The organism is Pseudomonas sp. B16(2017) (assembly GCF_002113205.1).
Classification (GTDB): Bacteria; Pseudomonadota; Gammaproteobacteria; order Pseudomonadales; family Pseudomonadaceae; genus Aquipseudomonas; species Aquipseudomonas pharyngis.
The window spans coordinates 286634-401276 of record NZ_NEKA01000005.1 but is presented as its reverse complement, the minus strand read 5'-3'; the positions used below and the strand labels follow the sequence as shown (position 1 = coordinate 401276).

Below are 114643 nucleotides of genomic sequence, written 5' to 3'. Positions count from 1 at the left end.
TTCATCAAGATCGATGGCGGCGGCGTGACCATGAGCGGGCCGGCGATCAACATCAACTCCGGCGGAGGACCGGGCAGCGGCACCGGCGCCGCCCCACTGATGCCGGGCGTGCTGAAACAGGCGGATGCGGACAAGGCTGGCCAAGTCGTCAAACCCTCCCTCGGCTCCTTCAAGGCACAGTCAAAGGCAGGCGTGCTGTTGCCGACGCCGTCATGTCATCTCGACGGGACCGGGTGCTGCCCGGTTCACCAGACGGGAGCGTCAGCATGATTACCTCCATCCAGTCGCCTTTCGAGCAGCCTGCGACAACCGGGGCAATGTGCCTGATTCTGGATCGCAGTTTTGATCCGGACCTGCTGAGCCACCTGTTTCGAGGTGAAGAACAATCCAGGCCCAGCTGTATTCCATTGTTTACAAACACGCCTTACGCCGAGCTCCAGCCTGCTGGCCCCTACGTAGTCATGTACCCGGAAAAGCATTCGGCTGCGAGTTACGCCAGCAAATTGCTGGAGCAATCCGATGCAGGGTGTGTCGCCTGGTTGAGTGATCCGGCCTTGCTGGATCAGGGCATTGAACACTTGCGCAGTCTGCTGACCGTGAAAACCGATGAAGACCCTCAGCAAATGATGCGCTTCTATGAACCGCGCTGGCTGGAGCCTCTGCTATTCAGCCTCAGCGAAGCTGAAAAAGCCCAATTCATCGGCCCCTTCAGTGGCATAGCCTGGCGCAATGAGATCGGCTGGCGGTATTACGCCAAGTCGCCTCAAAGCGCTTCAACGGAAACTCAGGCTCCGGGCTGGCTGCATTTGAGCCCGGAGCGCCAGGCGCTGATCGAGCAGGGCAGGCTAAAGGTCATTGCGACCCGTTTTGCCGACGATTATCAGGAAGTCTTGCCCACGGAGGACGCCGTCGAATTCGTCCACCGCCAATTGCTGGCCGGACAGGACATGGGCTACGAGCAAATGGCAGACCAGGAGCGATGGCTTCGAGTCGCCATCCAGCGTGGCGACAGTTTCTGGGATCAGTCACCGGCCGCCGAATTACTGGCGCGGGACGACGTCGCGCTGGGCGACAAGCTGATGCAACTGGAAAGCCTGTGAATCACAAGGACGATGCGCAATGAGCGACACCTACACCGTTAAGAGCGGCGACACTCTTGGCAGCATTGCCGCCGCCAACAAATGCTCCGTGGCGGATCTTCGGGGACTGAACCCGATCATCACAGATCCCAATCACATCAAGGTCGGCTGGGTACTGAAATTACCTGCGGCAAAAGCCCTGCCGCCACCCAAACACGCTGACAACCAAAGCACAACGGCTGTAAAAGGTGCCGTCGAGTGCAAGGACGAACTGGTCGATGTCGTACACATCACCGGAGATGAACACTTTTACGTGCTGACTGAAAAAGAGTCGAAAGACCTCAAGCAGCAGAGCGACCTCGTCAAAAAACTCATGGACGAGCTGCATCAGAATCTGGCCAAGGCGACCGAAGCCAGCAAATGCGCCAAGACCAAGGATCCGCAGGCTGGCTGCTCCTGCTCGCGTTGTGTCAAAGATGACTGGAACGCGAAGGCCGAGGAAGCAGGCCTGCTGCAACGTTCCCCTCCCCCGGTGGAAAAACCGAAAACTGTCATCGAGCGCAAGGAGGATCTGCAAGGCCAACTGGCGACCGTGCAAAAGGCCCGTGACTGGTATCAGCGCTACAAGCCGCAGCCCGCATTCGAAGGCAACTATCTGGAGACCAACTGGGAAGGCCTGCAAGCCAAAAAAGTTGCCGAGCTCAACGCGGAGATTCAGTCACTGCGCAACCGGATTGCCGCACAAGGCAAAGCCGAAGCCGGCGACAGCTCCACCAGTGCCAACGGTGCAGCACCGGACATCAAACATGGTAAAGGGAGAGCCTCGGACACCCAGAAAGGCAAGCAGGTCAAAACCGGGATTACGGTGGTCGAATACATTTCCTTCCGTGACCCGTCTCGCCGCCACTACATTCCGGTACGCACCCGAGAACAACTCACCTGGAGTGTCAAAGTCCCTACCAAGGTGATGCAAGGCAAGCCACTGGACAAGAATCTGGCCAAGGATCTGATCAAGGACATCCGTACGGCGGTCAATGACGGTCGCAAGACCAGCCCTCTGGGCAGCCTGGAAGCCAAATTCACATCGTGGACGAGCAAGGACGACAACCTGCTCAACGCACTGCACAAAGAATGCTCCTGGACCTCCAACGAAGCGGACTCCGCGATGTACGCCGTGTCGGCCGAAGCCCACGCGTTCCGTTTCGCTGCCACGGCCAGTGCCGGTATCAACAGTTGGGAACCCGGCAAAGGTAATATCGAACTCGGCGTCAAAGGCAGCGCAGCAATCTCTCTGGCCGAAGGCTCCGTTGCACTCAAGAGCTACTTTCCCGACCAGGGTGGCTACGTGGTGCGCATGCCGTACCGCAATGCCGAAGGAAAGGAAGTGGTCAGCGACATTGGCATCTTCCGGCTCGACGGCAAGGTGGAATTGTCTTGCTTCCTTGGCGCCACCGCGCAAGGCCAGGCAGGTGCCAAAGCCCAATACAAACCCAAGGAAGCAGAAGCCTCCGGTGTGACCGCGCTGTTGAGTACGCCCGACCTGGCCGTCGACAAGAAACGCGGTGGCAGCCTCGGCCTGAAAGGCAACGCATTCGCGGGCGTTCAAGGTGGCGGAACCGTAACCGGGACATTGAAGTGGCTTGATTCCACCAAACAAGGCGTGGGCAAGATCACGCCCGGACAGGCGAATGACAGTGGGAGTACGGACTGGTCGAGTCTGGTGGAAATCAAGGCGGAGGGGAATGTCGCACTTGGAATCGGGGCGAGTTTTGATTTTGGGATTGAAATTACCGAAAACCGATTGGCAATAAACTGCAAAGCCAGTCTGGTTTTCGGGCCTGGTGCTGGTGGTGGTTTTGGTACAGCAGTCGATATCGAAAAAATCGGTGATTTGATCTATGTGCTCTGCAATGCTCTGTCGAAAGCCGATTTCCATTATCAGTTAGCTATAACTGAAGAAGCGTTTAAATATATGGCGAGAGGCCTTTTTCAGATTATCACTCAACCTGGAGAGACTATAGGTAAAGCATTTTCGGATAACGCCAATGACATGAGGCTCTGGTGGAAAAAGCGAGTCGCAACTAAACAAGTAGCTCAGAACACCGCTGCTTACCTTCTCAAAAATAAAACCATCAAGGTGAATAGCAAAAGCATCCCTGTCAGCCTTTTACCTCCAGAAACAGTCGGACCGATTATCTATCTCTTGACAGAAAGCTTTGTTGAAAGCTGGGCCGAAGAACAAGAAAAAGCTGTCGTATTCTTGCTTTCTCATATTCGTACTTGGCGACACTTCATCCATGTATTAGAGCACTGCTCAAGTGATGGAAAAAAAGTTGACCCGACGAATAGTCTGAACCGTATCAACGCCCTGCTCGACGGGCATGAACAACTGCAATTCAACAGATTTATCAAAGCACTTGCAGCAAACAACGAAACACCTTTGGAACAAACAACATTGATTGCCTGGCAACCAACTCAGGCATGGAGAAAAGAAAAAACATTACTCGCAGCCAAAAGAAGCGGGCTATTTGACAGAATAGCTTAAAAATGAAGGCGCCGAAGACGCCTTCAACCTAAACTACTAAAGTGGATTACTGGACTGAATTGCACACCTAAAACTTGTATCGCTTGAATGATATTTTTGCACTAACTCTTCAGGCCAACGGCGGACGAGAGGTGCCGCAGACAGTGGCGCTTCCAAAGTTGTAGATCCTCTCCTGATCTTCTTTTCGCCCGTTTCCGGCCCCTGAGGATTGTCTACAGGAGAAACTTTGTAATAATTTTCATCGTACCAGTCATTAACCCAATCGGTGGAATTACCAGCCATACCATAGAACCCCATAGGATTAGGTGCAAAACGATTCACTGGGAAATTTTCCTCTTCATTTTCAAAAGGAAAATTCTTACCGTAATCAAGACTCCCAGTATCAGTAGGAAACAGTATGTGCTGCCCACGGTTGCGGGCTGCAAACTCCCACTGCGCCTCTGTCGGCAGGTCTACTTCGTAACCACTTAAAGAACCAATCCAAGTGCAATAATCTTTTGCTTCCTGCCAGCTTTGAGTTGGTGCAGGAAGGTTAGGCAAATAAAGATTTTCCAAATCTTTGCGTTTTCGATCCTCTGCGTCATAGAGCGGCTTTCCATTAGCCACAAAAAAAAGATCGAAATCCGCCAACGTAGCCTGATATTTCGATAGATAGTAACTGCTCAACTTTACCGGATGGACGAAATCGTCATTGCCCTTCCTGCTGATATTACAAAGCTGCTCCGGCTCCTGCCCGCAAGGCCAGGTGCAAACATCCGTTTCGTCGTATTCACAAGCCCAGCCAAAGTCGCCCATATCAAACTGGCCACCTTCGACAAACACCATATTGTCAATCGACTGCACTACGGTGTTGAGGACCTTTTCACGCAGATCGGTAGAGAGGTCGGGGTACTTGGTTTTGATGGTCGCAGCAATCGACGCGACTTTTTCCGGTGTCAGGCTCTTGCTGACTGGCAATGGGCCGGATTCGGCCTCGCAGCCGGCCAGAAAAAACAGGGCCGGGAGGGCAAGCACAAACTGACGTAACACGGGCAATTTCCTTATAAGGTGCGTCAAAGGCCAAACCTTAACATCCCCTGCCGTGTCTCACAAAAACCTTACACCAATGCCCCCCCTCCCCTGTCTCTCCAACTCAACCTACCCCCGCGCCAGTTCATCCAGATAGCTCTTCTCCATGAAGCTGTCCGCATCAACCATCATCACGCTCGCCACGTACATATCGGCCACCGTCTCCTGTGCGCTCGCCGCGCGGACGACATCGAAGTTTTTTGTTTTCGGCAACAAGGCCTTCGACGACAAAATGACAGATTGGCTCTTTGACAATAAAACAGTCACCTTTTTGCCCATAAAAGGTGCCCACAAAGTCACGACAATTACAGAGGCCCATCTGTTTGAACTGCACACCGAAAGCTCGTATCACTCGTATGATATTTCTGTGGAGAGCTTGCAGCCCAACGACGAATCATTGGAGCAGCAGATAATGGAGCTTCTAAAACAGTTGAGCCACGTCTGATTTTTTGAGTACCGAACTCTGGTCCTTTTGGATTCTCATGAGGAGAGTTTTTGTAATAGTCTTTTCCGTACCAGTCGCTAACCCAATCAGTTGAGTTGCCGGAAAGACCGTATATACCTAGAGAATTAGGTGCAAAGCGATCAACTGGGAAATTATTCTCCTCATCTTCAAGAGGAAAATTTTTTCCATAATCTAAACTCCCAGTATCTGTAGGAAATAACAAATGCTCCCCACGACTGCGAGCAGCATATTCCCATTGCGCCTCAGTTGGCAGTCTCACTGTATAACCACTAAGGTCGCCAAGCCATTGACAATAGTCGCTGGCCTCTTGCCAGTCTTGAGTAGGGGCAGGTAGATCCGGCTGATAACGAAACTTTAAGTCTTCACGCTCTCGATACTTCTGATCAAACAACGGCTTATTATTCACAACGAAAAACAGATCAAAATCTCTCAAAGTAGCTTGAAACTTAGAAAGGTAATACCCGCTCAATTTAACCGAATGCACAAAATCGTCATCGCCATTTGGACTGATATTACAAAGCTGCTCGGGCTCCTGCCCGCAAGGCCAGGTGCAAACATCCGTTTCGTCGTATTCGCAAGCCCAGCCAAAGTCGCCCATATCAAACTGGCCACCGTCGACAAACACCATGTTGTCAATCGACTGAACTACAGTGTTGAGGACCTTTTCGCGCATCTCGCTGGACAGGTTCGGATACTTGGTTTTAATAGTTTCCGCAATCGACGCGACTTTTTCCGGTGTCAGGCTCTTGCTGACTGGCAATGAGCCGGACTCGGCTTCGCAGCCCGCCAGAAAAAATAGGGCCGGGAGAGCAAGCACAAACTGACGTAACACGGGCAATTTCCTTATAAGGTGCGTCAAAGGCCAAACCTTAACATCCCCTGCCCTGCCTCATAAAAACCTGAATACCTCCTCCTCCACAAAAGCCAACCTGACCTGCCTCTCCAACTCAGCCTTCAACCCCGGCCCCAGCTCAAATGCCGAGCCAGCTCATCCAGATACCACCTCTCCATTCCTATCATCACGCTCGGCACATACACCTCCGTTGAAGCCAGGACTTAAGTTACTGATCGTTGTAGAGTTTGGTCATTCGTGGATCAATTGACGTTCGCGATCATCGATGCGGCTGTCGGCTTAGTCGACGGCTACAAGGGCTTCAACGGCAGAAAAAAGGTGACAGACTGACACTTTTAAAAATAAATTTTCACCTTTTCACCTTTTCACCTTTGACATCTTCACCAATGCAAAAAGTCATTGAAGGATGTAGTTAACGCAGACGCTCCCCTGATTGAATAGCGCAGCGAAAACCAGTACCAGGGTAATAGGCTTCCTGTTCTGGTTTATCCGGCCAGCGTCTAACTACAGAGGCGGCGGACATTGGGCCTTCTGGATAGTAGGAGCCTCGCTTAACCTTATAAGTACCTTTTTCCGGTCCTTGAGGGTTTACCACTGGTGACTGACGGTAGTAATCCTCACCATACCAATCATTAACCCAGTCAGTCGCGTTACCTGCAAGACTGTAGATACCCAGTGGACTGGGTGGAAATTTAGCAATTGAAAACGTTCTACCCCCTCCTTCCACAGGATAGTTTTCCCCAAAACTCAAACTGCCAGTATCAGTAGGAAAAAGAATATGTTGCCCACGATTACGAGCAGCAAATTCCCACTGCGCCTCGGTAGGCAAATCCACAGAATAACCACTAAGGTTGGCAATCCAGTGACAATAGTCCTTGGACTCCTGCCAAGTTTTGGTAAATGCAGGCAAATCACGCTGATAGCGGAACTTCAAATCCTCACGCTCGCGTTTCTCAACATCAAACTGAGGTTTTCCGTTCGCAATAAAGAACAAATCGAAATCACCCAGCGAGACTTGAAACTTTGAAAAATAATAGGAATTCAACTTGACCGGGTGAACAAAGTCATCATCGCCATTACTGCTGATATGACAAAGCTGCTCCGGCTCTTGCCCGCAAGGCCAGGTGCAAACATCCGTTTCGTCGTATTCGCAAGCCCATCCAAAGTCGCCCATATCAAACTGGCCACCTTCGACAAACACCATGTTGTCAATCGACTGAACTACGGTGTTGAGTACCTTTTCGCGCATCTCGCTGGACAGGTTCGGATACTTGGTTTTAATAGTTTCCGCAATCGACGCGACTTTTTCCGGTGTCAGGCTCTTGCTGACGGGCAATGAGCCGGACTCGGCCCCGCAACCGGCCAGAAAAAACATGGCCGGAAGGGCGAGTAAAAACTGACGTAACACGGGCAATATCCTTATAAGGTGCGTCAAGGGCCAAACCTTAACATCCCCTGCCCTGTCTCATAAAAACCTGAATACCTCCGCTTACACCAAAGCCACCCTCACCTGCCTCTCCAACTCCACCTTCAACCCCGGCTCCAGCTTCAGCTGCCGCGCCAGTTCATCCAGATAGCTCTTCTCCATGAAGTTCTCCTCATCCACCATCATCACGCTCGCCACGTACATCTCGGCGGCCATCTCCGGTGTGCTCGCCGCGCGAGCGACGTCGGTGGGGTCGAGGGGTTTGTTGAGTTCGGCGTGGAGCCAGTGCTTGAGCTCCTGATCATTGTCGAGTTTGGTGAATTCGCCTTCGATCAGTTGGCGTTCGCGGTCGTCGATGTGGCCGTCGGCCTTGGCGGCGGCGACCAGGGCTTTGAGGATGGCCTGGCTGTGTTGTTCGACTTGTGCCGGTGGCAGGCGATCGAGGGTTTGCGGTTCGCTTTGTGGGGCAGTGCCTTTCTGGGCGTTCCAGTTGCCGTAGGCTTTGTAGGCAATCACGCCCAGTGCGGCGAGGCCGCCGTAGAGGGCGACTTTACCGCCGACCTTGCGGGCCTTTTTACTGCCCAGCAGCAGGCCCATGGCCCCGGCTGCCAAGGCACCGCCGCCTGCTCCTGACAGCAAACCGCCGAGTGCGCCATTACTGGAAGATCCGCCCAGCAAGCCGCCCAAACCACCGGCAGCCGGTTTGTTCTGCGCCCCGCCCGCCTTGTTCTGCAGCAGGTCCTGGCCGGACTTGAGGAGTTGATCGAGCAATCCACGGGTGTTCATGTTCCGTCTCCAAACAGGGGTTATCCGGATCAATAAGGCCCTCAGCCTAGTTCGAAAGTGCCCGTCACTTGGGTGCGAGTGTGCTTCCAGATGTTGCCTGGCCCACAGCAGCCCTTCGCAAAAATAGATATACACTCGAGGCAATCTATAAAAACCGCCCACCGGGTAATCCTTCCATGATGACCTTGCGTCAGATCCGCCATTTCATCGCCGTGGCCGAGACCGGCTCGATCTCCGCCGCTGCGCAAACCGCGTTCATTTCCCAATCGACCCTGACCCTGGCCATCCAGCAACTGGAGGAAGAAATCGGCGTCAGCCTGTTCAATCGCCACGCCAAGGGCATGACCCTTACCCATCAGGGCCACCAGTTCCTGCGCCAGGCGCACCTGATTCTGGCCACCGTGGACAACGCCAAACGCAGCCTGCAACAGAGTACGGATCAGGTCGCCGGGCAGTTGATCGTCGGCGTGACCAGTCTGGTAGCCGGTTATTACTTGGCGGATTTGCTCACTCGTTTCCAGCGCGCCTATCCCAATGTCGAGATCCGGGTGATGGAGGACGAGCGGCCGTACATCGAGCATTTGCTGGTCAGTGGCGAGATCGATGTCGGTGTGCTGATCCTCTCCAACCTCGAAGACCGCCACGCCTTGCAGACCGAAGTGCTGACCCACTCGCCGCACCGTTTGTGGCTGCCGGCCCAGCATCCGCTGCTGGAACACGACAGTATCAACCTCGCCGATGTCGCCCGGGAGCCGTTGATTCAACTGAACGTCGATGAAATGGATCGCAACGCCCAACGCCTCTGGCGCGGCGCGGGACTGCAACCGAAGATCACCCTAAGAACCGCGTCCACCGAGGCCGTGCGAAGTCTCGTCGCGGCGGGTCTCGGCGTGTCGATCCAGCCGGACATGACGTATCGCCCATGGTCGCTCGAAGGCGACATCATCGAAGCGCGGCCGATTGCCGATCTCAACCAGACCCTCGACGTCGGTCTGGCCTGGCGTCGTGGCACCGCCCGCCCCGCGCTGGTCGATCCTTTCCTGACCGTTGCCCGCGAACAGCCCCACGGCGGACGCAAGCCATCTATTTAATCGAATGCCACCTTCAGTATTTAGAATTTGTCGACCCCGGAGCCGCGCACTAGTCTTGCTGCATCGATAAGACGGTCGGCTCCCGGAACAGGGAGCAACATGGCCATACAAGAAAAGAGATCACGGAAAATGGCTGGCGCGCAGACCCACATGCACACCGCGTTGCTGATCGACGGCGAACTGGTCGCCGGCCAGGGTTTTGTCGAACCGATCCTCAACCCGGCCACCGGCGAAGTCCTGACCCAGATCGCTGAAGCCAGCACCGAGCAAGTCGAAGCCGCCATCCTCGCCGCCCACCGCGCCTTTGCCGAGTGGTCGCGCACCACCCCGCAACAACGCTCGAACTTCTTGCTGAAAATCGCCAACGCCGTCGAAAAACACGCTGACCACCTCGCCCGCCTCGAAGCCCTGAACTGCGGCAAGCCTTTGCATCTGGCGCGGCAAGACGACTTGACCGCCACCGTCGATGTATTCCGCTTCTTCGCCGGCGCCGTGCGCTGCCAGACCGGGCAGCTCAGCGGCGAATACGTGCCGGGCTACACCAGCATGGTGCGCCGCGATCCGATTGGCGTCGTCGCTTCGATTGCGCCGTGGAACTACCCGATCATGATGGCCGCGTGGAAGATCGCCCCGGCCCTCGCCGCCGGCAATACGCTGGTGTTCAAGCCATCCGAGCACACGCCGCTGTCGATTCTGGCATTGGCCCCGGCACTGGCCGAGATCCTGCCGCGCGGGGTAATCAACATCGTCTGCGGTGGCGGCGAAGGCGTCGGCAGTCACTTGGTTGGCCACCCGAAAGTGCGGATGGTGTCGCTGACCGGCGATATCGTCACCGGCCAGAAAATCCTCCAGGCCGCCGCCAAAACCCTCAAACGCACGCACCTCGAACTCGGCGGCAAAGCCCCGGTGATCGTCTGCAACGACGCGGATCTCAAAGCGGTGGTCGAAGGCGTGCGCACTTATGGCTATTACAACGCTGGGCAGGATTGCACCGCCGCGTGCCGGATCTACGCCCAGGCCGGGATTCACGACAAGTTGGTGGCCGAACTTGGCACGGCGGTCAGCAGCCTTCGCTTTGCCGGCAAACGCGATGCCGATAACGAAATCGGGCCGCTGATCAGCACTCGTCAGCGCGACCGCGTGGCCAGTTTTGTCGAGCGCGCCCTCGGCCAGCCGCACATCGAACGGGTGACCGGCGCAGCGGTGCATTCCGGCGCCGGGTTCTTCTATCAGCCAACGCTGCTGGCCGGTTGCAAACAGAGCGATGAAATCGTCCAGCGCGAAGTGTTCGGCCCGGTGGTGACCGTGACCCGCTTCGACGAACTGGCGCAAGCGGTGGACTGGGCCAACGACTCGGAATACGGCCTCGCTTCGTCGGTGTGGACCCAGAACCTGGACAAGGCGATGCAGGTTGCCGCACGGCTGCAATACGGCTGCACCTGGATCAACAGTCATTTCATGCTGGTCAGCGAAATGCCCCACGGCGGGCTGAAACGCTCCGGTTACGGCAAAGACTTATCCAGCGATTCGCTACAGGACTACAGCGTGGTGCGGCACATCATGGCCCGCCACGGCCAGCATCTCTGACTACGCTAATAACAAGCCGACCACGGCATGCTTCACCGCGTTCACAACTGCCCCGACCATAATTTGAAGAAGAGGGTTCACCATGTTCGTGCACAAGACCGCACTGCTCAGTGCAATCACCACGGCCCTGCTGGCCAGCGCCAGCCTGCAGGCCGCCGAGCCGCTGAAAGCCGTCGGCGCCGGCGAAGGCCAGCTGGACATCGTCGCCTGGCCCGGCTACATCGAACGCGGTGAAAGCGACAAGGCCTACGACTGGGTGACCGGTTTCGAGAAGGAAACCGGCTGCAAGGTCAATGTGAAAACCGCCGCCACCTCTGACGAAATGGTCAGCCTGATGGCCAAGGGCGGTTACGACCTGGTGACGGCGTCGGGCGATGCGTCGCTGCGGTTGATCGTCGGCAAGCGTGTGCAGCCGATCAACACCGCGTTGATCCCGAACTGGAAGTCCCTCGACCCGCGCCTGAAAGACGCGCCGTGGTACGTGGTCAACAACCAGACCTACGGCACCCCGTACCAGTGGGGCCCGAACGTGCTGATGTACAACACCAACGTGTTCAAGACCGCTCCGACCAGCTGGAACGTGGTGTTCGACGCGCAGAACCTGCCCGACGGCAAGCCGAACAAGGGGCGCGTGCAAGCCTACGACGGTCCGATCTACATCGCCGACGCGGCGCTGTACCTGAAATCCACCAAGCCTGAGCTGGGGATCAAGGATCCGTACCAGCTCACCGAAGATCAGTACAAGGCTGTGCTGGAACTGTTGCGCGCTCAGCAGAAGCTGATCCACCGTTACTGGCACGACACCACGGTGCAGATGAGCGACTTCAAGAACGAAGGCGTGGTCGCGTCCAGCGCCTGGCCGTATCAGGTCAACGGCCTGATCAACGAGAAACAGCCGATCGCTTCGACCGTGCCGAAAGAGGGCGCCACCGGCTGGGCCGACACCACGATGCTGCACGCCGAGGCCAAACACCCGAACTGCGCCTACAAGTGGATGGACTGGTCGCTGCAGCCGAAAGTCCAGGGTGATGTGGCGGCATGGTTCGGTTCGTTGCCGGCGGTTCCGGCGGCTTGCCAGGGTAGCGAGCTGCTGGGTGCCGAGGGGTGCAAGACCAACGGGTTCGATCAGTTCGACAAGATCGCTTTCTGGAAAACACCGCAGGCTGAGGGTGGGAAGTTTGTGCCGTATAGCCGGTGGACGCAGGATTACATTGCGATTATGGGCGGCCGCTGACACGCCGCCCTAGCCCGTTTGTTCCCCCGTCGAGGCGTCGACGTGGGAACGATCAACTCGAACACTGTTTTTCAGAAGTCCAGGCAGGGCCGCTGCGACGGCCCTCGCCTTTTTGGAGCACCGCACCATGACGCTTGCAGTCCAGTTCACCAACGTTTCCCGGCAGTTCGGCGAGGTGAAGGCCGTTGACCGGGTTTCCATCGACATCCAGGACGGCGAGTTCTTTTCCATGCTCGGCCCCTCAGGCTCCGGCAAGACCACGTGCCTGCGCCTGATCGCCGGGTTCGAGCAACCGAGCGCGGGCTCGATCCGCATTCACGGCGCCGAAGCCGCCGGCCTGCCGCCCTATCAACGTGACGTCAACACAGTGTTTCAGGATTACGCGCTGTTCCCGCACATGAACGTGCTGGACAACGTTGCCTACGGCCTGAAGGTCAAAGGCGTGAGCAAAACCGAGCGCCACAAGCGCGCCGAAGAAGCCTTGGACATGGTCGCCCTCGGCGGCTACGGCGCGCGTAAACCGGTGCAGTTGTCCGGCGGTCAGCGCCAGCGTGTTGCCCTCGCCCGCGCGCTGGTCAATCGCCCGCGAGTGCTGCTGCTCGACGAACCGTTGGGCGCCCTCGACCTGAAACTGCGCGAACAGATGCAGAGCGAGTTGAAGAAGCTGCAACGCCAACTCGGCATCACTTTCATCTTCGTCACCCACGATCAGACTGAAGCGCTGTCGATGTCCGACCGCGTGGCCGTGTTCAACAAGGGCCGCATCGAACAGGTCGACACGCCGCGCAATCTGTACATGAAACCGACAACCACCTTCGTCGCCGAATTCGTCGGCACCTCGAACGTGATTCGCGGCGATCTGGCGCGCCAGCTCAGCGGCCATCCACAGCCGTTCTCGATCCGCCCGGAACACGTGCGTTTCGCCGAAGGCCCGCTGGCCAGCCATGAAATCGAAGTCAGTGGTCTGCTCCACGACATTCAATATCAGGGCAGCGCCACACGCTATGAACTGACCTTGGAAAACGGCCAGACCCTGAGCATCAGCCAAGCCAACACTCAGTGGATCGACAGCAGCGCGCAGCACCAGACCGGTCAGCGCATCAGTGCACGCTGGGCGCGGGAAGCGATGATTGCGCTGCACGACACCGTTGCGAGCGGGGTGTGACATGACCGCCCTCGCCCTCCCGCAATCGGCGCCGTTGCGCAGGTTTTCCAACCTGCTCTATCGCAAGCCGAACCTGTATCTGTCGATGCTGCTGGTGCCGCCGCTTTTGTGGTTTGGCGCGATCTATCTGGGCTCGCTACTGGTGCTGTTGTGGCAAGGTTTCTACACCTTCGATGACTTCACCATGGCGGTGACGCCCGACCTGACTCTGGCCAACTTCGCCGCGCTGTTTCAGCCGTCGAACTTCGACATCATCCTGCGCACCCTGAGCATGGCCATCGTGGTCTCGATTGCCAGCGCCATCGTCGCGTTCCCGATTGCCTACTACATGGCGCGCTACACCACCGGCAAGACCAAGGCGTTTTTCTACATCGCCGTAATGATGCCGATGTGGGCCAGTTACATCGTCAAGGCCTACGCCTGGACGCTGCTGCTGGCCAAGGGCGGCGTCGCGCAGTGGTTCGTCCAGCACCTGGGGCTTGAGCCGGTGCTGCAGTTCATTCTGGGGATTCCCGGGGTCGGCGGCAGCACCCTGTCGACCTCGCATCTGGGCCGGTTCATGGTGTTCGTCTACATCTGGCTGCCGTTCATGATCCTGCCGATCCAGGCCTCGCTGGAACGCCTGCCGCCGTCGTTGCTGCAAGCCTCCGCCGACCTCGGCGCCAAGCCGAGTCAGACCTTCATGCAGGTGATTCTGCCGCTGTCGGTGCCGGGCATCGCGGCCGGTTCGATCTTCACCTTTTCGCTGACCCTGGGCGACTTCATCGTGCCGCAACTGGTGGGCCCACCGGGCTACTTCGTCGGCAGCATGGTCTACGCGCAACAGGGCGCAATCGGCAACATGCCGATGGCCGCAGCGTTCACGCTGGTGCCGATCGTGCTGATCGCCATTTACCTGTCCATCGTCAAACGACTGGGGGCCTTCGATGCACTCTGAGAAAGCCTCTTTAGGCCTGAAAATCGCAGCCTGGGGCGGGTTGGTGTTTCTGCACTTCCCGATCCTGATCATCTTCCTCTACGCCTTCAACACCGAAGACGCGGCGTTCAGCTTTCCACCGAAAGGCTTCACGCTGCACTGGTTCAGCGTGGCGTTTTCCCGGCCGGACGTGCTGGAAGCAATCAAGCTGTCTTTGCAGATCGCAGCCATCGCCACGCTGATCGCCATGGTGCTCGGCACCCTCGCTTCGGCGGCGCTTTATCGTCGGGACTTCTTCGGCAAACAGGGCATTTCGCTGATGCTGATCCTGCCGATTGCATTGCCGGGGATCATCACCGGGATCGCGCTGCTGGCGACCTTCAGGACACTGGGGATCGAGCCGGGGATGTTCACCATCATCGTCGGTCACGCGACGTTCTGCGTGGTGATCGTCTACAACAACGTCATCGCCCGTCTGCGCCGCACTTCACACAGTCTGATCGAAGCGTCGATGGATCTCGGTGCCGACGGCTGGCAGACCTTCCGCTACATCATCCTGCCGAACCTCGGCTCGGCGCTGCTCGCTGGCGGCATGCTCGCGTTTGCGCTGTCGTTCGACGAAATCATCGTCACCACCTTCACCGCCGGTCATGAACGCACCTTGCCGCTGTGGTTGCTCAACCAGTTGAGCCGCCCACGGGACGTGCCAGTGACCAACGTCGTGGCGATGCTGGTGATGCTGGTGACCATGCTGCCGATCCTCGGCGCCTACTACCTGACCCGGGGTGGCGAGAGCGTGGCCGGCAGCGGCGGCAAATAACCGAATAACTGAAGAAACTGGATCGAAATGTGGGAGCGGGCTTGCTCGCGAAGAGGCCATCACATTCAGCATTGATGTCGGCTGCTCCAACGCCTTCGCGAGCAAGCCCGCTCCCACAATGGAACCCGGTTTCTTCAGAAAAATAACAATGGCTTCGAAGAGGACAACAACATGCAAACCAAACTCTTGATCAACGGCCAACTGGTCAACGGCGAAGGCCCGGCGCAACCGGTGCTCAACCCGGCACGCGGTGAACTGCTGGTGGAAATCAACGAGGCCACCGAAGCCCAGGTCGATGCCGCCGTGCGCGCCGCCGACAGTGCCTTCGCCGAATGGTCGCAGACCACACCGAAAGACCGTTCACTGTTGCTGCTGAAACTCGCCGACGCCATCGAAGACCACGGCGAAGAGTTGGCCAAACTGGAATCGGACAACTGCGGCAAACCCTACAGCGCCGCGCTGAATGACGAGATCCCGGCGATTGCCGACGTGTTCCGTTTCTTCGCCGGCGCCAGCCGTTGTATGAGCGGTTCGGCCGGCGGCGAATACCTGCCCGGACACACCTCGATGATCCGCCGCGACCCGGTGGGCGTGATCGCGTCCATTGCGCCGTGGAACTACCCGCTGATGATGGTCGCCTGGAAAATCGCCCCGGCCCTCGCCGCCGGTAATACCGTGGTGCTCAAGCCGTCGGAACAAACCCCGCTGACCGCGTTGCGTCTGGCCGAACTGGCGTCGGACATTTTCCCGGCCCGTGTACTCAATCTGGTGTTCGGACGTGGGCCGAGCGTGGGCAGTCCGCTGGTGACCCATCCGAAAGTGCGCATGGTGTCGCTGACCGGCTCCATCGCCACCGGTTCGAACATCATTTCCAGCACCGCCGACAGCGTCAAACGCATGCACATGGAATTGGGCGGCAAGGCCCCGGTGATCATCTTCGACGACGCCGACATTGATGCGGCGGTCGAAGGTATTCGCACCTTCGGCTTCTACAATGCCGGCCAGGATTGCACCGCCGCGTGCCGGATCTACGCCCAGCAAGGTATTTACGACAAGTTCGTCGAGAAGCTTGGCGCAGCGGTGAGCAGCATCAAGTACGGTTTGCAGGATGATCCGTCGACCGAACTGGGACCGCTGATCACCGCCCAGCATCGCGACCGCGTGGCCGGGTTTGTCGAACGCGCCGTGGCGCAACCGCACATTCGCTTGATCACTGGCGGCAAGGCTGTCGAAGGCAGTGGTTTCTTCTTCGAGCCGACCGTGCTGGCCGACGCCCAGCAGGACGACGAAATCGTCCGTCGCGAAGTGTTCGGGCCGGTGGTGTCGGTGACCAAATTCACCGATGAGGCTCAGGCGTTGGAATGGGCCAACGATTCGGACTACGGCCTGGCGTCTTCGGTGTGGACGGCGGATGTAGGACGCGCGCATCGCCTGTCCGCGCGGTTACAGTACGGCTGCACCTGGGTGAACACGCACTTCATGCTCGTCAGCGAAATGCCCCACGGCGGTCAGAAACTGTCCGGCTACGGCAAGGACATGTCCATGTACGGGCTGGAGGACTACACCACGGTTCGGCATGTGATGTTCAAGCACTAAAGGCATTCCCCCGGCTTCAAGGCAGAAACCGGTCATCCGCATCACCAGGCATTCAAAACAATAACTACCGATCCGGGCGGCGCTCACAAAGCCCCGCCACGGTTTCGGCCATCCGAAATCTGCCGATTTCACGGAGCAAACACACATGAGTGCATCACCCGATCTCTCAGCCGCCGTTGCCGACAGCGATGCCGAACAACTGCGCCAACTGGGCTACACCTCCAACTTCAACCGCAGCATGAGCCTGTGGGAAAACTTCGCGCTGGGCTTCACTTACCTGTCACCGGTCGTAGGGGTTTATACCCTGTTCGGCCTGTGCCTGGCCGCCGGCGGGCCACCGATGTTCTGGGCTTACTTGCTGGTAGGTTGCGGGCAACTGCTGGTGTGCCTGATCTTCGGCGAAGTGGTGTCGCAGTTCCCGATTTCCGGTGGCGTTTATCCTTGGGCACGTCGCCTGGTCGGCAAGAAATGGGCATGGATGGTCGGCTGGATCTACTCCATCGCCCTGTGCGTGACCATCGCCGCCGTGGCGGTCGGCGCCGGCCCGTACCTCGCGGCCATGCTGGGCTTTGAACCGAGCAACAACACCAACATCGTCATCGCCCTGGTGCTGACGCTGTTCGCCACACTGGTGAACCTCAGCGGCACCAAAGTGCTGGCGCGGATCGCCATGTTCGGCTTCCTCTGCGAACTGGTCGGCGCGGTGATCGTCGGCGTGTACCTGCTGATTTTCGAGCGTCACCAACCGATCAGCGTGCTGTTCAACACTTTCGACATCAGCGTCGACGGCTCCTATTTGCCGGCGTTCCTCACCGCGTCGCTGGCGGGGATGTTCCTCTACTACGGCTTCGAAGCCTGCGGCGATGTGGCCGAAGAAACCCCGAACCCGAGCAAGAAAATCCCGGTGGCCATGCGCATGACCATCTACATCGGCGGTATCGCGGCGATGTTTGCTTGCCTGGCATTGATCCTCGCCGTGCCGGACATGCAAGCGGTGATCAACGGCACCGACAAGGACCCGGTCACCACCATCCTCAACAACGCCTTCGGCCCGATCGGTTCGAAAGTGGTGATGGGCGTGGTAATGATTTCCTTCATCTCCTGCGTCATCAGCCTGCAAGCGGCGGCAAGTCGTCTGCTGTATTCCTACGCTCGCGATGAAATGGTCATCGGCAGCCGACTGCTGAAAAAGATTTCTCCTACGACTCAGGTGCCGGTTGCTGCACTGTTCGTGTCCGGCGTCCTGCCCGGCCTGATCATCGCCCTCGGCTTCTTCCTGCAAGACGCCGTGGCCACCATCGTCAGCTTCGCCGCGATCGGCATCTACCTCGCATTCCAGATGATCGTCCTCGCCGCCCTGTACGCCCGTAGCAAAGGCTGGAAACCCAGCGGCAAATTCACCCTCGGCGCCTGGGGCTGGCCGGTGAACATCGGCGCGCTGGTCTATGGCGTCGGCGCAATCATCAACATGGCCTGGCCCCGCACCCCGGATGCAGCGTGGTACATCAACTACGCGATGGTGCTGAGCACGGTGATCGTGATTGGGCTGGGGCTGGTTTACATGTGGATTGGCAAGCCGTATGACCATGGGAAGGCGCCGGCTGGGGATGCCTGGAAAGTTAGTCGCTAAGAAAAACAGCCCCGGATTTATCACAATTTCGGGGCTGATTTCTTTCAGCGTCAGTTACTCGCTTCCTACAGACCGAACCCTCAGCATTCAGTCCCCTTTCCTACGAATGGCGTCGGCAGAGTAGACTTGGCGCCGCTAGCGCCTGACCGATAGGCTTTACCCCGTCGCTGCCCAATCAGCGGCCCGGGGTCGAAGCCGGAAATCTGTCAAAACGGTGCTTGCGTGCCCCCATTGAACTGCGGCTGCTTTGCAACTTCAGTTCTGCGTTATGGCGGGCCGTGTGGCGCGGGCCTTCCGCCTTTTCCGTTTCGACAGGAAGTAACCCGACTTCGAACGCCACTCGGTTCGCCACCCAACTTTTCGAAGAGTTGGTGGCGACTTTCCTACTCGAAACGGAAGTCATCTCATGCCAGCACCTACTCACAATCCGAATACTGAATATTTCACTCCCACCGTCTTCACCCGCCACAACCGCTTCCTCCACGCCCTCCTGCTTGATCATCAAGCCTGGTTCTGCGCTCAAGATCTGGGCCGCATGATGGGCCATCCCTTGAACCCACGCGTCACGCTCAAACTTGACCCCGACCAACGCCGCACCGTCCGCCTGCGCAAGGACGGCGATGTTGTCGAGACCCCGATGGTCAGCGAATCCGGCATGTACGCGCTGCTCGTCCATCATTTCATTCCGGAAAACCGCAATCTGCGCCAATGGCTGAGCAATGAGGTGATTCCCATCCTGCGGGAAACCAGCTCAGCAACAGCGGAAAACTGCCCAAGCCTGAGCTCGGTGCATTGGGCAGGCGTCACCGTGCCGCTGTTGCACTGGCAACAACAGGCTTGGGTGAAATGGCGTGATATGCCGGAGTTGGTGCTCGGTCAGCAGCCCTATCAGGTATCGGGGACATGTAGCTGACGGCCTCACTTGGCCCAATGAAAAAAGGGGCGGACTCCAGAGTCAGCCCCTTCAATGTTCACCATCAACCTCGACACATTTCTGAGCGAGTCCCTAACTGATGCGCAACGCCATCCCCGCACTTCAGCCCATTCTCGAAATCATCCCGAGTGACGAGAATTTTGCTGAAGACTACCTGCAAAAACTCGTCAAACAATGTGCGGTTGCCGAGCATCTGCACGCAATCCATGTCGGCATCGCCGACGCTGACGCGGGTAAGTTGATTGATCTGGCCACCGTGAAAGCCAAATGGCTTTCACGGTGAACCTCCTGTTTCAAAACCGCGAAACACTCCTCATCGCATCCACCAGATACCGCATCGCAATCCGGTCGCTCTCCGACAACTCGCGGTAACGCTCCACCAGTTTCAGTTCGTCAGGACTGAGCCGGCGTCTTCGCCGGACGTTGGTGAGGCAGGGAAAGATGCCTAACATTTCGGTGATGCCTTGTCCTTTTGTCATGGACGATGTCCTTTTCCAGTACGTCAGAAATTTCTCGAAAACCGCATCGCCCTGCTCCTTTAAGCAGCGATTTGAGCCCTGCCGGTCGGATGGGTCGTGACCGGCGATGCCCATAGAATAGAAATTAAATCGGCGCTGAAAAGCTGTTTTTAGAGTAATTAGTCGAAAAAAGCAGATATGCCCTATAAATCAGAAAAGTCTGTGAGATAAATAACCGTAACGTCTTGTTTCATTGAGACGCTGTCGCCGTGCTATCAATGAATTTTGCAAAATCGGCGAACCGATTAAGCTAGCGGGCATCTGTTACTAGTCCGTAGCGTTTGGCCGAAGGCTTGTCCGAACCGTAATTTCTGATCCAGTACGTGCCAGGAACGGCGCGGGATTGTCCACGACAGGTTGTATTTATGCACCGCAGGAATTTGCTCAAAGCGTCCATGGCCATTGCGGCTTACACCGGCCTTTCCGCCTCCGGCCTGCTCGCCGCACGCGCTTGGGCCGCCTCTGGCGGTGCCGCCGACGGTGAAGCCCAGGCCTTCGACTTCGAAACGCTGAAGCGCCAGGCCAAGCAACTGGCCGGCAGCGCGTATCAGGACACCAAACAGGTGCTGCCGCCGACCCTGGCGACCATGACCCCGCAAAACTTCAATGCGATCCGCTACGACGGCGAGCATTCGCTGTGGAAGGAAAACAAGGGTCAGCTCGATGTGCAGTTCTTCCACGTCGGCATGGGTTTCCGTCAGCCGGTGCGCATGTACAGCGTCGATCCCAAGACCCGCACGGCCCGCGAGGTGCATTTCCGCCCTCAGCTGTTCAACTATGAAAACACTTCGGTCGACACCCAGCAGCTCAAGGGGGATCTGGGGTTTGCCGGCTTCAAGTTGTTCAAGGCGCCGGAACTGGATCGGCATGACGTGGTGTCGTTCCTCGGCGCCAGCTATTTCCGCGCGGTGGATGCCACTGGCCAATATGGCCTCTCCGCCCGTGGCCTGGCCGTGGACACCTACGCCAAGAAACGCGAAGAATTCCCTGATTTCACCAAGTTCTGGTTCGAAACCCCGGATCAGAACGCGACCCGCTTTGTGGTCTACGCCCTGCTCGACTCGCCGAGCGCGACCGGTGCCTATCGTTTCGACATCGATTGCCAGGCCGAACGCGTGGTAATGGAAGTCGACGCCCACATCAACGCCCGCACCGCCATCGAACAATTGGGCATCGCGCCGATGACCAGCATGTTCAGCTGCGGCACCCACGAGCGCCGGATGTGCGACACCATCCACCCGCAGATCCATGACTCGGATCGTCTGGCCATGTGGCGCGGCAACGGCGAGTGGATCTGCCGCCCGCTGAACAACCCGGCGACCCTGCAATTCAACGCCTTCGCCGACACCGATCCGAAAGGGTTCGGTCTGGTGCAGACCGACCACGAATTCGCCAACTATCAGGACACCGTCGACTGGTACAGCAAACGTCCGAGCCTGTGGGTAGAACCTACAACCGCGTGGGGCGAAGGCTCTATCGATCTGCTGGAAATTCCTACAACCGGCGAAACCCTGGACAACATCGTTGCGTTCTGGACGCCGAAGAAACCGGTAGCCGCCGGCGATTCGCTGAACTACGGCTACAAGCTCTACTGGAGCGCCCTGCCGCCGGTCGGCACGCCGCTGGCGCGGGTGCATGCGACTCGCTCGGGCATGGGTGGATTCGTCGAAGGCTGGGCACCGGGCGAGCATTACCCGCCGGTCTGGGCCCGTCGCTTTGCTGTGGACTTCACCGGTGGCGGCCTGGATCGCCTACCGCAGGGCACCGGGATCGAACCGGTGGTGACCTGCTCCAACGGCAAGGTGCAGGATTTCAGCGTGCTGGTGCTGGATGACATCAAGGGTTACCGGATCCTGTTCGACTGGTACCCGACCAATGACAGCGTGGAGCCGGTTGAGCTGCGACTGTTCATACGCACCAATGACCGCACGCTGAGCGAGACCTGGTTGTACCAGTACTTCCCGCCGGCGCCGGACAAGCGCAAGTATCCTTGATGTTTTGAGGCGCCTGCGCGGGCCTCTTCGCGAGCAAGCCCGCTCCCACATTGGATCTGGTTCGATCACACAGTGTGTGACCGACACGGAGCCAGGGTGGGAGCGGGCTTGCTCGCGAAAGCGTCAGAATATTCAACATCGGATGGAAGGCACTGCGTCAGGTCAGTGGGCAATACAGATGAATGTCTTTGGGCTCTTGATCAAACAACTCAGAATCCGGGTGATCAACCAACCGGCAACCCTGACGCTGATAGAACTCCACGGTATTGCGCGACTCGGTCGCCGAGACATACAGCGCTTCGGCGCCGATCCTCCGACCATGGGCGCAGGCCAGGGCAAACAATCGCCCGCCAAGCCCCTGCCCACGCCAGGCACGGCTGATGTGCAGGAACTTCAACTGCCGCATGTTCAGACCCTGATTGTGAATAACCCGGTTATCCACAACCACCGCCGCCACCAGTGTCTCGCCATCGAAAAGCCCGTGTAGCCAACCGCCGCTGCGCCAGCATTTTTCCAATACCCGCGCATTCTCCTCTGCCTCCCCTTCGGGCCACCCGCGCATGTCGAAACGCACCGGATACAGAACCAGCTCACCGTTTTCTACGCGATAGCACGCCTCAACCAGTTCACTGCGGTCGATCAGCGCCAGCAGCGGCAAGTCGGATTCCGTCAGCTCTCGTTCGATCAACATGCGATCCATTCCTTTGCATTCCAAACGATAGGCAAGAAAAAACCCGCCTTTTCAATGGCGGGTTTTATAGGCGCTGCGACAGTTCGGATCAATCCCGCAGATCAGACTCATGAATCGGCTGATCACGATGGGTCGCACGTTGATACTGCGCCGGCCACACCGCTTTGCGGCCGCCCAGGTCATCGTCGGCGTGCAGCGGCCAGTACGGATCACGCAGCAGCTCACGGGCGAGGAAGATGATGTCGGCCTGACAGGTTCTAAGGATGTGCTCGGCCTGGGCCGGCTCGGTAATCATTCCCACGGTGCCAGTGGCGATGCCTGACTCCTTGCGCACCCGTTCGGCGAAGCGCGTCTGATATCCCGGACCCACGGGGATTTCGGCGTTGGCTGCCGTGCCGCCCGATGACACATCGATCAAATCAGCCCCCAAGGCTTTCAGGCGTCGCGCCAGCTCCACGGTTTCATCGGGATTCCAGCCGTCCTCGACCCAGTCGGTAGCCGAAAGGCGCACAAACACCGGCAGTTCTTCCGGCCATACGGCGCGCACCGCCTCAGTCACTTGCAACACCAGACGAATACGATTTTCGAACGAACCACCGTACTGGTCGCGGCGCTGATTGCTCAGCGGCGACAGAAACTGGTGCAACAGATAACCGTGCGCCGCATGCACCTCGACCACACTGAAACCAGCGGTCAGCGCGCGTTTGGCCGCGGCCACGAAGTCCTGAATGACCTGGGCGATCTGCCCTTCATCCAGCTGTTTCGGTTGGGTGTGTTGCGGGTCAAAGGCAATCGGCGAAGGCCCGACCGGCGTCCAGCCACCGTCCTCCGGTTTGACGCTGCCGTGCTTGCCGATCCACGGCCGGTGGGTGCTGGCCTTGCGCCCGGCGTGGGCCAGTTGTATGCCGGCCACTGCGCCTTGGGCGGTGATGAAACGGGTGATGCGTTGCAGCGGTGCGATCTGTTCGTCGTTCCACAAGCCCAGGTCTTCGGCGGTGATCCGCCCGTCGGCCGTGATTGCCGTGGCTTCGGTGAATACCAGGCCAGCGCCCCCCACCGCACGGCTGCCGAGGTGCACCAGATGCCAGTCGTTGGCCAGGCCATCGACGCTGGAGTACTGGCACATGGGCGACACGGCGATGCGGTTGGGCAGGGTCAGTTGGCGGAGGGTAAAGGGTTCAAGCAGCAGACTCATGGGGCACCTCTCAAATCAGTGGGCAGGCTCCAGGGTTCTGTTTGAAAAGTCGACGAGTGACAGGAAAAAGGTGCAGCACCCGCCCCCGCGGGCAAAAAATTCGACAAGACGTCACAAGGCCAATCAAGCAGTGCTTAGAGCCTAGTCGACAACTGGGGATGAGGCAGGGTTCAGAGTGATTCAGTGTGTGAACGTCCCCCTTCGCGAGCAGGCTCGCTCCCACAGGTACGGTGTTGTCCTGGTGGGAGCGAGCCTGCTCGCGATGGACTCAGCGCGGTTCGATGTGGGCAATCATCAGTTGCACGGTCTCATTGCCGCGAAACTCGTTCAGATCGAGCTTGTAGGCCAGTTCGACCCATTTGATCGTCGGGTTCGGCCAGATATCACGATCAATGCCGAAGGCGATGCCATCCAGCTTCACCGAACCGCATTCGGTTTTCAGCACCACTTTCAGGTGCCGCTCGCCGACCACTCGCTGCTCGACCAACTGGAACACGCCATGAAACAGCGGCTCCGGGAAATGCTGGCCCCACGGCCCGGCGTGACGCAGGGCGCGGGCCAGCTCCAGATGAAATTCCTCGACCGCCAGCGTGCCGTCCGACAGCAGGCGCCCGGTCAGATCCTCTTCGCGAAGCTGCCTGCGCACTTCGGCGTCGAAGGCCTCGGCGAACAACGGAAAATTCTCCTGCGGCAAAGTCAGGCCTGCCGCCATCGCGTGACCGCCGTACTTGGCGATCAGATCCGGATGCTGCGCCGCGACCACGCTCAGCGCATCACGAATATGAAAGCCCTGAACCGAACGCCCAGAGCCCTTGAGCAGACCGTCACCGGCATCGGCGAAGGCGATGGTCGGGCGGAAGTAACGCTCCTTCATCCGCGAAGCCAGAATACCGATGACACCCTGATGCCATTCCGGATCGAACAGGCACAAACCGAACGGCATCGACTCGACCGGCAAGTCCTTGAGCTGGGCCAGCGCTTCACGCTGCATGCCTTGCTCGATGGATTTGCGGTCCTGATTCATGCCGTCCAGTTGTGCGGCCATTTCCCGGGCCAGCGCAGGGTCGTGGGTCAGCAGGCATTCGATGCCCAGGCTCATGTCATCCAGACGCCCCGCCGCGTTCAGGCGCGGGCCGACGATGAAACCGAGGTCGGTAGACGTAATGCGCGAAGCTTCACGCTTGGCCACTTCCAGGATCGCCTTGATCCCCGGCCGCGCACGTCCGGCGCGAATTCGCTCCAGACCCTGGTGCACCAGAATCCGGTTGTTGGCATCCAGCGGCACCACGTCGGCAACGCTGCCCAGCGCCACCAGATCCAGCAGTTCGCCGATGTTCGGCTGCGGCTTGCTCTCGTACCAGCCGAGGCTGCGCAGGCGTGCGCGCAAGGCCATCAACACATAGAAAATCACCCCGACCCCGGCCAGCGCCTTGCTCGGAAACTCGCAGCCGGGCTGGTTCGGATTGACCAGCGCATCGGCTTGCGGCAGCTCATCGCCGGGCAAATGGTGGTCAGTAATCAAAACCTTCAGGCCATGGCGCTTCGCGGCCGCGACACCTTCAACGCTGGAAATGCCGTTGTCGACGGTGATCAACAGTTGCGGCTCGCGGGTCATCGCGACTTCGACGATCTCAGGGGTCAGGCCGTAGCCATATTCGAAGCGGTTCGGCACCAGATAATCGACGTGCGCCGCGCCCAGCAGGCGCAGACCGAGCACGCCCACGGTGCTGGCCGTCGCGCCGTCGGCGTCGAAGTCGCCGACGATCAGGATCCGCTGACGCTGCTCCAGCGCCGTCACCAGCAGATCAACCGCCGCATCGATCCCTTTGAGCTGCTGGAACGGAATCAGCCGCGCCAGGCTCTTGTCCAGCTCCGCTTCGGACTGCACGCCCCGCGCCGCGTACAGGCGGGTCAGCAGGGGTGGCAGTTCACCGAGAAACGGCAGAGTGGCGGGCAACGGGCGAGGATCGATACGCATGGGGTGACAGAAGCTTCTCTTGAATACGTGGGATTTTTCGGGAGTAACGCGGAATTAACCGCGCTCGCCTTGCAGCCAGCTGAGCTGGACTTCGTGCTGGCCACGGTCGTCGGTGACGAAGATCGTGCCTTCGCTGATCATCACGTCCCACTTGATGACGCGGGGCATGTCCTTGGCCAGGGTTTCCAGCACTTCCTGCGGAACAGCGGCAATGTTGACGTTCTTCAGGTTTTTGATCGCCGGAATCACCTTGCCTTCCCAGACGCGCAGGCTGCCGTAGGCCAGCAGGCTGGTGCGTTCGGTGCGGCGCGAGCACCAGGTCAGGCGATCGGCATCCGGCTGGCCGACTTCGATCCAGTGCAGGACGCGGTCGTCCAGGCTCTTTTCCCACAGCGCAGGTTCATCCACGTCCGACAGACCACGCCCGAACGACAGTTGCTCGTTGTACCAGAGCGCGTAGGCCAACAGCCGCACGGTCATGCGTTCTTCGGTTTCCGAAGGATGGCGGGCGATGGTCTGCTTCACGTTCTCGTAGACGCTGCGGTCAAGGTCGGTGAGGTTCAGTTCGAATTTGTAGGTAGTGGACGGCTGGGCCATGAACGGGCTTCTTGATACGAGGAAAGTCGGCAAGTCTAACCGATGCTGTAGGCAATCCACGAATTGATGGCGATCAACCTTGCGCGACTGACAGCCGGCTATGTTAAAACGCTCTATCTGCTCAGCCTTGTCCTACAGGATCTCGCATGCCGTTCGCCAACAAACCGCTCAGCGGTCTGAAAGTCATTGAATTGGGTACTTTGATTGCCGGGCCGTTTGCCTCGCGTATCTGCGGCGAGTTCGGTGCCGAAGTGATCAAGATCGAGTCGCCGGACGGCGGGGATCCGTTGCGCAAATGGCGCAAGCTGTATGAAGGGACTTCGTTGTGGTGGTTCGTCCAGGCGCGCAACAAAAAGTCCCTGACGCTGAACCTCAAACACCCCGATGGCCTGGCGATCCTGAAAAAACTGTTGGGTGAAGCCGACATCCTGATCGAGAACTTCCGCCCCGGCGTGCTGGAAAAACTCGGCCTGGGCTGGGAAACCCTGCATGCGCTGAACCCGAAACTGGTGATGGTGCGCCTGTCCGGTTTCGGCCAGACCGGGCCAATGAAAGATCAGCCAGGTTTCGGTGCGGTCGGCGAATCCATGGGCGGCCTGCGCTACATCACCGGTTTCGAAGACCGCCCGCCGGTGCGCACCGGAATTTCCATCGGCGATTCGATTGCGGCTTTGTGGGGCGTGATCGGCGCGTTGATGGCCTTGCGTCATCGCGAGGTCAACGGCGGTCTCGGCCAGGTGGTCGATGTGGCGCTGTACGAAGCGATCTTCGCCATGATGGAAAGCATGGTGCCGGAGTTCGATGTCTTCGGCTTCATTCGTGAGCGCACCGGCAACATCATGCCGGGCATCACCCCGTCCTCGATCCACACCAGCGCCGACGGCAAACATGTGCAGATCGGCGCCAACGGCGATGCGATTTTCAAGCGCTTCATGCTGATCATCGGCCGTGAAGATCTGGCAAACGACCCGGCGCTGGCCAGCAACGACGGGCGCGACAGCCGTCGTGACGAGTTGTATGGGGTGATCGATCGCTGGGTCAATTCGCTGCCGCTGCAAACCGTGCTGGATCTGCTGAATCAGGCCGAAGTACCGGCCAGCCGGATCTTCAGTGCCGAAGACATGTTCAACGATCCGCAATACCTGGCCCGGGAAATGTTCCTCCACGCCAAATTGCCGGACGGCAAACCTTTCAAGATGCCGGGCATCGTGCCGAAACTCTCTGAGACACCCGGCACGTCCGAATGGGTCGGACCGCAGCTCGGTGAGCACAATGCGCAGGTACTCCACGATCTTGGCTACGACGAGAAGCAGATCGCCCGGCTGCGCGAAGACGGAGCCATCTGAGCTGAAGCCCCTGATGCCCTCGGCCTCGAACCGCGCCCACCATTGGTGGACCTGGCGGTTGTTCGGCCTGCTGTTCCTGATGGTACTGCCAGCGTGGGCGCAGGCCAAACCGACGCTGATCTGGCTGTTGCGCGACCTGCCGCCACTGACGATCTTCGAGGGTCCGAAAAAGGGCCAGGGCGTTATCGATCAATTGATGCCGATGCTGATTGCCGGCATGCCGCAATACGAACACACCTTGATGCGGGTCAATCGCGCCCGTGGCACTCAAATGCTGCATGAACATCCCTTCGCCTGCGATCCTTCGCTGGTCTGGAACAGGGAGCGGGCGCAATGGATCGCCTTCTCCATCCCCGCGTTTCGCGCTGTCAGCAATGGCCTGGTGGTGCGTCAGAGAGATCGCGAAGTGCTGGAGCCGTTTCTGGTCGACGATGAAGTCGACCTGTCGGCATTTCTGGCCAACGGCGAGCGAAAAGTCGGCGTGGTAGCCGAGCGCAGTTATGGCGAGTACATCGATACATTGCTGCATCAGGCACCGAGCGGCGCGCTGACGCCCCATTACGGCAACGATGCGCTCAGCAGCCTGCTGTCGATGCAGCGCCTGGGACGTTTGCAGGTGGTGCTGGGTTACTGGCCGGAAATCCGTTATCAGGCGCGCCAGGCCGAGATCACCGAGGACGAACTGCTGTTCTTCCCGATTCGCGGCACGGGCAAGTACCTGTCGGGCCATGTCGGCTGCACCGACACCGCGGCGGGTCGACAGGCGATCACCGAGATCAATCAGCTGTTGCGCACCCTGCCCCACGATCATCTCAACCAGCTCTACGCCGATTGGCTCGACCCCGAAAGGCGTCAGGATTATCTGGAACAGGCGCGGATTTTCTTCCAGCGACAAGCCGCGCAGTGAAATCCGGGCAAAAAGAAACCCCGAGAAGTGGGGAGACGACTCGGGGTTAAACGTGGCCTGTATCAAAGACCCGTAGCAGCAAGCGACAAGCACCGGAGCACAATGCTTGCTCCTGCTGTTACCGGGTCTGACCGACCTGGATGCAGGAAGGTTCCCACAAATGAAAAATCAGTTTCAGAGGGCCGGGTGCTTGTCGAGGGCTGCGTTTCGCAACGCGGCGATCACACAGGGTTCCAGCCGGCCTTCGGCAATCAGGATGTCACGGTGCAGACCGTCGACCACATCTGTCAGTTGACGCTTGTCGCTCAATTGCGCCTGATTGAATTCGCGCTCCACCACGATCGCGCCGTTGCCGTTCTTCAAAGTCACCAGGCATTCGCCATGGCGACCCCGAGGGGTCAACGTCACTTGATACGGGCTCAGAGCCTCACCGAGCAATAGACTGATACTTTCCATCTCGATCTCCACTCAATAGTCCGAAAACACAGTGCCTGGGGCGTGTTCACAGTAAATGACCACCGGCCCGAGAGGAAAGTTCTGCTTGTCGCCGGCCTCTCCCGGAGCGTCACCGGCCTATCGGAGCATGCAGGGTGAAGATGACAGGAAAATAACCATGGGGGTTCAAGCGTCCACGCAATGCCGGTGGCTTGTCATGTAGGTGTCCAGCAGACTCCTCATCAACACCGCCGACACCGGCGTGTGCAGGCGGCCCAGCAAGGTGATCCCGTGTTCGCCGAGCAAGGTTTCCAGCTCTTGCAGCAGGCTGGGAGTCACGGCCCCCAGCAGAATCATCGCCCGCGCGTCCTGCCGCTCGGCCAGATGCCGGATCAGCGCCAACCCGTCCCCGTTCTGCAATTGTGGATTGCACAGGGTGATGTCGACCGCCCCGCGACGTTCCAGTGACCGCTTTGCCGAACCCAGCGACGGCGCGGTCAGCACATCGTAGATACCGATGGCGTTGAGCATCTGGTGCAACGCCATCAGTTGGAACGGATTGGGTTCTAGAATCAGGATCTTGAGCGAGCGCATGGGACGACCTCTGGAGCGGCAATCGCGGATTCACGACGCTGTGGCCTGTCACTCTAGGGCAGTCGTCCTAAGCCTCCCATCAGAAAAGTAGCCACGTTTTATAGGAACTTTCCCATCTTTAATGCAGACATCGACATCCACTCTCCTTCCGCCGCTCGGTAATGTCCGTCCAGCCACCCAGCAGGCCACGCAGTTTTCCATCCGCACTGTAAAACGGCACCGTCCATTGGTAGATCTGACGGGGGCCGCTCTTGAACACCAGCTGCCGTTTGCTGAAACGTGTTTTACGAGTGCCCAGCTGCGCCATGAATTCTTCGTGCAGCATCAGTGCCGTGGCCTGTGGAAGCGCATCGATCTCGAACAGCTTCCGGCCCTGTACCTGCTCCAGCCGAACCGACAGCGCATCTTCATAACTGCGATTGCACATGATCAACCGCCCCTGCAGATCGCGAACGAATACGGGATCGGGCATCGCATCGATCAATGCATGTTGGAAAGCCAGTTGATCACTTAGATCCTTTTCTGCCGCCCGTCGCTGCTTTACCTCGGCCGCCAAACGGCGGTTCCACAGCAAGGGCAATAGTCCGAACACCCCAAGCGCGCCCATCGCCCAACATCCCCACTTGATCAGGAGCGAGCCGATCGAGGGAACCGGAGCGGGAGCAACGCCGTCCAGCCATTTCAGGCGCATGGCACGCAGTTCGGCCGCCGAGAAAGCGCCCAATGCCTTGTTGAGGATGCTCACAAGCTCAGGCAGCCCTTTGCGTACCGCCAGATGATCCGCCTCCCACTTGCCCTCCACCAGACCACCGACCTTGAGCAGGCCCGAGGGAAACAGCTGAGCCCCGATCTCGTTCTCGATGGTGGCGTAGGCCTCGCCACTCTCGACCAGCGCTCGCGCCTCGGCATACGTTTTCACCGAGCGGATCTGGATCGACGGGTAGTCACGTCGAATGCTGTCCTCCAGCGCATGCCGGGCCGGCAGGACCAACACCCGCTTTGCCAGCGCTTCGAACGACTGTATCGCCGGTTCGCCCGAATGACCGACGAATACCCAGCCAGCACCGCCGAACGCGTGACTGAAGTCCAGGAATGCCTTGCGCTCGTCGTTCATCGCCAGGGTCGTGCTGATATCGGCCACGCCACTCTGAAGCCGTTCCAGCATGTGATCGGTGGAGAACGACTCCTGATGGACGAACTGCAATCCGGTCATGGCGCTGATATGCGTGAGCACATCGTTGTTCAAGCCGCTCCAATGACCATGTTCATCCTGAAACAGATACAACGGGTACTGCACCGAGGCGACCGTCACTCTGGGGTTATCTCGAATCCACTGTCGCTCATGCTCATCCAACTCGATAGGCTGAACGGTTGTCACCCCATCGGAATGGCTCGCCAGATGGGCCGCTTCGGTCCACTGCGACACCCCGAACATCGCCCACACACACAACCAGCACAGCGCCGGTTTCAATCCTGAAAAAAACCGCATTGCCACATCCTTCGTCATCGACTCACCCGTCCTTCGTGGGTGAAACCCGGGCAGTGTGGCATGCATAAACAAGAAAGCCCGTCAGGAGACGGGCTTCAAAATGTGACAGCTTTGCGGGCTTAGAGGGGCTTGCCTCGGTTGCCATGCTGACTGACAAAGGCTTGCACGGCTTTCAGCTCATTCGGCAGGACGGTGCAGCGCTCTTCTCTCTCAAACAAATCAGAAAGATGTGCAGGTAGTTCGAGAGCTTTTCCTACACCGGCTTTCTCCACCGCGTCCGGGAACTTGACCGGATGCGCCGTGCCCAGAATCACCATCGGGATGTCCAGGCTGCGACGGCATTCGCGCGCGGCTTTCACGCCAATGGCGGTGTGCGGATCCAGCACTTCACCGGTCTGCTCGTAGACTTCGGCGATGGTTTCGCAGGTTTGCGCATCGTCCACGGCCAGCGAGTCGAACAGTTTGCGTGCTTCGGTCCAGCGTTCCTGTTCGACGCTGAAACCGCCGCCCTGCTTGAACGAATCCATCAGCCCGGCAATTGCCGCGCCGTTGCGACCGTGCAGGTCGAACAGCAGGCGTTCGAAGTTCGACGAGACCATGATGTCCATCGACGGCGACAGCGTGGCGTGCAGGGTTTCCTTGACGTACTGGTTGCCACTCATGAAGCGGTGCAGGATGTCGTTGCGGTTGGTGGCGACGATCAGCTGGTTGATCGGCAGTCCCATGTTGCGCGCCAGATAGCCGGCGAAGATGTCGCCAAAGTTGCCGGTCGGCACCGAGAACGACACCGAACGCGCCGGGCCGCCCAATTGCAGGGCCGCGTGGAAGTAGTAAACGATCTGGGCCATGATCCGCGCCCAGTTGATCGAGTTCACTGCAACCAGGCGGGTGCCCTTGAGGAAGCTCTGGTCGGCGAAGCTGGCCTTGACCATTTCCTGGCAGTCATCGAAGTTGCCTTCGATGGCAATGTTGTGGATGTTCTCACCGAGGATGGTGGTCATCTGCCGACGCTGCACTTCGGACACGCGGTTGTGCGGGTGCAGAATGAAGATATCGACGTTTTCGCAGTGCTTGCAGCCTTCGATGGCGGCCGAACCGGTGTCACCGGAGGTGGCGCCGACGATCACCACGCGCTCGCCGCGCTTTTCCAGCACGTAGTCGAGCAAGCGACCGAGCAGTTGCAGGGCGAAGTCCTTGAACGCCAGGGTCGGGCCGTGGAACAGCTCCAGCACCCATTCGTTGCCGTTCAACTGACGCAGCGGCGCAACGGCGTTGTGGGCGAACACACCGTAGGTTTCTTCAAGAATCTTTTTGAAATCGGCGTCCGGAATGCTGCCGGTGACGAACGGGCGCATGACGCGGAAGGCCAGCTCGTGATACGGCAGGCCGGCCCAGGAAGCGATTTCTTCCTGGGTGAAACGTGGCAGGTTTTCCGGGACGTACAGACCGCCGTCGGTGGCGAGACCGGCCAGCAGGACGTCTTCGAAATTCAGGGCCGGTGCCTGGCCGCGGGTACTGATGTAACGCATGACTGACTCCAATGGACAGTGTTCACGACACCGGCCCCGCTGGCGGGACCGGTGAAGGAGATCGGCTTAGTTCAAGTGCTCGACGCGGATCCGCACAACCGGACCGACCACGCCCGCGAGCGCTTCGAGGGCGGCGATCGCGTCGTTGATGTGCTGTTCCAGCACGCGGTGGGTCAGCAGAATCATCGGCACCAGGCCGTCGTGTTCCTCGACTTCCTTCTGCATGATCGACTCGATGTTGATGCCGCGCTCCGAGAGGATGCTCGCCACCTGAGCGAGTACGCCCGGATGGTCCTTGGCCTGAATGCGCAGGTAGTAGGCGCTTTCGCAGGCTTCGATCGGCAGGATCGGATGGGCCGACAGCGAGTCCGGCTGGAAGGCCAGGTGCGGCACGCGGTTTTCCGGGTCGGACGTCATGGCGCGAACCACGTCCACCAGATCCGCGATCACCGACGAAGCGGTCGGCTCCATGCCGGCGCCGGCGCCGTAGAACAGGGTCGAACCGGCAGCGTCACCGTTGACCATCACCGCGTTCATCACACCGTTGACGTTGGCTATCAGGCGATCGGCCGGTATCAGCGTCGGGTGTACGCGCAGCTCGATACCGGCGGCGGTGCTGCGTGCCACGCCCAGATGCTTGATGCGGTAGCCCAGCGCTTCGGCGTAATTCACGTCGGCGGTGGTCAGCTTGGTGATGCCTTCGGTGTAAGCCTTGTCGAACTGCAGCGGAACACCGAATGCGATCGACGCCAGGATCGTCAGCTTGTGCGCCGCGTCGATGCCTTCGACGTCGAAAGTCGGATCAGCTTCGGCGTAACCCAGCGCTTGCGCCTCGGCCAGCACGTCTTCGAAGGTGCGACCCTTCTCGCGCATTTCGGTGAGGATGAAGTTGCCGGTGCCGTTGATGATCCCGGCGACCCAGTTGATACGGTTGGCGGACAGGCCTTCACGGATCGCCTTGATCACCGGAATGCCGCCGGCTACCGCCGCTTCGAACGCCACGATCACGCCTTTCTCGCGTGCCTTGGCGAAAATTTCATTACCGTGAACGGCAATCAGAGCCTTGTTCGCGGTGACCACATGCTTGCCATTCTCGATGGCCTTGAGTACCAGCTCGCGGGCAACGGTGTAGCCGCCCATCAGCTCTATGACGATGTCGATCTCAGGGTTCGTGGCCACTTCGAAGACATCGTTGGTAATCGCAATACCGGTCGTCTGGAACTGAGGCTTTGGCGTGCGCATGGCAATTTGTGCCACTTCGATTCCACGCCCGGCACGACGAGCAATTTCCTCGGCGTTGCGCTGAAGTACGTTGAAGGTTCCGCCACCGACGGTCCCTAACCCACAGATGCCTACTTTGACCGGTTTCACTGTGAACTCCCCATAAAACGGCCGACACGAGGCCGGCCGTGAAAACAACCGCAGGTTCGCGGCTCTCTGTTGATGGCCCGGCAATCCTGCCGCCGGACCACGCTCGTCAACGCCTGAGCGTGACGATGCGAATTACTTCGCGCCCAGCGCCAGTTTGGCGACTTGTGGCGCAGGCTGGTAGCCCGGAATGACTTGTCCGTCGGCCAAAACGATGGCCGGTGTACCATTCACGCCGATCGACTGACCGAGGGCGAACTGTTTGGAAACCGGGTTATCGCACTTGGCGGCCTTGATTTCCTTGCCATCGACCATTTTGTCCATGGCCGCTTTCTTGTCTTTCGAGCACCACACCGCTTGCAGCTGTTCGTCACCCGGCGAATTCAGACCCTGACGCGGGAACGCGACGTAACGCACTTCGATGCCGCGCTTGTTCAGCTCGGGCACTTCAGCGTGCAGCTTGTGGCAGTACGGGCAAGTGGTGTCGGTGAAAACGGTGATGTGCGACTTGGTTTCACCCACGGCCGGGTAAACCACGGTCTCGGCTACCGGGATCGCATTGATCAGTTTGGAAATGCCCAGGCGCTCGGTCTTCTCGGTCAGGTTGACCGGTTTGCCGTCCTTGAGCTGGAACATGTAGCCCTGAACGATGTACTGGCCGTCGGCGCTGGCGTAGAGCACGCGACTGCCCTTGAGCTTGACTTCGTACAGGCCTGGCAGCGGACTGGCGGTGATGGTATCGACCGGCACGTCGAGCTGGAGGTTTTCCAGGCTTTGGCGAATCGCTTTGTCGGCCGCGTCATCGGCGACGGCAAAGGTGCTGACCAACGCAATGGCTGCGGCGGCGAAAATCTGGGTCAGACGCATGAGAACTCCTGAAGGCGGACAAATGGAACGATCAGAACGCCCGTGCCGGAACACCGGGTCATAACCGCCCATCGTGCAAACCGGCAAAGCCTACCACATAAGGCTCCCGTGGCCGAATGCGCCTGTCGCAAGACAAACGGCGCTCAGCCGCGCGGGTGATGTTTGGCATGCAGATCCTGCAAACGTGCCCGGGCGACGTGAGTGTAGATCTGCGTGGTCGACAGGTCGCTGTGGCCCAACAGCATCTGCACCACCCGCAAGTCGGCGCCATGGTTGAGCAGGTGGGTGGCAAACGCGTGACGCAAGGTGTGCGGCGACAGTGACTTGCCGATCCCGGCGACCTTGGCCTGATGCTTGATTCGATGCCAGAAGGTCTGGCGGGTCATCTGCTCGCCGCGCTGACTGGGGAACAGCACATCGCTCGGGCGCCCGCCGAGCAGCTCGCCGCGACCGTCACGCAGGTAGCGCTCGACCCAGACAATCGCCTCCTCGCCCATCGGCACCAGCCGCTCCTTGCTGCCCTTGCCCATCACCCGCAACACGCCCTGACGCAGGTTGACCTGTTCCAGCGTCAGGCTGATCAGCTCGGTGACACGCAGGCCGCAGGCATACAAGACTTCGAGCATGGCGCGATCGCGCTGGCCGATGGCTTCGCTCAAGTCCGGCGCCTTCAGCAGCGCTTCGACGTCGGCTTCCGACAGGGATTTGGGCAGCGGCCGACCGAGTTGCGGCATATCCACGCGCAAAGTCGGATCAACCGAAATCAGTTTTTCCCGCAGCAGATAGCGATAAAAACCACGCACACCGGAAAGAAATCGCGCCGTAGAGCGAGGTTTGTAGTTCTGTTCCAGACGCCAGGCCAGGTGATCGAGGATCAGTTCTCGACCGGCATTGACCAGTTCGAGACCTTTGTCCTGCAACCAGCCGTTGAACAGCGCGAGATCACTGCGGTAGGCGTCGCGAGTGTTGTCGGAGAGACCTTTTTCCAGCCAGAGGGCGTCGAGAAACTGGTCGATCAGTGGGTGGTCGATGGCAGGCATGGGCGCTCAAGACACGCAGGTTTGGCACTGCGCGCAAATAAAGAGTGAACGGTTGAAATGGCCGCTAGTCTTTCATAGCCCGCTATTTCAAGGAACAGGGAGCTTCAATGAACGAGCAGCAAATTCTGTTGGCTTTCGGTGGTATCGGCGCTGCCGCACTGGGCTGCCAATGGCTCGCCTGGCGCCTGAAGCTGCCGGCGATTCTGTTTCTGCTGCTGACCGGCATTCTGGCGGGCCCCGTGCTGGGCTGGCTCGACCCACAGGAAATGTTCGGCCCGTTGCTGATGCCATTGGTGTCGCTGGCGGTGGCACTGATTCTGTTTGAAGGCAGCCTGACCCTGCATCTGTCGGAATGGCGCGAGATCGGCAGCGTCGTGCATCGACTGGTCACAATCGGTGCGCTCTCGACATGGGTAGTGATTGCGGTCGCGACGCACTGGCTGCTGGGTTTCGACTGGCTGTTGGCGATCCTGTTCGGCAGCCTGACCCTGGTTACCGGGCCGACCGTGATCGTGCCGATGCTGCGCGTGGTGCGGCCGAAGGCTTCGATCGCCAATATCCTGCGCTGGGAAGGGATTGTGATCGACCCGATCGGCGCACTGCTCGCGGTGGTGGTCTACAGCTTCATCATCGCCCGGGCCGAAGGCCACGGCCTGGAACAGAGCCTGCTGACCTTCGGCGGGGTGATTGTCTGCGGCAGCGGGTTTGGCATCGCCGGTGGCTGGCTGCTCGGCACGATCATCCGGCGCCAATGGCTGCCGGAGTATTTGCACAATCTGGCATCGCTCGCCGCGGTGCTGGGGATATTCATCGCTGCCAACCAGACCATGCACGAATCAGGGCTGTTGGCGGTGACACTGATGGGCATGTGGCTGGCGAACATGAAGGGTGTGGATGTGCGGCACATCCTGCACTTCAAGGAAAACCTCAGCGTGCTGCTGATTTCCGGGCTGTTCATTCTGCTGGCGGCACGACTGGATCTGAACGCGTTGATCGGTCTCGGGCCGCTGGTGTTGATCCTGTTGCTGGTGATTCAGCTGATCGCCCGACCGTTGAACGTGGTGCTGAGCACCGCCGGTTCGAGCCTGAGTTGGCGTGAACGTGCGCTGTTGTGCTGGATTGCCCCGCGCGGGATTGTCGCGGCGGCGGTCTCGGCGATCTTTGCGATTCGACTTGATGAAGCGGGCCATGAAGGCGCGCTGTTGCTGGTGCCGCTGACGTTCGCCGTGATCATCGGCACCGTCGTGCTGCAAAGTGCGACCGCTCGGCCACTGGCCCGGCTGTTGAAAGTTGCGGAGCCAGCGCCCAGCGGCTTCCTGATCGTCGGGGCGAACGGGCCTGCGCGCCTGCTCGGCAAGTCGCTGCAACAGCTGGGCAGCCGGGTGCTGCTGACGGATTCAAGCTGGGAAAATATCCGCGCCGCGCGCATGGATGGCTTGCCGACCTACTTCGGCAATCCGGCCTCGCAGCATGCCGATGCGCATCTGGACCTGGTCGGACTGGGGCATTTGCTGGCGCTGTCACCGTCGGGCGAACTCAATACGCTGGCAGCCATGCGCTTTCGTCATGACTTCGGCCATCAACGCCTGTTCGGCCTGGCCAGTGGTCAGGAAAGTCGGCGCAGCGACAAGCACCGCGCCAGCCTCGAACATCGCGGCAATCAACTGGGGAGCGAGGCGCTGACTTACGCCAGACTCGCCAGTCAACTGGGGCAAGGTGCCGATCTTTACAGCACGACGCTGACGGACGGGTTTGGCTGGGACGATTACCGTGCGCTGCATGGCAATCGCGCGACGCTACTGTTCATGCGCGATGACAGCGGCTGGGTACATGTCGTGACGCCGGAAACCGTGCTAAAGCCGGGGCCGGGGTGGACGCTGGTGGCGCTGATTCAGCCGGAGAGCGTCAGCGCCTGACAGACCGAATCGCGGGCAAGCCCGCTCCCACAGTGTCCGTGTCGAACACATCATCAGCGGACAACACAAAACGCGTGGGAGCGGGCTTGCCCGCGAATGCCGCGGCTCGGTGCTGGATCAGGCCGAGAAACCCGGCAGCACCGGCACCGGACGCTTGTCATCATCGATGGCAACAAAGCTGAACTGCCCGTGAATGGCTTTCTCACGACCGTCGCAGCTCATGCTTTCAACGAACACTTCCACCTCGACCTTGAGGCTGGTGTTGCCGACCTTGATCACCCGCCCAACCAGTTCGACGATGGAGCCTGCCGGGATCGCATGATTGAAATCGATGCGATCGGTCGACACTGTCACCAGCGGCAAACGGCAGAAGCGCGTGGCGGTGATGAAGGACACTTCGTCCATCCAGGCCAGCGCGGTGCCGCCGAACAGGGTGTTGTGGTGGTTGGTGGTCGGCGGAAAAACCGCCTTGGTCACGCGGGTCACCGAGAGTTCGGTGCGGCGTTCGATTTCTTGCTCGCGAGGGGTCATGGGTCAGGCCTGAAACAGAAATGCGGTGGATAAATTGCGGGCAACAAAAAAGCAGCCCGTAGGCTGCTTTTTTCTGCATCGGAAGCTGGACTTAAGCCAGTTTTTCCTTGATGCGAGCTGCTTTACCCGACAGGTCGCGCAGGTAGTACAGCTTGGCTTTACGTACGTCACCGCGACGCTTGACAGCCATGCTGTCGATTTGCGGGGAGTAGGTCTGGAAAGTACGTTCTACGCCAACACCGTTGGAGATTTTACGAACGGTGAACGCACTGTTCACGCCGCGGTTACGCTTGGCGATGACAACGCCTTCGAACGCTTGCAGACGGGAACGATCGCCTTCCTTCACTTTCACCTGAACGACGATGGTGTCGCCTGGGGCAAAGGTAGGGATTTCTTTGGTCATCTGCTCTGCTTCGAGTGCAAGGATGATTTTGTTGGTCATGCTGTGCTCCTAAGGTAAATCGTCTGATCTACCATCGATACGTTGTTAACTATCGTCCCGCTCGCGGATGTATTCCTCGAGCAGCTTCTTCTCTTCTCCAGAAAGCGAGCGGCTTTCCAGAAGATCGGCGCGTCGTTCAAAGGTCCTGCCAAGGGACTGCTGTAAACGCCAACGCCGGATATGCGCGTGATTGCCACTCAGCAACACGTCGGGAACACGCTGATCCGCATACACCTCAGGTCGGGTGTAGTGCGGGCAATCCAGCAGACCATCCGTAAAGGAATCTTCCTCAGCGGAATCCGCATGCCCTAAAGCTCCGGGCAGCAGTCGTGTAACCGCATCGATCATGACCATGGCCGGCAGCTCGCCGCCAGACAACACATAGTCACCAATCGACCACTCTTCATCGACATGAGCCTCAATAAAGCGCTCGTCAATGCCTTCATAGCGACCGGCAATCAGGATCAATGCATCCGATTTCGCCAGTTCGCGTACCGCCGACTGAGTCAGTTGACGGCCTTGGGGGGACAGGTAAATCACCTTCGCCGCCTCCCCGGCTGCTGCCTTGGCCTGAACCAGAGCATCTTCCAGGGGCTTGATCTTCATCACCATGCCCGGACCACCGCCAAACGGGCGATCGTCCACAGTGTGATGCCGATCCGTCGTGTAATCCCGCGGATTCCAACAGGTCAGCTGCAAGAGCCCCTGTTTGACCGCACGACTGGTAATGCCGTACTCACTGATGGCCGAGAACATCTCGGGGAACAGCGTAATGACGTCTACGCGCAGGCTGGCCATTGCTTAGAAGTCCGCGTCCCATTCCACCCTCATCACGCCTGCTTCCAAGTCGATTGCCAGCACGCATTGCTCCGTATAGGGCAACAACCGCTCGCGATCATCCAGGCTGCCAACGCAGGGCTTGACCACCAATACATCGTTCGCGCCGGTCTCCAACAGGTGATCAACCTTGCCGAACAATTGTTCGTCCTGGTTGATGACACTCAGACCTTCCAACTGGTACCAGTAGTACTCGTCGGCGGTAAGGTCGGGCAAAAGGCTTCGCGGGATGCAAATCTCGTAACCGCTCAGAAGACGGGCTTCATCGCGATCGTCGAGGCCTTTGAGCTTCACAACCAGATCCTTTTGAGTGGATCGGCCGCTGACCAGCTCGACCTGTTTCACTATGCCTTCGCGCCGAAGCGTCCAGTTGCGATAGCCCAACAGGTTTTCAATCGGATCGGTAAAGGAAAAGACCTTCACCTCGCCGCGAACGCCGTGAACCGAAAAAATCTTGCCGACAACGATCAGGTCATCAGCTTTTTCTGGCGTCGCGCTCATACTGCTCAGGCTGCAGCCTTGGCAGATTCCTTCAGCAACTGAGCAACACGCTCAGAAGGCTGTGCACCAACGCTCAGCCAGTAGGCAACGCGCTCTTGGTTCACGGACAGACGGATTTCCTGACCACGGGCAACAGGGTTGAAGAAGCCAACCTGTTCTTTGTGGGAACCGTCACGCGGGTTGCGGGAGTCGGTTACGGTCAGGTGGTAAAACGGGCGCTTTTTGGAGCCGCCAAGGGCAAGACGGATTGTTAGCATGTGAACATCGTTCCTGTAGTCGGTGCTGCAAATCTAAATGCACAGCGGGCATGGGTGCCCGAAAGGCCGCATATTCTAAGGAATATCCGGACTTTTGCAAATGACTTTTTCCGGCGCCTGTGGCATGCCGTGCAGATTTGCATATGGGGCCGTCGTTTAACACGGCCGGTCAGCTCCCGCCGAGTGCGGGTTTGCTGTGGATCCCGCTTCCTTGCGGGACTGCGCCGGTGCGACGACCGGCGAGTTCTTTTACATCTTTGGCATGCCGCCGCCGGGCAACATTCCGCCCATGCCGCGCATCATTTTCGCCATTCCGCCCTTGGCGGAGAATTTCTTCATCATCTTCTGCATCTGCTTGTGCTGCTTGATCAAGCGACCGATGTCCTGCACCTGGGTGCCGGAGCCCAAGGCGATCCGGCGCTTGCGCGAACCGCTGATCAGCTCAGGGTCGCGGCGCTCGGCCGGGGTCATGGAATTGATGATGGCTTCCATCTGTTTGAACTGCTTCTCTGCGGCGCTCTGGGCATTGCCCATTTGCGAGAGATTGACACCGCCGATGCTCGGCAGCTTGTCCATGAGCCCGCCGAGGCCGCCCATGTTCTTCATCTGTTGCAGCTGATCGCGGAAATCTTCGAGGTCGAAGCCCTTGCCCTTCTTCAGCTTCTTGGCCAGTTTGTCGGCCTTGTCCTTGTCGAGGGTCGCCTCAGCCTGTTCGATCAGGCTGAGCACGTCGCCCATGCCGAGGATCCGCGAAGCGATACGCTCAGGATGGAACGGATCGAGTGCTTCGCTCTTCTCGCCCATACCGATGAACTTGATCGGCTTGCCGGTGATCGCGCGAACCGACAGCGCGGCACCGCCACGGGCATCACCGTCGACCTTGGTCAGGATCACGCCGGTCAGCGGCAGCGCATCACCGAAGGCCTTGGCCGTGTTGGCCGCGTCCTGACCGGTCATGGCGTCGACCACGAACAGGGTTTCAACCGGGTTGATCGCGGCGTGCAGCGCCTTGATCTCGCCCATCATCTCTTCATCGATGTGCAGACGACCGGCGGTGTCGACGATGACCACGTCGATGAATTTCAGTTTTGCTTCTTTAATAGCTGCGTTGGCGATGTCGACCGGTTTCTGGCTCAGGTCGGACGGGAAGAACGTTACGCCGATGTCGTTGGCCAGGGTTTCCAGCTGTTTAATAGCAGCAGGACGGTAGATGTCCGCCGACACGACCATGACCGACTTTTTCTTGCGCTCTTTAAGGAAGCGCGCCAGCTTGCCGGCAGTGGTGGTCTTACCCGCGCCCTGCAGACCGGCCATCAGAATGACGGCGGGCGGCACGGCGCTCAGGTTCAGGTCTTCGTTGGCCGCGCCCATCAGGCTTTCGAGTTCGGCCTGAACGATCTTAACGAACGCCTGGCCCGGCGTCAGGCTGCGCGACACCTCTGTGCCGACAGCGCGTTCCTTGACCGAATTGACGAAGTCCTTGACCACCGGCAGGGCGACGTCGGCTTCGAGCAACGCCATGCGCACTTCGCGCAGGGTGTCTTTGATATTGTCCTCGGTCAGCTTCGCCTTGCCGGTGACATGGCGCAGCGTCTGCGAGAGACGGTCGGTTAAGTTTTCAAACATTGCGCGATCCTTTCAGGCCCTGTGTAGACCGGGATAATGGCGGCCCAGACCGGAATCAACATGTGCTCGGCGAGCCTGCGGCGTGGGCAGGTCGCGGATTATAGCGAAGACTGCGGCTGGCGGACACCTCGCTGTCAGCTTGCCGGTCTTTCTTGCAACGGCGGTTCTATGCCAAACTCAGCCCCTTTCGGGCTTGCCTAACAGGATTTATGCTCCCCTTGTCACCGAGTTTGCTGACCACCCTCGCCGCCGCCCTTCTCTACGCCGCTGCGACCCTCTATCAGGGCACCCGCCTGGCCACTGGCGCCAAGGCCAACAAGCGCCTGCTGGTCTCGCTCGGCGTTCTCGCCGTGCTGGCCCACAGCGCCAGCCTGCTTACGCATTTATTGACGCCGATCGGTCTGGGCCTGGATTTCTTCAGTGCTTCGAGCCTGATCGCTGCGGCGGTCATTGCCCTGACCCTGCTCGCCTGCTCACGGATTCCGGTGGAAAACCTGCTGGTGCTGCTGTTCCCGCTGGGTGCGATCACGGTGCTGCTGGCGCAGTTCGCGCCGGCCGGTACGGTGCAGATCATCGATGAAGAACCGGGCATCCTCGCGCACATCCTGTTGTCGATCCTCGCCTACGGCATGTTCACCATCGCGGTGTTCCAGGCCTTGTTGCTGCTGGTGCAGGATCATCAGCTCAAGCACAAGCACCCGTCCGGGCTGATCAAGAACTTCCCGCCACTACAAACCATGGAAAGCCTGCTGTTCGGCTTCCTCTGGGCTGGCTGGACGCTGCTGTCGCTGTCGTTGATCTCCGGCTGGCTGTTCGTCGAGAACCTGTTTGCCCAGCACCTGGTGCATAAAACCCTGCTGGCCTGCCTGGCCTGGATCGTGTTCAGCGTCCTGCTGTGGGGCCGTAACCGCCTCGGCTGGCGCGGACACAAGGCAATCCGCTGGACCCTCGCCGGTTTCTGCCTGCTGATGCTCGCGTATTTCGGCAGCAAACTGGTCCGTGAATACATCCTGCACATCTGACGGGCGGCATAAATGGACGGTTTGCCCATAGGGCCGATGCTCGCGGTATTTGTCCTGCTGATTCTATGGTCAGGGCTGTTTACCGCCGTCGAAGCGGCGCAACAGCACCTGCTCGCGCAACGCACCGCATCCCGCGCCAGCGACAAGCCCTTGGCCAAGCTCAGCTTCCCGCTCGACAGCCTGATCCTCTGCAATACCCTGTGCCGCGCCCTCGCCGTCATTCTGGCCACGCTGCTGGCAATCTTTCTCTGTGAAGAAAACGGCCCCTGGGCGGCTTGCCTTGGCGCCGGCGCCCTGCTGCTGGTTTTTGCCGACTATTTCCCCCGCGCCCTCGCCCAGCGTTATCCGGATGCGGTGCTGTCGTTCGGCAATACGCTGCTGGCAGTACCGCTGAAGGTCGTTTACCCGCTTGCCTGGCTGCTCAGCCGCGTCAGTGGTTTGCTGATGCGCCCGTTCATCCGCAAGGCCCAGGTGGTGCAACAGAGCGAAGACGATGTGCCGGCAGAGCGTCATGATGACCCCGATCATCCAGTGCGCCCGCACCCGGTTTCGGGCATCCATGCGCTGGATAACATCACGGTCAACGACATTCTGGTGCCGCGCAGCGATGTCGACGGCATCAACCTCGACGATCCGATCGAAGAAATCACCGAGCAACTGCGCCACAACCGTCGTACTCGTCTGCCGCTGTTTCACAGCGATATCAATCAGGTCGAGGCGGTGCTCAACACCCGGCAGGTCCGCCATTTGCTGGACAATGGCAACCTGACCCGCGAAGCCTTGCTGGCGGCCAGTTACGAGCCCTACTTCGTTCCCGAAAGCACCCCGCTGCAACTGCAGCTGCTGAACTTCCACAAGCAGCAGCGGCGGCTGGGCATGGTGGTGGACGAGTACGGCGAAGTGCTGGGGATTGTCACCCTGGAAGACATTCTCGAAGAGATCGTCGGCGAATTCGAAAGCGAGCACAGCCTCGACAACCCGCACATCCACCCACAAGCCGATGGCCGCATGGTGATCGACGGCGCCGCGTCGATCCGCGAACTGAACAAATGCCTGGGCTGGCACCTGCCCAGCGACGGCCCACGGACCCTCAATGGCCTGGTGACCGAAGCACTGGAAACGATCCCGGAAAGCGCGGTCTGCCTGAAGATCGGCCGCTACCGGCTGGAGATTCTCGAAACCGAAGAGAACCGGGTCAGCAAGGTCCTGATCTGGCACACCTCCTCGGCCCCGGCGCTCGCCCCTGTCCGCTAGGCAGCCCCTTGTTCAATCGTTAGCCACCTTCCTATAATCGCGGGGCTTACCCAAGCCCCGCCGAACCGCGTGCTTACCCCGCACCCGACTGGTTCCGGCCGGTTCATCGGCAATATCCGCATCACACCGACGACTGTTCCTACCTGAAGCAGCGATCGCGCCTCATCCCACATCCCTGGGTGTTCGACCATAATAATTCGCTCCAACGGAGCTCATGACTGTCAGGGATCACCGCATGACGACCAGTACCGCTTACAGCGACACCACGCCCGCCCAACCGACCAACTCCGCCACCCGCGTGGCCACCGCGAGTTTCATCGGCACGGCCATCGAGTTCTACGATTTCTACGTCTACGCCACCGCTGCCGCGCTGGTGATCGGGCCGGTGTTCTTCCCGCAGACCTCCGGCACGGCGCAGATGCTCTCCGCCTTCCTGACCTTCGGCATCGCCTTCCTCGCCCGACCGCTGGGCTCGGCGCTGTTTGGCCACTTCGGCGACCGCATCGGCCGTAAATCCACGCTGGTGGCCTCACTGCTGCTGATGGGTGTCTGCACCACGCTGATCGGCGTGCTGCCGGGTTATGACAGTATCGGCGCCTGGGCACCGATCCTGCTCTGCGTGCTGCGCTTCGGCCAGGGCCTGGGATTGGGGGGCGAATGGGGTGGCGCGGCGCTGCTGGCGACCGAAAACGCCCCGAAAGGCAAACGGGCGTGGTTCGGCATGTTCCCGCAACTCGGCCCGTCGATTGGTTTTCTGGCTGCCAACGGTCTGTTCCTGACGTTGGCCATGAGCCTGAGCGACGATCAATTCCGCAGCTGGGGCTGGCGGATTCCGTTCCTGCTCAGCGCCGTGCTGGTGATGGTCGGGCTGTACGTGCGCCTCAAGCTTCACGAAACCCCGGTGTTCGCCAATGCCATTGCCCGCCAGGAACGAGTGAAAGTGCCGCTGGTCGAGCTGTTCAGCCAATACTGGGCACCGACGCTGCTGGGCGCCGCCGCCATGGTGGTGTGTTACGCGCTGTTCTACATCTCGACCGTGTTTTCCCTGAGCTATGGCGTATCCACATTGGGTTACAGCCGCGAGACCTTCCTCGGTCTGCTGTGCTTCGCGGTGCTGTTCATGGCGGCCGCGACGCCGCTGTCGGCATGGGCCAGTGATCGTTACGGACGCAAACCGGTGCTGATCGTCGGCGGTGTGCTGGCGATTCTTTCCGGATTTCTGATGGAGCCGTTGCTGACTCAGGGATCGACCTGGGGCGTGGCCCTGTTCCTGTGCATCGAGCTGTTCCTGATGGGCGTGACATTCGCCCCGATGGGCGCTCTGCTGCCGGAACTGTTCCCGACGCACGTGCGGTATACCGGCGCATCGGCGGCCTACAACCTCGGCGGGATTGTCGGGGCCTCGGCGGCGCCGTTCTTCGCGCAGAAACTGGTGGCGATGGGCGGTTTGAGTTACGTCGGCGGGTATGTGTCTGCGGCAGCGGTGCTCAGCCTGATCGCTGTGCTGTGCCTGAAGGAGACGCGCAATAACGACCTGAATCAGGTGGTGTAAGCGCAAAGATCGCTCCCGCGCGGGCGGGAGCGATCAGATGGCGTGATTACAGCTCTACAACAACAGCCTGGGAAGCACGGGTCGCTTTGGCACGAGCAGCTTCAATCGACTCGTCGCGGGCCAGTGCAACACCCATGCGGCGCTGACCGTTGACTTCAGGCTTGCCAAACAGACGCAGCGCGGTATCCGGCTCGCTCAGTGCAGCACCGAGGTTGGCGAATGCAGTCTGGGTCGACTGGCCTTCCACCAGAATCACCGCTGAAGCCGATGGGCCGAACTGACGGATCAGCGGCACCGGCAGACCGAGGATCGCCCGGGCGTGCAGGGCGAACTGCGACAGGTCCTGAGAAATCAGGGTCACCAGACCGGTGTCGTGCGGGCGCGGCGACACTTCGCTGAACCACACCTGATCGCCCTTGATGAACAGCTCGACGCCGAACAGGCCACGACCGCCCAACGCTTCGGTCACGGCTTTGGCAACGCGCTCGGACTCAGCCAGCGCCACCGGGCTCATGGCCTGTGGCTGCCAGGATTCCTGATAGTCGCCCTTCTCCTGACGGTGGCCGACCGGCGCACAGAACGTCGTGCCGCCGACGTGACGCACGGTCAGCAGAGTGATTTCGTAGTCGAAATCGATGAAGCCTTCGATGATCACCCGACCTTTGCCGGCGCGACCACCCTCTTGCGCGTAATCCCAGGCTTTCTGCACGTCATCGGCGCTGCGCAGCAGGCTCTGACCCTTGCCCGACGAACTCATCACCGGCTTCACGACGCACGGAAAGCCAAGGTCCTGAACAGCCTTGCTGTAGTCCTCGAAGGTGTCGGCGAAGTGGTACGGCGAAGTCGGCAGGTCCAGCTCTTCGGCAGCCAGACGACGGATGCCTTCGCGGTTCATGGTCAGTTGCGCGGCGCGAGCGGTCGGGATCACGGTGAAGCCTTCGGCTTCCAGTTCGACCAGGGTGGCGGTGGCGATGGCTTCGATTTCCGGCACGATGAAGTGCGGCTTCTCGGCTTCGATCACTGCACGCAGGGCGGCGCCGTCGAGCATGTTGATCACGTGGCTGCGATGGGCAACCTGCATGGCCGGCGCATTGGCGTAACGGTCAACGGCGATCACTTCAACGCCCAGGCGCTGCAGCTCGATTACCACTTCCTTGCCCAACTCACCACAGCCACACAGCAATACGCGGGTCGCGGTCGGCGACAATGGAGTTCCGATACGGGTCATCTCAGGTCCTCAAAGAAGCGGATCATCGAGGAAAGCAACGCCAGACGCGCTTTCCATGGGGAGAAAGCGCGGCATTTTACATGAACCTGAGGGTTTGGCTTCAGCCGGCGACAGCCTGTTTGCGTTCGCGCCAGGCCATGATCAGCCAGACGGCGGTAACACCGGCGAACTTCGAGGCCAGAGCAGTGATGAGCACCGGCGGCGTCAGCAGGTCGATCATGCCAAAGAAGATGAAGGTATCAAGCGGAATGCTCAGCGCCGAACTGATCCACAAGCGGTCGCGCAACGGGCGCTTGGTAATGGTGAACACCAGCCAGTCGATGCACTCGGAGACCGCGAATGCCGTGGCGCTGGCCAGCGCAATCGACGGATCGGACGTGACATAGGACAGCACCAGCGCTGCGAGCATCGCCACGATCGCGCCATGACCGAAACGGGTCTGCACCATGTCGCGCAGCACGAACACCAGCCCGCCCCAGGCCGACCAGATGATGTCCAGATGCGGCGCGGTGGAGAAGGCGAAGTTGATCAGCACGACACTGCTGATGTAAGCGATGAGGAAAATCATGGGCGTGACCTGTCAATTTGGCGCACAGGTTACTTCAGCCCTTCGATGGCGCCAATCAAATCGGCTATTGCCCTGGCGTTTTGCCGATCATCCAGACCAGGCCACTGGCCTTGGCCCGCTCATGACACAGCCCAAGCACAACCCGGCGTTCATCATTGGTCATGCGGCTCCAGCGAGTGATCTCCTCGACCGTGCGCTGGCAACCGGTGCAAATATCGTCTTCGTCCAGCGCGCAAATGCTCACGCACGGCGAGGCGACAGGTCTTTCCGGGGTTGTCATTCTTCCTGCTCGACCAGATCGCGCGCATAGCGCTGGGAGTTATGCACATAGTGCGCGGCACTGGCTTCGAGCATCTTCTTCTGCGGCTCGGTGAGTTCGCGCACGACCTTGCCCGGCGAGCCCATCACCAGCGAGCCGTCAGGAATTTCCTTGCCTTCGCCGATCAGCGAATTGGCGCCGATGATGCAGTTCTTGCCGATCTTCGCGCCGTTGAGGATGACCGCGTTGATGCCAATCAGGCTGTAGTCGCCGACCGTGCAGCCGTGGAGCATGGCGTTGTGGCCGATGGTCACGCCGGTGCCGATGGTCAGCGGATAGCCCATGTCGGTGTGCATCACCGTGCCGTCCTGCACATTGCTGTTCTTGCCGATCAGGATCAGTTCGTTGTCGCCGCGCAACACGGCGTTGAACCAGACGTTGGCGCCCTCTTCCAGTCTGACCTTGCCCACCAGCACGGCATTGGGGGCGACCCAGCTCTGCGGATGGGTGTCGACACGGGCGTCGCCCAGGCGGTATTTCATCTTGTTTTCCTCAGGGCTCACGGTGGCTGGCCATTCGAACGATGGCTTCAGGTATTGATGAAGCTTTTGGGCGGTTGATGCAGGCTGATTCTGGCGTCATAGAGCAGGTTGATCAACTCGACGATCATGATTGCCGTCAGCCCCCAGATCTTGTATTCGCCGTAACGATAGCTCGGCACGTACCAACTGCGACCCTGATAGTCGATGCGGTGGGTGTGTTCGCGCGGATCCTTGCGGAAGAACTCCAGCGGCACACTGAACACCGCAGCGATCTCGGCATCATTGGCCTGGTATTCGACAAAATCGGGAATCACCCCGACATACGGAGTGACCTTGATGCCATGCAGGGAAATCAGCGGGCTGAGCGGACCGATCACTTCGACCAGTCCCGGCGGCAGGCCGATTTCCTCTTCGGCTTCACGCAGAGCGGTAAACACCAGGTCCGGATCTTCCGGATCCCGACGCCCGCCCGGGAAGGCGACTTCGCCGCCGTGGGTCGAAAGCCCGCTGGCCCGCAGGGTGAGGACAAGTTCGGGTTCGTCACTGCGAGTAATCGGCACCAGGACAGCGGCCTCGGGGAAACGCGTGTCGGTCTCCAGCGTGCGCGGCGTGTGATTGCTTACCCGGTGCAGTAGCTCGTCCAGCATAAGTGTTCTCGATCGGTGCCTTACCCTGCATCATGCACCAATCATTGCGACCGCCCAACCCCCGAACGGGGGTCATGTCGCGAAACGACAACTTGCCGACTGACACCGCTGCACGCCAAGATAGGCGCAGCATTCAGGAACCCCAGCATGAAATTTTGCAGCCAGTGCGGCAACCCGGTGACCCAGCGCATTCCCGAAGGCGACTCGCGGCTGCGATTCGTCTGCGACAGCTGTCAGACGATTCACTACCAGAACCCCAATATCGTGGCCGGTTGTGTACCGACCTGGGGCACCAAGGTCCTGCTCTGTCGCCGCGCCATCGAGCCACGCCTCGGTTACTGGACGCTGCCTGCCGGTTTCATGGAGAACGGCGAGACCATCGAACAGGCCGCCATCCGCGAAACCTCCGAAGAAGCCTGCGCCCGGGTACGCAACCTGAGCATCTACACCCTGATCGACGTGCCGCACATCAGCCAGGTACATGTGTTTTTCCGCGCCGAGCTGGCGGATCTGGACTTCGCCGCCGGCCCCGAAAGCCTGGAAGTGCAGTTGTTCGACGAAGCGGATATTCCCTGGGACGAACTGGCGTTCCGTACGGTGGGCCGGACCCTTGAATGCTTTTTCGCTGACCGGCGCGTCGAGGTCTATCCGGTGCGCTCCGAATCGATCCCGCCGCTCACTCAACCAGCCATCACTTGATTTCGACGATGGCCGGCCGATAACCGGCTTACGCAGCCCGCGACAGCGCCTGCACACTATCTATAAATAAAGTATCTGCTTCATTTCTGGGGAATCGTTTCAATGCGCTGGTTGCTTGCCCTGTTCTGCCTGTCGTTCGTCACCGTCTCCCAAGCGTCATTCGTGACCACCGTGACGCCATCGAACACCCCGCTCATCGAAAAAGTACTGGTGCTCAAATCGGCTCATCAACTGCAGTTGATCGCCGACGGCAAGCCCCTCAAGAGCTATCGCATTTCCCTGGGCAAAGGCGCGAAAAAAGGCCCGAAACTGATTGAAGGCGACAAACGCACGCCGGAAGGTTTCTATTGGATCGACTGGCGCAAGACCAGCGACAAATTCAACCTGTCGATGCACATCTCCTACCCGAACATCAGCGACTCCGCCCGCGCCCGCCGCGAAGGCGTCGAGCCTGGCGGAATGATCATGATCCACGGCACGCCGGACTCCGAGGACACTCCCGAACAACTGTTCCACACCCTGGACTGGACCGACGGCTGCATTGCCATGCGCAATGTCGACATGCGCGAAGTCTGGAACCTGGTGCCGGATGGCACGATGATCGAAATCCGCCCCTGATTCCGTAGCCAGGGCACCTGTTCCCTCCGGGCCGCGAAGCGGCCCTTTCTCCTGACCATTGGTCGCCCGTAAAAAATAAATTCAAAAGATCGCAGCCTGCGGCCAGGCCTGAACGGTGATACCACTTTCACCCGCCAGAACAGCCGCAGACTGCGATTTTTTGCGTTTTACAGTCCACCTCTAATACCACTTGAAACCACCCACCTTGAAACCCTCGAACCCATAGGCCTACAGGCATTTCCGACGCGTTGACATGGTATGCAAGTGGTATTAGTTTTCGCCCGACAACCGAGCGACAACAATCCTATATCAGCGCCGGAAAAGCCTTACATGAACGACCTCCACGCCCTACGTCCCGACGACTCCCAGCCGACGCCGCTGTACCTGCAACTGGCGCGCAATCTGGAGGCGGCGATCCATGCCGGCCAGTGGAAAGCCGAACAGGCGATGCCGTCGGAGCGCAATCTCAGCGAACTGCTGGGGATTTCCCGGGTCACCGCGCGCAAGGCGCTGGAAGTCCTGCTCGATCAAGGTTTGATCCGCCGCCTGCAAGGTTCCGGCACCTTCATCACCCCACGCCTTGAACAACCGCTGTCGCGCCTGTCGGGTTTCAGCGAGATGCTGCGCCTCAAGGGCTTCGTGCCCAGCTCGCAATGGCTGGAGCGGGAAATCACCCTGCCGACCCACGAAGAACTGATCCGCCTCGGCCTGTCGCCGAACGACAAGGTCGCGCGCATGAAACGCCTGCGCAAGGCCGACGACACCGTGATGGCCATCGAGATGAGCACCCTGCCCGCCTCGATCATGCCCAAGCCACAGGTGGTGGGCGATTCCCTCTACGAACACCTCGACAGCATCGGCAAACCGATCGTGCGCGCCCTGCAGCACATCCAGGCCATCAATGCCTCGGACGAGTTCGCCGCACTGGTCGGCATCGCCCCCGGCACCGCGATGCTGCTGATGACCCGGGTCGGCTACCTGGAAGACAACACGCCGATCGAAGTCACCGACACCTATTGCCGCAACGACTACTACGACTTTGTTGCAGAGCTGCGCCGCTGATCAGCAGCCAGGCCAAACGAGAGAAGCGAAATGTCCGAAGACAACATCCTCACCGCTGACGGCTGGGTTCGCGGCCGGCTGATCCACGAACACGGCAGAGTCGTGTCGATCGAAGGCGTGCCTTGCGATCCGGCGACCAATGACCTGCCTTATCTGCTGCCGGGCTTCATCGACCTGCACGTCCACGGCGGCGGCGGCAAGGACATCATGGAAGGCGCCAGCGCCTTCGAGACCATCACCAAGACCCACGTGCGATTCGGCACCACCTCGTTGCTCGCCACCACCATGACCGCACCGAGCGCCGAGATTTCCAGCGTGCTCAGGGAAGTCGGCGAGTTCTGTGAACAGCGCCCGAAAGGTGCCGCCCGGGTTCTCGGCGTTCACCTTGAAGGCCCCTACATCAATCCCGGCAAACTCGGCGCACAACCGAACTTTGCCCACACCGCGTTGATGGCCGAGGTCGAAGACTATCTGGCACTGGCGCCGATTCGAGTGATCACCATCGCCCCGGAAATCGCCGGCCATGACGGTTTGATTCGTGAACTCAGCAGCCGTGGCATCCGCATGCAGATCGGCCACACCCTCGGCAGTTACGAGGAAGGCGTCGCCGCCCTCGAAGCCGGCGCCAGCAGTTTCACCCACTTGTACAACGCCATGAGCCCGCTGCATCACCGCGAGCCGGGCATCGTCGGCGCCGCCCTCGCCCACGCCAAATTCGCCGAGCTGATTCCGGATTTGCTGCACGTGCACCCCGGCGCGATCCGCGTGGCCCTGCGTTCGATTCCGTGCCTGTACTGCGTGACCGACTCGACCGCCGCCGCCGGCATGCCCGACGGCGAATACAAGCTCGGCAGCCACACCGTCACCAAATGCCTGGGCGGCGTGCGCCTGCCCGACGGCACGCTGGCCGGCAGCACCCTGACCATGGATCAGGCCCTGCGCAATCTGGTGAAGATCGGCCTGCCGATCGCCGAGGCCTCGCAACGTCTTTCGCAATTCCCCGCCGACTACCTCGGCATCACCGAACGCGGGCGCCTTGCACCTGGCGCCTGGGCCGACTGCGTGCGGCTGGATCGCTCACTCACACTGACCGCCGTCATGGTCGAAGGAGAAGACATTGACTTCAAAAATGCTTGAGGAGGCGCTGTCCTCATTCGAGGCCGTGCAAGCCCAACTGCAACAGCTCGACTCGCCAATGATCGAGATCGCCGGGCGCCTGCGTCGTCAACCGCCGCAAGTGGCGATGACCGTTGCCCGTGGCAGCTCCGACCATGCGGCGAGCTACTTCGCCTACCTGACCATGCAGCAACTGGGGGTTCCGGTGGCGTCGTTGCCGATGTCGGTGGTGACCATGCAACAGGCGCCTTTGAAGGTCAGCGGTCAGGTTGCGTTCGCGTTTTCCCAGTCGGGCCAGAGCCCGGATCTGGTCAACAGCCTGCGCCTGTTGCGCAAGCGTGGCGCGCTCAGTGTGTCGATGGTCAACGCCGCCGATTCGCCGCTGGAGGCTACGTGCGAATTCAGCCTGCCATTGCTGGCCGGCACCGAAAGCAGTGTCGCAGCGACCAAGAGTTTCATCGCCACCCTCAGCGCCAGCGCCCGTCTGATCGCGCACTGGAAAGAAGACGCCGAATTGCTGGAGGCGCACAACGCCCTGCCCGAAGGCCTGCGCGAAGCCGCGCAACAGGACTGGAGCCTGGCCATCGACGCCCTGCGCGATTGCGAGCGGTTGATGGTGATCGGCCGTGGCGCCGGTTTCGCCATCGCCCAGGAAGCCGCACTGAAATTCAAGGAAACCTCGGCGATCCAGGCCGAAGCCTTCAGCAGCGCCGAAGTCCGTCACGGCCCGATGGCCCTGATCGACGAACACTACCCATTGCTGGTGTTCGCCCCGCGCGGCGCCGAACAGGCCGGCCTGCTGAGCCTGGCAGCCGAGATGCGTCAGCGCGGTGCCCGCGTGCTGCTGGCCGCGCCGAATGACGTGAGCGAGCGCGACCTGACCCTCAGCCGTGCCGAGCACCCGGCCCTCGATCCGATCCTCGCGATTCAGAGTTTCTACGTGATGGCGGCCGGTCTGGCCGTGGCCCGTGGCATGGACCCGGATCAGCCGCGACACCTGAGCAAAGTCACCCGTACGCACTGAGTCCGAACCGAACGTTTTCCTGATGAGACCGAGCCATGCACAACAACAATAAAGAGCTGACTTTAAGCGCCCCGCTCAGCGGCCCGGTGCTCACGCTCGCCAACGTTCCGGACGCGGTGTTCGCCAGCGGCGCGATGGGCGACGGCATTGCCATCGATCCGCTGAACGACACCCTGTATTCGCCCTGCGCCGGGGTAGTGATCCACGTCGCCCGCACCGGCCATGCGCTGACCGTGCGCGCCGACAACGGCGCCGAGCTGTTGCTGCACCTCGGTCTGGACACGGTGGAGTTGCAGGGTGAAGGCTTCTCGATGCTGGTCAAGGAAGGCGCGCGGGTCAGCAATGGCCAGCCGCTGCTGCGCTATGACCTGGACAAGGTCGGCCGCCAGTGCAAAAGCCTGGTCAGCCTGCTGATCCTGACCAACAGCCAGGATTTCCAGGCGCGCCCCATCACCCTGAAAACGGTGAAGGTCGGCGAGCCGCTGCTGCACATCATCGCTCGTCACAGTACAGCGGCGAATGCAGAAGAACTCGGCGGCCCGGAAGTTCTCGGTCACGTGCAGGTTGCCCATCGCGGCGGTCTGCATGCGCGCCCGGCGGCGTTGATCCGCCAGACGGCGCAAGGGTTCAAGAGCCAGTCGCAGCTGCATTTCGCCGGCAAGTCGGCATCGTGCAACAGCCTCATCGGTTTGATGGGCCTGGCGATTGGCGAGCAGGACGAAGTGCAAGTCAGTTGCCAGGGCCCGGACGCACAGGCTGCGCTGCAAGCCTTGCTCACTGCGTTGGCCACCGCACTGCCCGAAGACCATCACGCTGCCGCACCGGTTGCCGCCGCTCCACGCAATCGCTCGGCCGAGGCTGGCGTGTTGCACGGTGTTTGCGCCGCGCCGGGACTGGTCGGCGGGCCTCTGTTTCGTCTGAACGCGATCAGCCTGCCGGCCGACACCGGCAATCATCAGCCCGAGCATCAACTACAGATTCTCGACACCGCGCTGAATCAGGTTCGCAGCGAAATCGACGGCACCCTCGTCCAGGCGAAAAAACAGCGCAATGCCGACGAGGAAGCGATCTTCGCCGCGCACCTGGCCTTGCTGGAAGACCCGGCCTTGCTCGACGCCGCCCAGCAATCGATTGAAACCGGCACGGCGGCGACCCACGCCTGGAGCCAGTCCATCGATGCGCAATGCGAAGTGCTGCAAAACACCGGCAGCCCACTGCTGGCCGAGCGCGCCAACGATCTGCGCGACCTCAGGCAACGCGTGCTGCGCGCCCTGCTCGGCGAAGCCTGGCACTACGACGTGCCGGCCGGCGCCATCGTCGCCGCCCACGAACTGACGCCGTCGGACCTGCTGCAACTGAGCGCGCAAGGCGTCGCCGGTTTGTGCATGGCCGAAGGTGGCGCGACTTCCCACGTGGCGATTCTGGCTCGGGGCAAAGGCCTGCCGTGCGTGGTCGCACTGGGCTCGGCGCTGCTCGATCAAGCGCAAGGCCTGTCGGTGGTCCTCGACGCCGACGGCGGTCGCCTCGAGCTGACGCCGAATGCCGAGCGTCTGGCCGAAGTGCAGCAGGCGCAAATCGACCGTCAACAACGGCGCGACGCCCAGCAGGCCCAGGCCCACCTGCCGGCCGAAACCCGCAACGGCGTATCCATCGAAGTGGTCGCCAACGTCGCCTCCAGCCATGAAGCGGCCGATGCGTTTGCCAATGGCGCCGATGGCGTCGGCCTGTTGCGCACCGAATTTCTGTTCGTCGACCGCCAGACTGCGCCGGACGTCGAAGAGCAACGCGCTGCCTATCAAGCCGTGATTGATGCCATGGGCGACAAGTCGGTGATCATCCGCACCATCGACGTCGGTGGCGACAAACAACTCGATTACCTGCCGCTGCCAGTAGAGGCCAACCCGGTGCTCGGCCTGCGTGGCATTCGCCTGGCCCAGGCCCGCCCGGAAATCCTCGATCAGCAACTGCGCGCACTGCTGCAAGTCAGCCCGTTGCAGCGTTGCCGGATCCTGCTGCCGATGGTCACCGAGGTCGAAGAATTGCTGCACATCCGCCAGCGGGTCGATGCGCTGTGCCTGGAACTGGGAATCAATCAACGTCCGGAAATCGGCGTGATGATCGAAGTCCCGGCCGCCGCGTTGCAGGCCGAGCAACTGGCCGAACACGCCGACTTCCTGTCCATCGGCACCAACGACCTGTCGCAATACACCCTGGCCATGGACCGCGACCACTCAGGCCTCGCCGCACGGGTCGATGCACTTCACCCGGCGCTGCTGCGCCTGATCGCCATGACCTGCGAAGGCGCGGCGGTGCATAAACGCTGGGTCGGCGTGTGCGGCGCCCTCGCCTCGGATCCGCTGGCGACGCCGGTGCTGATCGGCCTGGGCGTGACCGAACTGTCGGTGAGCCCGGTACAGATCGGCGAAATCAAGGACCGCGTACGCCAGCTGCACGAAGCCGAATGCCAACGCCTCGCCCGGGACTTGCTCAAGCTGAGCAGCGCCGCCGCGGTGCGTCATGCCTGTCATCAACATTGGCCTCTGCGCTAACAAAAACAACAAGGACAATCGCCATGTACCAACTCTTCATCGAAGGCCTGCAACGCCTCGGCCGCGCGCTGATGCTGCCGATCGCGATCCTGCCGATCGCCGGCCTGCTACTGCGCCTGGGCGACACTGACCTGCTGAACATCGCAATCATCCACGACGCCGGTCAGGTGATCTTCGCCAACCTGGCGATGATCTTCGCCATCGGCATCGCGGTCGGTTTCGCCCGGGACAACAACGGCACCGCCGGCCTCGCCGGGGTGATCGGTTATCTGGTGATGATCTCCACCCTCAAGGTGCTCGACGCCAGCATCAACATGGGCATGCTCGCCGGGATCGTCAGCGGCCTGATGGCCGGCGCGCTGTACAACCGTTTCAAGGACATCAAGCTGCCGGAGTACCTCGCCTTTTTCGGTGGCCGGCGTTTTGTGCCGATCGTCACCGGGTTCGCGGCGGTCGGTCTGGGCGTGGTGTTCGGCTACATCTGGCCGCCGATCCAGCACGGCATCAACAGCTTCGGCGCCTTGATGATGGAAAGCGGCAGCCTTGGCGCCTTCGTGTTTGGCGTGTTCAACCGCCTGCTGATCGTCACCGGCCTGCACCATATCCTCAACAACATGGCGTGGTTCGTGTTCGGCAACTTCACCGACCCGACCACCGGCGCTCTGGTCACTGGCGATCTGTCGCGTTACTTCGCCGGCGATCCCAAGGGCGGCCAGTTCATGACCGGCATGTTCCCGATGATGATCTTCGGCCTGCCGGCAGCGTGCCTGGCGATGTACCGCAACGCCCTGCCGGAACGCCGTAAGGTCATGGGCGGGATCTTCCTGTCGATGGCCCTGACCTCATTCTTGACCGGGGTGACCGAGCCCATCGAATTTGCCTTCATGTTTCTGGCGCCGCTGCTGTATCTGGTGCATGCGTTGCTGACCGGGTTGTCGATGGCGATCACCAATGCGCTGAACATTCATCTGGGCTTCACCTTCTCCGGTGGTTTCATCGACATGGTGCTGGGCTGGGGACGCTCCACCAACGGCTGGCTGGTGGTGCCGGTGGGACTGGTTTATGCCGTCATCTATTACGCGGTGTTCGACTTCTGTATCCGCCGTTTCAATCTGAAAACGCCGGGACGTGAAGACGTGGCCGCTGCCGAGAAATCCGTGCTGACAGAAAACGAGCGCGCCGCTGCGTACATCAAAGCCTTGGGAGGTGCCGAGAATCTGGTCACCGTCGGCGCGTGCACCACGCGGCTGCGACTGGAAATGGTCGATCGCAACAAAGCCTCCGATGCCGATTTGAAAGCACTGGGTGCAATGGCCGTGGTACGTCCGGGCAAGGGCGGCAGTCTGCAGGTGGTCGTCGGGCCGATGGCTGACAGCATCGCCGACGAAATCCGCCTGGCGATGCCCGCATTGGGCCGAGCCGTAGCGACTGCTCCTGTCGCCGTCGTCGAAACCAGCGAGCCCGTTGCTATAGCCGCACCGCAAGCCCAGCAATGGCTGAGCGCCCTGGGCGGCAGCGACAACGTGCTGCAACTCGACTGCATCGCCATGAGCCGCATCCGCCTGCAACTGGCCGATGGCAAAGCGCTGTCGGAAAGCCGATTGAAAGAACTTGGATGTCTGGGCGTGAGCCCGCTGGAGGATGGCGTGTGGCACTTGCTGGTGGGTGAGCGGGCGCAGAGTTTGAGTGTGGCGCTGGAGGGGTTGGTCAATCGGAGTGAGGTGAGTGCAAAAGTCTGATGGTCGCCATCCAGTTTTGACTTTAAGCGATTACAAACAAGAAACCCGGCCTAGGCCGGGTTTCCTGTTTCATTTGAAGCAACCACCGCAGGACCGGAGCTTCCGAGGGGCAAGCTCAAAGCAAATGGGAAGATTCGGTAAATCCCACACATCTTTAAACATTCGAAAATGGAACGCGGAGCGTCCCGGGCTGCATTCCCACGCGGAGCGTGGGAACGATCAAGCAGTACACAGCTACCTTTTGCTTCCTGCTTCCTGCTTCCCGCTTCCCACTTCCCACCACTCAACACGATGAGCGTTAGCTCGAGTAAAGCTCTTGATCTTTTGGCCCCTTCGGAAGGCTGAGTGGAGGGATTTATCCGGGGGTGGGAGCGCAGCGACCGTGCGGCGCAGCCGCATGCATCGAGAGGAGGTGCAGCGAAGCAAACCGTAGGCGATGCCCCCGGATGAATCCCGGAACGAAGGAACACCGAGCCAAAGCGAGGTGCCGAACGCCGGGGCCCAGCGCTTTTGGTTACTTTTTTCTGGGCCGGCATTCCGGGCGTTTGAAAAAAGTGACTCGCCGTAAGGGCGAAACCGCCAGTGGCAACACCCGAAGCAACGGATATTCACTCAATCCCAAAACCAAAAAACCAAAAAACCCGCTGAAATCACTTCCAGCGGGTTTCCCGTATCAGCAGCCAAGGAAGATCAAAAATCCTCCAACCGCCAAACTTCATAAGCCGGTGTCTCGTAGGGATGGCTCAACTTAAGAGCCGCCACTACCGCGCGAATCAACTCATCGCAAACGACAAGCTCAACCTTCCACTCCTCGACCCGCTCAACCTGCCCAGCCTGACCAATGAACGGCTGACTGCCGTCCAGAGGCCGAAACTGACCAGAGCCAAGCACCTGCCAAGCACAGTGGTCATAGTCACCAATCCGCCCACCACCGGCAGCGAACACAGCGTCCTTGACCACCTCGACATGGCTGTCGGGAACAAAAAACGCGAGCTTGTACACAGCGCTTAGTTCACCCACACACGAGCATTACGGAACATACGCATCCAAGGTGCGTCTTCGTTCCAGTCTTCCGAACGCCACGAGTTCTGCACGGCACGGAACACACGCTCCGGGTGCGGCATCATGATCGTCACGCGACCGTCGCGGCTGGTGAGGCCGGTGATCCCGCGCGGCGAACCGTTCGGGTTGGCCGGGTAGGCTTCGGTGACCTTGCCGTGGTTGTCGACGAAACGCATCGCCACGCAACCCGACAGATCGGCTTCCAGCAGTGCCTCTTCGCTTTCGAATTCGGCATGGCCTTCACCGTGAGCGATGGCGATCGGCATGCGCGAACCGGCCATGCCCTGCAGGAAGATCGAGTTCGACTCCTGAACCTGAACCATCGCCACGCGCGCTTCGAATTGCTCGGAGCGGTTGCGCACGAAGTGCGGCCAGAACTCGCTGCCCGGGATCAGCTCGTGCAGGTTGGACATCATCTGGCAACCGTTGCACACGCCGAGGGTGAAGCTGTCGTTACGTTCGAAGAAGCCCTGGAACGCATCGCGGGCACGGCTGTTGAACAGTGCGGACTTGGCCCAGCCTTCACCGGCGCCGAGAACGTCGCCGTAGGAGAAACCACCGCAGGCCACCAGACCCTTGAACTCGTTCAGGTCGACGCGGCCGGCCAGAATGTCGCTCATGTGCACGTCGATCGCGTTGAAACCGGCGCGGTCGAACGCAGCCGCCATTTCCACCTGACCGTTGACGCCCTGCTCACGCAGTACCGCAACCTGTGGGCGGATGCCTTTCTTGATGTAAGGCGCGGCGATGTCCTGGTTGACGTCGTAGCTCAGCTTGACGCTCAGGCCCGGGTTGTCTTCTTCCAGCAGCGCATCGAACTCTTGCTCGGCGCAGTCGGCGTTGTCGCGCAGACGCTGGATCTGGTAGCTGGTCTCGGCCCACTGACGTTGCAGCAGACGACGCTGGCCTTCGAACACGGTGTCACCGTTGAAGGTGATGTTGATCTGGCCATTGTTGATCGGCTGACCGATCACCGACACGCAGTCGCCCAGACCAGCCGCGCTGAATTGGGCGAGGATGTCCGGGGTGGCGTCCTGGCGAACCTGGATCACGGCACCCAGTTCTTCGTTGAACAGGATGGCGGCGATTTCTGCCGAGGATTCAGCAACGCTGTCGAGGTTCAGGCTCAGACCGCAGTGACCGGCGAAGGCCATTTCCACCACGGAGGTCAGCAGACCGCCGTCGGAACGGTCGTGGTAAGCCAGCAGATGACCGTCGGCGTTGAGGCCCTGGATCACGGCGAAGAACGCCTTCAGGTCTTCGGCGTCGTCGACGTCCGGAGCCTGCTTGCCGAGCTTGCCGTGAACCTGGGCGAGGATCGAGGCGCCCATACGGTTCTGACCGCGACCGAGGTCGATCAGGATCAGGTCGGTGGTGCCCTTGTCCATGCGCAGTTCCGGAGTCAGGGTCTGACGGATGTCAGCCACTGGCGCGAAACCGGTCACGATCAGGGACATCGGCGAGGTGACGGTCTTGTCTTCGCCATCGTCGTTCCAGCGGGTGGCCATGGACATCGAGTCCTTGCCAACCGGAATGGTCAGGCCCAGTTCAGGGCACAGTTCCATGCCGACCGCTTTCACGGTGTCGTACAGACGCGCGTCTTCGCCCGGGTGGCCGGCAGCGGACATCCAGTTCGCCGACAGTTTGATGTCGGAGAGCTTGTTGATGCGCGAAGCGGCAATGTTGGTCAGGGTTTCGCCGATGGCCATGCGGCCCGACGCCGGAGCATCCAGCAGTGCCAGCGGAGTGCGCTCGCCCATCGCCATCGCTTCACCGGTGTAGACGTCGAAGCTGGTGGCGGTGACGGCCACGTCGGCCACCGGAACCTGCCAAGGGCCGACCATCTGGTCACGGGCCACGAGGCCGGTGATGGTGCGGTCGCCGATGGTGATCAGGAAGCTTTTGCTCGCCACGGCCGGGTGGTGCAGGACGCGTTCGATGCTTTCGCCGATGTCGAGGTTCGACGGATCGAAGTCATCGCCCAGCTCGGCTTCGCGAACCACCGAACGGTGCATGCGCGGCGCCTTGCCCAGCAACACTTCCAGTGGCATGTCCACCGGGTTGTTGCCGAAATGGCTGTCGGTCACGGTCAGTTGCGGCTCGGCGGTGGCTTCACCGACAACGGCAAACGGGCAACGCTCCCGTTCGCAGATCGCCTTGAAGCGCTCGAAGTCGGCCGGGCCGACTGCCAGAACGTAACGTTCCTGGGATTCGTTGGACCAGATTTCGTGCGGGGCCATGCCCGGCTCGTCGTTCGGAATGTTGCGCAGTTCGAAACGGCCACCGCGGTCGCCGTCGTTGACCAGTTCCGGGAAGGCGTTGGACAGACCGCCCGCACCCACGTCGTGGATGAAGCTGATCGGGTTCTTGTCGCCCAGCTGCCAGCAACGGTCGATGACTTCCTGGCAGCGACGTTCCATTTCAGGGTTTTCACGCTGAACGGAAGCGAAGTCCAGATCCGCCGAGCTGGTGCCGGTGGCCATGGAGGAAGCAGCGCCGCCACCCAGACCGATCAGCATCGCCGGGCCGCCGAGGACGATCAGCTTGGAGCCGACCAGAATCTCGCCTTTCTTGACGTGTTCTTCACGGATGTTGCCCATGCCGCCAGCCAGCATGATCGGCTTGTGGTAACCGCGAACTTCGTCACCGTGCGGGGTGGTGATCGATTGTTCGAAGGTACGGAAGTAACCGGTCAGGGCCGGACGGCCGAATTCGTTGTTGAACGCGGCGCCGCCCAGCGGGCCTTCGATCATGATGTCCAGCGCGTTGACGATGCGCTCAGGCTTGCCGTACGGCACTTCCCACGGCTGTTCGAAGCCCGGGATCTGCAGGTTCGACACGGTGAAACCGGTCAGGCCGGCTTTCGGCTTGGCGCCACGACCGGTTGCACCTTCGTCGCGGATCTCGCCACCGGAACCGGTGGACGCGCCCGGGAACGGAGCGATCGCGGTCGGGTGGTTGTGTGTTTCGACCTTCATCAGGATGTGCACCGGCTCCTGCACCGCGCCGTACTGGCGGGTTTCCGGATCCGGGAAGAAGCGGCCGGCGACGTTGCCGACGATCACCGAGGCGTTGTCCTTGTAAGCGGACAGCACGCCTTCGCTGTGCATCTGATAGGTGTTCTTGATCATGCCGAACAGGCTTTTTTCCTGGCTCTCGCCGTCAATATCCCAACTGGCGTTGAAGATCTTGTGGCGGCAGTGCTCGGAGTTGGCCTGGGCGAACATCATCAGTTCGATGTCGTGCGGGTTGCGCTTGAGACCGTTGAAGGCGTTGACCAGATAGTCGATCTCGTCTTCGGCCAGGGCCAGGCCCAGTTCGACGTTGGCCTTCTCCAGCGCGGCGCGACCACCGCCGAGGATGTCGATGGCGGTCAGCGGCTTCGGTTCGGCGTGGCTGAACAGACCGGCGGCCTGCTCGAGGTTGGCCAGAACGATCTGAGTCATACGGTCATGCAATACGTCTGCAATCTGCTGCGCTTCGGTTTCGCTGAACTGACCGGCCACGTAGAACGCGATACCGCGCTCCAGGCGCTGGATCTTGCTCAGGCCGCAGTTGCGGGCGATGTCGCTGGCCTTGCTCGACCATGGCGAGATGGTGCCGAAACGTGGCAACACCAGGAACAGACGACCGGTCGGCTCTTGAACCGGAACGCTTGGACCGTACTTCAGAAGGCGCGCAAGCACCTGCTGTTCGTCGCCGGTCAGGACGCCGGTGACTTCGGCGAAGTGAGCGAATTCAGCATACAGGCCACTGACAGCTGGAACCTTCTGGCTCAGTTGCTCAAGGAGTTTGCTGTGGCGAAAGGCAGAAAGGGCAGGAGCGCCGCGCAGGATCAACATCTTCGGGACAGCCTCGGGAAGGGGTGTGCTTTGAGGCCGTGCATTCTAGCCTAAACCGCCCTCAACATCACCCGAAACGCTACGCACGGTTGCACCCGGATGTCGAGTGGCGTTCCTGCCTTGAGGGTCAAATTTGTGGGGTGCAGGAACGCGGGTTATTTTTTCTGTCACAAAATGCCTTTCGGGCCCGTTTCTGCGGGGTTTCGCGCGGTTTTGTGATGCCTAGCAGACAACCCCTCGACTGTCGAGATATGGCGCCCGTTGTCCTTTGCGTATACTGCGCACATGTTTTCCCCAACGGCTTTGCGTCCGCGATACGCCAAATGGCTGATCGCTACCGGACTCTTCCTGATGCTCAGTGGCTGTGTTGATAAACCCAACACACTCGAGCGCGTAAAGGAGGATGGTGTGCTGCGGGTGGTCACCCGAAACAGCCCCGCCACCTACTTTCAGGATCGCAGCGGTGAAACCGGCTTCGAATACGAGCTGGTGAAGCGCTTTGCCGACGATTTGGGGGTCGAGCTGAAGATCGAAACCGCCGACAATCTAGACGACCTGTTCAATCAGGTCGGCAAGCCGAACGGCCCGGTACTGGCGGCCGCCGGCCTGGTCAGCAGCGAACAGCGCAAGAAGCAGGTTCGCTTCTCGCGCTCCTACCTCGAAGTCACCCCGCAGATCATCTACCGCAACGGCCAGTCACGCCCCACCGACGCCGGCGATCTGGTGGGCAAGAAGATCATGGTGCTCAAGGGCAGCACCCACGCCGAACAACTGGCGGAGCTGAAACAGAAATATCCTGGCATCCAGTACGAAGAGTCCGACGCCGTTGAAGTGGTCGACCTGCTGCGCATGGTCGATGAGGGCCAGATCGACCTGACCCTGGTCGATTCCAACGAAGTGGCGATGAACCAGGTGTACTTCACCAATATCCGCGTCGCCTTCGACCTCGGCGACGCGCGCAGCCAGAGCTGGGCCGTGGCCGCCGGCGAAGACAACAGCCTGCTCAACGAGATCAACAGTTATCTGGACAAGGTGCAGAAGAACGGCACCCTGCAACGCCTGAAAGACCGTTATTACGGCCACGTTGATGTCCTCGGCTACATGGGCGCCACCACCTTCGCCCAGCATTTGCAACAGCGGCTGCCCAAGTACGAACAGCACTTCAAGGCCTACGCCAAGAAAGAGAAAGTCGACTGGCGCCTGCTGGCGGCCATCGGTTATCAGGAATCGCTGTGGCAACCGGCGGTCACGTCGAAGACCGGCGTGCGCGGGCTGATGATGCTGACCCAGAACACCGCCCAGGCCATGGGCGTGTCCAACCGCCTCGATCCGAAGCAGAGCATCATGGGTGGCGCCAAGTACCTGGCCTACATGAAGGATCAGCTAGACGAATCGATCCAGGAACCGGATCGCACCTGGTTTGCTCTTGCGGCCTACAACGTCGGCAGCGGTCATCTGGATGACGCACGCAAACTGGCGGCCAAGGAAGGGTTGAACCCGGACAAGTGGCTGGATGTGAAAAAGATCCTGCCGCGCCTGTCGCAGAAGCAGTGGTACAGCAAGACCCGCTACGGCTACGCCCGGGGCGGCGAACCGGTGCATTTCGTGGCGAACATCCGTCGCTACTACGACATCCTCACCTGGGTGACCCAGCCGCAGCTTGAAGGCGATCAGGTGGCCGAGGGCAATCTGCATGTGCCGGGGATCGACAAATCGAAACCGGCTCAAGAGCCCGCCCCGCTTTAACCCATCCCCAAAACAAATGTGGGAGCAATTTGCTCCCACGAGATGTTGAAACTTAGTGTTTGGCAGCCGCCAGAATCAACGCCTTCATCTCCGACACCGCCGACTTGAAACCGACGAACAGAGCATGCGCCACCAGCGCATGACCGATGTTCAGCTCATTGATACCCTTGATCGCGGCAACCGCCTCGACGTTGTGATAGTGCAGGCCATGGCCGGCATTGACGATCAGGCCCTGGGCCAGACCGAAGGCCACGCCGTCCGCGACACGCTTGAGTTCTTCAGCCACTTCGGTCGGCGTTTCGGCATCGGCGTAACGTCCGGTGTGCAGCTCGATGGCCGGTGCGCCGACGCGCTTCGACGCAGCGATCTGCCGCTCGTCGGCGTCGATAAACAGCGACACTTCGCTGCCGATCTTCGACAAACGCTCGACCGCCGCCCTGATCCGCTCTTCCTGCCCCGCCACATCCAGACCGCCTTCGGTGGTCAGCTCCTGACGGGTTTCCGGCACCAGGCAGATGTGCGCCGGACGAATGCGCTCGGCGAACGCCATCATTTCTTCGGTGACGCCCATTTCGAAGTTCATGCGGGTTTGCAGCACATCCTTGAGCAGCAGCACGTCGCGCTCCTGAATGTGCCGACGGTCTTCGCGCAGGTGCACGGTGATGCCGTCAGCGCCCGCCTCTTCCGCGTCCAGCGCAGCCTTGACCGGATCCGGATAGCGCGTGCCACGGGCCTGACGCAGGGTGGCGACGTGGTCGATGTTCACGCCAAGAAGAATGCGATTGCTGGTGGTCACGGATGCGCTCCTGAATGGAAAGATTCGGCGCACAGCATACGGTGAGATCAGGGCTTGCGAAACAGCTCGCGACTGACGAGGGGACGACCGCCCAGATGCACGGCCAGCGCTTGTCGCATCAAGCGCTTGGCGGCGGACAACGCGCCGGGGGCCGACCAGTCGGCTTCGGCCATGGCCAGCAGTTCGGTGCCGTTGAACAGACCGGGTTGCAGCAGATAGACCCGTTCGAGCCCGGCATCCACCTGCAAGCGGTATAGGCCATCCGCAGCGATGGGTTCGTCATTGATGTCGGTGTTCAGGGAAAAGCCATAACCGAGGTCGTCGAGCAGCCGCCACTCGAAGGAGCGCAACAGCGGTTCCAGCGGCCGCCCCTCGGCCAATGCCAGCAACGTGACAGCGTAATGATCGAACACCGCAGGATGCGGATCTTCGGCGGGCAACAGGCGGATCAACAGCTCATTGAGATACAGACCGCTGAACAGCGCCTCACCGACCATCCACGTTGCGTTGCCGACACTTTCCATGCGCCCGACGTTCTTCAACTCACCCTTGCCGCGAAACTCCACTTCCAGCGGCACGAACGGTCGTGCCAGCGTCCCGGCCTTGCCCCGCGCGCTGCGCAACACCGCCCGCAGCCGACCTTGCGGCGTGAGGAAGTCCACCAGGGCGCTGGTTTCGCGGTAGGCGCGCGAATGCAGGACGTAGGCGGGCTGGGCGGGAGGTGGGCTTTGCGACATTGAGTTCTCGATGACGAAACGCAGTTTTACACACAAACCCAAAACTAATGTGGGAGCGGGCTTGCTCGCGAAAGCGGTGAGTCAGTCAAAACATATGTCGACTGATACGGCGCATTCGCGAGCAAGCCCGCTCCCACAGGGGGTTCTCTGGTGCAGCAGAAAACCGGTGTTACAGGTCGCCGTAACCCAGCGAACGCAGCGCACGCTCGTCGTCGGACCAGCCGCCCTTCACCTTGACCCACAGGTTGAGCATGATCTTGGAGTCGAACAGCAGCTCCATGTCCTTGCGCGCCTCCGTGCCGATGCGCTTGATGCGCTCGCCCTTGTCGCCAATGATGATTTTCTTCTGGCCGTCACGCTCGACGAGGATCAGCGCATGGATGTGCAGCGTCGCACCCTGCTGCTTGAACTCTTCGATTTCCACGGTGATCTGGTACGGCAGCTCGGCGCCGAGCTGGCGCATGATCTTCTCGCGCACCAGTTCGGCGGCGAGGAAGCGGCTGCTGCGGTCGGTGATCTGGTCTTCCGGGAAGAAGTGATCGTTCTCCGGCAGATGGTCGGCGATGACCTTTTCCAGGGCGTCGAGGTTGTGCCCGTGTTGCGCCGAGATCGGAATGATCTGCGCGTTCGGCAGCTGTTCCTGCAACCACGAAAGGTGCGGCATCAGCTCGGCCTTGTCTTCGATGCGGTCGGTCTTGTTCAGTGCGACGATCAACGGGCCGGTCACGTACTGCACGCGTTCAAGCACCATCTGGTCTTCTTCGGTCCACTTGGTGCGGTCGACCACGAAGATCACCACGTCGACGTCTTTCAACGCCGCCGAAGCGGTCTTGTTCATGTAGCGGTTCAGGGCTTTTTCGCCACCCTTGTGCATGCCGGGGGTGTCGACGTAGATCGCCTGCACATCGCCCTCGGTCTTGATCCCGAGCATGTTGTGGCGAGTGGTCTGCGGCTTGCGCGAGGTGATCGCCAGCTTCTGGCCGAGGATGTGGTTCAGCAGCGTGGACTTGCCCACGTTGGGACGGCCGACGATGGCAACATAGCCACAGCGCGTTGCGTTTGTATCAGTCATTGCCATTCTCCACACCCAGGGCAATCAGTGCTGCGGCGGCCGCTACCTGTTCGGCAATGCGACGGCTCACACCCTGACCCCGGCTTTTTTCATTCAATAGGACAACTTCGCACTCGACGAAGAAAGTACGGCAGTGCGGCTCGCCCTGGATATCCACCACTTCATAACGCGGCAGTTCACAGCCGCGCGATTGCAGGAATTCCTGCAGGCGGGTCTTGGGATCCTTGTTGGTGTCGACCAGCGTCAGGCCTTCGAACTCGCCGGCCAGCCAGGCCAGTACGCGCTCGCGGGCGACTTCCATGCCGGCGTCGAGGTAGATCGCACCGATCAGTGCTTCAAGGGCGTCGGCCAGAATAGACTCGCGACGGAAACCGCCGCTCTTCAACTCGCCAGAACCCAGACGCAGGTAATCGCCCAGATCGAAACCGCGGGCCAGCACCGCCAGCGTCTCACCTTTTACCAGCCGTGCGCGCAAACGCGACAACTGGCCTTCGCGCGCCAGCGGGAAACGGTCGAACAAGGCTTCGCCGGCAACAAAATTGAGGATCGCATCGCCGAGGAATTCCAGACGCTCGTTGTTGCGTCCGGCAAAGCTGCGGTGCGTAAGGGCCAGGACCATCAGTTCCTGGTCCTTGAAGGTGTAACCGAGCTGACGCTCGAGACGGCTTAGAGAAACGCTCACGGTTTACCCACGCTGAGTTCGTGGCTGGATTCCACTGCCATCGCCGGGAATCGGCGCAGGCCTGGGACAATTAACGCTGTGTTCAAAAATGACGTCCTGAATATCGTGGCTTCATGCCCCGGAGCCGGTTGTGCCGACGCCAGAAATGCATTCGGCGCTGTGGTCAACAGCGCCGTGTTTGTTTACTTGATCAGGCCGACCCGCGAGAAGTTCGGCAGGTGGCTGAGTTTCGGTTCCGGCCAGCTCATCCAGACCGCGAAGGCTTTGCCGACGATGTTCTGGTCGGGAACCATGCCCAGCAGATCCTTGGGAATGTTCGGATCATCCCAGTAGCGACTGTCGTTCGAATTGTCGCGGTTGTCGCCCATCATGAAGTAGTGCCCGGCCGGCACGGTCCAGGTATGGTCCGGCGTGGCGCGGTAGCGGCTCATTTCCTTGCGGATCAGGTGCTCGGCGGCGCCGAGTTTTTCCTTGTAGAGTTCCGCGCTGCCCAGCGTACCCGGCTCGGAGCCGACCAGTTGCTCGGCAATCGACTCGCCGTTGACGAACAGGCGCTTGTCGGCGGTGTACCGCACGGTATCGCCCGGCAGACCGACTACACGCTTGATGTAGTTGACGTTGGGGTCGCTCGGGTAGCGGAATACCATCACATCGCCGCGCTGCGGGTCACCGACTTCGATGATCTTCTTGTCGATCACCGGCAAACGGATCCCGTAGGAAAACTTGTTCACCAGAATGAAGTCGCCGACGTCCAGGGTCGGTTTCATCGAGCCGGACGGAATCTGGAACGGTTCCACCAGGAACGAACGCAGCACCAGGACGATGAACAGCACCGGGAAGAACGACTTGCCGTACTCGACCAGCAGCGGTTCCTTGTTCAGCTTCTCGACCACCACCACGTCAGGCTGGCTGACGCTGCCCTGATAGGAGGCGATGGCGGCACGCCGACGCGGTGCCAGGATCAACAGATCGAGCAACGCCAACAGACCGCAGACGAACACGGCAATGACCAGCAACAGCGGGAAATTTAGTGACATAGGACCTGACTATTCCAACCTGAGCACGGCGAGGAAGGCTTCTTGTGGAATTTCCACGTTGCCGACCTGTTTCATGCGTTTCTTACCGGCCTTCTGCTTCTCAAGCAGTTTTTTCTTACGGCTGACGTCGCCGCCGTAGCACTTGGCCAATACGTTCTTTCTGAGTGCCTTGACGGTTGTCCGGGCGACGATCTGACCGCCAATGGCAGCCTGGATGGCCACGTCGAACATCTGACGAGGAATCAGTTCTTTCATCTTCTCGGTCAACTGGCGACCTTTGAAGTGCGAATTGTCACGGTGCACGATCAACGCCAGAGCGTCGACCTTGTCGCCGTTGATCAGCACGTCCAGTTTCACCAGATTAGCCGATTGGTAACGATCGAAATGGTAGTCCAGCGAAGCATAGCCGCGGCTGGTGGATTTCAGACGGTCGAAGAAGTCCAGGACCACTTCGTTCATCGGCAGGTCGTAGGTCACTTGCACCTGATTGCCGAGGAACAGCATGTCGACCTGCACACCGCGTTTCTCGATGCACAGGGTGATGACGTTGCCCAGATGCTCCTGCGGTACCAGGATGTTGGCGCGCACGATCGGCTCGCGCATGTCTTCGATCGATGAGACGTCCGGCAGCTTCGACGGGTTGTCGACGTAAATCGTTTCACCGGTTTTCAGCACCAGTTCGAAGATTACCGTCGGCGCCGTGGTGATCAGGTCCAGGTCGTATTCGCGCTCCAGGCGCTCCTGGATGATTTCCATGTGCAGCATGCCGAGGAAGCCGCAACGGAAGCCGAAGCCCAGCGCGTCGGAGCTTTCCGGCGTGTATTGCAGCGACGAGTCGTTCAGGGTCAGTTTCTGCAGCGCTTCGCGGAAGTCCTCGAAGTCGTCGGAACTGACCGGGAACAGACCGGCGTAAACCTGCGGCTGGATGCGTTTGAAACCTGGCAGCACCGGAACGTCCGGGGTGGAGCTCAGGGTCAGGGTGTCACCGACCGGTGCACCGTGAATGTCCTTGATGCTGGCGATGATGAAACCCACTTCGCCGGCCTTCAGGTCAGCGGTGGCGGTGTGTTTCGGGTTGAACACACCCACGCTGTCGACCAGATGCACCTTGCCGGTGGACTTGACGAGAATCTTGTCGCCCTTCTTCACGCGGCCATGACGCACGCGCACCAGGGAGACAACACCCAGGTAGTTGTCGAACCAGGAGTCGATGATCAACGCTTGCAGCGGATCTTCGATATTGCCGGTTGGCGCAGGAATGGTGGCGACCAGACGCTCGAGCACTTCGTCGACACCCAGGCCGGTCTTGGCGCTGCAGGTGACGGCGTCGGTGGCGTCGATGCCGATGATCTTCTCGATCTCGTCCTTGACGCGGTCAGGCTCGGCCTGTGGAAGGTCGATCTTGTTCAGGACCGGCATGACCTCGAGGCCCTGCTCGATGGCGGTGTAGCAGTTGGCCACGGACTGGGCTTCAACGCCCTGCCCCGCATCGACCACCAGCAACGCACCTTCACAGGCCGCCAGGGAACGGCTGACTTCGTAGGTGAAGTCGACGTGGCCCGGGGTGTCAATGAAGTTCAGCTGGTAGGTGACGCCGTCTTTGGCCTTGTAATAGAGGGTAACGCTGTGGGCCTTGATGGTGATCCCGCGTTCGCGCTCCAGATCCATGGAATCCAGTACCTGGGCTTCCATTTCACGCTCGGCCAGGCCACCGCACATCTGGATGAAACGGTCAGCCAGCGTCGACTTGCCATGGTCAATGTGGGCGATGATGGAGAAATTGCGGATATGACTCAAATCACTCACGGATCAACACTCAAAAAGGCTGCAGGCTTGGCCCGCCGAAAAATAGCCGGGAATTGTACCTGATACACGGCGCAAGCGTCACGTTCGCCTGTCACCCGGATTGCATGCAAAAACGCCCCGGTCTGGCGACCGAGGCGTTTTCAAGGCTAAAGCGTGGGTGAAACCTTGTTCATCAACCGGCTCGACGCAACAGCCAGACACCCGCCAGCGCACACACGCCGGCCGGCACCAGCACCGCGAACAGCGGCGAGAAACCGAATACCAGGCTGGATGGACCCAGCAGATCCTGAACGATGCGGAAGGTGAAACCCACCAGCACGCCCGTGAACACCCGCTGACCGAGGGTCACCGAACGCAACGGACCGAAGATGAAGGAAATCGCCATCAGCACCAGCGCGGCGGTCACCAGCGGCTGCAACACTTTGACCCAAAATGCCAGCCAGTAACGACCATTGCTCAGGCCCTGATCGGCCAGATAGTGGATGTAACCCCACAGGCCGGTGATCGACAGCGACTCCGGCGCCATCACCACGGTGCTCAGCAGTTGCGGGCTCAGGGAGACATCCCAGCGCTCGACCGGCGTATTGACCACTTCGGTGCTGCGCTCGTGGAATTTGGTGGTGGTCACGTCGGTGAGCTGCCAGTGATCGGTGTCGAACTCGGCGCGCTTGGCGAAGCTCGAGCTCAGCAGATGGCGCTCCTTGTCGAAGTGATAGCGGGTCACGCCGTACAGACGACCGTTGGGTTGCACGGAGTTGATGTGAATGAACTCCTCGCCCTGACGGTGCCACATGCCATGCTTGGCGCTTTGCGCGTCGCCGCTGCCTTGCGCCAGCGAGCGGTTGGCCTGAGCCATGCTTTCGGTGGCCGGTGCCACGTACTCGCCGATCAGCACGCCGGCCAGCATCAGCACCAGCATCGGCTTCATCACCGCCCAGACGATGCGCCCGATGGACACACCGGCGGCGCGCATCACGGTCAGCTCACTGCTGCTCGCCAGACTGCCGAGGCCGATCAGGCAGCCGATCAGCGCCGCCATCGGCAGCATGTCGTACATGCGGCGCGGTGCGGTCAGGAGCACAAAGCTCAGGACATCGACCAGGGTGTAGGTGTCACTGACGTCGCCCATCTCGTCGATGAACGCAAACAGAGTGGCCAGGCCGAGAATGATCGCCAGCACCGCGATGATCGCCATGAACACGCTGCTGCCGATGTAGCGGTCGAGTTTAACCACGGGCCACCTCCAGCGCTGCGCTGCGACGGCTGGCCAGTTTCAGGCGCAGAGGCTCCCAGTACAGCAGGCCGAGACCGATGACCAGGAAGATCGCGTGCACCCACCACAAGCCGAGCGCCGGTGGAATCTTGCCTTTCTCGAGGGCGCCGCGGGCGGCAATCAGGATGGTCAGGTAAGCCATATAAAGAAGAATCGCCGGCAGCAGCTTGAGGAAACGCCCCTGACGCGGGTTGACCCGCGACAGCGGCACCGCCATCAGGGTCACGATGAACACCAGCAACGGCAGCGACAGGCGCCATTGCAGTTCGGTTTTCGAGCGGATGTCATCGCTACCCACCAGAGACGAGGTCGGCATGGCGTCACGGTCGGTGACTTCCTCGCTGACATCCGGCTTGGGCAGCAGCACGCCGTAGGTTTCGTAGTGGATGGCGCGGTAGTTGGCCTGACCCGGGCTGCCGTCGTAGCGGTAGCCATTGTCGAGGATCAAGTAGCGGTTGCCGTCGGGACGCACTTCCTGACGGCCCTTTTCCGCCACCAGCACGGAAATCCCGCGATCTTTCTGGTTGGCGCCGAGGTTCTTCTGCGAAATGAACACGCTGCCAAGGTTGACCCGATCGTCGCTCAGGGTTTCGGTGTAGGTCACCCGCGTACCGTCGCGCAGGGCCTGGAAGCGGCCGGGCTCGAGGGTGTCGAATTCGGTCAGGGCGTCCTGTTTGTTCAGCAGCAGCTGGAACTGGTTGGCGCCTTGCGGGGCCAGGCTCAGGCTCAGCCAGGCAACCACCAGTGCCACCAGAGTGGCCGGGAACAGGGTCATGCGAAACAGACGCTGCTGGCTCATGCCGGTGGCCGAGAGCACGGTCATCTCGCTTTCCAGGTACAACCGGCCGTACGCCAGCAGGATCCCGAGAAACAGGCCCAGTGGCAGGATCAGTTGCAGGAAGCCCGGCAGACGGAAGCCCATGATCAGGAACAGTGATCCCGGATCGAGCTGGCCCGCAGCGGCCTGGGCAAGGTATTTGATGAAGCGACCGCTCATGATGATGACCAGCAGCACGGCGCTTACCGCACTCAGGGTCAACAGGACTTCGCGGGACAGATAACGGAAGACGATCAAACCAGACACTCCAGGGTTGTCAGGCTAAGGCGGCCAAACAAGCAAACGTATCGACGGGCCCGCAAGGCAGAGCCGTCGAAAAAAGATGCGGCATTATCCTGTGATTGAGGGCGCCTGTCACTGCGCACACTCACGCAAGCATGCAATCCGTTGAAGATCGCACAACCGAGGGTTGTCAGGCGCGGTGAGCGAGGTTCAAACTGCCGCCTCTGTCGCAGGCACTGGCCTGCGCCTCTTCTCTCTATAAGCAGGCGACGGCGGACACGTCGAACGCCTGCGTGTTGACCATTCATTCAGGGATCCGGACATGGAACTGGTTGTAAAAAGCGTTAGCCCAGAAACGTTGAAAACCGCCACCCTGGTGGTTGCCGTCGGCGAAGGCCGCAAACTCGGTGTTGCCGCCAGGCAGGTCGACGAACTGAGCGGCGGCGCCATCAGCGCCGTGCTCAAGCGTGGCGACCTGGCCGGCAAGGTCGGCCAGAGCCTGTTGCTGCACAGCCTGCCGAACCTGAAAGCCGAACGCGTGCTGCTGGTCGGCGTGGGCAAGGATGAAGAACTGGGCGACCGTCCGTTCCGCAAGATCGTCGCCGGCATCCTCAACACGCTTAAAGGCCTGGGTGGCAGCGACGCCGTGCTGGCACTCGATGAAATCATCGTCAAAAACCGCGACAGCTACGGCAAGACCCGTCTGCTGGCCGAAACCCTGGTCGATGGCGAATACACCTTCGACCAGTTCAAGAGCCAGAAAGCCGAACCGCGCGCCCTGAAGAAAATCACCCTGCTGACCATCAAGGCCGCTCAGGCCGAAGTGCAACGCGCCGTGAACCACGCCACCGCGATCGCCAACGGCATGGCATTCACCCGTAACCTGGGCAACCTGCCACCGAACATCTGCCACCCGACCTTCCTCGGCGAGCAAGCCAAGAACCTCGGCAAAGAGTTCAAGGATCTGAAAGTCGAAGTCCTCGACGAGAAGAAGATCAAATCCCTGGGCATGGGTTCGTTCTACGCCGTCGGCCAGGGCAGCGCCCAGCCGCCGCGCCTGATCGTCATGCAATACAACGGTGGCAAGAAATCCGAGAAGCCGTACGCGCTGGTCGGTAAAGGCATCACCTTCGACACCGGCGGCATCAGCCTGAAGCCGGGCGCCGGCATGGACGAGATGAAGTACGACATGGGTGGCGCCGCCAGCGTGTTCGGTACCCTGCGCGCCGTGCTGGAACTGAAGCTGCCGATCAATCTGGTGTGCATCCTGGCCTGCGCCGAGAACATGCCGAGCGGCACCGCTTCGCGTCCGGGCGACATCGTCACCACCATGAGCGGCCAGACCGTGGAAATCCTCAACACCGACGCCGAAGGCCGTCTGGTGCTGTGCGACGCCCTGACCTACTCCGAGCGCTTCAAGCCGCAGGCGGTGATCGACATCGCCACCCTGACCGGTGCCTGCGTCGTTGCGCTGGGCGCCCACACGTCGGGCCTGCTGGGCAACAACGACGAACTGATCGAGCAACTGCTGAGCGCCGGCAAGGCTGCCGACGACCGCGCCTGGCAACTGCCGCTGTTCGATGAGTACCAGGAGCAACTGGACAGCCCGTTCGCCGACATCGCCAACATCGGCGGCCCGAAGGCCGGCACCATCACCGCTGCGTGCTTCCTGTCGCGCTTCACCAAAAACCTGAACTGGGCGCACCTCGACATCGCCGGCACCGCCTGGACCAGCGGCGGCAAGGACAAGGGCGCCACTGGCCGTCCGGTTCCGTTGCTGACTCAATACCTGCTGGATCGCGCCAAAGCCTGAAACCGATGAACCTGGGCGGCGCTGCCTTCGGGCGGCGCCGTTCAAGGCTCAGGAACCGCAATGACCAAAGTCGACTTTTATATCCTGCCCAGCGCCGATCCTTCGGCGCGTCTGGATTTTGCCTGCAAGCTCACTGACAAGGCTTGGCGCATGGGCCATCGCATCTACCTGCATTGCAGCGATGCCGCCCAGCGTGATGATCTCGATGCGCGACTGTGGGCGTTCAAGGGCGAAACCTTCGTGCCTCACGGCCCGGCTGAGAGCGAACCGGAAGGACTGATCGTGTTGGGACTGGGCGATGACTGCGGCCAGCACGCAGACTTGCTGGTCAACCTCGACCTGAAAGTCCCGGTTTTCGCCAATAAATTCGCCCGCGTTGCCGAGGTGGTGGTGGAAGATCCGGCGATCCGCACTGCGGCGCGGGAGAGTTTCCGTTTCTACCGCGAACAGGGCTATCCTCTGCAAGACCACCGTTTACAGCGACTCTGAGTACGCCGATGGACACTCCAAAACCGCTGCAAAAACCCGCGCACCTGCTGGATGACCTTGAGTCGATCCGCCAGTTGCTCGGCGATGACAACCTGCAACCGCCGCTCTTGACCGACACGGTCGATGATGGCGAACAGGAACAGATTCCGATGTTGTTCGATTCGGTCGACAACACGCCGCACGCCGTCGAAGCTGCACCCGCGCCGACGCCACCCCCGCAACCTGCCGCTGCACCTGTGGATAAAGGTCCCGACGCTATCCTGCACCTGGACAGCGAACTGCGCGCTGCTGCGCAATTGATCATGCAGGACGTGATCGACGATTTCGCGCCGCACATCGAAACCGAAATCAAACGTCGCCTCGAGGCGCGGATGGAACGGCTTCTCGGCCAGTACGAATAATTCCCTGATCTCCTGTGGGAGCTGCCCTGCCAGCGATAGCATCACCGCGTCTTTCCTGAAAAACCGCGGCGCCTGCATCGCTGGCAAGCCAGCTCCCACATTTAAGCCTCCACCCGGCCCGCCCCGCTCGCCCTGCGCCCCTTGCCCCGCTATACTTCCCGGCTTTTCCTGAATAAATGCCAATAGGGTCCCGCCGCGCATGGATAAGACCTACCAGCCGCACGCCATTGAAACTTCCTGGTACAACACCTGGGAGTCCGAGAACTACTTCGCCCCGCAAGGCGCGGGCGACTCCTACACCATCATGATCCCGCCGCCGAACGTCACCGGCAGCCTGCACATGGGACACGGTTTCAACAACGCGATCATGGACGCCCTGATCCGTTTCCGCCGCATGCAGGGTCGCAACACCCTGTGGCAGCCGGGTACCGACCACGCCGGTATCGCCACGCAGATGCTGGTGGAGCGTCAACTCGAAGCCCAGGGCCAGAATCGCCACGATCTGGGCCGCGAAAAATTCCTCGAGAAAGTCTGGGAATGGAAGGATCAGTCCGGCGGCAACATCAGCCGTCAGATCCGCCGTCTCGGCTCGTCCGTGGACTGGAGCCGCGAGCGCTTCACCATGGACGACGGCCTCTCGGAAGCCGTTAAGGAAGCCTTCGTGCGCCTGCACGAAGACGGTCTGATCTATCGCGGCAAGCGTCTGGTCAACTGGGACACCAAACTGCACACGGCGATTTCCGACCTCGAAGTGGAAAACCACGACGAGAAAGGTTTCCTGTGGAACCTGAAGTATCCGCTGGCCGACGGCGCGAAAACCGCTGAAGGCAACGATTTCCTGATCGTCGCGACCACCCGTCCGGAAACCATGCTCGGCGACTCCGCCGTCGCGGTGAACCCGAACGACGAGCGCTACAAAGCCCTGATCGGCAAATTTGTCGAGCTGCCGCTGGTCGGCCGCCGCATTCCGATCATCGCCGACGATTACTGCGATCCTGAATTCGGCACCGGTTGCGTGAAAATCACCCCGGCCCACGATTTCAACGACTACGAAGTCGGCAAGCGCCACAACCTGCCGCTGCTGAACATCTTCGACAAGAACGCCAACGTGCTGCCGGCAGCGCAGGTGTTCAACCTCGACGGCACGCTGAACGACAGCATCGACGGCAAGATTCCGGCCGAGTACGCCGGTCTCGAGCGTTTCGAAGCGCGCAAGCAGATCGTTGCCGCGTTCGACGCCGCCGGCCTGCTGGTCAGCGTCGACGACCACAACCTGAAAGTGCCGAAAGGCGACCGTTCCGGCACCGTGATCGAGCCGTGGTTGACCGACCAGTGGTACGTGTCCACCAAACCGCTGGCCGAGCCTGCGATTGCTGCCGTTGAAGACGGCCGTATCCAGTTCGTGCCGAAGCAGTACGAAAACATGTACTTCTCGTGGATGCGCGACATCCAGGACTGGTGCATCAGCCGTCAGCTGTGGTGGGGCCACCGGATCCCGGCATGGTACGACGAGTCGGGCAAGGTCTACGTCGGTCGCGACGAAGCCGAAGTGCGCGCCAAGCACAACCTCGCTCCGGACGTTGCGCTGCAACAGGACAACGACGTTCTCGACACCTGGTTCAGTTCGGGCCTGTGGACCTTCTCCACCCTGGGCTGGCCGGAAAAGACCGAGTTCCTGAAGAAATTCCACTCCACCGACGTGCTGGTCACCGGTTTCGACATCATTTTCTTCTGGGTTGCCCGGATGATCATGCTGACGATGCACCTGATCAAGAACGAGGACGGTACGCCGCAGGTTCCGTTCAAGACCGTTTACGTGCACGGTCTGGTACGTGATGGCCAGGGTCAGAAGATGTCCAAGTCCAAGGGCAACGTCCTGGACCCGCTGGACATCATCGACGGTATCGAGCTCGAAACCCTGGTGCAGAAACGCACTTCCGGTCTGATGCAGCCGAAACTGGCGAAGAAGATCGAGAAGCAGACCCGCGACGAGTTCGCCGACGGCATCGCCAGCTACGGCACCGACGCCCTGCGCTTCACCTTCTGCTCGCTGGCCTCGACCGGTCGCGACATCAAGTTCGACATGGGCCGCGTCGAAGGCTATCGCAACTTCTGCAACAAAATCTGGAACGCCGCGCGTTATGTTCTGGACAAGGGCGAAGACTGCGGCCAGAACGGCGAAGCCTACGAGCTGTCGCTGGCGGATCGCTGGATCATCTCGCAACTGCAACGCACCGAAGCCGAAGTGACCCGTCAACTGGATCAGTTCCGTTTCGACCTGGCGGCGCAAGCCTTGTACGAGTTCATCTGGAACCAGTACTGCGACTGGTACCTGGAACTGTCCAAGCCAGTGCTGTGGGACGAAAACGCGCCGGTCGAGCGTCAGCGCGGTACCCGCCGCACGCTTGTTCGGGTACTGGAAGTGGCGCTGCGCCTGGCGCATCCGTTTATGCCGTTCATCACTGAAGAGATCTGGCAGCGCATCGCGCCGCTGGCCGGCATTCAGGGCAAGACGATCATGCTGCAACCTTGGCCGGTGGCCAACGAAGAGCGCATCGATCCGGCGGCCGAAGACGACATCGAATGGCTCAAGGGCCTGATGCTCGGCACGCGTAACATCCGTGGCGAAATGAACATCGGCCCGGGCAAGCCACTGCCGATCTACCTGAAGAACGTCAGCGCTGAAGACCAGCGTCGCCTGACCGAAAACGAAGCGCTGCTGAAGAAGCTGGCGCGTCTGGAATCGATCACCGTACTGGCCGCCGGCGAAGAAGCGCCGCTGTCCGCCACCGCACTGGTCGGCGAGATGGAAGTGCTGGTGCCGATGGCCGGTCTGATCGACAAGAACGCCGAGCTGGCGCGTCTGGACAAGGAAATCCTGCGTCTGCAGGGCGAAGTCCAGCGCGTTGGCGGCAAGCTGTCCAACGCCGGTTTCGTTGACAAGGCCCCGGCCGAAGTCATCGAGAAGGAACGCGCCAAACTGGCCGAAGCCGAACAGGCTCTGGCCAAGCTGGCCGAGCAGCACGCGCGGATTGCCAGCCTGTAACGGCAAATCGCACTGAAAAAGGGAGGCCCGCAACGGCCTCCCTTTTTTGTGCCCGGCACTTTTCCGGCCAACAACACGGCTCCCTGTGGGACAATGGCCGCCACTTTCAGCCCTACCCGAATCGACCACGCCCATGAACGCCCCACGTACACCGAAACCTGCGCGCAAGAAGCCTGACTCCGCCACCCCGGCCAAGCCCGTGGAACCGCGTAAAGAAGCCAGCCTTCACCCGCGCAATCGCCATCAGGGTCGTTACGACTTCCCGGCGCTGATCAAGACCACGCCAGAACTGGCGAAGTTCGTGATCATCAACCCGTACGGCAAGGAAAGCATCGACTTCGCCAGTCCCGATGCAGTGCGTGTGTTCAACCGGGCGCTGCTCAAGTCGTTCTACGGCATCCAGCATTGGGACATCCCGGCCGATTATCTGTGCCCACCGGTGCCGGGCCGTGCCGACTACATCCACTTCCTGGCTGACCTCTTAGCCAGCAACAACGACGGTGTGGTTCCGCGCGGCGCCATCGTCAATGTGCTGGATATCGGCATGGGCGCCAACTGCGTGTATCCGCTGATCGGTAACAGCGAATATCGCTGGCACTTCCTCGGCTCTGAGATCGATCCGACCGCCGTGGCCGCCGCCAAGGCTATCGTCCAGTCCAACGACCTGAACAAGGTCATCCAGCTGCGCCAGCAGGAGAACCGCAAGCACATCCTGATCGGCCTGCTGGAGCCTGGCGAGCGCTTTGACCTGACCATGTGCAACCCGCCGTTCCACGCCTCGATGGAAGAAGCCACCAAGGGCAGCGAGCGTAAATGGCGCGCCTTGGGCAAGGCCGACCCGAAGCGCAAATTGCCGGTGCTGAACTTCGGCGGTCAGTCGGCCGAATTGTGGTGTGAAGGCGGCGAAGCGCGTTTCGTGACGCAACTGATCGCCGAAAGCGCGAACTTTGCGCACAAGGTGTTGTGGTTCAGCACCCTGGTCTCGAAAGCTTCGAACCTGCCTGCCATCGAAACCGCGCTGAAGAAGGCCGGTGCGCTGGAAAGCCAGGTGGTGGAAATGTCCCAAGGGCAGAAACAGAGTCGCTTCGTCGCCTGGACCTTCCAGACCAAGTCCGAGCAGCAGATCTGGCGGCGCGAACGCTGGGTGCGCAAGAGCTGAATTCGTCCGCGCGATTCAGCAGTCACTGAATCGCAGACATAAAAAAACCGTGCCCGGATCACTCCGGCGCACGGTTTTTTTATCGCTGCGTCTTACTTGTTCACAGCGTCGGTCAGGCCTTTGGCCACAACCAGCTTGATCACTTTCTTGGCAGGGATTTCGATGGCAGCGCCAGTCGATGGGTTACGGCCAGTGCGGGCAGGACGCTCGGTCACTTTCAGCTTGCCGATACCTGGCAAAGTGATTTCGGCACCGTTTTCCAGCTGATCGGCAACGATTTGGCCCAGTTGGTCCAGAGCGGCACGCGCGGTGGTTTTCGGCGCGTCGATAGCTTCAGCGATGTCGGCGATCAGTTGGTCTTTAGTAAGAGCCATGTAGTGTTCCTTCCCTATCAAATTCATATGGATTGCAGAGTGCAGTGTCAGCCATCGAGCCCGATCTTCTGGATCTGGCACCCTCGGCGATAACCACGACGAGTCGGGGTTATAGATGCCGAAATCAAGGTTTGGTTCGACCTGACAAAAGCTGAATGCATGCTTGTCGCGGTGACTTCGCACAAGACCGGGCAAAACTAGCACAGAGACAAGGAAATATCCGCCTCTAGCTAGCCAAATGGTCAGGTTTATTGCGCTAAATCGGTAAATAAATGCATAAGGGCCGCCGGGTGACCCGGATTTGCCCTTCACCCCGCGCCAAATCCAGTGGTTGCGGTACACTGGGCGCTTTTTCGGGGGAGCCCGCCCTCCTCCCTTCCACCAGCCGAGAAGCCTATGCCGATCCGTCATTGCATCGTCCATTTGATCGACAAAAAACCCGACGGCACACCCGCAGTCCTGCACGCCCGTGACTCCGAACTGGCTGAGTCCGCAGCCATCGAGAACATGCTCGCCGATCTCAACGAGAGCTATAACGCCAAACAGGGCAAAGCCTGGGGGCTGTTCCATCCGGAGTCCGGTGCATTCCCGTTCAGCGGCTGGCTGAAGGAATACATGGAAGGCGGCAAGGACTTCACCGCGTTCAGCAAGGTCGCGGTCGAGCACCTGCAAAAGCTGATGGAAGAATCGAACCTGTCGGTCGGCGGCCACGTGTTGTTCGCCCACTATCAGCAAGGCATGACCGATTACCTGGCCATCGCCCTGCTGCACCACAGCGAAGGCGTGGCGGTGACCGATGAACTGGATGTGACGCCTTCGCGCCACCTCGATCTCGGTCAACTGCACCTGGCGGCGCGGATCAACGTTTCCGAGTGGCAGAACAACAAGCAGTCCAAGCAGTACATCTCGTTCATCAAGGGCAAGAACGGCAAGAAGGTCTCGGAGTACTTCCGCGACTTCATCGGCTGCCAGGAAGGGGTCGACGGCCCGGGCGAGACCCGCACCCTGCTCAAGGCCTTCAGCGACTTCGTCGAGAGCGAAGACCTGCCGGAAGATTCCGCCCGCGAGAAGACCAAGACCCTGGTCGACTACGCCAGCAGCCAGGCCAAGCTCGGCGAGCCGATGGGCCTGGAAGAACTCTCGGAGCTGATCGACGAAGAACGCCCGAAGGCCTTCTACGATCACATCCGCAACAAGGACTACGGCCTGTCGCCGGAGATCCCGGCGGATAAGCGCACGCTCAATCAGTTCCGTCGCTTCACCGGTCGCGCCGAAGGCCTGTCGATCAGCTTTGAAGCGCACCTGCTGGGCTCGAAGATCGAATACGACGAAGAAGCCGGGACCCTGGTCATCAAAGGCCTGCCGACCTCGCTCACCGATCAGTTGAAGCGTCGCAACTGATGCTCGGCAATGTGCTGAAAAAGGTTGCGCTGGTTCTGCTGGTGGTTGTGGTCTATCAGAACTGGGGCAAGATCGAGCGGGTGTTCAACCCGTCGCAGATGGCGTCCGAGCAGGTCCGCGCCAACGCCAAGGTCGTGCTGTACGCCACAGACTGGTGCGGCTACTGCAAGCAGACCAAGCGCTTTCTCGATCAGAAAGGCATTGCGTTCAAGGAATTCGATATCGAGAAGGATACCGAGGCACGCAAGGCGTACGAAGCGCTGGGCGGACGCGGGATTCCGCTGATCGACGTCAACGGCACGTTGATTCGCGGGTTTGATCCCGACGAAATTCTCGCTGCACTGAAATGAACGAGGGAGCCAATCGGCTCCCTCGGTTGTTTCAGCGTTTCTCGATTCGGAAACCGAAACGCGGGAAGTGCACATGCACCACCCCGCCACGTTCGTCTTCACGGCGCAGGATCAGCTCCTCGCGACCGGCAAACACCAGCTCACCGGCCACCGGATCAACACCGTAGTCTGTCGCTGCGATCAGCACCTGTTGACCTGCCACGAACCCGTTCGGATCAGTGAACACCTCATCCGGCAACGCTACGGGCTTAGAGCTACGCGCGATCTCCAGTGCTTCCTCCGAACTCATCTCGCTGGCCGCGCCATGGCCAAAACCGAGCACACGCCCCAGCCACGCCGACACCGCCGGATAAGCATCCACCAACGGCGCCGTCACGTGCGTGGCCTTGAGAAACCACAGCGGATGGGCCATGGCGAAGTCGGCAATCGACGGCTCACCGAACAGGAAGTCACCGTCTTCACGCTGCAACTGCTGCTCCAGACGCGCCATGAGGGGCGGCCAATTGTGCCTGGCCTGTTCGGCTGAAAGCTTGGTCGCGCTGCCGCCGCTGAACAGTCCGGCACGATCGGCGAGGAACGCCTTGATCGCTTCCGGCGGCAACTTGCCGAAACGCACTGCCACCGATTCCGGCTGGAACACCAGGCTCACCGCATGCTGGAACACCACCGAATCGGCCCAGGCGGCGAAACTGGCGGCGATCATCTCCTGGCCTTCCGGGAAGAACGAAGGCTGGGCCTTTTCCTGCTCGAGGCGGCGGGCGATCAGCGCGGTGTCGCAGTAGATATCGGCGCCGATCTGCAGCACCGGGGTCTTGCGGTAGCCACCGGTCAGGGCAGTCAGGTCCGGTTTCGGCATCACCGGCGAGATGTGCACCGAGCGCCAGGACAAGCCCTTGAAACCCAACAGCAGCCGGGCCTTTTCGGCGAATGGAGAGGTCGGGTAATGATGCAGAATCAACTCGGACATGCTCGGCTCCGCCGCACAGAAAATGAGCCCGCAGCTTAGCGTGCAATTCGTTCGCAGCCTACGGATCCGGCTGATGGGAACTGATCAGTCAGGTTGATAAGGCACTAAAAAGCCGCCTCAGCCAAGGCTGAGACGGCTTTCCACATCAAGTACCTTACATCAGGTCATCGAAGTGATCTCGCAGGAACTCGTAAAAAGCGAAACGCTTTGAACGACCTCCATACGAGGCTCAGAGTACGCAGCAAAAGCTTCATACGTTTTGGCCTCCGGTTGAGGGCCAAACCTCCAGCGTGCTTACCGGACCACGTACGCCTTCGGAATACACGCCAATGTACCCAATGAGGCGGCCGGTTGTGATCCCCCTGAAAAATCATTCCGGCACGGGAGCAACCCCATGTCAGAGGGCATGAAACCGTTACGTCGATCAGTCAGACCTCAAAGCTGCATTGGCATGCGAGCGGACGAATAGTAATCGGATTGCTATACCGTCATTTAAACAAATGAGCTCAAAATCGCATTCTCTGGAATGGGTGTTTCAAGGCTTGCCTGGTGACGTAAAGACGAATACTCTTGGCCTGCGCCAGTGTATCCAGTGAGATGCGGTAAACCCCGGCCGCAAACCGAGGTTTACAGAAAAAACCGCCTACAAGGGCGGTTTTTTCTTGCCTGTTGTTTATGCAACGTGCCGAATCTACGGAAGGGATATCTACAAGGTTCGAGGGCTTATTCAATCAGGCCGATAAGACGCCACCAGACATTCCTTCGCACTCTTCCTGAGCTTCTTGATCAACCGCTCCTGGCGCAACGCATCACTTTTGTCGCGACAACGCTCGGTGTAGACCAGCGCCATCGCCGGGCTTGAGAGAAAGAACCGCGCGCCCTTGCCGCTCTGGTGCTTGGCAAAACGGCGAACGGGATCATTGCTGATCCCGCAGTACAGCGAGCCGTTGGCGGCGCGTACGAGGTAGACGAACCAGGACTTGCTCACTGGAACGTCGGCATCGGGAGGATTTTCGCTGAGGCTGGTCACGGGGCAATTCAGGCGTAAGGAAAACAGGCCGCGATCTTATCAGCGACTCGCCTGAAATGCCTTCAGCCCTTTCAGCGCCTGGGCGCGGACGGCGTTGCGCACCAGTGGCGTCCAGCCCAGCAGCAGGCCCTTGAAGCCCAGCGCCTGACGCGACCAGCGCCACAGATCGAAGTGGTCGTGGTGTTCGCAGATCTTGCCGTCGCGGAAGACGAAGCGTGCCTGGATGTCGTTGATCACAACGTTGCCGGTCTGGCTGAACAGGTAGGTCGCCACCCAGTGGGCACCGCCGCTGCGTTCGTCGGCGCGGACGTTGTCGAAGGTCAGGGAGAAGTCCTTGGCGCGGGTGGTGAGCATACGCCACATGTCGCCGGCATCGCGCCCGCGCAGCTCGCCGAAGGCCGGATCGCTGAATACCACGTCGTCGGTGTAGCAGGCGGCCATGGCCTCGGCGTCGAGGCGCTGGAAAGCCTGGTAGAAACGGGTGATCAGGGCGCTGTGGGCTTCTTCACTCATGGGCAATCTCCAGGAAATGTACAGATTGCCAGCACGATAATCCGCAAACGCCCGAAACACTATCGGCATTCGCATTCGGAATACCGACAATGTGTGCGCGTCAGACCTTTTCGCTTGTCACCTGCACGTACAGCGCGCGACCGGCACCGAGGCCGGCGAGGATCGCCCCGGCACCGATGATACCGAAGATCCAGCCCACGGCGTTCCAGCCGCCGGTCCAGTCGTGCACCACGCCGACCGCGAATGGCCCCATCGACGCGAGGGTGTAGCCAAAGCCCTGGGACATGCTCGACAGGTTCGCCGCCACGTGGGAATCCCGCGAGCGCAGCACGATCAGGGTCAGCGCCAGGCTGAACGTACCGCCCTGCCCCAGGCCCAGGAGGATCGCCCAGCCCCAAAGGCCTTCGATCGGCGCGTAGAGGCAACCGAACAGGCCGCCAAGGGTCAGCGCCATTACCACCACGATCGCCAGCCGCTGATCCTTGCCGCGGGTGGCCAGCCACGGTGCCGCCAGGGAGCTGGCGAGCTGGATGATCACCGAACCGGACAGCACCAGACCGGCCTGGGTTGGCGTCAGCCCGCGACCGATGAGGATCGACGGCAACCAGCCGAACACGATGTAGGCCAACGACGATTGCAGACCCATGTACAAGGTCACCTGCCAGGCCAGCGGATCCCGCAGCAGACCGCGTACCCGGTAGGCAACGTTGTGCGCACCGTGCTTCTGGCCGATTTGCGGCAGCCAGAAAACCGCGGCAACCAGCGCCGGAATCACCCAGAAGCCCAGGCCCATGGCCCAGCTGTGGTCGAAGTGCTCACTCAGTGGCACGGTTGACCCCGCCGCCATCGCCGCGCCCAGGCACAGGGCCATGGTGTAGACACCGGTCATGGTGCCGGCATGTTTGGCGAAGTCGCGTTTGACGATACCCGGCAGCAACACGCCGATGATGCCGATGCTCGCGCCACCCAGCACGCTGCCGGCGAACAGACCGATCTCACCGAAATTGCTGCGCAGGATAATGCCGCCGGCCAGTGTCAGAAGAATCCCCAAGACCACCCGCTCGGCACCGAAACGCCGCGCGAGCACCGGGGCCAGCGGGGCGAAAAGACCGAGGCAGAGCACTGGCAACGTCGTCAGCAACCCCGCTTGAGCGGCGGACAAACCGAGGCTTCTCGACACCTCGCTGAGCAGCGGCGCCATGCTCGACAGCGCCGGTCGCAGGTTCAACGCCACCAGAATCAGCCCCAGCAGCAACAGCCACGGACGCCGCACCAGCGGATGGCTTTGCTGCACTTGTTCGTCATCGGCTTCGGCATCGATCAACAACTCTTCGAGCTCGGCCTTGCGAACGGGTGCTGGGGAGACTTCTGGGCGGGACATAGTTTTCTCGGTTTCAAGGTTCATTGATCAACTGCCTCGACAGGGCTTTGGCCCGCTCCGGATCGCGCTGCTCGACGGCCTCAAGCAAGGCGACGTGCAAATCGAAGACTTCCTGTCGACGGGGGACGATGTTCAGGGTCTGGCGTAATTGCGCGCCGACGATGCTGGAAAAATAGCGATACAGCTCGCTGAGGGTCGGGTTGTGCGCGGCGTCCACCAGACGGCGGTGGAACACCAGATCGCAGGCGATGTAGCTGTCGAGGTCGCCGTGGTAGTGACTGCCGGCGTGCCCCAGTGCCTCGCGCAGAGCCACAAGGTCGTCGTCGGTCCGACGCAAGGCGGCCAGGCCGATGGCCTCGACTTCAAGGATGTGCCGGGTTTCCCGGGCCTGATCCAGCGAGCATTTGGACAGTGCCTTGAGCGTGTCCATCGGATCGACCACCGCCCGCAGGTAACTGCCGTCACCCTGACGAATCTCGATCAACCCTGAGAACGCCAATACCCGCATCGCCTCGCGCACGGTGTTGCGGCTGATGCCGAGTTCTGCGCACAGCTCAGGCTCGGTCGGCAGACGCTGACCGACCTGCCAGCTGCCATCGGTGATGCGCTGGCGCAATTGGTCCAGGGCCTGATCGACCAGGGATCGCTTAATAAGTGGAGAAATGTCTGACATAGGATTTGCCCTTTCATCCAATCATAGGATGAATTTTCTGACATGTTAGTCAGCTCCGCGTATGACGGCAACCACCTAGGGTCAGAGAGAGACAAATGGAGCGGGATTTTCGATTAGTCAAAATTACCCTTTAAGGGTAATTTCAGGGACAGGGTTTTGGTTTCTTATGGAAAAGAACACACCCCATTACGACTTGGCAGTGATCAAGGCGGATGTCAGGCGACTCGGTTGGAAGGCATTCACGCACACGGCGAGAAAGACTGGGACTGCACTCGAACTGAGTCTCGCAGAAATGCAGGAAATCGTTCTCAGACTGCAGCGCGGCATGCTGTACAAATCGATGACGCCTTATGACGACCATCGTATCTGGCAAGACGTCTATCACATCCAATCACATGGTTTGGAGATTTACATCAAGGTGTCCTATCACTACGACAGGCGCCCACCCGTGATCTCCTTCAAGGAGAACAATTCATGAACACGCAGCTGTGTTTCAGTTGCGGCGCCCCGGAAGGCATGGTGCATTTCAAAGGTCGAGGCGAAACCTTGAGCGCCAGGGGAATGGAGCGTCGCATCGACGACTTGTCGGGCTGGGAGTGCAAGAAGTGCGGCGAGGTCGAATTGGATGACGAGTGCGGGCAGCGCTATTCGGATGCATGCGATGAACTCGTTCTCGCCTGTAGAAAAATGATAGGTAACGAAATGAAAAGGATCCGCCGCAAACTGCATCTGACGCAAAAGGAAACGGTGCAATTGCTTTCAGGAGGCGGGCACAACGCATTTTCACGATACGAACGCGGCGAGGTACTTCCGCCGAAAGCATTGATGCTACTCATGCGTCTGCTGGATCGCTATCCACACTTGCTTGCCGATGCGAGAAACCTGGCCGAAGGGGCTGACTTGAGAGGGGCTTTCAAGTTCACCGAGCACAAAGAACAAGAAGCCCTTACCGCCTCCTGACCCACAAAAAACAAACCCGGCACAAGGCCGGGTTTATTTTATTCATCAGATCTCAATGCAGGATCTGACTCAGGAACAGCTTCGTCCGATCATTCTGCGGATTGTCGAAGAAGTCGTTCGGTGCCGCCTGCTCGACGATTTCGCCCTTGTCCATGAAGATCACGCGGTTGGCCACGGTGCGGGCGAAGCCCATTTCGTGGGTTACGCAGAGCATGGTCATACCGTCTTCGGCGAGGCCGATCATGGTGTCGAGTACTTCTTTCACCATCTCCGGGTCGAGTGCCGAGGTCGGTTCGTCGAACAGCATGATTTTCGGTTTCATGCACAGTGCGCGGGCGATCGCCACACGCTGTTGCTGACCGCCGGACAGTTGCCCCGGGTACTTGTGCGCCTGCTCCGGAATGCGTACGCGTTCCAGGTAATGCATGGCGATTTCCTCGGCCTTGCGCTTGGGCATCTTGCGTACCCACATCGGCGCCAGGGTGCAGTTCTGCAGGATGGTCAGGTGCGGGAACAGGTTGAAGTGCTGGAACACCATGCCGACTTCACGGCGGATCGCCTCGATCTGTTTGAGGTCGTTGGTCAGCTCCACGCCATCGACCACGATGCGGCCCTGCTGGTGCTCTTCCAGACGGTTGAGGCAGCGGATGGTGGTGGATTTGCCGGAACCCGACGGGCCGCACAGCACGATACGCTCGCCCTGACGCACGTTGAGGTTGATGTCTTTCAGCACGTGGAACTGGCCGTACCACTTGTTCACGCCCTGCATCTGAATGATGCCTTCAGGGCCCACTGGCTTTTTGATTGCTTCGCTCATCGAAAAAACTCCTAACGCTTGTGGCCAGTGTCGAGCTTGCGTTCCAGGTGCATGGAATAGCGCGACATACCAAAACAGAAAATCCAGAACACCAGGGCGGCGAACACGTAGCCTTCGGTGGCCATGCCCAGCCATTTCGGATCGGCAGCGGCTTGCTTGACGCTGTTGAGCAGGTCAAAAAGGCCGATGATGATCACCAGGCTGGTGTCCTTGAACAGCGCGATGAAGGTGTTGACGATGCCGGGAATCACCAGCTTCAGGGCTTGCGGCAGAATCACCAGGCCCATGGCGCGCCAGTAACCGAGGCCCATCGCGGCCGCGGCTTCGTACTGGCCCTTGGGGATCGCTTGCAGACCGCCACGCACCACTTCGGCGACGTACGCCGACTGGAACAGGATCACGCCGATCAGCGCCCGCAGCAGCTTGTCGAAGTTCATGCCTTCAGGCAGGAACAGCGGCAGCATCACCGAGGACATGAACAGCACCGTGATCAACGGCACACCGCGCCAGAACTCGATGAAGGTCACGCAGACCACACGGATCGCCGGCATGTTCGAACGCCGGCCCAGCGCCAGGACAATCCCCAGCGGCAACGCACCGGCGATGCCGACAGTGGCGATCACCAGGGTCAGCATCAGACCGCCCCACTGGCTGGTCGCCACGGTGTCGAGGCCGAAGACGCCGCCATGCAGCAGGCACCAGGCAACGATCGGGTAGACCACCAGGAAGCTCAGGCCGTACACCGCCTTGTGCGCCACGCGCTTGATGAACAGTGGCGCCACGCCGATGACCGCCAGCCACACGGTCAGGTCCACGCGCCAGCGCAGTTCCGGCGGGTAGTAGCCGTACATGAACTGACCGAAACGCTGCTGGATGAAGACCCAGCAGGCGCCGTCCTTGGTGCAGTCGGCACGGGTGGTGCCGACCCAGTTGGCATCGATGATCGCCCAGCTGAGGATCGGCGGAATCACCAGATAGATCAGGTAGAACGCGAACAGGGTCAGCAGGGTGTTGAGCCAGCTGGAGAACATGTTCGCGCGGATCCACGCCATCGGGCCGAAGACCTTGGCCGGCGGTGGCATGTCGGGTTTGAAAGTATGAGTACTCATGCGCTATTCCTTACCGCTCGATCAGCGCGATGCGCTTGTTGTACCAGTTCATCAGCAGGGAAATGCTGATACTGATCGCCAGGTACACGCTCATGGTGATGGCAATGACTTCGATCGCCTGACCGGTCTGGTTCAGCACGGTGCCGGCGAACAGCGAAACCATTTCCGGATAACCGATACCGGCCGCCAGCGAGGAGTTCTTCGCCAGGTTCAGGTATTGGCTGGTCAGCGGCGGGATGATGACCCGCAGCGCTTGCGGAATGATCACCTTGCGCAGGGTCGGGCCGTTGCGCAGGCCGAGCGAATGCGCCGCCTCGGTCTGGCCATGGCTGACCGACTTGATGCCCGAACGCACGATCTCGGCGATGAACGCGGCGGTGTACACCGTCAGCGCCAGGGTCAAGGCCAGCAGTTCCGGAATCAGCACCCAGCCACCGACGAAGTTGAAGCCCTGCAGCTTCGGCATTTCCCAGTGCACGGGTGCACCGAAGATCAGCGCGCACAGCGCCGGGATCACCAGGAACAGCGCCAGGCCGGCCCAGAACTTGTGGAACGGCTCGCCGGTGGCTTCAAAGCGCTTGTTAGCCCAGCGGCTCATCAACACGATGGCGATGATGGCCACCACGATGCTGATCACGAACGCCCAGAAACCGTCGGCCATTTGCGCGGCCGGCATGTTCAGGCCACGGCTGCTGACGAAGAAGGTATCGCCGAAGTTGTGGCTGTTGCGCGGCCCCGGCATGGTCAGGAACACCGCGAAGTACCAGAACAGGATCTGCAGCAGTGGCGGGATGTTACGGAACACCTCCACGTACACCGTTGCCAGTTTGGCGATGATCCAGTTCTTCGACAGGCGCGCGACGCCGACGATGAAGCCGAGGATCGTGGCCAGGATCACGCCAATGAACGTCACCAGCAGCGTGTTGAGCAGGCCGATGACAAACACCCGGGCATAACTGTCCGCTTCGGTGTAGGAGATCAGGTGTTGAGCGATGCCGAACCCGGCACTGCGCTCCAGAAAGTCGAACCCCGAAGTGATACCCCGGTGTTGCAGGTTGGTCTGGGTGTTATCGAACAGATACCAGCCCAGGGAGACCACCGCCACGATGGTGATGATCTGAAATACCCACGCACGCACTCGTGGATCGCTGAGGCTGAGCCTCTGCTTTGGTGCGCCGATTGAATTTTGCATGAAGTGCCCCGGAAATAATGGAACAGAACGTCACCCGGCAGTTGGCCTGCCGGGTGACAGAACCATCAGCGCACTGGTGGTGCGTATTGAATGCCGCCGTTGTTCCACAGCGCGTTCAGGCCGCGGTCGATTTCCAGCGGAGTGCTCTTGCCGAGGTTTTTCTCGAAGATTTCGCCGTAGTTGCCGACTTGCTTGACGATCTGAACGACCCAGTCCTTCGGCAGTTTCAGGTCTTTGCCGTATTCGCCGTCTGCGCCGAGCATACGAGCGACATCCGGGTTCTTGGTCGCTTTGGCTTCGGCTTCGACGTTCTTCGAAGAGATGCCCGCCTCTTCAGTGTTCAGCAGCGCGTAGCCAACCCAACGTACGATGGCCAGCCACTCGTCGTCGCCGTTACGCACGACCGGGCCCAGGGGTTCCTTGGAAATGGTTTCCGGCAGAACCACGTAGTCCTTCGGCGAAGCCAGCTTGCTGCGCTGGGCGAACAGCTGGGACTTGTCGGAGGTCAGCACGTCGCAACGACCGGATTCCAGCGACTTGGCGCTTTCATCGGAGGTGTCGAAAGTGATCGGGGTGTATTTCAGACCGTTGCCGCGGAAGTAGTCGGAAACGTTCAGCTCGGTGGTGGTACCGGCCTGGATGCAGATGGTTGCACCGTCCAGCTCTTTGGCACTCTTCACGCCCAGCTTGTTGTTTACCAGGAAGCCGATACCGTCGTAGTAGGTAATGAAGCCCGGGAATTTCAGGCCCATGCCCGCGTCACGGGAACTGGTCATGGTGGTGTTGCGCGACAGGATGTCGATCTCGCCCGACTGCAGCGCGGTGAAACGCTCTTTGGCGTTCAACTGACTGAACTTGACCTTGGTCGCATCGCCGAACACGGCAGCGGCCACGGCGCGGCAGACGTCAGCATCGATACCCACGATCTTGCCGGTGGAATCCGGAACCGAGAAACCTGGCAAGCCATCGCTGACGCCACATTGCACGAAACCTTTCTTCTTCACTGCATCCAGGGTTGCACCCGCCTGAGCGAACCCGCTGACACCCAGTACTGCAGCAGCAGTCACGATCGCCAGAGTGGATTTCAACATCTTCATTCAAACCTCCAGTTTTGCTCTTGTTGTGTCGGAGCTTGAGTCCAGTCGCACCCTTTTGAGGCGTTGTTGACCCGTGTTGGCTTTTTTTGGGGTCAACCGACGCAGGACCTTCGCTATGAGTCTAGTAGGAGACAATCCACATCATGGACAACTCACTTCTCACCAGTCGGCCGAACGGGCGGTAGCCCTTTCACGTTCGCTAAGCCCGTTGCGGCCATTGGCGAACATCCATCACCGGATTCGTTGCCATCCCGTCGCGGGTCATACACTGATAGTGTTACCGCCACGCGTAGGATGTTTCGTACAGAACGTTCCATAGCAAAGCCCGTACCACACCTGTCGCGGAATCGATTCGGCGACAGGTCAATAGCAAAACTTGTAACCTTGCGACATCTTCTTAACGGATCAACCGGACGCGCACTCGAACCACGCACTTAATGAGAGCGCCCGCACATTTTTGGAGCAGACATGACCGAGCCCTTGATTCTTCAGCCTGTTAAGCCCGCAGACGCCTGCGTGATCTGGCTGCACGGCCTCGGCGCCGACCGCTACGACTTTCTGCCGGTGGCCGAAGCGCTTCAGGAAAGCCTGCTGAGCACGCGTTTCGTCCTGCCCCAGGCGCCGACCCGTCCAGTGACGATAAATGGCGGATATGCCATGCCGAGCTGGTACGACATCAAGGCCATGAGCCCGGCCCGGGCGATCGACCGCGATGAGCTGGAAGCCTCCGCCGACCGCATCATCGAATTGATCGAAGAACAGCGAAGCAGCGGAATAGACGCCTCGCGAATTTTTCTCGCCGGTTTTTCCCAGGGTGGCGCCGTGGTCTATCACACCGCGTTTCTGAAATGGCAGGGGCCGTTGGGCGGGGTGCTGGCACTATCGACATACGCGCCGACGTTCAGCGATGAACTGGAGTTGTCCGCCAGCCAGCAGCGGATTCCGGTGCTGGCGCTGCACGGCCAGTTCGACAACGTGGTGCAGAACTCCATGGGACGCACGGCTTATGAGTATCTCAAGGCCCATGGTGTCACCGTGACATGGCAGGAATACCCAATGGAGCACGAAGTGTTACCCGAAGAAATTCGCGACATCGGCGCATGGTTGAGCGAACGCCTGCGCTGACAATTGCGACAGGGGTCGCCCTTTGATCATCCCACTACGCCGCGCCCGTTTCTTGCATTACACTGGCCGGCGTACATTCCTTAACCAATTGATGAGATGACCGTGCTCAAAGCACTCAAGAAAATGTTCGGTAAAAGCGAGGCTGAGCAGCTCGCGCCAGTCCCCACTGCGCCGTCGCACGCCCCCGGTCATCGCAACGATGCCAGCCAGGCCGACCGCCAGACGCCCAAACGCGAACCGAAACCCGCTCCAGCTGCCGCGCCCGCTACCGAGCCGGCCCGCAGCGAAACACCGAAACCGGCCAAACCACGTCGCGAACCCAAGCCCAAGGCGCCGGTGATTCCCTGGAAACTCGAAGACTTCGTCGTCGAGCCGCAGGAAGGCAAGACCCGCTTCCACGATTTCAAGCTCGCCTCGGAACTGATGCACGCCATCCACGACCTGGGTTTCCCGTATTGCACACCGATCCAGGCCCAGGTGCTGGGTTATACCCTCGCCGGCAAAGACGCCATCGGCCGCGCGCAGACCGGCACCGGCAAGACCGCCGCGTTCCTGATCTCGATCATCACCCAGTTGCTGCAGACCCCGCCGCCGAAAGAGCGCTACATGGGCGAGCCACGGGCGCTGATCATCGCGCCGACCCGCGAGCTGGTGGTGCAGATCGCCAAGGACGCCGCCGACCTGACCAAGTACACCGGCCTCAACGTCATGACGTTCGTCGGCGGCATGGACTTCGACAAGCAGCTCAAGCACCTCGAAGCGCGCCATTGCGACATCCTCGTCGCGACCCCGGGCCGCCTGCTTGACTTCAACCAGCGCGGTGACGTGCATCTGGACATGGTCGAAGTGATGGTGCTGGACGAAGCCGACCGCATGCTCGACATGGGCTTCATCCCGCAGGTCCGGCAGATCATTCGCCAGACCCCGCCGAAAAGCGAACGTCAGACTCTGCTGTTCTCCGCGACCTTCACCGATGACGTGATGAACCTCGCCAAGCAGTGGACCACCGATCCTGCGATCGTCGAAATCGAAGTCACCAACGTGGCCAACGAGAACGTCGAGCAGCACATCTACGCGGTGGCCGGTGCCGACAAATACAAACTGCTGTTCAACCTGGTCAACGACAACGGCTGGGAACGAGTCATCGTGTTCGCCAACCGCAAGGACGAAGTGCGCCGCATCGAGGAGCGCCTGGTGCGTGACGGCATCAACGCCGCGCAACTGTCCGGCGACGTGCCGCAGCACAAGCGGATCAAGACGCTGGAAGGCTTCCGCGAAGGCAAGATCCGGGTACTGGTTGCCACCGACGTGGCCGGTCGCGGCATCCACATCGACGGCATCAGCCACGTGATCAACTTCACCCTGCCGGAAGTCCCGGACGACTACGTGCACCGCATCGGCCGTACCGGTCGTGCTGGCGCCGACGGCGTGTCGATCAGCTTCGCCGGTGAGGACGACTCCTATCAGTTGCCGTCCATCGAAGAAAAGCTCGGTCGCAAGATCAGCTGTGAAACGCCGCCGACCCATCTATTGCGGGCGGTTGAGCGCAAGCGTCCACAGTAAGCGACGCTATAAAGCGAAGCGCAGCCGGCAACGGACTGCGCTTTTTTTTCGCCCGGATATTGTTCAACAAAAATAAAAGTCCATAATGGACAAATTAGTTTAGAAACAATCTGCGGAGTCCAACATGTCCAGTACGCCTTACGTGATCGACCAAACCCAGGCCCGCGAGCTGCTGGCCCGGATCGATGTGCCACAGATCCTGCGCAAGCTGTTCCGCGACCTGGCGGCCGGGCATGCCGTGCAACCGGCGCAGCAACTGGTGGAATTCCCCCAGGGCGCCGGGGACTTCATCAACTATCTCGGCGTGCTGGCCGAAGACGGCGTGTACGGAGTCAAGACCTCGCCGTACATCGTTCGCGAACAAGGCCCGCTGGTGACGGCGTGGACATTGCTGATGTCGATGCACACCGGCCAACCGCTGCTGCTCTGCGATGCCGGCGAGCTGACCACCGCCCGCACGGCTGCGACCACCGCCGTGGCGGTCGATGCCCTCGCCCCGTCGAAGGCAGCGCGACTGGCAATCATCGGCAGTGGCAAGGTCGCCCAGGCGCATCTGCATTACGTCAAAACCTTGCGCGACTGGCAGAACATCAGTGTGTACTCGCCGACCTTGAGCGACGACCCGGCAACCGCCCGCCAACTGCACGCCCTCGATCCACGGGTGAGCATCGCCGACAGCCGCGAAACCGCCATCGCCGGGGCCGACGTGATCATGCTCTGCACTTCGTCCGCAGGCCCGGTGATTGACCCGGCAACCTTGAGCAAACCGGCGCTGATCACCTCGATCAGCACCAACGCACCGCGCGCCCACGAAGTGCCGCCGCAAAGCCTCAACGACATGCAGGTGTTCTGCGACTATCGTCTGACCACCCCGGGCTCGGCCGGCGAGATGCTGATCGCCAGCGAACAACATGGCTGGGACCACAGCGCGATCCTCGGTGACCTGGCGGATCTGCTCAGCGAAAAAGTGCAGCGCCCCGACTACCACCGTCACGTGTTTTTCCGCTCCATCGGTCTGGGCCTGGAAGACATCGCCCTCGCGAATGCGGTTTATCACCTGAGCCTGTAACACCAAGCCTCCCCCTGTGGGAGCGGGCTTGCTCGCGAAGAGGCCGTGTCAGGCAACTTATTCAGCGAATGACACACTGCCTTCGCGAGCAAGCCCGCTCCCACATGGAGAACAGCAAACTCCTTGATATTGCGTACACACTGGAGAACTCCATGAGTCATGCAGATTTCATCATCATCGGCGGCGGGATTGCCGGTGCTTCCACCGGTTTCTGGCTGTCGCAGCACGGCAAGGTCGTGGTGCTGGAGCGCGAGTCGCACCCGGCCTATCACTCCACCGGGCGCTCGGCCGCATTGTTTACCGCCGCGTACGGCACGCCACAGGTCCGGGCGCTGACCCAGGCCAGCCGCGAATTCTTCGACCATCCGCCCAGCGGCTTCTGCGAGCACCCGCTGCTGACCCCGCGCGGAGAAATGACCGTCGACTTCACCGGCGACGCCGCCGAGCTGAACAATCAATACCTCAGCGCCAAGGCCACGGTGCCGCAGATGCAGTTGCTCAGCGCGGATGAAGCCTGCGCGCGGCTGCCGATCCTGCGCCGGGAGAAAGTCCATGGCGCGATCTACGACCCGACCGCCAGCGACATCGACACCGACGCCCTGCATCAGGGCTATCTGCGCGGTATCCGCCGCAACAACGGCCAGGTGCAGACCGATTGCGAAGTGCTCGGCCTGAGCCGCGATGCCGACGGCATCTGGCAAGTGCAGACCAACGGCCAGACCTTCAGCGCTCCCGTCGTGATCAACGCCGCCGGCGCCTGGGCCGACAAGATCGCAGCCCTGGCCGGTGCCCGGCCGCTGGGCCTGCAACCGAAACGCCGGGCCGCGTTCATTTTCGCCGGCCCGGAGGGCGTCGACATCCACCATTGGCCGATGCTGGTCAGCCTCGACGAATCCTTCTATATGAAGCCCGACGCCGGCATGTTCCTCGGCTCGCCGGCCAACGCCGACCCGGTCGAACCCCACGACGTACAGCCCGAGGAACTGGACATTGCCATGGGCATTTACCAGATCGAGGAAGCGACGACCCTGACCATCCGCCGCCCGACCCGCACCTGGGCCGGCCTGCGCAGTTTCGTCGCCGACGGCGATTTGCTGTCCGGGTTCGATCCGCAGGTGCCGGGGCTGTTCTGGGTTGCGGCCCAGGGCGGTTACGGTATCCAGACCTCACCGGCCATGGGCCAGGCCAGCGCCGCGCTGGTGCGTGGTGAATCGTTACCCGAACACCTTCAGCAATTCGGCCTGACCGCCGCCATGCTCGCGCCTGCCCGCCTGGCCTGACCGTCCGCGCGGATGACGCGCCCGACGGATTGCGGCACACTCGCAACGCCCCCGGATCACGGGGGCGTTGACGTTGCCTGGAGCTCCACAGTTATGACCGCCCCCGAACACACGCCCGAGCTGCATGACGCCGCGCTGGATAACTACCACGCCATCGCCGACGCCATTGCCACGCTGTTCTTTCCCCATGCCGAAGTGGTGTTGCACGACCTGCGCACGCAGAAGGTCGATTACATCGCCAACAACCTGTCGAAACGGGTGATCGGCGATGAGTCGTCGCTGGAAGACATGCTCAGCGAAGACGTCAGCGAACGGAACATCGGCCCGTACGAAAAGCTCAACTGGGACGGCCAGAAAATTCGCAGCCTGAGTACCGTGCTGCGTGACAGCGAAGGGCATCCGCTGGCGGTGCTGTGCATCAACCTGAATATTTCGCTGTTCGAGAACGCCAAGGCTGCGCTGGACCTGTTCCTCTCGCCGAGCAAACTGATCCCGCAACCGGACTCGCTGTTTCGCGATGACTGGCAGGAGCGGATCAACACCTTCCTGCACGCCTGGCTACGCGAGCGGCAACTGAGCCTGAACCTGCTGACCCGCGATCACAAACGCGAACTGGTGCTGGCGCTGCACGCCGAAGGGGCATTCAAGGGCAAGAGCGCCTCGAACTATGTGGCCAATGTGCTGAACATGGGGCGGGCGACGGTGTACAAGCATTTGAAGGAATTGAAGGGCTGAAGATTTGCGGTGAATGTTAAGGCCTCATCGCTGGCAAGCCAGCTCCCACAGGTTTTGTGTATATCGAAAATCTCTGTGGGAGCTGGCTTGCCAGCGATGGCGGACTATCAGTCGCCGTAGATATCGGACTTGAAGTACTTCTCGGAAATCTTCTGATACTCGCCACTGGCGCGAATGCCGTCGATGGCGGTATTCAACTGGCTGACCAGCTCGGTGTTGCCCTTGCGCACCGCAATCCCCGCGCCCTCGCCCACGTACTTCGGATCCTTCAGCTCAGGCCCGACAAAGGCGTAACCCTTGCCGCGCGGCATCGACAGGAAGTCGTTCAGCGGGATGGTGTCGGCGAAGATTGCGTCGAGACGCCCGGCCGCCAGGTCCATGTAGATTTCTTCGTTGTTGCCATAGCGTTTGACGTTGATGCCCTTGGGCTCGAACACCTCGGTGGCGTAACGGTCGGTGGTGGTTGCACGCTGCACGCCGACGGTCTTGCCTTTGAGGCTGGCGTACTGGTCATCGACGCTCGCGCCTTCCTTCATCACCAGCCGCGACGAGGTGAAATAGTACTTGTGGGTGAAGTCCACCGACTTCTTGCGGTCTTCGTTGATGGTCATGGACGACAGCGCCATGTCGATTTTCTTCACTTTCAGGGAAGGAATCAGACCGTCGAACTCGCCCTCGACCCACACGCATTTGACCTGCATCTGCGCGCACAGGGCATTGCCGATGTCGTAGTCGAACCCGACGATCTCACCCTTGTCGGTTTTCGAGGCGAAGGGCGGATACGCCGCTTCGATACCGATGCGCAGGGTTTTCTCGGCGGCGAACGCGCTGCTGCAGGCCAACAGGCTCAATGCCAGACCGGTGATGAGGGGAAATTTCTTCATGTTCGTTCTCTCGCGGGTTGTTGTTGGTTTGGCAAGACGAAGAAGAGCAGCTGCAAGCGGTAAGCCTGGAGCTTCAAGCACGAGGCTGTTTTTTGTACTTGTAAATCCATACTGGACTTTTACGTACAAGCCGTCAATCAGGCAAAAGAGATTGCTTCCTGCTGTTGGTCGGGTGGGAAAACCGGAGCGTTTTCGGTGTTGCGGATCGCGCCTTCGCGGGCAAGCCCGCTCCCACATTGGAATGCATTTCCCTGTGGGAGCGGGCTTGCTCGCGAAGAGGGCCGGGAGTACAGCGCAAAATCTACTGCTTCCAGCGATCCGCCGCCGCATGATCGCTGTCACGGCCTTCGACCCAGCGCGGGCCGTCGCTGGTGTTCTCTTTCTTCCAGAAAGGCGCGCGGGTTTTCAGGTAATCCATGACGAAGGCGCAGGCGTCGAACGCCGCCTGGCGGTGGGCGCTGGCGGCGGCGACAAACACGATCGGCTCGCCCGGTTCCAGCGCGCCGATGCGGTGCAGCACTTCCAGCTTCAACAGCGGCCAGCGCTGCTCGGCCTCCAAGGCAATCTTGCCGAGGGCCTTTTCGGTCATGCCCGGATAGTGTTCGAGGAACATTCCGGCGACATCGAGGCCATCGTTGAAGTCGCGCACGTAGCCGACAAAACTCACCACCGCGCCGACCCCGACATTGGCCGCGTGCATCGCGTTGACTTCGGCACCCGGATCGAACGGTTCGGATTGCACCCGAATCCCCATGGCTCAGCCTCCGGTCACGGTGGGGAAAAACGCCACTTCGTCGCCGTCCACCACCGGCTCGTCGAGCTGGCAGAGGTCTTCGTTGCGCGCACACATCAGGTTCTGTTCGCTCAGCACCTCGGCGCCCTCTCGCTGCGCCAACAACGCACGAACGTCATCGACGGTGGCGAAATCACCCTCGACCTCCACCGAATCCACGCCCAGCGCCTCGCGGTAACGGGCAAAAAACTTCACGGTCAGGTTCATGGCTGCTCCGCCTGGAAATGCCCGCTCTTGCCGCCGACCTTCTCCAGCAGACGCACGCTTTCGATGGTCATGCCACGGTCCACGGCCTTGCACATGTCGTAGATCGTCAGCGCGGCGACGCTGGCGGCGGTCAACGCTTCCATCTCGACGCCGGTCTGCCCGGACAGTTTGCAGCGAGCCACGATGCGTACCGTGTCATCGCCTTCGGCGCTGAGTTCGACCTTGACGCCAGTCAGCATCAACGGATGGCACAGGGGAATCAGATCACTGGTTTTCTTCGCCGCCTGAATGCCGGCAATGCGCGCCACGGCGAACACGTCGCCCTTGGGATGGCCGCCGCTGACGATCATCTGCAGAGTGTCGGGCAGCATGCGCACCAGCGCTTGGGCCGTCGCCTCACGGAACGTCACGGCTTTTTCGGTGACGTCGACCATGTTGGCGCGACCTTGGGAATCGAGATGAGTCAGCACGGGATTACTCCTGATCAGGAGCGTCGATTGTAAACCTGGGGGTCAGAATTGCGCACATAAAAAACCGGGCGGCTTTGGGGCCGCCCGGTTGGTTGTGGACGGTTACAGATGCGATTCGGCGTATTCGGCCAGGATCGAGCGAGGCACCCCTTGTAGGGTGATGTGCACACCGTTGGGGAAATCCTTGAAACGTTCGGTCAGGTAGGTCAGCCCGGAGCTGGTCGCGGACAGGTAAGGGGTGTCGATCTGTGCCAGGTTGCCCAGGCACACTACTTTGGAACCGGCGCCGGCCCGGGTGATGATGGTTTTCATCTGGTGCGGCGTGAGGTTCTGGCATTCGTCGATCAGGATCAGGCTCTGCTGGAAGCTGCGACCGCGAATGTAGTTGAGCGATTTGAACTGCAACGGCACTTTGCTGAGGATGTAGTCGACGCTGCCATGGGTGTTTTCGTCATCCATGTGCAAGGCTTCGAGGTTGTCGGTGATGGCGCCGAGCCAAGGCTCCATTTTTTCCGCCTCGGTGCCGGGCAGGAAGCCGATTTCCTGGTCCAGGCCCTGCACGCTGCGGGTGGCGATGATGCGGCGATAACGCTTGCTGACCATGGTCTGCTCGATCGCAGCCGCCAGCGCCAGAATGGTTTTACCCGAGCCGGCGGCACCGGACAGGTTGACCAGGTGAATATCCGGATCCAGCAGCGCGTACAGCGCCAGGCTCTGATAGATGTCCCGTGGCTTGAGGCCCCAGGCTTCCTGGTGCAGCAGCGGTTCCTGGTGCAGGTCGAGGATCAGCAGCTTGTCTTCTTCGATCTCCTTGATCCAGCCGACGAAGCCCTGCTCATCAATGATGAATTCGTTGATGTGCACGGCAGGCAGGTTGTCGATCAGCTGTACCTGATGCCAGGTGCGGCCGTGGTCCTGACGGGTTTCGACCTTGCTCACGCGGTCCCAGAAAGAGCCGGTCATGTTGTGATAGCCGTTGGGCAGCAGGGACACGTCGTCGACCAGTTGGTCGGTGCTGTAGTCCTCGGCGTCGATCCCGCAGGCGCGCGCCTTGAGGCGCATGTTGATGTCTTTGGTGACCAGCACCACCGGTTTGCTCGGTTCGCGGGTGTGCAGGTCGATCAGCTGGTTGATGATTTTGTTGTCGTTCAGATGCTCGGGCAGAATCAGGTTCGATTCGGCCTGCTTGCTCATCAGAATCGACAGCAAGCCCTTCGGACCGCCCTTGCCGCGCTGGATCGGCACGCCCTGTTCAACATCATCGGGTGAGGCATCGCCCAGGGTCTTGTCGATCAGCCGGATCGCCTGACGGCATTCGGCGGCCACGCTGTGATGCCCGCTCTTGAGCTTGTCCAGCTCTTCAAGCACGGTCATCGGGATCGCGACGTGGTGTTCTTCAAAATTCAGCAGGGCGTTCGGATCGTGAATCAGTACGTTGGTATCGAGTACATAAAGGATTGGCTGGTTGGAGGAAGGGCTACGTCCGTGATCATCCATACTCGGTCACCTTTGTGGGAGCCATTCGACGCAATACCTCGGCGGTGCTGCGCCTCGAAGTGACTGCCGAATCCACCTGCACAGCTTTTGTCGGGATAGCAGGTGAACCGCACACAAAATGGGTCTTGGAAGACGCCACCTGTGTTGCAGGTTTCGGCGGTCTGACTTCGTAATACTCCAAAACCCGTGACAGAAAAAAGCACTTTGACGCTTTTTTGAAGTTTATTTTGCAAAGTGACGAAAAGCCCTTGGCGGACTGCCCTGCCCCCGTTAGAGTCGGAAGTCCGCCTGCATCGAATTCTGCAAAAAATTCACCCCAAGCCCAATGTTTCCGGGCTCTTGCCGTTTTTCAGCGAAACGCGTCCTGACAGTCTTCCCAGCCGATGCCGCTTTGCGCGGTTTGCGTGATCAGCCACGGCAACGCAGTCTTCACTGCATCCTGCTTCATGTTGAAATTGATCACCCCGTGCCGCCACAACAGCATCAGGGTCAGGACCCGTTGCGCACTCTGGCTGCCCTTGAGCTTGCCGGCGCCGTCCTGGGCATCGATGTCCCACAGCGCCACTTGCAGGCCCTGACTGTTGAAGAAACTACGGGCATCGCTGCGACGTTGCCCTTCCGGCGGACGGAACAGCGGCACGTAGTTTTCCGGCAACTTGTTCTTGACCAGATCGGCACTGCGCCGCACCGAATCCTGCCAGTCCTGCCAGTGGCTGTGGGAGCGGAACTCCCAGCCCTGCACGCCGACGCACTGCTGCGAAAACGCCGCTTGCAGGCTGCTGACGGAACGCTCGGCCAATCGTGCCTGAACATCCTTGCCCAACATGAAGAAGGTGCCGCTCAGGTTCGACTTGCGCAAGTACTCGGCGAGCCAGTCGGTGTTGTCCGGTTGCAGGTTGGCGGCGCTGTCGAAACTCAGCAGAAACAGGCGATCGTGCATATCGTCGCCGTTGCGCTCGTAGTCTCCGAAATGATCGAGTTCGCTGCTGGTTTGCGGTGACAGCGCCGCCTTGCGCATCAGCTCATCGAGGTATTGCAGGTGGAAGATCCGGCTCGGTTCGGCCCATTTGGTGTAATAACTTTCGTCGCTGACCACGAATTTGGCGGCCTGCTCGCGCAGGGTCGGCAGGTCTTCGACGAGGAAGCAGAACGAGGCATCCTGATCGCAGCTTTGCTGGGCAAAGTTGTAGTTGGCGAGCAGACGCTGCCACAGCCGCTCGCGCAGGCTGTTGATCGCCTCCAGATTCACCGTGCGCAGCCCCAGGCGCTGGGCCAGCGCCGCCTCGTCCAGCGCTTCGGTACCGAGCAGGCCCCGGGCGAACATCAGGATTTCCGCCCGCGAGGCGACATCGAACAGCGTCGGGTTGTCGAGCTTTTCCGGCCAGGTGCTGCGATCCAGCGTCGCGATATCGCCCGGCGCCGCAACGGCACCGACGCTCAACAGCCACGCGGTGAAGAAAAGAACAATGCGCAAAGGGTGTCTCCATAACAAAACCCGCGCCGCACTATAGCCGATCCGGCTGGCAAACCGCCGATCACCTATGGACGTGATAGCTGGAGTCATCCGCCCCAACCCCCTAGAATCGCCCCCACGATTAAAGGAGACGACTTCATGCTGATGGTGATTTCCCCCGCCAAGACCCTCGATTACGAAACACCGCCGGCGACCCAGCGCTTCACTCAGCCGCAATACCTCGACCATTCCCAGGAACTGATCCAGCAACTGCGCGAACTGAGCCCGGCGCAGATCAGCGAACTGATGCACGTGTCCGACAAGATCGGCGGCCTCAACGCCGCGCGCTTCGGCAGCTGGACACCAGCGTTCACGCCGGAAAACGCCAAGCAGGCGCTGCTCGCGTTCAAGGGTGACGTCTACACCGGTCTCGACGCCCAGTCGTTCAGCGAAGCCGATTTCGACTACGCGCAACAGCACCTGCGCATGCTTTCCGGCCTCTACGGCCTGCTGCGCCCGCTCGACCTGATGCAGCCGTATCGCCTGGAAATGGGCACCAAACTGGCCAACGCCCGGGGCAAGGACCTGTACGCCTTCTGGGGCACGCGCATCAGCGAATGGCTGAACCAAGCGCTGGCCGATCAGGGCGATGACGTGCTGTTGAACCTGGCATCCAACGAGTATTTCTCGGCGGTGAAACGCACAGCGCTGAATGCGCGGATCATCAACACCGAGTTCAAGGACCTGAAGAACGGCCAATACAAGATCATCAGTTTCTACGCGAAAAAGGCCCGAGGCCTGATGAGCCGTTTCGTGATCCAGGAAAAAATCAACGATCCGGCCCTGCTCAAACAGTTCGATGTGCAGGGTTATCGCTACAGCGCCGAGCAATCGAAACCGGATAATCTGGTTTTTCTACGCGATCACGCCCCCGAATAAAGCATGCCTAATGCACGACTCTTTATATGAAGAGTCGTGCAGCTCGCACGATGTCAAAAATCCCTCGCAACATTTCGCCATTTTACTGGCGCCAGAAAAACCTCCCTGTCTTTTCTAAGATTAGTTTCACTCGACACTGATCATTTTTTTCAGTAGTGGCACCTAAATTTTTTCACCGTAGTGGCACAAAACTATCTAACGTGATTTTTCGCCTGTTATTAAAGGTCGAAAACGAAACTGCTATCAAATTGATACTGGTGCCATCTCTGACAATATTTCAAGAAATTTCAGATTTCGCGATGAGCGGACAGGAACTTCGTCCGAATGCATAGCTCATACCACCGGTAACGATTCTCGCCGAGTTTGTACGAGATAACTTACGCGGAGCAGATAGCCATGTAACCAAGTTGTCACAGCAACTTGCCTAGATGACTAACTAGTCTCAAACCAGACGATGGACAGGAGATACGCACCATTAATATCCCCTACAAAGGCCATGGCCGCGCCCTTATAAACGTGCTCGCCTGAGCACCCAACCGCTTGATTTACGGGACTTTAATCCTGACATCGAGCGCGCAAGACGATTGCACAAGAGTCTTCTCCAAAGAAGATCGGCTGCATAACAGGGCACGTCATAACAACAAGGCCTGGTTACGCACATCTTGAGTGCACTTATTTAGACACTCGAAACTTAGTATGCCTGCACACGGCATTGTGGCGCCTGTATGCCGCACTTTCGAGTGCACTAATGAACGCTGAACACCATTAACTCCGGCCCTCTAAGGCCTGATATATACAGAGGTAATTGCGATGCGCATCAGCATATTTGGTTTGGGTTACGTTGGCGCAGTATGTGCCGGTTGCCTGTCTGCACGGGGCCATGACGTGGTTGGCGTCGATGTTGCCAAAGACAAGATCGACATGATCAACGCTGGCAAATCTCCCATTGTTGAACCGGGCTTGGGTGAGTTGCTCGCACAAGGTATCCAGACCGGTCGTCTGCGCGGCACGACCAACTTCGCCGAAGCGATTCGCGACACCGACCTGTCGATGATCTGCGTCGGTACGCCGAGCAAAAAGAACGGCGACCTGGAACTGAACTACATCGAAGCGGTATGCCGCGAGATCGGTTTTGTCCTGCGTGAAAAGTCCACCCGCCACACCATCGTGGTGCGCAGCACCGTATTGCCGGGCACCGTGGCAAACGTTGTCATCCCGATTCTCGAAGACTGCTCCGGCAAGAAGGCCGGCGTCGATTTCGGCGTGGCGGTCAACCCTGAGTTCCTGCGTGAATCCACCGCAATCGCCGACTACGACCTGCCACCGATGACCGTCATCGGCGAGTTCGACAAGGCTTCGGGTGACGTTCTGCAATCGCTGTACGAAGAACTCGACGCACCGATCATCCGCAAGGACATCGCCGTCGCCGAGATGATCAAGTACACCTGCAACGTCTGGCACGCCACCAAAGTGACCTTCGCCAACGAGATCGGCAACATCGCCAAAGCGGTGGGCGTCGATGGCCGCGAAGTGATGGACGTGGTCTGCCAGGACAAGACCCTCAACCTGTCGCAGTACTACATGCGCCCGGGCTTCGCCTTCGGCGGTTCGTGCCTGCCGAAAGACGTGCGCGCCCTGACCTACCGCGCCGGCTCCCTGGACGTCGAAGCGCCGCTGCTCAACTCGCTGATGCGCAGCAACGAATCGCAAGTGCAGAACGCCTTCGACATCGTTGAAAGCCACGACAAACGCAAAGTCGCCCTGCTGGGCCTGAGCTTCAAGGCCGGCACCGACGACCTGCGCGAAAGTCCGCTGGTGGAACTGGCCGAGATGCTGATCGGCAAGGGCTACGACCTGAGCATCTACGACAGCAACGTCCAGTACGCCCGTGTCCACGGCGCGAACAAGGACTACATCGAGTCGAAGATCCCGCACGTATCGTCCCTGCTCAATTCGGACTTCGATTCGGTGATCGACAACTCCGACGTGATCATCCTCGGCAACCGCGACGAGAAGTTCCGCGCCCTCGCCGAAGAAGCGCCGCAGGGCAAGCAGGTGATCGACCTGGTGGGCTTCATGTCCAAGGCCACCAGCGCCGGTAGCCGCACCGAAGGGATCTGCTGGTAACGCAGCAGCAAGCCTCGAGCTTCAGGCCGCACGCCGTGAATCGGCGGGCGGCTTGAAGCCCCCATCACCTTCGGATGACGGTCATGTCCAAGCTCAAACATTTTTTTCTGCAATCCGCCGGCTGGCTTTTGTTTCTGAGCCTGCTGATGGGCCTGGCCCTGATGCTGCCCACGTCCACATTCGACTCCGAGTCGAAGGACTTCATTTTCCTGATTGGCGCCGTAGGTATCTGGCGCTACTCGATGGGTGCCACGCACTTTGTGCGCGGCATGATTTTTCTCTACATCGTCTACCCGCACCTGCGCCGCAAGGTTCGCAAGCTGGGTAAGGCGGCGGACCCGTCCCATGTGTTTCTGATGGTCACCAGTTTCCGCATCGACGCGTTGACCACCGCGCAGGTTTACAGCTCGGTGATCCGCGAAGCCATCGACTGCGAACTGCCGACCACCGTGGTCTGTTCCATCGTCGAAATGTCCGATGAGCTGCTGGTCAAGGCACTGTGGGCGCGGATGAATCCGCCAGACCGCGTGAAACTCGACTTCGTACGCATTCCCGGCACCGGCAAACGCGATGGCCTGGCCTATGGTTTCCGCGCGATCTCCCGTCACCTGCCGGACGACCGTGCCGTGGTGGCCGTGATCGATGGCGACACCGTGCTCGGCGAAGGCGTCGTGCGCAAAACCGTGCCGTGGTTCCAGATGTTCGGCAACGTCGGCGGCCTGACCACCAACGAGTTCTGCGAAGTGCGCGGCGGCTACATCATGAGCGAATGGCACAAGCTGCGTTTCGCCCAGCGCCACATCAACATGTGCTCGATGGCCCTGTCCAAACGCGTGCTGACCATGACCGGGCGCATGTCGGTGTTTCGCGCCACCGTGGTCACCAACCCGGAATTCATCGCCGACGTTGAAAGCGACTCGCTGCAACACTGGCGTCTGGGCCGTTTCAAATTCCTGACCGGCGACGACAAGTCGAGCTGGTTCAGCCTGATGCGTCTGGGCTACGACACCTTTTACGTGCCGGATGCGGCGATCAACACCGTTGAACACCCGCCGGAAAAGAGCTTCATCAAGGCCAGCCGCAAACTGATGTTCCGTTGGTACGGCAACAACCTGCGCCAGAACTCCCGAGCGCTGGGCCTGGGTGTAAAACGCCTCGGCGCCTTCACCTCGGTGGTGCTGTTCGACCAGCGCGTTTCGATGTGGACTTCGCTGCTCGGCCTGACCGTGGCAATCATCGCCAGCTTCAAGTACGGCACCGCGTTCATCCTGGTTTACCTGCTGTGGATCGGCATCACCCGTCTGATTCTGACGCTGCTGCTGTCCTGCTCAGGCCACCGGATCGGCCCGGCTTACCCGGCAATTCTCTATTACAACCAGATCGTCGGTGCGCTGGTGAAGATCTACGTGTTCTTCCGCCTCGACCAACAATCCTGGACTCGCCAACCCACTTCCCTGACCCGTGATCTCGCCAGCTTTCAACGTTGGTTCAACACCTGGTCGTCTCGGACCATGACCTTCTCCGCCGGCAGCATTTTCGTCGCCGTGCTGCTGATGATGGTCTGACCTGCCCCTATTGAATTAACAAGGAAATCGCCCCCATGAATACCGCCGTCAACGCCAACGTAGTGCATGAATCCGAAGCCCAGCGTCAGCACGCCCGTGTGAAAATCCCGGCCAAGCTGCGTTTCTTCGGCCCCGACCGGACTCCGGTTGAAGCGCGGGTCCTCGACCTGTCCGCCGGTGGTCTGGCGTTCAACGCCGGACAACTGCCGCTGACCGTCGGCGAGGTGTACAAGGCGCGTCTGCAGTTCGTCATCGACAACCTCGGCCTGGCCATGGACGTTGAACTGCAAGTGCGCTCCTACGACCGCCAGACGGGTCGTGCTGGCTGCCAGTTCCAGAACCTCGAGCCGCAGGACATTTCCACCCTGCGCCACCTGATCACTTCGCACCTGGCCGGCGACATCGTCAGCATCGGCGAAGTGCTGGCAACCCTGCAGCGCGACAACTTCACCAAGGCCCGCAAGGTCAAGGACGGCGACTCCGGCATGACCCCGTTCGGGCGTCTGAAAGCGGTGACGTTCAGCGCCGGTATCTTCGCGGTCGGGCTGGTGGCGGCGGGTTTCATTTTCAAATCGGTGTACAGCATGTACTTCGTCAGCCATGCGCAGGCCGGTCTGGTCAGCGTGCCGGGGATGAACATCACCATGCCGCGCGACGGCACCGTGCAGAGCCTGGTGAAGTCCGACGGCGTCGCCGCCAAGGGCGCACCGCTGGCGACGTTCAGCACCAGCATGCTCGACGTACTCAAAGGTCACCTGGAAGAAGATCAACTGTCCCCGGCCAAGGTTGAAGAACTGTTCGGCAAACAGATGACCGGCACCCTGACCTCGCCGTGCGATTGCACCGTGGCCCAGCAACTGGTGGCCGACGGTCAATACGCGAGCAAGGGCGACGTGATCTTCCAGCTGGTGCCGCGCAACACCCAGGCCACCGTCGATGCGCGCTTCTCCTATCGCCAGTTCGGCGACGTGCGTCCGGGCACCCCGGTGAGCTTCCAGATCGCCGGCGAAGACAAGACCCGCACCGGCAAGATCGTCAGCAGCACCAGCCTGAAAAGTGCCGACCTGTCCTCCGACATCCGTGTGCAGATCCAGCCTGACGAGCCGCTGGACAGCCGCTTCGCCGGCCGCCCGGTGGAAGTCAACAGCGACCGTGGTCCGAACCTGAACTGGCTGATCGACAAAGCCATGGCTGCCGGTCTTTAAGTCGAGGACATGCCCGTGACGAGCCCTATCAGAATCCTGCCGGTCCCGCTGACGCTGGCCATGGCAATCGCCCTGGCCGGTTGCGCCGGCCTGCCCGACCAGCGTCTGGCCAACGAAGCGCTCAAGCGCGGTGACACCGCGACCGCCGCGCAGAACTACCGTGCGCTGGCCGACCTGGGTTACAGCGAAGCCCAGGTGGGCCTCGCCGACATCCAGGTCGACAGCCGCGATCCGGAACAGATGAAACAGGCCGAAGCCACCTACCGCGCCGCCGCCAGTGTTTCGCCGCGTGCCCAGGCCCGACTCGGTCGTTTGCTGGTGGCCAAGCCCGGCTCCACCGAAGCCGAGCATCAGGAAGCCGAAAGCCTGCTGAAAAAGGCCGCCGCCAGTGGCGAAGGCAACACGCTGATCCCGCTCGCGATGCTGTACCTGCAATACCCGCACAGTTTCCCGAACATCAACGCCCAGCAGCAGATCGACCAGTGGCGCAAATCCGGTTACCCGGAAGCAGGTCTCGCACAAGTGCTGCTGTATCGCACCCAAGGCACGTACGACCAGCATCTGGATGACGTGGAAAAGATCTGCAAGGCCGCGCTCAACACCACCGACATCTGCTACGTCGAGCTGGCCACGGTCTATCAGAAACGTGGCGCGCCGGAGCAGCAGGCCGAGCTGATCAAACAACTGCAGGCCGGTTACAGCCGCGGCACCGTCAGTGCTCAGCGGGTGGACTCCGTGGCCCGTGTGCTGGCCGATTCGACCCTGGGCAAGACCGACGAAAAAACCGCGCAGTCGCTGCTCGAGCCGATCGCGCCGGGTTACCCGGCGTCGTGGGTCACCCTCGCGCAACTGCTCTACGACTTCCCGGAACTGGGCGACGTCGACCAGATGATGAAGTACCTGGACAACGGCCGCGCCGCCGATCAGCCGCGCGCCGAACTGCTGCTGGGCAAGCTCTACTACGAAGGCAAACTGGTCCCGGCCGACGCCAAAGTCGCCGAGGAACATTTCCAGAAAGCCGTCGGCCGCGAAGTCGCCGCCGATTACTACCTCGGCCAGATCTACCGCCGTGGCTACCTGGGCAAGGTCTATCCGCAGAAGGCCCTCGACCATCTGCTGACCGCTGCGCGCAACGGCCAGAACAGCGCCGACTTCGCCATCGCCCAGCTGTTTTCCCAAGGCAAGGGCACCAAGCCCGACCCGCTCAATGCCTATGTGTTCAGCCAGTTGGCCAAGGCGCAAAACACCCCGCAAGCCGATGAGCTGGCGACCACCCTCGCCGCACAACTGCCGCCCGAGCGCCTGGCCGAAGCCCAGCGCCTGCTGCAACAGGAACAGGCGACCCGTGGCGCCCTGAGCCCGAACACGCTGCAACTGCACGCCCTGCAAGAAGAAGACGGCGAGGAAAAACCATGAAATTGAATCCCTTTGTGAAGGCCGGCATTGGCCTCACGTTCGCGTTGATCTGGTCTTGCCCGACCCTGGCCGCGATGACTGAATCGAAGAACTTCGGCCTCGAAGTGAAAATCACCGGCCAGTCCGAAGACGACCGCGACCTCGGCACCGCCAGCGGCGGCGACGTCAACGGCATCGGCCTCGATCTGCGTCCGTGGGTCTACGGCGAAAGCGGCGCGTGGAGCGCCTATGCCATGGGCCAGGCCGTGACCTCGACCGACATCATCGAGACCGACACCCTGCAGCAGTCCGACAGCGAGGGCACCCAGACCACCGACAACGGTGACCGCAAGACCAAGAAAAACTACCTGGCGATGCGCGAGTTCTGGGTCGGCTACAGCGGCCTGACGCCCTACCCCGGCGAGATCCTCAAGTTCGGTCGCCAGCGCCTGCGCAACGACGACGGCCAGTGGCGCGACACCAACATCGAAGCCCTGAACTGGACTTTCGATACCACCCTGCTGCGCGCCAACGCCGGTGTCGCCGAACGCTTCAGCGAATACCGCACCGACTTGAAAGAGCTGGCCCCCAAAGACAAGGATCGCCTGCACGCCTACGCCGATGCCGCTTACCAGTGGACACCGGGCAACTGGGTCGGGATTCGCGGTCACCACACCCACGACGACGGCAAGCTCGACTATCCGGAGCCAGGCGTGGCCGGCGATTCGCTGGACAAGAAAGAAAACGGCGACATCAGCTGGCTCGGCCTGACCGCAGACAGCGACGCCTACAACTGGCGCAACACCAACACCGTCAACTACTGGGGCAGCATCACCGGCATGAGCGGCGACCGCGACACGGTCAACGCCCTCAACGCCGACGGCACCCGCCCGGCCCAGGCCAAGCGCAGTGACAACGTCGACGGCTGGGCCACCGACATCGGTGTGCGTCTGCGCCTTGATCCGCAATGGCAGGTCGGTGCGGCGTATGCCCGTGCCAGCGCCGATTACGAACAGAACGGCCTGGAAAGCAACCGCTCGAACTACACCGGTACTCGCTCCCGCGTTCACCGTTTCGGCGAGGCCTTCCGTGGCGAAATGAACAACATGCAGACCGCCACCCTGTTCGGTTCGTGGATGCTCAACGACCAGTACGACGCCAGCCTGATCTACCACAAGTTCTGGCGCGTGGACGGCAACAAGCCGGTGGGCAGCAACGGCATCAACGCCGTGGAGAACAACACCGACGACGTCACCGGCGCGATCCTTTCCAGCACTTCCCTGCCACTGCAGGACGGCAACAAGGATCTGGGCCAGGAAATGGATCTGGTGGTCACCAAGTACTTCAAGCAAGGCTTGCTGCCGGCGGCGCTGAGCCAGTCGATCGACGAACCGTCGGCGCTGGTGCGTTTCCGTGGTGGCGTGTTCAAGCCGGGTGACGCCTATGGCAGCCAGGTCGATTCGTACATGCACCGCGCGTTCATCGACGTGATCTGGCGCTTCTGATGCTGACCGCCAAGGGAGTGCCCGACATGAACAGTGCCCGCAAAGGCTCACTCAGCCTGCTGGCCGGCGCGATGCTGCTGGCCTCGGCCGGCGCCTTCGCCAGTGTGGAACCGGCCAAACCCGCGACCACCGCCAAGGAGCTGCAACAGGCCAAGACCTACACCGTCAGCAGCGCGCCGACCGAAGCGCTGGAACTGGCCAAGCCGAAATTGCCCGACCTCTCCGGCTACACCGCCGAAGCCGCCGCCGCGAAAATCGTGCGCAGCAAAGCGGGCAAGATCAGCGTGCGCCGGATGATGCAGGAAGACGCCCTGAAGGACTTCATCGGCGGCGACAACAAGATGGCCGAATGGGTGGTGCGTCAGCACGGCATCCCGCAGGCGATCTTCGTCGACGACGGCTACATGAACCTGAAAGAGCTGGCGCAGAAACTGCCCAAGCAGTACTTCAGCGAAACCTCGCCGGGCGTCTACCTGGCCAAGTTGCCGATCGTGGTCGGCCGCAAAGGCATCCTCGAGATCGACGGCCAGACCCAGGAATTGCGCCTGTCCCAGGAGGCCGGTTCGTTCCTGGTCAACGACGGCCAGCTGTTCGTGCGTGATACCAAAATCACTGGCTGGCGCGAGAAGGAAAACGGCCCGGCGACCTTCCGTTCGCCGAAGGAATTTCGCCCGTTCCTGCTGGCCTGGGGCGGCACCGAGACCTACATCGTCAACAGCAAGATGGCCAGCTTCGGCTACGCCAACAGTAAGTCCTACGGTGTGAGTATTTCCCAGTACACGCCGAACATGGCCAAGGTGCTCAAGCGTCCCGAGCCGACCGGCTGGATCGTCGGCTCCGAGTTCTCGGACATGTGGTACGGCTTCTACTGCTACGAGACCCGCGACTTCGTGGTCAAGGGCAACACCTACAAGGACAACATCGTCTACGGCATCGACCCGCACGACCGTTCTCACGGTCTGATCATTGCCGAGAATACGGTGTACGGCACGAAGAAGAAGCACGGGATCATCATTTCCCGTGAGGTGAACGACAGCTTCATCTTCAACAACAAAAGCTACGACAACCACCTCTCGGGGCTGGTGATCGACCGTAACAGCGTGAACAACCTGATCGCCTACAACGAGATCTACAAGAACCACACCGACGGCATCACCCTCTACGAGTCCGCCGACAACCTGCTGTGGGGCAACAAGGTCATCAGCAACAAGCGCCACGGCATCCGCATTCGTAACAGCGTGAACATCCGCCTCTACGAAAACGTCGCCATGGCCAACGGCCTGACCGGCGTCTACGGGCACATCAAGGACCTGACCGACACCGACCGTGACATCAAGCTCGACCCGTTCGACGCCCAGGTCTCGCTGATCGTGGTCGGCGGTGAACTGGCGGCCAACGGCAGCGGCCCGCTGTCGATCGATTCGCCCCTGAGTGTCGAGCTGTATCGCGTGTCGATGCTGGCGCCGACCAAATCCAGCGGCATCAGCTTCAACGGCATCCTCGGCGAGCGCCAGGATGAAATTCTCGACCTGCTGGTGCGCCAGCAGAAAGCCGTGCTGATCGACCCTGTCGAACGCCAGACCGAATTGCAGGACTGAGGACAATTTTATGCACCCACACCTGATCAAATTACTCAGCCTGTCGGCCCTGACCGTGGGCATTCTGGCGGCCAGCAACGGCGCCCGCGCGGACGAAGTGAAAGCGCCAACGTTCACCGCCGAACCGTGCTGCAGCCTGTGCCCGGCCGCCCATGACGCGAAGAACTACACCACCCGCTATCAGCAGAACTTCACCACTCTGGTGCAAGCGCAGGGCGACTGGTTGTTCCGAACCCAGGAAGACCTGCGCACCGAGTTCAACACCACACCGGCCGGCTACAAACGCCTGCAACAGCTGCACGATGCGTTCAAGGCCAAAGGCGTCGAACTGGTGATCGTCTACCAGCCGACCCGTGGTCTGGTGAACCGCAACAAGCTCAACCCGGCGGAAAAAGCCGCGTTCGATTACGAGAAAGCGCTGGGCAACTACAAGACCATGCTCGGCCGTTTCGCCAAGATGGGTTACGTGGTGCCGGACCTTTCGCCGCTGACCAACGAATCGCTGCCGGAGACCCTGCCCGCCCACGATTTCTACTTCCGCGGCGACCAGCACTGGACGCCATACGGTGCCCAGCGCACGGCAAAAATCGTCGCCGAGAAGGTCAAGCAGATTCCGGCCTTCGCCGACATTCCCAAGCGTGAGTTCGAAACCAAACGCTCCGGACGCATGGGCAAGACCGGCACCCTGCACAACATGGCCGGGCAACTGTGCGGCACCAGTTACGCGATCCAGTACATGGACCAGTTCACCACCGAGCCGAAAGGCGAAGCGGGTGACGGCGATCTGTTCGGTGACTCCGGCAATCCGCAAATCACCCTCGTGGGTACTTCGCACAGCGGCAAGAACTACAACTTCGCCGGTTTCCTTGAAGAAGCCATCGGCGCCGACATTCTCAACGTCGCCTTCCCCGGCGGCGGTCTGGAAGGTTCGATGTTGCAGTACCTGGGCAGCGACGAATTCCAGAAGACGCCGCCGAAAATCCTCATCTGGGAATTCTCGCCGCTGTACCGCCTCGACCAGGAAACCATCTATCGCCAGATGATGGCGTTGCTCGACAACGGCTGCGAAGGCAAAGAGGCGCAAATGTCCGCCAGCACCACGCTCAAGCCGGGCGGCAAACAAGAACTGCTGGTCAACAGCAAGAACCTGAACCTGCAGAACAGCAGCCATCAGGTCGACATCCGCTTCGCCGACACCTCGGTGAAAACCCTGCAAGCCACCCTCTGGTACATGAACGGTCGCCACGAGGACATCAAGATCGAGAAACCGGAAACCTCCGATACCGACGGTCGTTTCGCCTTTGAGTTGCGTACGGACGAAGACTGGGCCTCGCAAAACCTGCTGGCGGTCGAAGTCCAGGGCCCGGAAGCGGGCACCGCGCCACAGAAAGTCGAAGCGAAAATCTGCAAACGCAACGTATTCCCGGGCGCTGGGCAACAAACCGCTCAGGTCGGGCAATGAGGTCTGCTATGCGAAATCCGAAACTGAAAACTCTTTTGGCGCCGACGCTGCTCGGGCTGGCGATTTTCGCCGGCACCGCGCAGGCCGCCGCACCACTGCGTCCGCCACAGGGCTATTTTGCGCCTGTGGATAAATTCAAGACCGGCGACAAGA

103 protein-coding genes and 2 pseudogenes (1 of these 105 only partly in view) are annotated in these 114643 nt (G+C 60.4%); 51 read left to right on the top strand and 54 right to left on the bottom strand.

Going from position 1 to position 114643, the window contains the following annotated elements:
• From CAG25_RS28825 to CAG25_RS11515, 3 genes and pseudogenes are all read left to right on the top strand, one after another.
• Nucleotides 1-270, top strand: a pseudogene (locus tag CAG25_RS28825) (type VI secretion system tip protein VgrG); the annotation flags it as partial.
• Nucleotides 267-1100 carry a DUF4123 domain-containing protein gene (locus CAG25_RS11520; RefSeq protein ID WP_158090088.1) on the top strand — a complete coding sequence of 278 codons (834 nt, stop codon included), beginning with the start codon at nucleotides 267-269 and terminating at the stop codon, nucleotides 1098-1100. The pseudogene CAG25_RS28825 and the gene CAG25_RS11520, both read left to right, overlap by 4 nt.
• 19 nt (nucleotides 1101-1119) lie before the next feature.
• Complete coding sequence (locus tag CAG25_RS11515; protein WP_085611455.1) at nucleotides 1120-3624, top strand: LysM domain-containing protein; 2505 nt, start codon at nucleotides 1120-1122, stop codon at nucleotides 3622-3624.
• Nucleotides 3625-3660: 36 nt separating this feature from the next.
• On the opposite strand, the gene CAG25_RS11510 is transcribed toward CAG25_RS11515, so the two are convergent.
• The 5 genes and pseudogenes from CAG25_RS11510 to CAG25_RS11490 all read right to left on the bottom strand — a co-directional run bounded on the left by CAG25_RS11510 (nucleotide 3661) and on the right by CAG25_RS11490 (nucleotide 8223).
• The gene (locus CAG25_RS11510) at nucleotides 3661-4653 is read right to left on the bottom strand and encodes an SUMF1/EgtB/PvdO family nonheme iron enzyme (protein WP_085611454.1); all 993 of its coding nucleotides are present in this window, start codon (nucleotides 4651-4653) and stop codon (nucleotides 3661-3663) included.
• A 114-nt stretch (nucleotides 4654-4767) separates the two neighbouring features.
• A pseudogene (locus CAG25_RS28820) lies at nucleotides 4768-4884 on the bottom strand (DUF533 domain-containing protein); the annotation flags it as partial.
• 113 nt (nucleotides 4885-4997) lie between these two features.
• Entirely contained in the window at nucleotides 4998-5990 is a 993-nt protein-coding gene (locus CAG25_RS11500) for an SUMF1/EgtB/PvdO family nonheme iron enzyme (protein ID WP_085611452.1), read from the bottom strand.
• A gap of 433 nt (nucleotides 5991-6423) precedes the next feature.
• Nucleotides 6424-7419, bottom strand: coding sequence for an SUMF1/EgtB/PvdO family nonheme iron enzyme (locus CAG25_RS11495; RefSeq protein WP_256575338.1), 996 nt, complete (start codon nucleotides 7417-7419; stop codon nucleotides 6424-6426).
• An 81-nt stretch (nucleotides 7420-7500) separates the two neighbouring features.
• Nucleotides 7501-8223, bottom strand: a complete 723-nt coding sequence (locus CAG25_RS11490; RefSeq protein WP_085611451.1) for a tellurite resistance TerB family protein — start codon at nucleotides 8221-8223, stop codon at nucleotides 7501-7503.
• A 176-nt stretch (nucleotides 8224-8399) separates the two neighbouring features.
• Here CAG25_RS11490 and CAG25_RS11485 point away from each other — a divergent pair, with 176 nt between their 5' ends.
• The 10 genes from CAG25_RS11485 (at nucleotide 8400) to CAG25_RS11440 (ending at nucleotide 19479) form a co-directional block, all read left to right on the top strand.
• The gene (locus CAG25_RS11485) at nucleotides 8400-9314 is read left to right on the top strand and encodes a LysR family transcriptional regulator (protein WP_007954670.1); all 915 of its coding nucleotides are present in this window, start codon (nucleotides 8400-8402) and stop codon (nucleotides 9312-9314) included.
• A 99-nt stretch (nucleotides 9315-9413) separates the two neighbouring features.
• The gene (locus tag CAG25_RS11480) at nucleotides 9414-10901 is read left to right on the top strand and encodes a gamma-aminobutyraldehyde dehydrogenase (protein WP_085611450.1); all 1488 of its coding nucleotides are present in this window, start codon (nucleotides 9414-9416) and stop codon (nucleotides 10899-10901) included.
• An 82-nt stretch (nucleotides 10902-10983) separates the two neighbouring features.
• The gene (ydcS, locus tag CAG25_RS11475) at nucleotides 10984-12135 is read left to right on the top strand and encodes a putative ABC transporter substrate-binding protein YdcS (RefSeq protein ID WP_085609162.1); all 1152 of its coding nucleotides are present in this window, start codon (nucleotides 10984-10986) and stop codon (nucleotides 12133-12135) included.
• A gap of 127 nt (nucleotides 12136-12262) precedes the next feature.
• On the top strand, nucleotides 12263-13300 hold the full coding sequence (locus tag CAG25_RS11470; protein WP_085611449.1) for an ABC transporter ATP-binding protein: 1038 nt from the start codon (nucleotides 12263-12265) through the stop codon (nucleotides 13298-13300).
• A gap of 1 nt (nucleotide 13301) precedes the next feature.
• A complete protein-coding gene (locus tag CAG25_RS11465; protein WP_085611448.1) occupies nucleotides 13302-14237 on the top strand; it encodes an ABC transporter permease in 936 nt (311 codons plus the stop codon).
• Nucleotides 14227-15036: an ABC transporter permease gene (locus CAG25_RS11460; protein WP_085611447.1), complete on the top strand. Its 810-nt coding sequence runs from the start codon at nucleotides 14227-14229 to the stop codon at nucleotides 15034-15036. The genes CAG25_RS11465 and CAG25_RS11460 overlap by 11 nt, the downstream gene beginning before the upstream one ends.
• Before the next feature lie 171 nt (nucleotides 15037-15207).
• Complete coding sequence (locus CAG25_RS11455; RefSeq protein WP_085611446.1) at nucleotides 15208-16632, top strand: gamma-aminobutyraldehyde dehydrogenase; 1425 nt, start codon at nucleotides 15208-15210, stop codon at nucleotides 16630-16632.
• A gap of 145 nt (nucleotides 16633-16777) precedes the next feature.
• Complete coding sequence (locus CAG25_RS11450; RefSeq protein ID WP_085611445.1) at nucleotides 16778-18262, top strand: APC family permease; 1485 nt, start codon at nucleotides 16778-16780, stop codon at nucleotides 18260-18262.
• A 406-nt stretch (nucleotides 18263-18668) separates the two neighbouring features.
• Complete coding sequence (locus CAG25_RS11445; protein WP_085611444.1) at nucleotides 18669-19175, top strand: Bro-N domain-containing protein; 507 nt, start codon at nucleotides 18669-18671, stop codon at nucleotides 19173-19175.
• A 100-nt stretch (nucleotides 19176-19275) separates the two neighbouring features.
• A complete protein-coding gene (locus CAG25_RS11440; protein ID WP_085611443.1) occupies nucleotides 19276-19479 on the top strand; it encodes a hypothetical protein in 204 nt (67 codons plus the stop codon).
• Nucleotides 19480-19489: 10 nt separating this feature from the next.
• On the opposite strand, the gene CAG25_RS11435 is transcribed toward CAG25_RS11440, so the two are convergent.
• A complete protein-coding gene (locus tag CAG25_RS11435; protein WP_007954656.1) occupies nucleotides 19490-19675 on the bottom strand; it encodes a hypothetical protein in 186 nt (61 codons plus the stop codon).
• Nucleotides 19676-20079: 404 nt separating this feature from the next.
• On the opposite strand from CAG25_RS11435, the gene CAG25_RS11430 reads away from it, so the two are divergent.
• Nucleotides 20080-21708 carry a glucan biosynthesis protein D gene (locus CAG25_RS11430; protein ID WP_007954654.1) on the top strand — a complete coding sequence of 543 codons (1629 nt, stop codon included), beginning with the start codon at nucleotides 20080-20082 and terminating at the stop codon, nucleotides 21706-21708.
• A gap of 157 nt (nucleotides 21709-21865) precedes the next feature.
• Here CAG25_RS11430 and CAG25_RS11425 read toward each other — a convergent pair whose 3' ends face one another.
• The 4 genes from CAG25_RS11425 to CAG25_RS11410 all read right to left on the bottom strand — a co-directional run bounded on the left by CAG25_RS11425 (nucleotide 21866) and on the right by CAG25_RS11410 (nucleotide 26169).
• Nucleotides 21866-22399, bottom strand: a complete 534-nt coding sequence (locus tag CAG25_RS11425; RefSeq protein WP_085611442.1) for a GNAT family N-acetyltransferase — start codon at nucleotides 22397-22399, stop codon at nucleotides 21866-21868.
• 88 nt (nucleotides 22400-22487) lie between these two features.
• Nucleotides 22488-23594 carry an NADH:flavin oxidoreductase/NADH oxidase gene (locus CAG25_RS11420; protein ID WP_039769573.1) on the bottom strand — a complete coding sequence of 369 codons (1107 nt, stop codon included), beginning with the start codon at nucleotides 23592-23594 and terminating at the stop codon, nucleotides 22488-22490.
• 268 nt (nucleotides 23595-23862) lie between these two features.
• Nucleotides 23863-25572: a single-stranded-DNA-specific exonuclease RecJ gene (gene recJ, locus CAG25_RS11415; RefSeq protein ID WP_085611441.1), complete on the bottom strand. Its 1710-nt coding sequence runs from the start codon at nucleotides 25570-25572 to the stop codon at nucleotides 23863-23865.
• Nucleotides 25573-25626: 54 nt separating this feature from the next.
• Nucleotides 25627-26169 (bottom strand): YaeQ family protein, encoded by a 543-nt coding sequence (locus CAG25_RS11410; RefSeq protein WP_064593644.1) that lies wholly within the window; start codon nucleotides 26167-26169, stop codon nucleotides 25627-25629.
• A 146-nt stretch (nucleotides 26170-26315) separates the two neighbouring features.
• On the opposite strand from CAG25_RS11410, the gene CAG25_RS11405 reads away from it, so the two are divergent.
• Nucleotides 26316-27515, top strand: coding sequence for a CaiB/BaiF CoA-transferase family protein (locus tag CAG25_RS11405; protein ID WP_085611440.1), 1200 nt, complete (start codon nucleotides 26316-26318; stop codon nucleotides 27513-27515).
• Between the two features lie 13 nt (nucleotides 27516-27528).
• On the top strand, nucleotides 27529-28422 hold the full coding sequence (locus CAG25_RS11400; protein ID WP_178076458.1) for a TIGR02285 family protein: 894 nt from the start codon (nucleotides 27529-27531) through the stop codon (nucleotides 28420-28422).
• 174 nt (nucleotides 28423-28596) lie between these two features.
• On the opposite strand, the gene CAG25_RS11395 is transcribed toward CAG25_RS11400, so the two are convergent.
• From CAG25_RS11395 to xerD, 7 genes are all read right to left on the bottom strand, one after another.
• Nucleotides 28597-28878 carry a DUF3509 domain-containing protein gene (locus CAG25_RS11395; protein ID WP_085611439.1) on the bottom strand — a complete coding sequence of 94 codons (282 nt, stop codon included), beginning with the start codon at nucleotides 28876-28878 and terminating at the stop codon, nucleotides 28597-28599.
• A gap of 165 nt (nucleotides 28879-29043) precedes the next feature.
• Entirely contained in the window at nucleotides 29044-29451 is a 408-nt protein-coding gene (locus tag CAG25_RS11390) for a response regulator (RefSeq protein ID WP_085611438.1), read from the bottom strand.
• Nucleotides 29452-29569: 118 nt separating this feature from the next.
• Nucleotides 29570-30940 (bottom strand): transporter substrate-binding domain-containing protein, encoded by a 1371-nt coding sequence (locus CAG25_RS11385; protein ID WP_085611437.1) that lies wholly within the window; start codon nucleotides 30938-30940, stop codon nucleotides 29570-29572.
• Nucleotides 30941-31059: 119 nt separating this feature from the next.
• Complete coding sequence (thrC, locus tag CAG25_RS11380) at nucleotides 31060-32469, bottom strand: threonine synthase (RefSeq protein WP_064382412.1); 1410 nt, start codon at nucleotides 32467-32469, stop codon at nucleotides 31060-31062.
• Between the two features lie 66 nt (nucleotides 32470-32535).
• A complete protein-coding gene (locus CAG25_RS11375; RefSeq protein ID WP_011332618.1) occupies nucleotides 32536-33840 on the bottom strand; it encodes a homoserine dehydrogenase in 1305 nt (434 codons plus the stop codon).
• Between the two features lie 132 nt (nucleotides 33841-33972).
• The gene (gene dsbC / locus CAG25_RS11370; protein WP_039769559.1) at nucleotides 33973-34704 is read right to left on the bottom strand and encodes a bifunctional protein-disulfide isomerase/oxidoreductase DsbC; all 732 of its coding nucleotides are present in this window, start codon (nucleotides 34702-34704) and stop codon (nucleotides 33973-33975) included.
• Between the two features lie 143 nt (nucleotides 34705-34847).
• Nucleotides 34848-35744, bottom strand: coding sequence for a site-specific tyrosine recombinase XerD (gene xerD, locus CAG25_RS11365; protein ID WP_039769558.1), 897 nt, complete (start codon nucleotides 35742-35744; stop codon nucleotides 34848-34850).
• Between the two features lie 107 nt (nucleotides 35745-35851).
• Between xerD and CAG25_RS11360 the strand changes: the two genes are divergently transcribed.
• Complete coding sequence (locus CAG25_RS11360; protein ID WP_085611436.1) at nucleotides 35852-37660, top strand: sodium:proton antiporter; 1809 nt, start codon at nucleotides 35852-35854, stop codon at nucleotides 37658-37660.
• Nucleotides 37661-37777: 117 nt separating this feature from the next.
• On the opposite strand, the gene CAG25_RS11355 is transcribed toward CAG25_RS11360, so the two are convergent.
• The 6 genes from CAG25_RS11355 to ffh form a co-directional block, all read right to left on the bottom strand.
• Complete coding sequence (locus CAG25_RS11355; protein ID WP_085611435.1) at nucleotides 37778-38191, bottom strand: acyl-CoA thioesterase; 414 nt, start codon at nucleotides 38189-38191, stop codon at nucleotides 37778-37780.
• A 91-nt stretch (nucleotides 38192-38282) separates the two neighbouring features.
• Nucleotides 38283-38633 (bottom strand): 50S ribosomal protein L19, encoded by a 351-nt coding sequence (gene rplS / locus CAG25_RS11350; RefSeq protein WP_003175895.1) that lies wholly within the window; start codon nucleotides 38631-38633, stop codon nucleotides 38283-38285.
• 45 nt (nucleotides 38634-38678) lie between these two features.
• Nucleotides 38679-39431, bottom strand: coding sequence for a tRNA (guanosine(37)-N1)-methyltransferase TrmD (gene trmD / locus CAG25_RS11345; RefSeq protein ID WP_039769553.1), 753 nt, complete (start codon nucleotides 39429-39431; stop codon nucleotides 38679-38681).
• Between the two features lie 3 nt (nucleotides 39432-39434).
• Nucleotides 39435-39971, bottom strand: a complete 537-nt coding sequence (gene rimM / locus CAG25_RS11340; RefSeq protein WP_064593627.1) for a ribosome maturation factor RimM — start codon at nucleotides 39969-39971, stop codon at nucleotides 39435-39437.
• Between the two features lie 5 nt (nucleotides 39972-39976).
• Complete coding sequence (gene rpsP / locus CAG25_RS11335) at nucleotides 39977-40228, bottom strand: 30S ribosomal protein S16 (protein WP_003185073.1); 252 nt, start codon at nucleotides 40226-40228, stop codon at nucleotides 39977-39979.
• A gap of 249 nt (nucleotides 40229-40477) precedes the next feature.
• On the bottom strand, nucleotides 40478-41854 hold the full coding sequence (gene ffh / locus CAG25_RS11330; RefSeq protein ID WP_085611434.1) for a signal recognition particle protein: 1377 nt from the start codon (nucleotides 41852-41854) through the stop codon (nucleotides 40478-40480).
• A gap of 209 nt (nucleotides 41855-42063) precedes the next feature.
• On the opposite strand from ffh, the gene CAG25_RS11325 reads away from it, so the two are divergent.
• The 3 genes from CAG25_RS11325 (at nucleotide 42064) to CAG25_RS11310 (ending at nucleotide 45682) form a co-directional block, all read left to right on the top strand.
• The gene (locus tag CAG25_RS11325) at nucleotides 42064-42876 is read left to right on the top strand and encodes an inner membrane protein YpjD (RefSeq protein ID WP_039769548.1); all 813 of its coding nucleotides are present in this window, start codon (nucleotides 42064-42066) and stop codon (nucleotides 42874-42876) included.
• Nucleotides 42877-42888: 12 nt separating this feature from the next.
• The gene (locus tag CAG25_RS11320; RefSeq protein ID WP_064593622.1) at nucleotides 42889-44130 is read left to right on the top strand and encodes a transporter associated domain-containing protein; all 1242 of its coding nucleotides are present in this window, start codon (nucleotides 42889-42891) and stop codon (nucleotides 44128-44130) included.
• Nucleotides 44131-44365: 235 nt separating this feature from the next.
• Entirely contained in the window at nucleotides 44366-45682 is a 1317-nt protein-coding gene (locus CAG25_RS11310) for an MFS transporter (protein WP_085611432.1), read from the top strand.
• Between the two features lie 46 nt (nucleotides 45683-45728).
• On the opposite strand, the gene purT is transcribed toward CAG25_RS11310, so the two are convergent.
• The 5 genes from purT to CAG25_RS11285 all read right to left on the bottom strand — a co-directional run bounded on the left by purT (nucleotide 45729) and on the right by CAG25_RS11285 (nucleotide 48926).
• Complete coding sequence (gene purT / locus CAG25_RS11305; protein ID WP_039769540.1) at nucleotides 45729-46910, bottom strand: formate-dependent phosphoribosylglycinamide formyltransferase; 1182 nt, start codon at nucleotides 46908-46910, stop codon at nucleotides 45729-45731.
• A gap of 100 nt (nucleotides 46911-47010) precedes the next feature.
• Nucleotides 47011-47478: a preQ0 transporter gene (locus CAG25_RS11300; RefSeq protein ID WP_085611431.1), complete on the bottom strand. Its 468-nt coding sequence runs from the start codon at nucleotides 47476-47478 to the stop codon at nucleotides 47011-47013.
• A 64-nt stretch (nucleotides 47479-47542) separates the two neighbouring features.
• Nucleotides 47543-47758 carry a DUF1289 domain-containing protein gene (locus CAG25_RS11295; RefSeq protein WP_007954618.1) on the bottom strand — a complete coding sequence of 72 codons (216 nt, stop codon included), beginning with the start codon at nucleotides 47756-47758 and terminating at the stop codon, nucleotides 47543-47545.
• The gene (locus CAG25_RS11290; protein ID WP_025112181.1) at nucleotides 47755-48279 is read right to left on the bottom strand and encodes a gamma carbonic anhydrase family protein; all 525 of its coding nucleotides are present in this window, start codon (nucleotides 48277-48279) and stop codon (nucleotides 47755-47757) included. Before CAG25_RS11290 ends, CAG25_RS11295 begins: the two co-directional genes overlap by 4 nt.
• A gap of 47 nt (nucleotides 48280-48326) precedes the next feature.
• The gene (locus CAG25_RS11285) at nucleotides 48327-48926 is read right to left on the bottom strand and encodes a CoA pyrophosphatase (protein WP_039769535.1); all 600 of its coding nucleotides are present in this window, start codon (nucleotides 48924-48926) and stop codon (nucleotides 48327-48329) included.
• Between the two features lie 147 nt (nucleotides 48927-49073).
• Here CAG25_RS11285 and CAG25_RS11280 point away from each other — a divergent pair, with 147 nt between their 5' ends.
• From CAG25_RS11280 to nagE, 7 genes are all read left to right on the top strand, one after another.
• Entirely contained in the window at nucleotides 49074-49625 is a 552-nt protein-coding gene (locus CAG25_RS11280; RefSeq protein ID WP_085611430.1) for an NUDIX hydrolase, read from the top strand.
• 102 nt (nucleotides 49626-49727) lie between these two features.
• A complete protein-coding gene (locus CAG25_RS11275; protein WP_085611429.1) occupies nucleotides 49728-50243 on the top strand; it encodes a murein L,D-transpeptidase family protein in 516 nt (171 codons plus the stop codon).
• A 330-nt stretch (nucleotides 50244-50573) separates the two neighbouring features.
• Nucleotides 50574-51305, top strand: coding sequence for a GntR family transcriptional regulator (locus CAG25_RS11270; protein WP_039769530.1), 732 nt, complete (start codon nucleotides 50574-50576; stop codon nucleotides 51303-51305).
• Between the two features lie 30 nt (nucleotides 51306-51335).
• Nucleotides 51336-52442 (top strand): N-acetylglucosamine-6-phosphate deacetylase, encoded by a 1107-nt coding sequence (gene nagA / locus CAG25_RS11265; protein ID WP_085611428.1) that lies wholly within the window; start codon nucleotides 51336-51338, stop codon nucleotides 52440-52442.
• Entirely contained in the window at nucleotides 52435-53445 is a 1011-nt protein-coding gene (locus tag CAG25_RS11260; RefSeq protein WP_085611427.1) for an SIS domain-containing protein, read from the top strand. Before nagA ends, CAG25_RS11260 begins: the two co-directional genes overlap by 8 nt.
• Before the next feature lie 35 nt (nucleotides 53446-53480).
• The gene (gene ptsP / locus CAG25_RS11255) at nucleotides 53481-55994 is read left to right on the top strand and encodes a phosphoenolpyruvate--protein phosphotransferase (protein ID WP_085611426.1); all 2514 of its coding nucleotides are present in this window, start codon (nucleotides 53481-53483) and stop codon (nucleotides 55992-55994) included.
• A gap of 23 nt (nucleotides 55995-56017) precedes the next feature.
• The gene (gene nagE / locus CAG25_RS11250; RefSeq protein ID WP_085611425.1) at nucleotides 56018-57733 is read left to right on the top strand and encodes an N-acetylglucosamine-specific PTS transporter subunit IIBC; all 1716 of its coding nucleotides are present in this window, start codon (nucleotides 56018-56020) and stop codon (nucleotides 57731-57733) included.
• A 690-nt stretch (nucleotides 57734-58423) separates the two neighbouring features.
• On the opposite strand, the gene CAG25_RS11245 is transcribed toward nagE, so the two are convergent.
• Together CAG25_RS11245 and purL are read right to left on the bottom strand one after the other, a co-directional pair.
• Nucleotides 58424-58735 carry a YqfO family protein gene (locus tag CAG25_RS11245; RefSeq protein ID WP_085611424.1) on the bottom strand — a complete coding sequence of 104 codons (312 nt, stop codon included), beginning with the start codon at nucleotides 58733-58735 and terminating at the stop codon, nucleotides 58424-58426.
• Nucleotides 58736-58740: 5 nt separating this feature from the next.
• A complete protein-coding gene (purL, locus tag CAG25_RS11240) occupies nucleotides 58741-62637 on the bottom strand; it encodes a phosphoribosylformylglycinamidine synthase (RefSeq protein WP_085611423.1) in 3897 nt (1298 codons plus the stop codon).
• Between the two features lie 285 nt (nucleotides 62638-62922).
• Here purL and mltF point away from each other — a divergent pair, with 285 nt between their 5' ends.
• Complete coding sequence (mltF, locus tag CAG25_RS11235; RefSeq protein ID WP_011332593.1) at nucleotides 62923-64383, top strand: membrane-bound lytic murein transglycosylase MltF; 1461 nt, start codon at nucleotides 62923-62925, stop codon at nucleotides 64381-64383.
• Nucleotides 64384-64435: 52 nt separating this feature from the next.
• Here the strand turns inward: mltF and pdxJ are convergent, their stop codons facing one another.
• From pdxJ to lptF, 8 genes are all read right to left on the bottom strand, one after another.
• Complete coding sequence (gene pdxJ / locus CAG25_RS11230) at nucleotides 64436-65179, bottom strand: pyridoxine 5'-phosphate synthase (RefSeq protein ID WP_064382428.1); 744 nt, start codon at nucleotides 65177-65179, stop codon at nucleotides 64436-64438.
• Nucleotides 65180-65226: 47 nt separating this feature from the next.
• Complete coding sequence (gene recO, locus CAG25_RS11225; protein WP_085611422.1) at nucleotides 65227-65916, bottom strand: DNA repair protein RecO; 690 nt, start codon at nucleotides 65914-65916, stop codon at nucleotides 65227-65229.
• Nucleotides 65917-66085: 169 nt separating this feature from the next.
• Nucleotides 66086-66988: a GTPase Era gene (gene era, locus CAG25_RS11220; RefSeq protein ID WP_039769512.1), complete on the bottom strand. Its 903-nt coding sequence runs from the start codon at nucleotides 66986-66988 to the stop codon at nucleotides 66086-66088.
• The gene (gene rnc, locus CAG25_RS11215) at nucleotides 66981-67670 is read right to left on the bottom strand and encodes a ribonuclease III (RefSeq protein ID WP_011332589.1); all 690 of its coding nucleotides are present in this window, start codon (nucleotides 67668-67670) and stop codon (nucleotides 66981-66983) included. Before rnc ends, era begins: the two co-directional genes overlap by 8 nt.
• 182 nt (nucleotides 67671-67852) lie before the next feature.
• Nucleotides 67853-68707 carry a signal peptidase I gene (gene lepB, locus CAG25_RS11210; protein WP_064382430.1) on the bottom strand — a complete coding sequence of 285 codons (855 nt, stop codon included), beginning with the start codon at nucleotides 68705-68707 and terminating at the stop codon, nucleotides 67853-67855.
• 9 nt (nucleotides 68708-68716) lie between these two features.
• Nucleotides 68717-70513: a translation elongation factor 4 gene (lepA, locus tag CAG25_RS11205; RefSeq protein ID WP_039769508.1), complete on the bottom strand. Its 1797-nt coding sequence runs from the start codon at nucleotides 70511-70513 to the stop codon at nucleotides 68717-68719.
• 172 nt (nucleotides 70514-70685) lie between these two features.
• Entirely contained in the window at nucleotides 70686-71747 is a 1062-nt protein-coding gene (gene lptG / locus CAG25_RS11200; RefSeq protein WP_007957365.1) for an LPS export ABC transporter permease LptG, read from the bottom strand.
• A complete protein-coding gene (lptF, locus tag CAG25_RS11195; protein WP_007957364.1) occupies nucleotides 71740-72861 on the bottom strand; it encodes an LPS export ABC transporter permease LptF in 1122 nt (373 codons plus the stop codon). Before lptF ends, lptG begins: the two co-directional genes overlap by 8 nt.
• A 307-nt stretch (nucleotides 72862-73168) precedes the next feature.
• On the opposite strand from lptF, the gene CAG25_RS11190 reads away from it, so the two are divergent.
• The 5 genes from CAG25_RS11190 to rlmF all read left to right on the top strand — a co-directional run bounded on the left by CAG25_RS11190 (nucleotide 73169) and on the right by rlmF (nucleotide 79754).
• Nucleotides 73169-74659, top strand: a complete 1491-nt coding sequence (locus CAG25_RS11190; protein ID WP_047292705.1) for a leucyl aminopeptidase — start codon at nucleotides 73169-73171, stop codon at nucleotides 74657-74659.
• 60 nt (nucleotides 74660-74719) lie between these two features.
• On the top strand, nucleotides 74720-75148 hold the full coding sequence (locus tag CAG25_RS11185) for a DNA polymerase III subunit chi (RefSeq protein ID WP_064593578.1): 429 nt from the start codon (nucleotides 74720-74722) through the stop codon (nucleotides 75146-75148).
• A gap of 8 nt (nucleotides 75149-75156) precedes the next feature.
• Nucleotides 75157-75549, top strand: a complete 393-nt coding sequence (locus CAG25_RS11180; protein WP_064593575.1) for a hypothetical protein — start codon at nucleotides 75157-75159, stop codon at nucleotides 75547-75549.
• A gap of 199 nt (nucleotides 75550-75748) precedes the next feature.
• Entirely contained in the window at nucleotides 75749-78595 is a 2847-nt protein-coding gene (locus CAG25_RS11175; protein WP_085611421.1) for a valine--tRNA ligase, read from the top strand.
• Between the two features lie 133 nt (nucleotides 78596-78728).
• On the top strand, nucleotides 78729-79754 hold the full coding sequence (gene rlmF / locus CAG25_RS11170) for a 23S rRNA (adenine(1618)-N(6))-methyltransferase RlmF (protein ID WP_085611420.1): 1026 nt from the start codon (nucleotides 78729-78731) through the stop codon (nucleotides 79752-79754).
• Nucleotides 79755-79846: 92 nt separating this feature from the next.
• Here rlmF and CAG25_RS11165 read toward each other — a convergent pair whose 3' ends face one another.
• Nucleotides 79847-80128 (bottom strand): HU family DNA-binding protein, encoded by a 282-nt coding sequence (locus tag CAG25_RS11165; RefSeq protein ID WP_007957357.1) that lies wholly within the window; start codon nucleotides 80126-80128, stop codon nucleotides 79847-79849.
• A 396-nt stretch (nucleotides 80129-80524) separates the two neighbouring features.
• Here CAG25_RS11165 and yejK point away from each other — a divergent pair, with 396 nt between their 5' ends.
• The gene (gene yejK, locus CAG25_RS11160) at nucleotides 80525-81529 is read left to right on the top strand and encodes a nucleoid-associated protein YejK (RefSeq protein ID WP_039769496.1); all 1005 of its coding nucleotides are present in this window, start codon (nucleotides 80525-80527) and stop codon (nucleotides 81527-81529) included.
• Nucleotides 81529-81879, top strand: coding sequence for a glutaredoxin family protein (locus tag CAG25_RS11155; protein WP_085611419.1), 351 nt, complete (start codon nucleotides 81529-81531; stop codon nucleotides 81877-81879). The genes yejK and CAG25_RS11155 overlap by 1 nt, the downstream gene beginning before the upstream one ends.
• Nucleotides 81880-81910: 31 nt before the next feature.
• Here the strand turns inward: CAG25_RS11155 and CAG25_RS11150 are convergent, their stop codons facing one another.
• The 5 genes from CAG25_RS11150 to CAG25_RS11130 form a co-directional block, all read right to left on the bottom strand.
• A complete protein-coding gene (locus CAG25_RS11150) occupies nucleotides 81911-82846 on the bottom strand; it encodes a glutathione S-transferase family protein (protein WP_085611418.1) in 936 nt (311 codons plus the stop codon).
• 727 nt (nucleotides 82847-83573) lie between these two features.
• A complete protein-coding gene (locus tag CAG25_RS11145) occupies nucleotides 83574-83876 on the bottom strand; it encodes a GIY-YIG nuclease family protein (RefSeq protein ID WP_085611417.1) in 303 nt (100 codons plus the stop codon).
• Nucleotides 83877-83915: 39 nt separating this feature from the next.
• Nucleotides 83916-84389, bottom strand: a complete 474-nt coding sequence (locus tag CAG25_RS11140) for a nuclear transport factor 2 family protein (protein WP_064593559.1) — start codon at nucleotides 84387-84389, stop codon at nucleotides 83916-83918.
• 100 nt (nucleotides 84390-84489) lie between these two features.
• The gene (locus CAG25_RS11135; protein ID WP_085611416.1) at nucleotides 84490-85794 is read right to left on the bottom strand and encodes a CynX/NimT family MFS transporter; all 1305 of its coding nucleotides are present in this window, start codon (nucleotides 85792-85794) and stop codon (nucleotides 84490-84492) included.
• Entirely contained in the window at nucleotides 85784-86443 is a 660-nt protein-coding gene (locus tag CAG25_RS11130) for a FadR/GntR family transcriptional regulator (protein ID WP_085611415.1), read from the bottom strand. Before CAG25_RS11130 ends, CAG25_RS11135 begins: the two co-directional genes overlap by 11 nt.
• Nucleotides 86444-86609: 166 nt before the next feature.
• Between CAG25_RS11130 and CAG25_RS11125 the strand changes: the two genes are divergently transcribed.
• Both CAG25_RS11125 and CAG25_RS11120 read left to right on the top strand, forming a co-directional pair.
• Nucleotides 86610-86921, top strand: coding sequence for a type II toxin-antitoxin system MqsR family toxin (locus CAG25_RS11125; RefSeq protein ID WP_085611414.1), 312 nt, complete (start codon nucleotides 86610-86612; stop codon nucleotides 86919-86921).
• Nucleotides 86918-87403: a type II TA system antitoxin MqsA family protein gene (locus CAG25_RS11120; RefSeq protein WP_085611413.1), complete on the top strand. Its 486-nt coding sequence runs from the start codon at nucleotides 86918-86920 to the stop codon at nucleotides 87401-87403. Before CAG25_RS11125 ends, CAG25_RS11120 begins: the two co-directional genes overlap by 4 nt.
• Before the next feature lie 52 nt (nucleotides 87404-87455).
• On the opposite strand, the gene CAG25_RS11115 is transcribed toward CAG25_RS11120, so the two are convergent.
• The 4 genes from CAG25_RS11115 to CAG25_RS11100 all read right to left on the bottom strand — a co-directional run bounded on the left by CAG25_RS11115 (nucleotide 87456) and on the right by CAG25_RS11100 (nucleotide 91618).
• A complete protein-coding gene (locus CAG25_RS11115; protein WP_007957337.1) occupies nucleotides 87456-88220 on the bottom strand; it encodes an amino acid ABC transporter ATP-binding protein in 765 nt (254 codons plus the stop codon).
• Between the two features lie 11 nt (nucleotides 88221-88231).
• Complete coding sequence (locus CAG25_RS11110; RefSeq protein WP_007957335.1) at nucleotides 88232-89329, bottom strand: amino acid ABC transporter permease; 1098 nt, start codon at nucleotides 89327-89329, stop codon at nucleotides 88232-88234.
• 10 nt (nucleotides 89330-89339) lie between these two features.
• Complete coding sequence (locus tag CAG25_RS11105) at nucleotides 89340-90521, bottom strand: amino acid ABC transporter permease (RefSeq protein ID WP_085611412.1); 1182 nt, start codon at nucleotides 90519-90521, stop codon at nucleotides 89340-89342.
• 65 nt (nucleotides 90522-90586) lie between these two features.
• Nucleotides 90587-91618, bottom strand: coding sequence for an amino acid ABC transporter substrate-binding protein (locus tag CAG25_RS11100; protein WP_007957332.1), 1032 nt, complete (start codon nucleotides 91616-91618; stop codon nucleotides 90587-90589).
• A gap of 468 nt (nucleotides 91619-92086) precedes the next feature.
• On the opposite strand from CAG25_RS11100, the gene CAG25_RS11095 reads away from it, so the two are divergent.
• From CAG25_RS11095 to CAG25_RS11075, 5 genes are all read left to right on the top strand, one after another.
• On the top strand, nucleotides 92087-92743 hold the full coding sequence (locus tag CAG25_RS11095; protein WP_064593550.1) for an alpha/beta hydrolase: 657 nt from the start codon (nucleotides 92087-92089) through the stop codon (nucleotides 92741-92743).
• 96 nt (nucleotides 92744-92839) lie between these two features.
• Nucleotides 92840-94306, top strand: coding sequence for an ATP-dependent RNA helicase RhlB (gene rhlB / locus CAG25_RS11090; RefSeq protein ID WP_085611411.1), 1467 nt, complete (start codon nucleotides 92840-92842; stop codon nucleotides 94304-94306).
• Nucleotides 94307-94430: 124 nt separating this feature from the next.
• Nucleotides 94431-95375: an ornithine cyclodeaminase family protein gene (locus tag CAG25_RS11085; RefSeq protein WP_085611410.1), complete on the top strand. Its 945-nt coding sequence runs from the start codon at nucleotides 94431-94433 to the stop codon at nucleotides 95373-95375.
• A gap of 152 nt (nucleotides 95376-95527) precedes the next feature.
• On the top strand, nucleotides 95528-96655 hold the full coding sequence (locus tag CAG25_RS11080; RefSeq protein WP_085611409.1) for an FAD-binding oxidoreductase: 1128 nt from the start codon (nucleotides 95528-95530) through the stop codon (nucleotides 96653-96655).
• A gap of 93 nt (nucleotides 96656-96748) precedes the next feature.
• The gene (locus CAG25_RS11075) at nucleotides 96749-97390 is read left to right on the top strand and encodes a transcriptional regulator (protein WP_064593544.1); all 642 of its coding nucleotides are present in this window, start codon (nucleotides 96749-96751) and stop codon (nucleotides 97388-97390) included.
• Between the two features lie 107 nt (nucleotides 97391-97497).
• Here CAG25_RS11075 and CAG25_RS11070 read toward each other — a convergent pair whose 3' ends face one another.
• The 6 genes from CAG25_RS11070 to CAG25_RS11045 form a co-directional block, all read right to left on the bottom strand.
• Entirely contained in the window at nucleotides 97498-98274 is a 777-nt protein-coding gene (locus CAG25_RS11070) for an ABC transporter substrate-binding protein (protein WP_085611408.1), read from the bottom strand.
• 301 nt (nucleotides 98275-98575) lie between these two features.
• Nucleotides 98576-99028: a molybdopterin synthase catalytic subunit MoaE gene (gene moaE, locus CAG25_RS11065; protein WP_011332565.1), complete on the bottom strand. Its 453-nt coding sequence runs from the start codon at nucleotides 99026-99028 to the stop codon at nucleotides 98576-98578.
• Between the two features lie 3 nt (nucleotides 99029-99031).
• Nucleotides 99032-99274, bottom strand: a complete 243-nt coding sequence (moaD, locus tag CAG25_RS11060; RefSeq protein ID WP_064593540.1) for a molybdopterin converting factor subunit 1 — start codon at nucleotides 99272-99274, stop codon at nucleotides 99032-99034.
• Nucleotides 99271-99744, bottom strand: a complete 474-nt coding sequence (gene moaC, locus CAG25_RS11055) for a cyclic pyranopterin monophosphate synthase MoaC (RefSeq protein WP_064382454.1) — start codon at nucleotides 99742-99744, stop codon at nucleotides 99271-99273. The genes moaD and moaC overlap by 4 nt, the downstream gene beginning before the upstream one ends.
• A 102-nt stretch (nucleotides 99745-99846) precedes the next feature.
• Nucleotides 99847-101241: a PhoH family protein gene (locus tag CAG25_RS11050; protein ID WP_011332563.1), complete on the bottom strand. Its 1395-nt coding sequence runs from the start codon at nucleotides 101239-101241 to the stop codon at nucleotides 99847-99849.
• 349 nt (nucleotides 101242-101590) lie between these two features.
• Nucleotides 101591-102715, bottom strand: coding sequence for a polysaccharide deacetylase family protein (locus CAG25_RS11045; RefSeq protein ID WP_085611407.1), 1125 nt, complete (start codon nucleotides 102713-102715; stop codon nucleotides 101591-101593).
• A 138-nt stretch (nucleotides 102716-102853) separates the two neighbouring features.
• On the opposite strand from CAG25_RS11045, the gene yaaA reads away from it, so the two are divergent.
• The 9 genes from yaaA to CAG25_RS11000 all read left to right on the top strand — a co-directional run.
• On the top strand, nucleotides 102854-103633 hold the full coding sequence (yaaA, locus tag CAG25_RS11040; RefSeq protein ID WP_085611406.1) for a peroxide stress protein YaaA: 780 nt from the start codon (nucleotides 102854-102856) through the stop codon (nucleotides 103631-103633).
• A gap of 810 nt (nucleotides 103634-104443) precedes the next feature.
• Complete coding sequence (locus tag CAG25_RS11035) at nucleotides 104444-105760, top strand: nucleotide sugar dehydrogenase (protein WP_011332560.1); 1317 nt, start codon at nucleotides 104444-104446, stop codon at nucleotides 105758-105760.
• An 83-nt stretch (nucleotides 105761-105843) separates the two neighbouring features.
• A complete protein-coding gene (alg8, locus tag CAG25_RS11030) occupies nucleotides 105844-107325 on the top strand; it encodes a mannuronan synthase (protein WP_163974069.1) in 1482 nt (493 codons plus the stop codon).
• Nucleotides 107326-107360: 35 nt separating this feature from the next.
• On the top strand, nucleotides 107361-108530 hold the full coding sequence (locus CAG25_RS11025; protein ID WP_039769455.1) for an alginate biosynthesis protein Alg44: 1170 nt from the start codon (nucleotides 107361-107363) through the stop codon (nucleotides 108528-108530).
• A gap of 9 nt (nucleotides 108531-108539) precedes the next feature.
• Complete coding sequence (gene algK / locus CAG25_RS11020; protein ID WP_085611405.1) at nucleotides 108540-109946, top strand: alginate biosynthesis TPR repeat lipoprotein AlgK; 1407 nt, start codon at nucleotides 108540-108542, stop codon at nucleotides 109944-109946.
• Nucleotides 109943-111430, top strand: coding sequence for an alginate export family protein (locus tag CAG25_RS11015; RefSeq protein WP_085611404.1), 1488 nt, complete (start codon nucleotides 109943-109945; stop codon nucleotides 111428-111430). Before algK ends, CAG25_RS11015 begins: the two co-directional genes overlap by 4 nt.
• A gap of 26 nt (nucleotides 111431-111456) precedes the next feature.
• Nucleotides 111457-113028, top strand: a complete 1572-nt coding sequence (algG, locus tag CAG25_RS11010) for a mannuronan 5-epimerase AlgG (RefSeq protein ID WP_085611465.1) — start codon at nucleotides 111457-111459, stop codon at nucleotides 113026-113028.
• A gap of 10 nt (nucleotides 113029-113038) precedes the next feature.
• Nucleotides 113039-114490 carry an alginate O-acetyltransferase gene (locus CAG25_RS11005; RefSeq protein ID WP_039769449.1) on the top strand — a complete coding sequence of 484 codons (1452 nt, stop codon included), beginning with the start codon at nucleotides 113039-113041 and terminating at the stop codon, nucleotides 114488-114490.
• 8 nt (nucleotides 114491-114498) lie between these two features.
• Nucleotides 114499-114643 carry the 5' end (the start) of a mannuronate-specific alginate lyase gene (locus tag CAG25_RS11000; RefSeq protein WP_085611403.1) on the top strand. Its footprint extends 980 nt past the window's final position, so only the first 145 of its 1125 coding nucleotides appear in the window; its start codon is at nucleotides 114499-114501; its stop codon lies beyond the right edge, outside the window.

Excerpts from the sequence above, each read along its gene's own strand:
- CAG25_RS11520 (WP_158090088.1), top strand. The coding sequence starts at position 267 with ATGATTACCTCCATCCAGTCGCCTTTCGAGCAGCCTGCGACAACCGGG.
- CAG25_RS11515 (WP_085611455.1), top strand. The coding sequence starts at position 1,120 with ATGAGCGACACCTACACCGTTAAGAGCGGCGACACTCTTGGCAGCATT.
- CAG25_RS11490 (WP_085611451.1), bottom strand. The coding sequence starts at position 8,223 with ATGAACACCCGTGGATTGCTCGATCAACTCCTCAAGTCCGGCCAGGAC.
- CAG25_RS11485 (WP_007954670.1), top strand. The coding sequence starts at position 8,400 with ATGATGACCTTGCGTCAGATCCGCCATTTCATCGCCGTGGCCGAGACC.
- CAG25_RS11480 (WP_085611450.1), top strand. The coding sequence starts at position 9,414 with ATGGCCATACAAGAAAAGAGATCACGGAAAATGGCTGGCGCGCAGACC.
- ydcS (WP_085609162.1), top strand. The coding sequence starts at position 10,984 with ATGTTCGTGCACAAGACCGCACTGCTCAGTGCAATCACCACGGCCCTG.
- CAG25_RS11470 (WP_085611449.1), top strand. The coding sequence starts at position 12,263 with ATGACGCTTGCAGTCCAGTTCACCAACGTTTCCCGGCAGTTCGGCGAG.
- CAG25_RS11465 (WP_085611448.1), top strand. The coding sequence starts at position 13,302 with ATGACCGCCCTCGCCCTCCCGCAATCGGCGCCGTTGCGCAGGTTTTCC.
- CAG25_RS11460 (WP_085611447.1), top strand. The coding sequence starts at position 14,227 with ATGCACTCTGAGAAAGCCTCTTTAGGCCTGAAAATCGCAGCCTGGGGC.
- CAG25_RS11455 (WP_085611446.1), top strand. The coding sequence starts at position 15,208 with ATGCAAACCAAACTCTTGATCAACGGCCAACTGGTCAACGGCGAAGGC.
- CAG25_RS11450 (WP_085611445.1), top strand. The coding sequence starts at position 16,778 with ATGAGTGCATCACCCGATCTCTCAGCCGCCGTTGCCGACAGCGATGCC.
- CAG25_RS11445 (WP_085611444.1), top strand. The coding sequence starts at position 18,669 with ATGCCAGCACCTACTCACAATCCGAATACTGAATATTTCACTCCCACC.
- CAG25_RS11440 (WP_085611443.1), top strand. The coding sequence starts at position 19,276 with ATGCGCAACGCCATCCCCGCACTTCAGCCCATTCTCGAAATCATCCCG.
- CAG25_RS11435 (WP_007954656.1), bottom strand. The coding sequence starts at position 19,675 with ATGACAAAAGGACAAGGCATCACCGAAATGTTAGGCATCTTTCCCTGC.
- CAG25_RS11430 (WP_007954654.1), top strand. The coding sequence starts at position 20,080 with ATGCACCGCAGGAATTTGCTCAAAGCGTCCATGGCCATTGCGGCTTAC.
- CAG25_RS11425 (WP_085611442.1), bottom strand. The coding sequence starts at position 22,399 with ATGTTGATCGAACGAGAGCTGACGGAATCCGACTTGCCGCTGCTGGCG.
- CAG25_RS11420 (WP_039769573.1), bottom strand. The coding sequence starts at position 23,594 with ATGAGTCTGCTGCTTGAACCCTTTACCCTCCGCCAACTGACCCTGCCC.
- recJ (WP_085611441.1), bottom strand. The coding sequence starts at position 25,572 with ATGCGTATCGATCCTCGCCCGTTGCCCGCCACTCTGCCGTTTCTCGGT.
- CAG25_RS11410 (WP_064593644.1), bottom strand. The coding sequence starts at position 26,169 with ATGGCCCAGCCGTCCACTACCTACAAATTCGAACTGAACCTCACCGAC.
- CAG25_RS11405 (WP_085611440.1), top strand. The coding sequence starts at position 26,316 with ATGCCGTTCGCCAACAAACCGCTCAGCGGTCTGAAAGTCATTGAATTG.
- CAG25_RS11400 (WP_178076458.1), top strand. The coding sequence starts at position 27,529 with ATGCCCTCGGCCTCGAACCGCGCCCACCATTGGTGGACCTGGCGGTTG.
- CAG25_RS11395 (WP_085611439.1), bottom strand. The coding sequence starts at position 28,878 with ATGGAAAGTATCAGTCTATTGCTCGGTGAGGCTCTGAGCCCGTATCAA.
- CAG25_RS11390 (WP_085611438.1), bottom strand. The coding sequence starts at position 29,451 with ATGCGCTCGCTCAAGATCCTGATTCTAGAACCCAATCCGTTCCAACTG.
- CAG25_RS11385 (WP_085611437.1), bottom strand. The coding sequence starts at position 30,940 with ATGCGGTTTTTTTCAGGATTGAAACCGGCGCTGTGCTGGTTGTGTGTG.
- thrC (WP_064382412.1), bottom strand. The coding sequence starts at position 32,469 with ATGCGTTACATCAGTACCCGCGGCCAGGCACCGGCCCTGAATTTCGAA.
- dsbC (WP_039769559.1), bottom strand. The coding sequence starts at position 34,704 with ATGCGTCTGACCCAGATTTTCGCCGCCGCAGCCATTGCGTTGGTCAGC.
- xerD (WP_039769558.1), bottom strand. The coding sequence starts at position 35,744 with ATGCCTGCCATCGACCACCCACTGATCGACCAGTTTCTCGACGCCCTC.
- CAG25_RS11360 (WP_085611436.1), top strand. The coding sequence starts at position 35,852 with ATGAACGAGCAGCAAATTCTGTTGGCTTTCGGTGGTATCGGCGCTGCC.
- CAG25_RS11355 (WP_085611435.1), bottom strand. The coding sequence starts at position 38,191 with ATGACCCCTCGCGAGCAAGAAATCGAACGCCGCACCGAACTCTCGGTG.
- rplS (WP_003175895.1), bottom strand. The coding sequence starts at position 38,633 with ATGACCAACAAAATCATCCTTGCACTCGAAGCAGAGCAGATGACCAAA.
- trmD (WP_039769553.1), bottom strand. The coding sequence starts at position 39,431 with ATGGCCAGCCTGCGCGTAGACGTCATTACGCTGTTCCCCGAGATGTTC.
- rimM (WP_064593627.1), bottom strand. The coding sequence starts at position 39,971 with ATGAGCGCGACGCCAGAAAAAGCTGATGACCTGATCGTTGTCGGCAAG.
- rpsP (WP_003185073.1), bottom strand. The coding sequence starts at position 40,228 with ATGCTAACAATCCGTCTTGCCCTTGGCGGCTCCAAAAAGCGCCCGTTT.
- ffh (WP_085611434.1), bottom strand. The coding sequence starts at position 41,854 with ATGTTTGAAAACTTAACCGACCGTCTCTCGCAGACGCTGCGCCATGTC.
- CAG25_RS11325 (WP_039769548.1), top strand. The coding sequence starts at position 42,064 with ATGCTCCCCTTGTCACCGAGTTTGCTGACCACCCTCGCCGCCGCCCTT.
- CAG25_RS11320 (WP_064593622.1), top strand. The coding sequence starts at position 42,889 with ATGGACGGTTTGCCCATAGGGCCGATGCTCGCGGTATTTGTCCTGCTG.
- CAG25_RS11310 (WP_085611432.1), top strand. The coding sequence starts at position 44,366 with ATGACGACCAGTACCGCTTACAGCGACACCACGCCCGCCCAACCGACC.
- purT (WP_039769540.1), bottom strand. The coding sequence starts at position 46,910 with ATGACCCGTATCGGAACTCCATTGTCGCCGACCGCGACCCGCGTATTG.
- CAG25_RS11300 (WP_085611431.1), bottom strand. The coding sequence starts at position 47,478 with ATGATTTTCCTCATCGCTTACATCAGCAGTGTCGTGCTGATCAACTTC.
- CAG25_RS11295 (WP_007954618.1), bottom strand. The coding sequence starts at position 47,758 with ATGACAACCCCGGAAAGACCTGTCGCCTCGCCGTGCGTGAGCATTTGC.
- CAG25_RS11290 (WP_025112181.1), bottom strand. The coding sequence starts at position 48,279 with ATGAAATACCGCCTGGGCGACGCCCGTGTCGACACCCATCCGCAGAGC.
- CAG25_RS11285 (WP_039769535.1), bottom strand. The coding sequence starts at position 48,926 with ATGCTGGACGAGCTACTGCACCGGGTAAGCAATCACACGCCGCGCACG.
- CAG25_RS11280 (WP_085611430.1), top strand. The coding sequence starts at position 49,074 with ATGAAATTTTGCAGCCAGTGCGGCAACCCGGTGACCCAGCGCATTCCC.
- CAG25_RS11275 (WP_085611429.1), top strand. The coding sequence starts at position 49,728 with ATGCGCTGGTTGCTTGCCCTGTTCTGCCTGTCGTTCGTCACCGTCTCC.
- CAG25_RS11270 (WP_039769530.1), top strand. The coding sequence starts at position 50,574 with ATGAACGACCTCCACGCCCTACGTCCCGACGACTCCCAGCCGACGCCG.
- nagA (WP_085611428.1), top strand. The coding sequence starts at position 51,336 with ATGTCCGAAGACAACATCCTCACCGCTGACGGCTGGGTTCGCGGCCGG.
- CAG25_RS11260 (WP_085611427.1), top strand. The coding sequence starts at position 52,435 with ATGCTTGAGGAGGCGCTGTCCTCATTCGAGGCCGTGCAAGCCCAACTG.
- ptsP (WP_085611426.1), top strand. The coding sequence starts at position 53,481 with ATGCACAACAACAATAAAGAGCTGACTTTAAGCGCCCCGCTCAGCGGC.
- nagE (WP_085611425.1), top strand. The coding sequence starts at position 56,018 with ATGTACCAACTCTTCATCGAAGGCCTGCAACGCCTCGGCCGCGCGCTG.
- purL (WP_085611423.1), bottom strand. The coding sequence starts at position 62,637 with ATGTTGATCCTGCGCGGCGCTCCTGCCCTTTCTGCCTTTCGCCACAGC.
- mltF (WP_011332593.1), top strand. The coding sequence starts at position 62,923 with ATGTTTTCCCCAACGGCTTTGCGTCCGCGATACGCCAAATGGCTGATC.
- recO (WP_085611422.1), bottom strand. The coding sequence starts at position 65,916 with ATGTCGCAAAGCCCACCTCCCGCCCAGCCCGCCTACGTCCTGCATTCG.
- era (WP_039769512.1), bottom strand. The coding sequence starts at position 66,988 with ATGACTGATACAAACGCAACGCGCTGTGGCTATGTTGCCATCGTCGGC.
- lepB (WP_064382430.1), bottom strand. The coding sequence starts at position 68,707 with ATGTCACTAAATTTCCCGCTGTTGCTGGTCATTGCCGTGTTCGTCTGC.
- CAG25_RS11190 (WP_047292705.1), top strand. The coding sequence starts at position 73,169 with ATGGAACTGGTTGTAAAAAGCGTTAGCCCAGAAACGTTGAAAACCGCC.
- CAG25_RS11185 (WP_064593578.1), top strand. The coding sequence starts at position 74,720 with ATGACCAAAGTCGACTTTTATATCCTGCCCAGCGCCGATCCTTCGGCG.
- CAG25_RS11180 (WP_064593575.1), top strand. The coding sequence starts at position 75,157 with ATGGACACTCCAAAACCGCTGCAAAAACCCGCGCACCTGCTGGATGAC.
- CAG25_RS11175 (WP_085611421.1), top strand. The coding sequence starts at position 75,749 with ATGGATAAGACCTACCAGCCGCACGCCATTGAAACTTCCTGGTACAAC.
- rlmF (WP_085611420.1), top strand. The coding sequence starts at position 78,729 with ATGAACGCCCCACGTACACCGAAACCTGCGCGCAAGAAGCCTGACTCC.
- CAG25_RS11165 (WP_007957357.1), bottom strand. The coding sequence starts at position 80,128 with ATGGCTCTTACTAAAGACCAACTGATCGCCGACATCGCTGAAGCTATC.
- yejK (WP_039769496.1), top strand. The coding sequence starts at position 80,525 with ATGCCGATCCGTCATTGCATCGTCCATTTGATCGACAAAAAACCCGAC.
- CAG25_RS11155 (WP_085611419.1), top strand. The coding sequence starts at position 81,529 with ATGCTCGGCAATGTGCTGAAAAAGGTTGCGCTGGTTCTGCTGGTGGTT.
- CAG25_RS11150 (WP_085611418.1), bottom strand. The coding sequence starts at position 82,846 with ATGTCCGAGTTGATTCTGCATCATTACCCGACCTCTCCATTCGCCGAA.
- CAG25_RS11140 (WP_064593559.1), bottom strand. The coding sequence starts at position 84,389 with ATGAGTGAAGAAGCCCACAGCGCCCTGATCACCCGTTTCTACCAGGCT.
- CAG25_RS11135 (WP_085611416.1), bottom strand. The coding sequence starts at position 85,794 with ATGAACCTTGAAACCGAGAAAACTATGTCCCGCCCAGAAGTCTCCCCA.
- CAG25_RS11130 (WP_085611415.1), bottom strand. The coding sequence starts at position 86,443 with ATGTCAGACATTTCTCCACTTATTAAGCGATCCCTGGTCGATCAGGCC.
- CAG25_RS11125 (WP_085611414.1), top strand. The coding sequence starts at position 86,610 with ATGGAAAAGAACACACCCCATTACGACTTGGCAGTGATCAAGGCGGAT.
- CAG25_RS11120 (WP_085611413.1), top strand. The coding sequence starts at position 86,918 with ATGAACACGCAGCTGTGTTTCAGTTGCGGCGCCCCGGAAGGCATGGTG.
- CAG25_RS11115 (WP_007957337.1), bottom strand. The coding sequence starts at position 88,220 with ATGAGCGAAGCAATCAAAAAGCCAGTGGGCCCTGAAGGCATCATTCAG.
- CAG25_RS11110 (WP_007957335.1), bottom strand. The coding sequence starts at position 89,329 with ATGAGTACTCATACTTTCAAACCCGACATGCCACCGCCGGCCAAGGTC.
- CAG25_RS11105 (WP_085611412.1), bottom strand. The coding sequence starts at position 90,521 with ATGCAAAATTCAATCGGCGCACCAAAGCAGAGGCTCAGCCTCAGCGAT.
- CAG25_RS11100 (WP_007957332.1), bottom strand. The coding sequence starts at position 91,618 with ATGAAGATGTTGAAATCCACTCTGGCGATCGTGACTGCTGCTGCAGTA.
- CAG25_RS11095 (WP_064593550.1), top strand. The coding sequence starts at position 92,087 with ATGACCGAGCCCTTGATTCTTCAGCCTGTTAAGCCCGCAGACGCCTGC.
- rhlB (WP_085611411.1), top strand. The coding sequence starts at position 92,840 with ATGACCGTGCTCAAAGCACTCAAGAAAATGTTCGGTAAAAGCGAGGCT.
- CAG25_RS11085 (WP_085611410.1), top strand. The coding sequence starts at position 94,431 with ATGTCCAGTACGCCTTACGTGATCGACCAAACCCAGGCCCGCGAGCTG.
- CAG25_RS11080 (WP_085611409.1), top strand. The coding sequence starts at position 95,528 with ATGAGTCATGCAGATTTCATCATCATCGGCGGCGGGATTGCCGGTGCT.
- CAG25_RS11075 (WP_064593544.1), top strand. The coding sequence starts at position 96,749 with ATGACCGCCCCCGAACACACGCCCGAGCTGCATGACGCCGCGCTGGAT.
- CAG25_RS11070 (WP_085611408.1), bottom strand. The coding sequence starts at position 98,274 with ATGAAGAAATTTCCCCTCATCACCGGTCTGGCATTGAGCCTGTTGGCC.
- moaE (WP_011332565.1), bottom strand. The coding sequence starts at position 99,028 with ATGGGGATTCGGGTGCAATCCGAACCGTTCGATCCGGGTGCCGAAGTC.
- moaD (WP_064593540.1), bottom strand. The coding sequence starts at position 99,274 with ATGAACCTGACCGTGAAGTTTTTTGCCCGTTACCGCGAGGCGCTGGGC.
- CAG25_RS11050 (WP_011332563.1), bottom strand. The coding sequence starts at position 101,241 with ATGGATGATCACGGACGTAGCCCTTCCTCCAACCAGCCAATCCTTTAT.
- yaaA (WP_085611406.1), top strand. The coding sequence starts at position 102,854 with ATGCTGATGGTGATTTCCCCCGCCAAGACCCTCGATTACGAAACACCG.
- CAG25_RS11035 (WP_011332560.1), top strand. The coding sequence starts at position 104,444 with ATGCGCATCAGCATATTTGGTTTGGGTTACGTTGGCGCAGTATGTGCC.
- alg8 (WP_163974069.1), top strand. The coding sequence starts at position 105,844 with ATGTCCAAGCTCAAACATTTTTTTCTGCAATCCGCCGGCTGGCTTTTG.
- CAG25_RS11025 (WP_039769455.1), top strand. The coding sequence starts at position 107,361 with ATGAATACCGCCGTCAACGCCAACGTAGTGCATGAATCCGAAGCCCAG.
- algK (WP_085611405.1), top strand. The coding sequence starts at position 108,540 with ATGCCCGTGACGAGCCCTATCAGAATCCTGCCGGTCCCGCTGACGCTG.
- CAG25_RS11015 (WP_085611404.1), top strand. The coding sequence starts at position 109,943 with ATGAAATTGAATCCCTTTGTGAAGGCCGGCATTGGCCTCACGTTCGCG.
- algG (WP_085611465.1), top strand. The coding sequence starts at position 111,457 with ATGAACAGTGCCCGCAAAGGCTCACTCAGCCTGCTGGCCGGCGCGATG.
- CAG25_RS11005 (WP_039769449.1), top strand. The coding sequence starts at position 113,039 with ATGCACCCACACCTGATCAAATTACTCAGCCTGTCGGCCCTGACCGTG.